Raw genomic sequence first — 112,539 nt, forward strand, 5'->3', positions numbered from 1 at the left:
GCTCGGTCAGCCGAACGCCGGTCTTCTCCAGGCCGTAGCCCTCGACCCGCGGCTGGAAACCGATCGCCTGGAGCACCTTGTCGGCTTCCAGCACCTGCTGCTGGCCGTCCTTGGTCACGGTGACCCGGACCTTCTCGCCGGAGTCGTCGATCGCGTCGACCCGGGTCGAGGTGAGCACCTTGATGCCGAGCTTGCGGTAGCGCTTGGCCAGTTCGGCCGAGACCTCCTCGTCCTCCAGCGGGACGGGCCGGTCGAGGAACTCGACGATCGTGACGTCGACGCCGTAGCCGTGCATGACGTACGCGAACTCGACGCCGATCGCACCCGCGCCGGCGATGATGATGCTGGCCGGCAGGGTGTCGGTGAGGATCTGCTCTTCGTAGGTCACGACTCGTTCGGACAGCGTCGTGCCCGGCAGCAGCCGGGTCGTCGCGCCGGTGGCCAGGATGCAGTTGTCGAACGTGACCGTTTCCTCGCCGCCGTCGGTCAGCGCGACCTGGATGGTGTTGGCGTCGGTGAACGTGCCCCAGCCGAAGAACTGCTGGATCTTGTTCTTCTTCATCAGGAAGTGGACGCCCTTGACCCGGCCGTCGGCCACCTTGCGGCTGCGGGTGAAGGCCGCGCCGAAGTCCATCGTGATGCCGCCCTCGGCGTGGATGCCGAACGCCTCGGCCTCGCCGGTCAGCAGGTGGGCCAGTTCGGCGTTGCGCAGCAGTGCCTTGGACGGGATGCAGCCCACGTTCAGGCAGACGCCGCCCCAGTACCGGTCCTCGATGATCGCGGTCCGCAGGCCCAGCTGCGCCGCTCGGATCGCCGCGACGTACCCGCCGGGGCCGGCCCCCACCACCACGACGTCGAAGTGTGTGCTCATGGTCCAACCCTAGTCAGCGGTGCGGTCGCCTCTGATGTGACGTTCAAGCAGTGACTCGCCCGCCACACCGCGAGTTGCCTGTGAACTCGGTTCACAGGCGTTGTGTGGTGTGTCGCCGACACAGGCGAGGCCGGCGAACTTCGGGAGTTCGGCAAAGCAGAGGAGTTTTGCAAGGCGGAGGGGTTCGGTCGAGCGGGGGAGTTTGCCAAGGCGGAGGGGGTCGGCGGAGCGGGGGAGGTTGGCAAGGCAGGGGAGTTTGGCTGAGCAGGGGAGGTTGGCAAGGCGGAGGAGTTTGGCTGAGCAGGGGAGGTTGGCAAGGCGGAGGAGTTTGGCTGAGCAGGGGAGGTTGGCAAGGCGGAGGAGTTTGGCTGAGCAGGGGAGGTTGGCAAAGCCGAGGAGTTTGGCAAAGCAGGGGAGTTTGCCAAAGACCTCGAGTTTGCCGGTGTGGTCGACTTCGGCTCAGCGGAGCACGCGGTCAGCGCCGGTGTAGACGTTCATCGAGTCGCCGCGGAGGAAGCCGATGAGAGTCATGCCCTGCTCCTCGGCGAGCTCGGCGGCCAGCGACGACGGAGCCGACACGGCGGCCAGCACGGGGATGCCGGCCATGGCGGCCTTCTGCACGAGTTCGAAGGATGCTCGGCCGGAGACCATCAGCACCAGACCGCGCAGCGGGATCAGCCCGGACTGGACGGCCCAGCCGATGACCTTGTCGACGGCGTTGTGCCGGCCGACGTCCTCACGGGCGACGAGGAGTTCGCCGTCGGTGGTGAACAGACCGGCGCCGTGCAGGCCGCCGGTGGAGTCGAAGACCTTCTGGGCGGCACGGAGCTTGTCGGGCAGCGTGGTCAGCACGTCGGTCGACACAGCGCAGTCGTCGTCGGCGGGGGAGTAGCGGGTCCGCAGCTTGACGGCGTCGAGGGCGGCCTTGCCACACACGCCGCACGAGGACGTCGTGTAGAAGTTGCGCTCCACGCCGACATCGGGCGGTGCGACGCCGGGGGAAAGTGAGACTTCGAGCACATTGTAGGTGTTTCGGCCGTCGGGACCGGTTCCGGCGCAGTAGCGGGCGGCCGAGATGTCCTCGCGATCGCCGATCACAGCCTCGGTGAGCAGAAAACCGTGGGCCAGTTCCACATCGTTGCCCGGCGTCCGCATCGTGACCGCGACCGCTTTTCCGTCAATACGCAATTCGAGTGGTTCTTCGGCCGCTAGTGCATCCGGACGAGAGCGTTCGCCCTGGTGGGAGAGCTTGAGCACCGGTCGGCGGACCGTCACCCTTCCCATTTCGGAACCTCCCAGTTTCGTAAGTCTGCGGTTCATTCCGTTCGGCGCGTGAGCGGTGCCGTTCGTCGTTACGTGCGCCACTCGGTCGTGCCGAGTCACACCGGATCCCAATAGGTTCCATTCTCAACTATCTGGGAGGGCAGTGGAGATGGGACTCGGGGTCCTTGATCGCTCGCGCACGATCGCGCCGGGGGGATGGAGCCGCTGGCTCGTACCGCCCTCCGCGCTCGCCGTGCACCTGTCGATCGGACAGGCCTACGCGTGGAGCGTGTTCAAGACGCCGCTGGAGAAGGCGCTACACCTCAACGGGGTGGAGAGCGGCCTGCCGTTCCAGCTGGCGATCGTCATGCTCGGCCTGTCGGCGGCCTTCGGCGGCACGCTCGTCGAACGCAACGGACCGCGATGGGCGATGGCGGTGGCATCCGTCGCGTTCGGCGCTGGGTTCCTGCTCGCCGCGCTCGGCGTGGCGACGTCGCAATTCTGGCTGGTCGTCGTGGGCTACGGCCTGGTCGGCGGCATCGGCCTCGGTATCGGCTACATCTCGCCGGTGTCGACGCTGATCAAGTGGTTCCCGGACCGTCCGGGCATGGCCACCGGTATCGCGATCATGGGCTTCGGCGGCGGAGCGTTGATCGCGTCACCCTGGTCGACGGCCATGCTGGCCGGGTTCGGCACCACCACCTCGGGCATCGCGGCGACCTTCGCGGTGCACGGCGTGGTGTACGCGCTCTTCATGTCGATGGGCGTGTTCCTGGTCCGGGTGCCGGCCGAGGGCTGGAAGCCGGCCGGCTGGGACCCGTCCATGGCCACCGCGCACAAGTTGATCACCACCAACAACGTCTCGGCAAAGAACGCCATCAAGACGCCGCAGTTCTGGCTGCTGTGGCTGGTGCTCTGCCTCAACGTGACCGCCGGCATCGGCATCCTGGAGAAGGCGTCGCCGATGATCGTCGACTTCTTCAAGGTGAGCCCGGCCCCGGCCGCCGGCTTCGTGGCGCTGCTGTCGCTGTGCAACATGCTCGGCCGGTTCGTGTGGTCGTCCACCTCGGACGCCATCGGCCGCAAGAACATGTACCGCATCTACCTCGGTGTCGGCGCGCTGCTGTACCTGGTGCTGGTGCTGGCCGGCGGGTCGTCCAAGCTCGTGTTCGTGCTGGCCGCGATCCTGATCCTGTCGTTCTACGGCGGCGGGTTCGCCACCGTGCCGGCCTACCTGCGTGACCTGTTCGGCACCTACCAGGTCGGCGCCATCCACGGCCGGCTGCTCACCGCGTGGTCGGTCGCCGGCGTGGCCGGTCCGCTGATCATCGACGGCATCGCCGACGCGCAGAAGGCCGCCGGCAAGTCCGGTCCGTCGCTGTACGCGCTGTCCTTCTTCATCATGATCGGCCTGCTCGTCATCGGCTTCGTGGCCAACGAGCTGATCAAGCCGGTCGACAGCAAGTACCACGAGCCGGTCGCCACCGCGGACGCGCCGGCCGCCGAGGAGGTGGAGGCGAAGTGAGCGACGTCGAAGTGAAGAACCACAGCGTGCTCATGGTGATCGCCTGGCTGTGGGTCGGCTTACCCTTCGCCTACGGCCTGTACCAGCTGATCGTCAAGGTGGTGCAGCTCTTCCAGAGCTGACAACGGAAAACGAGCGAAGGGCCGGGGCGCGCAGGCGCCCCGGCCCTTCGTCCGTCGTGGACTCTCAGCTCTGTTCGAGCCGGATGATGATGGCCTTGGACGTGGGCGTGTTGGACGTCTCGGCGGTGGATTCCAGCGGCACCAAGGCATTGGCCTCGGGGAAGTACGCCGCGGCGCACCCACGGGCCGTCGGGTAGGCGATCACCCGGAACAGCTTGACCCGGCGCTCGACCACCCCGGAGTCGGACGGCCATTCGCTGATCATGTCGACCATGGCGCCGTCGGCGATACCCAGAGCCGAGAGATCCTCGGGATTGACGAAGACGACCCGGCGACCGTCGTGCACACCGCGGTAACGGTCGTCGAGACCGTAGATCGTGGTGTTGTACTGGTCGTGGCTGCGCAGCGTCTGCAGGATGAGCCGGCCCTCGGGCACGGTGATGAGCTGCACCGGATTGACCGTGAAGTTGGCCTTGCCGGTGGTCGTCGGGAAGGACCGGGAATCCCGTGGCGGGTGCGGCAGCACGAAGCCGTCGGGCTCCCGAACCCGGGGGTTGTAGTCCACACAGCCCGGCACGACACGGGAAATGTGGTCGCGGACGGTGTCGTAGTTCTCCTCGAACGACGCCCACGGCACGGCATGCGAGGAACCGAAGACGGCCCGGGCCAGCCGGGACACGATGGCCACCTCGGACAGCAGCGCCGGCCCGGCCGGGGACAGCCGCCCGCGCGAACGGTGCACCACCGACATGGAGTCCTCGACGGTGACGAACTGGGTGCCGCCCGCCTGCTCGTCCCGCTCGGTACGGCCCAGGGTCGGCAGGATGAGGGCCGTGCGCCCCGGCACCACGTGCGACATGTTCAGCTTGGTCGACACGTGCACGGTCAGGTCCATGGACCGCAGCGCCCGCATGGTGACCTCGGTGTCGGGCGTGGCCGACACGAAGTTGCCGCCGACGGCGAAGAACACCTTGGCCTTGCCATCACGCATCGCGTGGATGGCTTCGACCGTGTCGTACCCGTGCTCGCGCGGCGAGGTGATGCCGAACTCGGCGTCCAAAGCGGACAGGAAGTTCTCCTTGGGCTTCTCGTAGATGCCCATGGTGCGGTCGCCCTGCACGTTGGAGTGCCCGCGCACCGGGCACACTCCGGCGCCCGGCTTGCCGATCATGCCGCGCAGCAGCAGCACGTTGACGAGCTCGCGGATGGTCGGCACGGACTGCTTGTGCTGCGTGAGACCCATGGCCCAGCAGATGATCGTCCGCTTCGACTCCACCAGCAGCCGCGCGACGTGGGCGATCTGCTCGCGGGACAGACCCGTCGCCGCGTCGACCTCGTCCCAGTCGAGCTCACGGATGTCGGCCGCCCACTCCTCGAAGCCGGAAGTGGAGGACGAGATGAACTCCCGGTCCAGCACGGTGCCCGGCGCGGCGTCCTCGGCGGCCAGCACGAGATGCCCCAACGCCCGGAAGAAGGCCAGGTCGCCGCCGAGCCGGATCTGGCAGAACTCGTCGGCCAGCGGCGTGCCCTTGCCGACCACGCCCCGCACGTTCTGCGGGTTCTTGAACCGCATCAGCCCGGCCTCGGGCAGCGGGTTGACGGCCACGATGGTGGCGCCGTTGCCCTTGGCCTCCTCCAGCGCCGACAGCATGCGCGGGTGGTTGGTGCCGGGGTTCTGGCCGACGACCAGCAGCAGGTCGGCGTGGGTGACGTCGGCCAGGCTGACCGAGCCCTTGCCGATGCCGATGGTCTGGATCAGCGCCGAGCCGGACGACTCGTGGCACATGTTCGAGCAGTCCGGCAGGTTGTTGGTGCCGAGCGAGCGGGCCAGCAGCTGGTAGGCGAAGGCGGCCTCGTTGCTGGTTCGCCCGGACGTGTAGAAGATCGCCTCATTGGGGTCGGCCAGCCCGCGTAGGGCCCCGCCGACCAGGGCGAACGCGTCGTCCCACGAGATCGGCTCGTAGTGGGAGGAACCCTCGCGCAGCACCATCGGCTCGGTCAGCCGGCCCTGCTTGCCCAGCCAGTAGTCGGTCTTCTCGGCCAGCTCGGCCACCGAGTGCCGGGCGAAGAACTCGGGCGTGACGCGCCGGACGGTGGCCTCCTCGGCGACCGCCTTGGCCCCGTTCTCGCAGAACTCGGCCAGCTTGCGGTGCCCCTGGGCCTCGGGCCACGCGCAGCCCGGGCAGTCGAAGCCCTCCCGCTGGTTGAGCAGGCGCAGGGTCTGCGCGCTGCGCACGGCCCCCATCTCGTCCAGGCCGTGCTGGAGCGACACCAGCACGCCCTTCACCCCGGCCGCGTACGTTTTCGGCTCGCCGACCCTGAGCTTGCTCTCGTCGACGTCCTGCTGCGGAGGCCTGCGCGTCATACCGGCCATTGTCCGCCTGTCGGAAAAGCGTGACCAGGCGGGTCAGCAGGCGTCCTTGGGGACGTCGACGGTGTGCGCGGGGTCGTAGTAGGCCTGGGGTTGCTCGGCGTCGATGCGCGACCGGGTCGGGTGCCCGGAGAACTGCGGCGCCAGCACGCCCTTGTCGGCCTGCTCGCAGTTCATCGAGAAGTAGTACGACTTCTCGGCGTGCGGCCACGGCTTGCCGCCGACGATCAGGTAGTCGGTGTTCTCGTGGATCACCGACACGATGTCCCACGGCGTCGCCGGGGCCACGTGCGAGGGCGGCTGGAAGGCGTAGGCGTAGACGTAGTTGGCGTGCACGACCAGCCTGCCCTGGTCGTCGACCGAACTGGTCATCTCGCCGGACACCTTGGGCGCGACCGGTAGCAGCTGGTAGCCGTCGGCGATCTTGGTGACCCACGTGCCGGGGTCGTGCATGTCGATGCCGGTGGTCAGCGTCGCCAGGTACGGCGCCGGCTCGTGGTGCACGGTCACCTGCGGATCGAGCCGTGCCTCGGTGATCGTGTGCTGCACGGCCTGGTAGGCGGCGGTGACCTGGGCGGCGGTGAAGTGACCGGTCGCCGCGGCCGCCGGCACCGGGACCTCGGTCGGCCAGTCGGCCGCCGGCGTGGCGGCGAAGGGCCGATCAAGGTCGACGTGCCCGCCCACCTCGGCCTTGGTCGGGTCCGGCTTGGCCGAGGTCGGCGCGGTCGTGGTCGACGGCGCGGAGGCGCCGGGCAGCTCGACGCTGCCGACCCGGTAGAGCACGATCAACGCCCCGCAGAACACGATCAACACGGCCGGGATGACCAGCCGGCTGAACCGTGGGCCACGCTTGCGGCGGCGCGGCGGGCGGTTCTTGCGGGCCGCGCGCCGGGCTCGCTTCTCGGCCGCGCGCAACCACTTCTCATCCGTCAGGTCCGGATGGCTCTCGATGTCGTCCACGGTTCCCCCCGTTTAGGCGGGAGCACTGTAGCAACGCCGGTGTCACCCGTTCGATGGGTGCCGTCCGGGCTCCGTAGACTCTTCGCGTGACCGAGACCCTTCCGCAGCAGTACACCACCGATCTCCCCACCGCCTGGAACCCGGCGGAGGTAGAGCAGGGGCTGTACCAGCGGTGGGTAGACAACGGCTATTTCGGCGCCGACGCGAACAGTGACAAGCCCGCGTTCTGCATCGTGCTGCCGCCGCCGAACGTCACCGGCAGCCTGCACATGGGGCACGCCCTCAACCACACGGTGATGGACGCGCTGACCCGTCGCCGCCGCATGCAGGGCTACGAGGCGCTGTGGCTGCCGGGCATGGACCACGCCGGCATCGCCACCCAGAACGTGGTCGAGCGCCAGCTGGCCGGCGAGGGCCTGTCCCGGCACGACCTGGGCCGCGAGAAGTTCGTGGAGCGGGTCTGGGAGTGGAAGGCCGAGTACGGCGGCAAGATCCTCGACCAGATGCGCCGCCTCGGCGACAGCGTCGACTGGAGCCGTGAGCGCTTCACCATGGACGAGCCGCTGTCGCGGGCCGTGCAGACCATGTTCAAGAAGCTGTTCGACGACGGGCTGGCCTACCGGGCCGAGCGGATCATCAACTGGTGCCCGCGCTGCCTGACCGCGCTGTCGGACATCGAGGTCGAGCACTCCGAGGACGAGGGCGAGCTCGTCTCCATCCGCTACGGCGACGGCGACGCCTCGATCGTGGTGGCCACGACCCGGGCCGAGACCATGCTGGGCGACACTGCCGTCGCAGTGCACCCGGAGGACGAGCGGTACCGGCACCTGATCGGCACCGAGGTCGAGCTGCCGCTGACCGGCCGCCGCATCCCGATCGTCGGCGACGAGCATGTGGACCCGGCCTTCGGCACCGGCGCGGTGAAGGTGACGCCGGCCCACGACCCGAACGACTTCGAGATCGGCCAGCGGCACTCGCTGCCGTCCATGACGATCATGGACTCCCGCGGCGTGATCTCGGTGGCCGGGCCGTTCGAGGGCCTGGACCGGTTCGAGGCGCGGCCGGCGGTGGTCGCGGCGTTGCGTGAGCTCGGCCGGATCGTCGCCGAGAAGCGGCCGTACCTGCACTCGGTCGGCCACTGCTCCCGCTGCGACACCGTGGTGGAGCCGCGGCTGTCGCTCCAGTGGTTCGTCAACGTGGGCCCGCTGGCCAAGGCCGCCGGCGACGCCGTCCGTGACGGCCGCACCACGGTGCACCCGCCGGAGCTGGCCAAGCGCTACTTCGACTGGGTCGACAACCTGCACGACTGGTGCATCTCGCGGCAGCTGTGGTGGGGCCACCGGATCCCGGTCTGGTACGGCCCGGACGGCGAGGTCGTCTGCGTCGGACCGGACGAGCAGCCGCCGACCGGCGAGGGCTGGCACCAGGACGAGGACGTCCTGGACACGTGGTTCTCCTCGGGCCTGTGGCCGATGTCCACGCTGGGCTGGCCGGACAAGACGGCCGACCTGGCCAAGTTCTATCCGACCAGCGTGCTGTCCACCGGCTACGACATCCTGTTCTTCTGGGTCGCCCGGATGATGATGTTCGGCCTGTACGCGATGGACGGCGCGCAGCCGTTCGACCACGTGTACCTGCACGGGCTGATCCGGGACGCGGCGGGCAAGAAGATGTCCAAGTCCCGCGGCAACGTCATCGACCCGCTGAACTGGCTGGACACCTACGGCGCCGACGCGGCCCGGTTCACCCTGGCCCGCGGGGCCAACCCGGGTTCGGACATGGCGCTGGCCGAGGAGTGGGCCGGCGGGTCGCGCAACTTCTGCACGAAGCTGTGGAACGCCAGCCGGTTCGCGTTGCTCAACGGCGCGACCACGGCCGTGCCGGTGCCGGCTCGTGACGAGCTGACCGACGCCGACCGGTGGATCCTGGACCGGGCCGACCAGGTCGTGTCCGAAGTGGACGGTCTGTTCGACGGCTACGAGTTCGCCAAGCTGTGCGAGGCGCTGTACCACTTCACCTGGGACGAGTACTGCGACTGGTACCTCGAGCTGGCCAAGGTGCAGATCGCCGAGGGTGGCGCGCGGGCCGAGGCGACCAGGGCCGTGCTCGGGCACGTGCTGGACAAGCTGCTGCGCCTGCTGCACCCGGTGATCCCGTTCATCACCGAGACGCTGTGGACCGCGCTGACCGGCGGCGAGTCGCTGATGATCGCCGAGTGGCCGACGGTCTCCGGTGCGCCGGTCGATGCCGTTGCCGCGCAGCGCATCGACACCGTGCAGCGGCTGATCACCGAGGTCCGCCGGTTCCGGGCCGACCAGGGGCTGCGGCCGGGTCAGAAGGTGCCGGCGCGACTGTCCGGTGTGGACGAAGCCGACATCGTCGGCCAGCTGTCGGCGATCCGGGCCATCGCCCGGCTGGAGGAGCCGGCCGACGGCTTCACCGCCAGCGCCTCGCTCGACGTCGTCGGCGTGCACGTGGAACTGGACACCTCGGGCACGATCGACGTGGCGGCCGAGCGCAAGCGGCTGGCCAAGGACCTCGCGGCGGCCGAAAAAGAGCTGGCCCAGTGCGACGGCAAGCTGAACAATCAGGCCTTCGTCGACAAGGCCCCGGCGCAGGTGGTCGACAAGATCAAGGCGCGCCGGGAGGCCGCCGTCGCCGACATCGCGCGGGTGTCCGCGCGTTTGGACGCACTGCCGGAAGGGTGATTTCTCCATGACGGGTGACGGAATTCCGCAGCGCCCGTCGATGGAGGGCATCGAGGACAAGTGGTCGGGCCGATGGGCCGCGGAGGAAACCTTCCGCTTCCATCGGCCCGATTCCCGTGCTGAGGTGTTTTCCATCGACACGCCGCCGCCGACGGTGAGCGGGTCGCTGCACGTAGGCCACGTCTTCAGCTACACCCACACCGATGTCGTAGCCCGGTTCCAGCGGATGCGCGGCAAGCACGTGTTCTACCCGATGGGGTGGGACGACAACGGCCTGCCGACCGAGCGGCGCGTGCAGCTGCGCTATGGCGTGCGCTGCGATCCGTCGCTGCCGTACGACCCGTTGTATGAGCCGGTGGAAACCACCGGCAAGCAACAGGTCGGTATCTCGCGGCGCAACTTCGTCGAGCTGTGCCAACGGATGACCGTCGAGGACGAGCAGGCGTTCGAGGCCCTGTGGCGTCGGCTCGGGCTGTCGGTGGACTGGTCGTTGACGTACTCGACCATCGGCGTCCGTGCGCAACGCGTGGCGCAGTTGGGTTTCCTGCGGCTGCTGGCCGAAGGCCAGGCGTACCAGTCGGAAGCGCCGTCGCTGTGGGACGTGACGTTCCAGACCGCGGTGGCGCAGGCCGAGTTGGACGCGCGGGATCACGCCGGCGCGTGGCACCGGATTTCCTTTGGGCCGGTGGAGATCGAGACCACCCGGCCGGAGTTGCTGCCGGCGTGCGTGGCGCTGATCGCGCATCCGGACGACGAGCGGTACCAACAGCTTTTCGGCACCTCTGTGCGGTCTCCCTTGTTCGGCATGGAGATCCCGGTGCTCGCGCATCCTGACGCCGAGCCGGAGCGCGGCGCGGGCATCGCGATGTGTTGCACCTTCGGCGATCTGACCGACGTGAAGTGGTGGCGTGAGCTGAAGTTGCCCACCCGCACGGTGATCGGCCGCGACGGCCGGTTCCTGCCGGAGCCGCCGGTCGGCGTGCCGTCCTCGCCGTACGAGGAGCTGGTCGGGCTGACGGCGTTCAGCGCGCGCAAGCGGATCGTCGAGCTGCTGCGGGAATCCGGTGACCTGATCGGTGAGCCGCGGCCGACCGTGCGTCCGGTCAACTTCTACGAGAAGGGCGACAAGCCGCTGGAGATCGTGTCCAGCCGGCAGTGGTTCGTGCGCAGCCTGGAGCACCGGGAAGCGTTGCTGCGTAGGGGATCCGAGCTTCGGTGGCATCCGGCGTGGATGCGCAACCGGTACGACGACTGGGCCAAGGGGCTCAACTCGGACTGGCTGGTCAGCCGGCAGCGGTTCTTCGGCGTGCCTTTCCCCGTCTGGTATCCGTTGGATGCCAGCGGCGAACCTCGTTACGAGGAACCGATTCTGCCTGCTGTAGACGCGCTCCCGGTCGACCCGTCCAGCCAGGTCCCGCCCGGCTACGACGAGTCGCAGCGGGGCGTGCCCGGCGGTTTCGCCGGCGACCCGGACGTGATGGACACGTGGATGACGTCCTCGATGTCGCCGCTGATCGTCTCCGGCTGGGAGCACGATCCCGAGCTGTTCGCGGTGACGTATCCGATGGATCTGCGGCCGCAGAGCCACGAGATCATCCGGACCTGGCTGTTCTACTCGGTGTTGCGGTCGCAGCAGGAGTTGGACACGCTGCCGTGGTCCGACGCGGTCATCTCCGGCTGGATCCTCGATCCCGACCGGAAGAAGATGTCCAAGTCGGCCGGCAAGGTCGTGACGCCCGACGACCTGCTCGCCGAGCACGGCTCCGACGGCGTGCGCTACTGGGCGGCCGGTGGGCGGCCCGGCACTGACACCGCGTTCGACCCCAAGCAGATGAAGGTCGGCCGCCGGTTGGCCACCAAGCTCCTCAACGCCAGCCGGTTCGCGCTGTCCTTCGACGTACCGTCCACTTCGGACACCGTCACGCATCCGTTGGACCAGGCCATGATCACGGCACTTTCTTCCGTTGTGGACGATGCCACCGCAGCCTTGGAGGGCTTCGAGCACACCGCCGCGTTGGAGCGGGTCGAGCGGTTCTTCTGGACGTTCTGTGACGACTATCTCGAGCTCGTCAAGGAACGGGCCTACAGTCCCGACGGCGCTTCCGCCCGGGTCGCCCTGCGCACCGGGCTCTCCACCTTGCTCCGGCTCTTCGCCCCGTACCTGCCGTACGTGACCGAGGAAGTCTGGTCCTGGTGGCAGGCCGGGGCCGTGCACCACGCCCCGTGGCCTTCCTCCCTCGGCACCCCCGGCAACCCGGCGGCTCTCGACCTCGCCGCCACCGTCATCGCCGCCGTCCGCAAGGCCAAGTCCACCGCCAAGCTCTCCATGCGGGCCGACGTCGCCTCCGTCGAGGTCGCCGCCGATCCCGCCACCTTGGCGCTGGTCAGGGCTTCGCCGACGACCTCGTGGCCGCCGGCCGTATCGGCGAGCTCCGCTACCGCGAGACCGACGGCGAGCTCGAGGTAGCCGTCCAGCTGTGACGGAAAGCGCCGGTCCGGACCCCAGCGGTCCGGATCGGCGCTAGTCGTAGACTCGGTGGGTAACCCCGTCGTCCAGTGCACCGGAGACCAGCGTGCCCCAGAACGATCCCGAGGCGCTCGCGGCGCTGCGCGAGGTCGAGTCCGAACTGGACACCCGCTGGCCGGAGACGAAGATCGAGCCGTCCACGGACCGGATCGCGGCGCTGGCCGATGTGCTGGGCGAGCCGCAGCGGTCGTATCCGGTGGTGCACATCACCGGCACCAACGGCAAGACGTCGACGAGCCGCATGATCGACGCGCTGTTCACGCGGATCGGCCTGCGCACGGGCCGGTACACGAGCCCGCACCTCCAGCTGGCGACCGAGCGGATCAGCCTGGACGGGGCGCCGATCAGCGCGCTGCAGTACGTGGAGGTCTACCGCGACATCGAGCCGTACATCGCGATGGTGGACGCCAAGTCGGACGTGAAGATGAGCAAGTTCGAGGTGCTCACCGGCATGGCCTTCGCGGCGTTCGCGGACGCGCCGGTGGATGTGGCGGTGGTGGAGGTCGGCCTCGGCGGCCGCTGGGACGCCACGAACATCGCGGACGGCAAGGTCGCGGTGATCACGCCGATCGACATCGACCACACCGACTTCCTCGGTACGGACATCCTCGGCATCGCGGCGGAGAAGGCCGGCATCATCAAGGAAGGCGCGGTGGCGGTGCTGGCCGAGCAGCGCCCGGAGGTGGCGCAGGTGCTGCTGGAGCGCTGCGCCGAGGTGGGCGCGACGGTGGCCCGCGAGGGCATGGAGTTCGGCGTGCTGTCGGCGGAGCAGGCGGTCGGCGGCCAACTCCTGACGTTGCAGGGCCTCGGCGGCGCGTACGACGAGATCTTCCTGCCGCTGTTCGGCGCACACCAGGCCAAGAACGCGGCGCAGGCGCTGGCCGCGGTGGAGGTGTTCTTCGGCGCGGGGGCGGGCCGCAAGCTCGACATCGACGCGGTCCGCGAGGCGTTCGCCACGGTGACGTCGCCCGGCCGGCTGGAGCGCGTCCGCAACGCTCCCAGCGTGTTCGTCGATGCCGCGCACAACCCGCACGGCGCCCGGGCATTGGCCGCGGCGCTTCAGGACCAGTTCGGCTTCCACAAGGTGGTCGGCGTGCTCAGCGTGATGGAGGACAAGGACGTGGACGGCATCCTGGCCGCCCTCGAGCCGGTGTTCACCGAGGTCGTGCTGACCAACAACGGCTCGCCCCGTGCGATGGACGCCGACAAGCTGGCCGGCCTGGCCCGCGACGTGTTCGGCGAGGACCGCATCATCGTCGAGCCCCGGCTGGACGACGCGCTGGAGGAGGCGGTCCGGCTGGCCGAGGAGACCGACCAGCCGGTGTCGACCAGCGGCGTCGTGGTGACCGGCTCGGTCGTCACGGCCGGCGCCGCCCGTGCGTTGTTCGGCAAGGAGCCCCAGTGAGCGCCCCAGACCCGATGAAGGGCATCCGCGGCATCATGGCCGGCACCATGGTGCTGGAGGCCATCGTGACCGGGCTGGGGCTGTTCGTGCTGTCCCGCGTCGACCACCTCAGCGGCTGGCCGGTGACGGCGGTGGCCGTGCTGGCCGTGCTGATGGTCGTGTCGGCCGGCTTCTTCGGCCGGCCGTGGGGCATCCCGTTCGCCCTGGTGCTCCAGGTGCTGATCCTGGTCGGCTTCGTGATCAGCGTGCCGCTGGGCGTCGTCGGCGTGCTGTTCGGCCTGGTCTGGGCCTACCTGCTGTGGGTGCGCCGGGACGTGGCGCGGCGCATCGCCGAGGGGACGCTGCCGAGCCAGTAGTAAGAGTAATATCTGGTAGACTCTTACCATGCGGTTGACCAGCAAGGGGCAAGTGACCATTCCCATCGAGGTTCGCGAGGAGTTCGGGCTCCAGCCCGGCGACGAGGTCGACTTCGTGCTCGACGAGCACGGGCTGCACGTCGTCAAGAGCGACAAGCAGCCCAGCCGGGGCCGGCGGATCGTCGAGCAGTTGCGCGGCAAGGGCAATGCGAATCTCGAGATGTCCACCGACGAGATCATGGCGCTGATGCGTGGTGAGTGATCGACCGGTCGGCACCACCCTTGTCGACACGAATGTTCTGCTCGATGTGATCAGAGAGGACCCGACCTGGTTCAAGTGGTCGTCCGAGGCGCTCGCCCGGGCGGCGGACGAGGCGCCGCTCGTGATCAACCAGGTGGTCTACGCCGAGGCGTCGGTGTCGTTCGCGGGTATCGAGGAGTTCGACGCCGTCTTGGACGCGGCCGAACTCGTGCGGTCGCCGTTGCCGTGGCCGGCGGCTTTCCTGGCCGGCAAGTGCTACCTCGAGTACCGGCGTCGGGGCGGAACCAAGACCACGCCCCTGCCCGACTTCTTCATCGGCGCCCACGCGGCCGTCATGCGTTTGCGGCTGCTGACGCGGGACGTCGCGCGCTACCGCACGTACTTCCCGACGGTCGAACTGATTACCCCGGAGGACTGAGCACGGCCGCAAGGGGCCAGAATGCTCGGGTCCGCAGTCGAACGGGGAGGACGACGATGACGGGGCCCTATCAGCAGCCGGGCTCGTGGGGACCGCCGCCCCCGATCATGCCGCCGCCGCGCAAGTCGCAGACCGGCGCGATCATCGGCACCGTCGTCGGCGTGGTGCTGATGCTGGGCCTGGGCACCTGGGCGGTGATCGGCATCATCAGCAGCCGGCACAGCACCGAGGCCGGCGGCACCAGCACGACCAGGACCACGACCAGCACCACCCGTGCGCCGCGGACCTCGTCCACCAGCAGCATCCGGTTCGCCGTCAACGACTGCGTCTGGCTGGACGTGAAGACCAGCGAGCGCGTGTCCTGCACCTCGGACAAGGCGGCGCTGCAGATCAACCTGGTCATCCCGCAGAGCCAGAAGTGCGCCGACAACGACGCGTACGACTCGTACGGCGACGGCTGGTACGACGGCAAGCTGGCGCTGCGCTACTGCGCCTCGCTGATGGTGCCCAAGGGCCAGTGCGTGCAGCTGGACCTGGACGACTCCGGTTTCGTCGAGCGGGCCTCCTGCTCGACGACGACCCCGTTGGCCAGCGGCGCGCCCAATGCCAAGACCTATCAGGTGACCGACGTCGTCAGCAGCACCAACGCCAAGACCGCCTGCGACAAGGTGCCCGACACCGACGACGTGTGGTTCTACCAGTCGCCCAAGTCCGGGCAGTTCGCCTGCCTGAAACGGCTCGGGGCCTGACCAGCTACCCTGCTGGCCGGATAGTCCCTTTACCTAAGGAGTTCGGACCACCGTGAGTGAGCGCACCCTGGTCCTGGTCAAGCCGGACGGCGTCAGCCGCGGCCTGGTCGGCGAGGTCATCGCCCGTATCGAGCGCAAGGGCCTGAAGCTGGCCGCGCTCGAGCTGCGCACGGCCGACCGTGCCGTTGCCGAGGAGCACTACGCCGAGCACGCCGGCAAGGGCTTCTACAACGACCTCGTCGAGTTCATCACCGGCGGTCCGCTGGTGGCGATCGTCGTCGAGGGCACGCGGGCCATCTCGGCCTTCCGCCAGCTGGCCGGCGGCACCGACCCGGTCGAGAAGGCCACGCCGGGCACCATCCGGGGCGACTTCGGCCTCGAGGTCCAGTTCAACCTGGTGCACGGCTCGGACTCGCCGGAGTCGGCCGACCGCGAGATCAAGATCTGGTTCCCGAACCTCTGATCTGCATCGGGTCGGCGGGACACCGCCGACCCGATCAGAGGTGGTCGAGCAGGGCGGTCAGCGGCCGGGGAACGCGGTCCAACGCGACGGCCTCGGCCATCAGGCGGGCGTAGTGGTATTTGCCGCCGGAGCGGCCGCCCATGAGGCGGCGTAGCTGGTCGTGCAGGCTGCGGCCGCGCTGAGCGGGTTGCTGTTGCAGCTTGCGGAACGAGGCGAGCCGGCCCTCGGCCTCCACGAGGCGTTCGACCTCGGCGGCGCCGACGGCGCGGATGAGCTCGTCCTCCAGGTCGTCGGTGCAGCGGAAGAAGCCACGCTGCTCAAGGTCGCCGACCGGCAGATCGAGCGCCCGGCGGAAGAAGCGTTCCTCGGCACGGTCGTAAAGACCGGCGACGACCAGCGGCCCGTAGCGGTCGAGGTAGTGGCCGATGTTGGTGGCGCCGCCCATGGACTCGACGAGGATGCCCTCGGCGGCGAGGTCACGGCCACGACGCCGGGCCACAACCTCCACGGCGAGCTGGTCGCTCAGCCCCTCGACCAGCACCACGGCGCGCATAATCCCCAACATATGTCAGGGGTGCCCGCTAACGTCGGACCCGTGAGTGACGACGCGGTCCTGGTGCAGGCGGACGGCCTGGTCAAACGGTTCGGCGACTTCGAAGCCGTGCGCGGCGTGGACGTGAAGGTCCGCCGCGGCGAGGCCTTCGGCTTCCTCGGCCCGAACGGCGCCGGCAAGTCGTCGACCATGCGCATGATCGCCTGCACCTCGCCGCGCACCGCCGGCGAGCTTCGCGTGCTTGGCCTTGACCCGGACCGGCACGGCCCGGAGATCGAGGGCGGCTCGGTGTCGTGCCGCAGCAGGACAATCTCGACAACGAGCTGACCGTGCGGCAGAACCTCCAGGTGTACGGCCGGTATTTCGGCCTGTCCCGCAAGCAGGTCCGGGCCCGCGCGACCGAGCTGCTGGAGTTCGCGCAGCTGTCGGACCGGGCCGACGACCAGGTGGAACCGTTGTCCGGCGGCATGAAGCGCCGGCTGACGATCGCCCGCTCGCTGGTCAACGAGCCCGAGCTGCTGCTGCTCGACGAACCGACAACCGGCCTGGACCCGCAGGCCCGGCATCTGTTGTGGGACAAGCTGTTCCGGCTCAAGCAGCAGGGCGTCACGCTCATCGTGACCACGCACTACATGGACGAGGCCGAGCAGCTCTGCGATCGCCTGGTCGTGATGGACAACGGCCGGATCGTCGCCGAGGGCTCGCCGGCGGCGCTGATCGCCGAGCACTCCAGCCGCGAGGTGCTGGAGCTGCGGTTCCCGATCGACCAGCAGCAGCCCAATGTGCCGCTGGTGCAGGACCTGGCCGAACGGGTCGAGGTGCTGCCGGACCGGCTGCTGCTCTACGCCACGGACGGCGAATCCGTGCTGGCGGCGGCCAACGGCCGTGGCGTGCGGCCGACGTCCAGCCTGGTCCGCCGGGCCACGCTCGAGGACGTCTTCCTGCGCCTGACCGGCCGGACGTTGGTGGACTGATGCGGCCCGTCGGCCTGGTGCTGGAGCACCTGTGGACCTGGTACCGCCGCAACTGGCGGGCCACCGTGGTGTCGAGCGTGCTGATGCCGCTGATGTTCTTGGGGGCCATGGGTTTCGGCCTCGGCAGCCGGATCACGCCCGGCCCGGCCACGCACTTCCTGCCCTACGTCGTCTACCTGGCGCCGGCCATGCTGGTGGCGCTGGCCGTGCAGGTGGCCACGGGGGAGTCGTCGTTCCCGGTGCTCGGCAGTTTCAAGTGGGACATGCGGTACTTCGCCATCACGTCCACACCGGTCAGCGTGGACCAGCTGCTGACCGCCCAGGCGTTGTGGGTGGCGTTGCGGATACTCGTGTCCGGCCTGGCCTACCTGGCCGTCGCCGCCCTGTTCGGGGCCTTCGCCAACGCCGGGGCCCTGCTGGCGGTGCCGGTCGCGATGCTGGCCGGCATGGCCTTCGGCAGTTGGGTGATGGCGCTCGCCGCGACCGTGAACGACGAGGGAACCATGTTCGGCAACGTGTTCCGGTTCGTCGTGGTGCCGATGACGCTGTTCGCCGGCACGTACTACCCGATCAGCCAGCTGCCGGCGTGGAGCCGGCCGCTGGCCTGGGTGACGCCGCTGTGGCACGGCAACGAGCTGGCCCGGGCGGTCGAGTTCGGCGGCATGGACCTGCTCACCGCCGCCGGACACGTCGGCTACCTGCTGGTCCTGCTGGCGGCCGGGCTGCTGGTGGCCCGGCGCCGGTTCCACGTCCGGCTGAAGGTCTGAGGGGGACACGATGCTGCTGCGGATCGTGCCCGTAGGTAGCTATGCCGGCCGGGCCAGGGCCGTGGTCGAGCGGTCGGCGCTGGTCAACCGCCGGAACTGGCTGCTGGTGCTGTCCGGCATATTCGAACCTATGTTCTATCTTTTTGCGCTGGGCATCGGGTTCGGTGGCATCGTCGGCACTCTGACCGGCCCGGACGGCCAGGCGGTCAGCTACGCCGCCTACGTCGCGCCGGGCCTGCTCGCGGCCTCGGCGATGAACGGGGCCGTGCACGACGCCACCTTCAACGTCTTCATGAAGCTCAAGTACGCCAAGGTCTACGACGCCATGCTGGCCACCCCGCTGGGGCCGACGGACGTGGCGCTCGGGGAGATCTCGTGGTCGCTGATCCGGGGCGGCATCTACGCCGCCGGCTGCCTGGCCGTGATGGCCGCGCTCGGCCTGATCACCAGCCCGTGGGCGCTGCTGGCGCTGCCGGCCGCGCTGCTGATCGCCTTCGGCTTCGCCGCCGTCGGCATGGGCGCCTCCACGCTGCTGCGCTCCTGGCAGGACTTCGACCTGATCCTGCTGGTGCAGATGCCGATGTTCCTGTTCTCCACGACGTTCTTCCCGCTCACCGTCTATCCCGAGCCGATTCAGATCGCGGTTCAGTGCCTGCCGCTCTATCACGGCATCGAGCTCATGCGTGACCTCACCAGTGGGGCCGTGACCTGGGGAATCCTCGGCCACGTGGCCTATTTCGCGATCATGGTGGCGCTGGGCGGCTGGTTCGCCGCCCGCCGCCTGGGCAAGCTGCTGCTGACGTGAGCGTTACGCTTGCCGGGTGAGTGTCGAGTCTGTCTTCCCCGCGCTGGAGCCTCTGCTGCCGAGGGTCTCCAAGCCGGTCCAGTACGTCGGCGGCGAACTGAACGCGACGGTCAAGGACTGGGACTCGACCGCCGTGCGGTGGTGCCTGATGTACCCGGACGCCTACGAGGTCGGCCTGCCCAACCAGGGCGTCATGATCCTCTACGAGATCCTCAACGAGCTCGAGGACGTGCTGGCCGAGCGCACCTACACGGTGTGGCCCGACCTGGAGGCGCTGATGCGCGAGCACGGCGTCCCGCAGTTCACGGTGGACGCGCACCGCCCGGTCAAGGCGTTCGACGTGCTCGGCCTGAGCTTCGCCACCGAGCTCGGCTACACCAACATGCTCACCGCGCTGGACCTGGCCGGCATCCCGCTGCTGGCCAAGGACCGGACCGAGGACGACCCGGTCGTGCTGGCCGGCGGCCACGCCGCGTTCAACCCGGAGCCGATCGCCGACTTCATCGACGCGGCGGTGCTGGGCGACGGCGAGGAAGCCGTCCTGGAGATCACCGACATCGTCCGGGAATGGAAGGCCCAGGGCCGCCCCGGCGGCCGCGACGAGCTGCTGACCCGGCTGGCCGAGACCGGCGGCGTCTACATCCCGCGCTTCTACGACGTGGAGTACCTGGCCGACGGCCGGATCCAGCGCGTGGTGCCGAACACCGACCGGGTGCCGTACCGGGTGTTCAAGCGCACCACCATGGAACTGGACGAGTGGCCGTACCCGAAGCAGCCGCTGGTGCCGCTGGCCGAGAGCGTGCACGAGCGGATGAGCGTGGAGATCTTCCGCGGCTGCACCCGCGGCTGCCGGTTCTGCCAGGCCGGCATGATCACCCGGCCGGTGCGGGAGCGGTCCATCGAGGGCATCGGCGCGATGGTCCAGAAGGGACTGGAGGCGACCGGCTTCGAGGAGGTCGGCCTGCTCTCGCTGTCCAGCGCCGACCACTCGGAGATCGCCGAGATCACCAAGGGCCTGGCCGACCGCTACGCCGGCACCAACACCGGGCTTTCCCTGCCCAGCACCAGGGTCGACGCGTTCAATGTGGACCTGGCCAACGAGATCTCCCGCAACGGCCGTCGTTCCGGCCTGACCTTCGCACCCGAGGGCGGCAGCGAGCGGATTCGCCGTGTCATCAACAAGATGGTGTCCGAAGAGGACCTCATCCGCACGGTCGGCGCGGCGTTCTCCAACGGCTGGCGGCAGGTGAAGCTGTACTTCATGTGCGGCCTGCCGACCGAGACCGACGAGGACGTGCTGCAGATCGCCCGGATGGCCAAGGAAGTCATCAAGGCCGGACGGGTTGCCAGTGGCCGCAAGGACATCCGCTGCACCATCTCGATCGGCGGCTTCGTGCCCAAGCCGCACACGCCGTTCCAGTGGGCGGCCCAGTGTGACCCGGACACCGTGGACGACCGGCTGCGCAAGCTGCGGGCCGAGGTCAACCAGGGGGACCGCAGCCTGGCCCGCAACATCGGCATGCGCTACCACGACGGCAAGCCGTCGCTGATCGAGGGACTGCTCAGCCGCGGCGACCGCCGGGTCGGACGGGTCATCGAGCGGGTGTGGCGCGACGGCGGCCGGCTGGACGGCTGGAGCGAGCACTTCTCCTACGACCGCTGGGTCAACGCGGCGTCCAGCGAGCTGGAGCCGCTGGGCGTGAGCCTGGCCTGGTTCACCACCCGTGAGCGGGAGGAAACCGAGGTCCTGCCCTGGGACCACCTGGACTCGGGCCTGGACAAGGAATGGCTCTGGGCCGACTGGCAGGACGCCCTGTCCGAACAGGAGCAGGACGACTGCCGCTGGACGCCGTGCTTCGACTGCGGCGTGTGCCCGGCCATGGGCACCGACATCCAGGTCGGACCGACAGGCCGCCCGCTGCTGCCGATTTCCCCGGTAGGCAAGGGATCCCCGGTCAGGAATCCGTCACTGGCCGGCAGCTAGCTGCTCGGGGCCGATCGGCGTCGCCTTGCCGGTCGGCCCCTTGTCCGTCTGCGCCGGCGCGTCGGTCGTCGGGCCCGTGAGCTTGGGCGTGGTGCCGGTGGAGACGGCGTTGAGGGCGTTGACCATGCCGTGCCCGTAGAAGCCGTTGAACGAGGCGTAGCCCGAGCAGTAGGCGTCCTGCACGCCGGTGTCGTTGAGGTCGTAGTCGCTGGGGCACTGCACCGGCTTGGCCTGCTGGTTGAGCAGCTTGGTCAGCTGCGCGGGCGTGTCGCCGGGATGCGTGGACGCCAGCAGCGCCGCCACGCCGGCCACGTGCGGCGCCGCCATGGACGTGCCGCAGAAGTCGCCGTAGCCGCCGGGCACCGTGGACAGCACGCACGGGTTGTTGCCGTTGGCCGGCTTCTGGTGCACGTCGCCGCCGGGGGCCGTGACGTCTATCGCGCCCAGTCCGTACGAGCTGTAGCTGGCCTTGACCTGGTTCGAGCCCACGGACGACACCGCCACCACGCCGCGCTCCGCGGCCGGCAGCACCGCGCAGTTGCTGTTCACGCCGCGCACGGGGTGACTGGGGGCGTTGTCGGGGCTACGCGTGTCCGTGCCGGGCTGCGTGAGGTCGGCGGCCGAGTTCGTCACCGCGGCGACGTTGAGCACGCCCTGCGAGGTCGCGTAGTCCACGGCCCGCTTCATGGCCTCCGTGACCACGCGCTGCCCCTGCTGGTCGGAGCAGGTGTACTCCCACGGGTCCACGTAGTAGCTGTTGTTGGTGATGGTGATGCCGTGCGTGGCGGCCCACATGAAGCCGCACACCGCGTACTCCGGGTAGATGTAGCCGTCGTCGTCGACCACCTTCACCGACGCCAGGCGCACGCCCGGGGCCACGCCCGTGACGCCCTTGCCGTCATCGGCCGCGGCGATGATGCCGGCCACGTGCGTGCCGTGCGGTGAGGTCGTCGGGGCCCACGCCGCCACGCTCGGGTCGGCCTTGCCGGTCAGGCAGCCCACCGACAGTTGCGGGTCCAGCGCCTGCTTCAGGTCCGGGTGCCGGGGGTCGATGCCCGAGTCCAGCACGCCGACCACGACCCGGGGGTCGCCCTCGGTGATCTGGTGGGCCAGGTTGGCGTCGATCAGCCGCATGTCCCACTGCTTGTCGCCGAGGTCGGCGCTGGGCACCGACTCGGTGCTGGACAGCAGCGACGCGGCCGACATGGTCTCGTCGATTTTCCGGCGGCTGGACTGCCCGGTCGCGGTCCCGGACTCGCCCTGCGCGCTGTAGGCCCGGCCCGGGCCGATCTTGTCGCCGAACCCCGGATCGGGCGAGGTGGCCACGGCCACCGCGATCTGCGGGTAGTAGACGGTGGTGGCGCCGCAGGCCGCGGAGATCTGCGCGTCCGCGTCCGGCTCGGCCGTGCCCTTGTCGAAGACGACCAGGTAGCGCAGGGTGGGGCCGGGTTGAACGCACCCGGACGGCGTGATGTCGTCCGCGCCGGCCACGGGCGCGGCGAGGCACCCGGCCGCGAGCAGAGCCGCGCCCAGTGCCGCTACCTGTGCTCGGCGGAGCAGAGGCACTGCGGACCTCCATCTCTGGGGTGGGCGTTCGGGGGCCGCCCACTCAGCGATCAGGCCGGACGGTAGCCACCGCCCGCCCGCCGGACAAGCCCGGCGGTCGACGTCAGTGTCCCCTCGGCCGGCCGGGTACCGTCCTACCGGACCCGTCGAACCAGCCGAGGAGAGTAGTCCTGAGCCGCCACGACCAGCCCAACCCGTCCGCCGCCGCGGTGCAGAAGCTCCGGCTGCGCTACACCAAGCGGGGCCGGCTCCGGTTCACCTCACACCGCGACGTCGCACGCACGTTCGAGCGGGCGCTGCGACGGGCCGGCGTGCCGATGGCGTACTCCCAGGGCTTCAGTCCGCACCCGAAGATCTCCTGGATCGGCGCGGCCCCGACCGGGGTGGCCAGCGAGGCCGAGTACGTCGAGATCGGCGTGGTCGACCGGGTCGACCCGGAGGCGCTGCGCCGGGCCCTTGACGACGCGCTGCCGCCCGGGCTGGACGTGGTCGACGCGGTGCAGGCCGAACAGGGGTCGCTGGCCGAGCGGATCGACGCCAGCCGCTGGCTGGTCGAGCTGCCCGGGATCGATCCGGACGAGCTGGCCAAGGCGGTCGAGGCGCTGCTGGCGGCCGAGTCCGTCGAGGTGGAGCGGCTGACCAAGGACGGCCGGCGGATCATGGACGTGCGGCCGGGGGTGGTCACCGCCGAGGTGGGTGATGTGACCTCGCTCACGGCGACGCTAAGTGATCAAGGTGTGGGCGCAACGGGTGATTTGGCCGACGCGCCGGTTCCGCGTAAGGACGACGACACGGCCGCGTCCCGTCCGTATGGGATACTCGTGATGGTGGTACGGCAGCTGACCCCTGCGGTGCGACCCGATGACGTGCTGAGTGCGCTCCGCGTCGTCGCCGGCCTCCGGCCCCCGGTACCCGCCAAGGCGACCCGGTTGGCGCAGGGCCGGCTAGACGACGCGGGTGGGCTCGCCGACCCGTTCGCCCCGGAGGGGCGCGGGACGGCGGACCCGGCCAGGGAGCAGGAGCCGGACCAGCCCGCCGTCGAATGACCTGCCGCCCGCAGGCCTGGCCACGCCAGGAAGCCGGGTGGCGCCAGGCAAGGTTTCCCGTCGCCGACGGCGACGGAGACAGAACAGAGAACGGGCCCCTGTGTGGCCGCGTCCAGGCACTGGACGCGCCCGGGGGCGGAGGAGCTACATGTCGAAGAAGAAGATCCCCGCCGGCGGGCCCGGCGGGGATGGCACCACACCCATTCCCGAGTTCCCTCCCAAGCTGCGCGTGCACGCGCTGGCCAAGGAGCTGGGCTCGAGCAGCCGCGAGGTGCTCGCCGCGCTGGCCGACCTCGGCGAGGTCGTGCGCAGCCCGCAGTCCAGCGTGAGCCGCGAGGTCGCCGAGCAGGTCGCGCGCACCCTGCTGGCCACCGGTGAGCAGGACGTGGACGACGACACCGACGAGGTGCTGGTCGCCCACGACGAGCTGACCGGCGTGCTGGCCGAGCGCGCGGAGGACGACGACCCGGCCCCGGTCGACGACGATGACGAGGTCGCGGTCACGCTGGCCCCGGTGTTCGCGCCGCCGTCGGTGGTCTTCCTGCCGCCGACCGCCGCCGAGCCGCGTCCCACGCGCCGCCGCCGCGCCCCCGAGCCGGTCGAGGTCGAGGACGTCGTCGAGGCCGAGGACACGGCGTTCGATGATGAGGGCTCGCCGACTCAGGCCGACGCCGAGGCCGTCGAGGCTGAGGACGACGAGGACGGCGGCGCCCGTCGCCGCCGCCGTCGTGGCCGCCGCGGCCGTGGCCGCGGCAAGGGCGGCCCCGAGGACAGCGCCGACGCCGAGTCCGACGAGGACGCCGAGGCCGAGGACGACACCGAGGCGCCGGCCGAGGCCGAGACCGGCGAGGACGCCGACTCCGACGAGGGCGCGGGCAACCGTCGCCGTCGCCGCCGCCGTCGCCGCAAGGGCGGCGCGGACGAGGACGGCGCCGTCGCCGACGACGACCCGCCCAACACGGTCGTGCACGTGCGCAACGCGCCGCCGACCCGGGACGAGGAGCGGGCCGGCGCCGAGGCCGCCAAGGACGAGGTGCGCAGCGTGCGCGGCTCGACCCGGCTGGAGGCCAAGCGCCAGCGCCGCCGGGACGGCCGCGAGGCCGGCCGCCGCCGCGTGCCGATCCTGTCCGAGGCCGAGTTCCTGGCCCGCCGCGAGGCCGTGGCCCGCAAGATGGTCGTGCGCGAGCGCGGCGACCGCACCCAGATCGCCGTCCTCGAGGACGGGGTGCTCGTCGAGCACTTCGTGACCTCGGCCGGCACCGGGTCGCTGGTCGGCAACGTCTACCTCGGCCGGGTGCAGAACGTGCTGCCCAGCATGGAGGCGGCGTTCGTGGACATCGGCCGCGGCCGCAACGCCGTGCTCTACGCCGGCGAGGTCGACTGGGACGCCGCCGGCCTCGAGGGCAAGGCCCGCAAGATCGAGCAGGCCCTGTCCACCGGCGACAGCGTCCTGGTCCAGGTGACCAAGGACCCGGTCGGGCACAAGGGCGCCCGGCTGACCACGCAGATCAGCCTGCCCGGTCGCTTCCTGGTGTACGTGCCCGGCGGCGGCGCCACCGGCATCAGCCGCAAGCTGCCCGACAACGAGCGCAAGCGCCTCAAGGACATCCTCAAGCGGGTCGTGCCCGAGGACGCCGGCGTGATCATCCGCACCGCCTCCGAGGGCATCGCCGAGGAGGAGCTGGGCCGCGACGTGCGTCGCCTACAGGCCCAGTGGGAGGTCATCAAGGAGAAGGCCGACGCGCCCAAGGCCCAGGCCCCGCAGCTGCTCTACGAGGAGCCGGACCTGCTGGTCAAGGTCGTGCGCGACCTGTTCACCGAGGACTTCGCCGAGCTGATCGTGCAGGGCGACCAGGCCTGGGACACCATCGAGGGCTACGTCCGCCACGTCGCCCCCGACCTGTCCGAGCGGCTGCGCAAGCACGTCGGGCTCAACGACGTGTTCACCGAGCAGCGCATCGACGAGCAGATCACCAAGGCGCTGGACCGCAAGGTCTGGCTGCCCTCGGGCGGCTACCTGGTGATCGACCGCACCGAGGCGATGACGGTCATCGACGTCAACACCGGGAAGTTCACCGGATCGGGTGGCAACCTGGAGGAGACGGTCACCAGGAACAACCTGGAGTCGGCCGAGGAGATCGTCCGCCAGCTCCGGCTGCGCGACATCGGCGGCATCATCGTGATCGACTTCATCGACATGGTGCTGGAGTCCAACCGGGACCTGGTGCTGCGCCGCCTGACCGAGTGCCTCGGCCGGGACCGCACCCGCCACCAGGTCGCCGAGGTCACCTCGCTCGGCCTGGTGCAGATGACCCGCAAGCGGGTCGGCACCGGGCTGCTGGAGGCGTTCAGCAGCACCTGCGAGCACTGCCGCGGGCGGGGCGTCGTGGTCACCACCGAGCCGGTCACGCACAACCACGGCAACGGGTCGAACGGCGGCGGCAACGGCCAGCAGCAGGCCCAGTCGGAGAGCAAGCCGGCCGAGAAGTCGGGCCGCAAGCGCAACCGCAACCGGCACCGCGGCGAGGAGCAGCCGGCGGCCGAGGCCGCCCAGGTCGAGGTCGTCGAGGCCCCGGCTGAGGCTCCCGTCGCTTCGGACCCCGTGGTCGAACCGGCTGCCGCTGAGCCGGCCGTCGCCGAGGAGGCCGCGCCCGCGGTCGCCGCGGCCTCGGTCACCGGCCCGGCGGCCGTCTCCGTGCACTACGAGGTGCCGGAGCAGCCGACCGCCGCCGCGGCCAACGGCCACCACCACGCCGCCGAGCTGGCTGCCGAGCCCGCGCCCGTGGCGTCCGCCACACGGCGTCGGACCCGGCGGGCCGCGTCCCGCCCGGCCGGCCCGCCGGCCAGCACGGTGACGCAGGACTGACCAGGTGTTTCACCGGCCCGTGGGCGTTCGCCCACGGGCCGGTGACTCGCGCCCGCGGTGGCCACGGTCACCGTGGACGGGTCAGGGGGACCCCGGTTTGACCTCCAGTCCACCCGGCCCGTAACCTCTTGTTTGGCCCCCATCCGGAGGGCCCCGTCGTGCGCCAGTCCAAGCTGGTTCGAATTCCGCGGTGAAGATTGCTGTGGGGATTCACCGTGTGTGTGCTTGGGCCGTGCGTGCCCCGTCAACGTCGAGTAGCAGGAGACTTCCGTCCCGATGTACGCGATCGTCAAGACTGGCGGCAAGCAGTACAAGGTTGCCGTCGGCGACATCGTCCAGGTCGAGAAGCTCGACGGTGGACCGGGCGCCGAAGTCAGCTTCCCAGCGCTGCTCGTCGTCGATGGCAGCGATGTCATCGCTGACGCCGACGCCCTGGGCAAGGTTTCGGTGACCGCCGAGGTCGTCGAGCACACCAAGGGCCCCAAGATCCGCATCCACAAGTTCAAGAACAAGACCGGCTACCACAAGCGCCAGGGTCACCGTCAGAAGCTGACCCGCGTCAAGGTCACCGGCATCACCAAGTAGAGGACCTGATCAGCCATGGCACACAAAAAGGGTGCATCCAGCTCCCGCAACGGCCGTGACTCCAACCCGCAGTATCTCGGGGTCAAGCGCTTCGGCGGTCAGGTCGTCAAGGCCGGCGAGATCCTGATCCGCCAGCGCGGCACCAAGTTCCACCCCGGTGTGAACGTGGGCCGCGGCAAGGACGACACGCTGTTCGCGCTGTCGGCCGGCGTGGTCGAGTTCGGCGCCAAGCGGGGTCGCAAGACCGTCAACATCGTCCCGGCCGAGGTTGCTGTCTCGGCCTGAGGATAGGTTTCCGACGAGGGGTGGGCCGGGAAGCAATCCGGCCCACCCCTCGTTGTGTTTGATGCGCCGGGGGTGGCCCGGGAAGCAATCCGGCCCGCCCCTCGTTTTTTCATGCTCCGGAAGGAAGTTCTTCTCGTGTCTCGCTTCGTTGACCGCGTGACCATCCACGTGGCCGCTGGTAACGGCGGGAACGGCTGCGCCTCCGTGCACCGCGAGAAGTTCAAGCCGCTCGGCGGTCCCGACGGTGGCAACGGCGGTCGCGGTGGCGACGTCGTGCTGGTCGTCGACCCCAGCGTGCACACCCTGCTGGACTTCCACTTCCGCCCGCACGCCAGCGCCACCAACGGCCGCCAGGGCCAGGGCGCGAACCGCGACGGCGCCCAGGGCGACGACCTCGAGCTCCGCGTGCCCGACGGCACCGTGGTGCTCAGCCCCGACGGCGAGGTGCTGGCCGACCTGGTCGGCGCCGGCACCCGGCTCGTCGCCGCCCAGGGCGGCCGCGGCGGTCTCGGCAACGCCGCGCTGGCCTCCAAGGCCCGCCGCGCGCCCGGCTTCGCCCTGCTCGGCGAGGAGGGCGAGACCCGCGACCTGGTGCTGGAGCTCAAGTCCGTCGCCGACGTCGGCCTGGTCGGCTTCCCGTCGGCCGGCAAGTCGTCGCTGATCGCCGTGCTGTCCGCGGCCCGGCCCAAGATCGCCGACTACCCGTTCACCACGCTCGTGCCCAACCTGGGCGTGGTCACCGCCGGCGAGTCCGTCTTCACCATGGCCGACGTGCCCGGCCTCATCCCCGGCGCCAGCGAGGGCAAGGGCCTCGGCCTGGACTTCCTGCGCCACATCGAGCGCTGCGCCGTGCTGGTGCACGTGGTCGACTGCGCCACCTTCGAGCCCGGCCGCGACCCGGTGTCCGACATCGATGCGCTCGAGGCCGAGCTGGCCAAGTACACCCCGTCGCTCGGCGGTGAGCTGGCCTCCCGACCGCGACTGGTCGTGCTGAACAAGACCGACGTGCCCGACGCCCAGGACCTGGCCGACATCATCCGGCCCGAGATCGAGGCCCGTGGCCTGCCCGTGTTCGAGGTCTCCACCGTGACCAGGACCGGTCTGCGGGAGCTCAGCTTCGCGCTGGCGCGGACCGTCGAGGAGCACCGGGCCGCGCAGCCCATCCTGGAGCCGACGCGCATCGTGTTGCGGCCCATCGCCGTCGACGACGCGGGTTTCAAGGTCGAGCCCGACCCGGAGATCGAGGGCGGCTTCATCGTGCGCGGCAGCCGGCCCGAGCGGTGGATCCGGCAGACCCAGTTCTCCAACGACGAGGCCGTCGGCTACCTCGCCGACCGCCTCGCCCGTCTCGGCGTCGAGGAGGCGTTGGCCAAGGCCGGGGCCGTGCCCGGCTGCTCGGTGACGATCGGCGATGTGTCCTTCGACTGGGAACCCACCACGCCGGCCGGCATCGCGGTACTCATGACCGGTCGCGGCACCGACATCCGGTTGGAATCCAACAACCGGGTCGGCGCCGCCGAGCGCAAGGCAGCCCGCAAGGCCCGGCGGACCCCGGGCGAGTGGGCCGAGTTCGACGACGAAGAAGACGACTCCGAGGAGTAGGGGCGTGTCGCAGGCCCGCCAGGCGGTCGCCGCCGCGAAGCGGATCGTGGTCAAGGTCGGTTCTTCGTCATTGACCACCGCGATCGGTGGTCTCGACCCCAGTCGTTTGGACGCCCTCGTCGACGCCCTCGCTGCCCGCTCCGCCGCCGGCAGCCAGGTGGTGCTGGTCTCCTCCGGCGCCATCGCCGCCGGTCTGGCTCCGTTGGGGATCTCCAAGCGCCCCAAGGACCTTGCCACCCAGCAGGCCGCCGCCAGCGTCGGTCAGCTGGAGCTCGTCCATGCCTACGCCACCTCCTTCGCCCGCTACGACCTCACCGTCGGCCAGCTTCTGCTCACCGCCGACGACGTCGTGCGCCGCTCCCACTACCGCAACGCCCAGCGCACCTTCTCCCGCCTCTTGGCCCTCGGCGTCGTCCCCGTTGTCAATGAGAACGACACCGTTGCCACCGATGAGATCCGCTTCGGCGACAACGACCGCCTCGCCGCCCTGGTCGCCCACCTCATCGGCGCCGACGCCCTCGTCCTTCTCTCCGACGTAGATGCCCTCTACACCGGCGACCCCCGGCGCTCCGACGCACGCCGCATCACCGAGGTAGCCGACGAGTCCGACCTCGCCGACGTCACCGCCGGCACCACCGGTGCATCCGGCGTAGGCACCGGCGGCATGGCCTCCAAGCTCGCCGCCGCCAGGCTCGCCTCTTCCGCCGGCATCCCAGTCTTGTTGGCCTCCGCCGCCGACGCTGCCTCCGCCTTGGCTTCCTCCGCCATCGCCCCTTCGCCTTCGGCTACTGCCTCTGGCTCGGTGCTCGCTTCCGGCTCGGCTTCTGCCTCTGCGTCCACTCCGCCTCCGGTTTCGGCCGGGGCACCCGCTTCCGTCGGCACTGCCTTCGCCGCCACCGGCTCTCGTCTCTCGGCCCGCCGCTTCTGGTTGGCTCATGCCGCCGACTCCACCGGCCGCCTCACCCTCGACGACGGTGCCGTAGCCGCCGTCGTCACCCGCCGCCGTTCGCTGCTCGCCGCCGGCATCGCCGGCGTGGACGGCGACTTCGACGCCGGTGACGTCGTCGACCTCACCGACCTCGCCGGCAAGGTCGTGGCCCGCGGCGTGGTCGCTTTCGACGCCGTCGAACTCCCCGCCATGATCGGCCGCTCCAGCCAGCACCTCGCCCCCGAGCAACGCCGCGAAGTGGTCCACGCCGACGACCTGGTCCCGCTCCCGCCCCGCAGCTGACTCCGGCCCCGAGCTGTGCCGCCGCCGCACGGTTGCCGCGCCACGACTTCCCCGCGCGGCGGGGCTTCCGCCCCGCCCGACTACCACCCGCGCTGCTCCCGCTGACCGGAGCCCGCTGTCGGGTCGGCCCCAGGCCGACCTCGACTTCGCAAGTCCGGGGAGTTCGCCCACCCACAATGAAAACCGCACCCGCCACGGGGATCGCCCGTGACGGGTGCGGCGGTCTGGCCGCAGGCGTGGGTCAGTGCCTGGTGATGGAGAAGCTGGTGCCGTCGGACCCGATCGCGTTGGGGATCCAGGTGTTGGTGCCGCGGTCGTCGGCGTTCAGCGAGGACGGGTTGGTCGACTTGAGGGTCTTGCCGTCGAACTTCACGCCGGTGAACGAGATGGTGTTGCCGCTGACCGAGGGGTACGAGTCGGTCGGGGACTCGATGATGGCCTCGGCGGAGTAGTGCCGGGCGCTGCTCAGCGACTTGGTGGTGGTCTTGGTCCAGCCCTTGGTGGTGTCGCTGATGGTCAGCGTGTAGCTGGTGCCGGAGCGGGTCACGGTGGCGGTGAAGTGGTCACCGGCGCTGACGGAGTTGCTGTAGTACACCGGCGGCTGCGGGTACATCTCGTACCACGCCTGGTAGACGGCACGCCCGCTGGAGCAGTCGGTGGCGACACCGGTCTGCTCGACGGTGGACGAACCGTCGCCGTCGATGCCGACCCACGGCGCGAACAGGTCGTTGCTGGAGCGGCAGGTCACGGACGGCTCGGTCCAGCTGGCGGTCGCGGTGGTCCAGCTGCCGAAGCTGGCGTAACCGCCCCAGTTGCCGCCGGAGAAGCTGCTGCCCGCACCATGCCCGAAGCTGACGTGCGGCCCGAAGCCGACGGGGGCGGAAGCGGCGACAGCGGTGCCGGCGAGGCTGGCCGTGGCCAAAGCGGCCGCGGCCAGGACACGGGTGAGACGAGTGGCGAGCATTCCGATCCTTTCACCGGCAACTCCCGCTCGCTGATCGGCGATGGGGGAGTGCCTTGCAGGGGTGGTGGAGGGACAGGCGTCATTTCTCGGAATTCCGCCGGGGAACTGATCAGATTCCCCGGCGGAACCCGTACTGATCTTTCAACGGACCATCGGGCCGCGGTAGCTACTTTCGGCGGGTTCCCGGCGGCGATAAATCCGTTTTGGTGGCCTTTGGGTCAGGTCAGCAGCAGCACTGCGTAGCAGGCGAGCCAGTGCTCGACCATGTAGTCGGTCCCGCTGGTCAGGTCCAGTTCCGGCCGGGCGTGCGCGGCCGCGGCGGCCCGCATCGCGGGGATGCGGACATCGCCCGGCGGAATGGCTGCGGCCAGTCGGAGCAGACACCACGCCCGGCTCAGATTCAATCCGTGCAGATGTGCGATCTGCCCGTCGGAGTCATCGGAAACGACGGCCGGTGTGAACAGTCCGCTGTTCGAGATGTCCGGCAGGAATCGATCGAACCACTGGACGAACTCGGCTGGGCCGAACAGGTTCGACATCAGTTCCGCCTCGCAGAGCGCGGGCGACAGGAAATCCGCGCCGCCCGGCTCAAGGCGGGCCGGATAGTCGACGTCGCCGTCGAACCAGCGATGCGCGGCCTCGGCGATGGCCTGTACCAGCGTCGGCTCGCCCCGATCGTTCAGCGCGTGGGCGTGCGGCAGCGCCAGCGACAGTCCGAAGGCACTGTTGAAGTGCATGCCCTGACGGTCCGGGTAGGTCGCCTTCGGCAGCCAGCCGGTGAACGCTGCCGTGATCACCTCGGTCAGCGGCGCCAGGTTCGCGGCCCAGCGCTGGGCGTCGGGATCGTCCCAGGTGGACAGTTCGTGCTGGAGCCTGAGCTCCCAGCCCCAGGCGTAGGGCCGCGCGTGCTGGTCGAACTCGTGGAAACTGCGCGTCTCGACCGCGATGTTGTCGGCCGTCAGGTGCTCGTCGAGCACCGCTCGGATCTCGTCGACCGGGACCTGCTCCGGCGCCGTGCGCAGCAGGCGCGCGACCGCCCAGTGCATCTCCACGCACGAGTGCCAGTCGAAACAACCGTAGAACGCCGGGAAGACGTCCTTCGGCCGGTTCGGCATGTCGCCGGGCGCCGACATGACATGCCTGATGTGGTTGGGAAACTCCCGGCGCAGGTTGCCCAGGATGACCTTGGCGAATTCCTCGGCCCTGGCCAGCAGCAGCGACTGCCGGTCGGCCTTCCCCAGAGTGCTCACGACTCTCCTCCGTGCTGAGCGGATTGTCGTGAGATCGTTCCCGGGCGTCCCTCGCGTTACATCAGGGCGTGACCTAGTTCGTGACGGCGAGCGCGAACGGCAGCACCGCGGGCGCACCTCCTTCCCGCAGCAGCCGGGCCGCGAGCGTCATGGTCCAGCCGCTGTCCACGAGATCGTCGACGAGCAGCACCGGACCGGTGGGGGAGAAGGCGTCCGGGGCGCGCAGGCCCTGCCACAAACCGGCCAACCGCTGCGCGCTGTTGCTGCGCCGGGTGCCCTCGCCAGCCGACTCGATCTCGCCGAGGTAGGTCAGCCGGCCGATCGATGCCAGCCGCTCGCCGAGGCTGGCCACCAGCTTCGGCCGCCGACGCGATCCGATCGTCACCACGCCGGACGGCCGCTGCTCCCACTTCCACGACGCGAGCACCTGCACGCAGGCGTTGAACACGTCGTCCGGCACCGGCTGGTCCGGCGCGTTCTCGGCCAGCAGGTCCCGCAACCGGTTGCCCCAGCCGATGTCGGTGAGCCGGCCCAGCGCCCGGCCCTCCTCGGCCTGCTCCCCGGCCGGGATCTTGCCGGACAGCGGCACGCCCAACGCCGACATGCCGCTCGGCCACATCTTCCGCGGGCCGATCTCCACGCCCGGCCGGTTCAGCCGGTCCTGCGCCGCGGTCGCGGCCTGCCCGGACACCTCGACGCTCCAGCGTGTGCCCGTGCAGTTGTCGCACCGTCCGCAGGGCACCGCGGTCGGATCGTCCAGCTGCCGCAACAGAAACTCCATGCGGCAGCCGTCGGTGGCCTGATAGTCGAGCATGGCCTGCTGCTCGGCCCGACGGGCCTGCCCGAGCCGGCCGTAGCGTTCCTCGTCGTAGTGCCACGGCTCGCCCGTCGACACCCAGCCGCCGCGCACCCGGTGCACCGCGCCGTCCACGTCCAGCACCTTCAGCACGACCTCGAGCCGGCTCCGGGACAGCTCGACCATCGGCTCCAGCGCGGCTGTCGACAGTGGACGGTCGCTCATGGCCAGGGCGTCCAAGACCTGTCGCACCACGTGTTCCGGTGGGAAGGCCAGCGACGCGAAGTACTGCCAGATCTCCCGGTCCTCACGGCCCGGCAGCAGCAACACCTCCGCGCGTTGCACGCCACGGCCCGCACGGCCGATCTGCTGGTAGTAGGCGATCGGGGACTGCGGCGCGCCCAGGTGCACCACGAATCCCAGGTCCGGCTTGTCGAAGCCCATGCCCAGCGCCGAAGTCGCGACCAGCGCCTTGACCCGGTTGGCCAGCAGGTCCGCCTCGGCACGCTCGCGTTCGGCCGGGTCGGTCTTGCCGGAGTACGCCGCGACCGGGAAGCCCCGTTCACGCAGGAACGACGCCACGTCCTCGGCCGCCGACACCGTCAGCGTGTAGATGATGCCGGAGCCGGGGAGCTCGGTGAGCTTCTCGGCCAGCCAGCCCAGCCGCGTCGCCGGGTTGGGCAGCGCGACGACGGCCAGGCGCAGGCTTTCGCGGTCCAGCGGGCCGCGCAGCACCAACGTCTCGTTGCCGCCGATGCCCAGCTGATCGGCGACGTCCCGGACGACACGGTCGTTCGCCGTCGCGGTCGTGGCCAGCACCGGCACACCTGCCGGCAATTCACCCAGAAGTGTGCGGAGCCGTCGGTAGTCGGGGCGGAAGTCGTGGCCCCAGTCGGAGATGCAGTGCGCCTCGTCGACCACGAGCAGCCCGGCGCTCGCGGTCAGACTCGGCAGCACGTTGTCCCGGAAGTCCGGGTTGTTCAACCGTTCCGGGCTCACCAGCAGCACGTCCACGTCGCCACCGGTCACGGCGTCCTGGACCTCCTGCCACTCGCCCAGGTTGGCGGAGTTGATGGTCGCCGCGCGCACCCCCGCGCGGGCCGCCGCCTCCACCTGGTTGCGCATCAGGGCCAGCAGCGGCGACACGATCACCGTCGGCCCCTCGCCGAGCGACCGCAACAACGCCGTGGCGATGAAATACACCGCTGACTTGCCCCAGCCCGTGCGCTGCACGACCAGCGCACGGCGGCGCTGCGAGACCAGTGCGCTGATCGCCGTCCACTGGTCGTCACGGAGTCTCGCCTCCGGCCCCGCAAGGGATCGGAGGTGTTCCTCTGCCTGCTCGCGCAAGGCCTGGTCGTCCATGAGCACATGCCTACACCACGAATCTGACAGTCCCGGGGCGGCCCGAGGTCAGAGCCCATATTTCGGTGCGAGCGAGATTGTTCTACAATTCCACAATGACCGACGACCTGCGGGAACAGGTTCACGAGGCGGCCAAGCGCGCCCGAGTCGCCGCCAAGGTGCTGGCCACGGCCAACACCCAGCGCAAGAACGCCGTGCTGCTGGCGATGGCCGACGCCCTCGAGGCCAACGCCGCCGACATCATGGCCGCCAACGAGCGCGACCTCGACACCGGCCGTCAGGCCGACATCGGCGACGCACTGCTGGACCGCCTCGCGCTCAACGAGAAGCGGATCGCCGGCATCGCCGACGGCCTGCGCTCGGTCGCCGGTCTGCCGGACCCGATCGGCGACGTCCGCCGCGGCTCCACCCTGCCCAACGGCCTGGAACTGCGCCAGGTCCAGGTCCCGCTCGGCGTGGTCGGCATCGTCTACGAGGCCCGCCCGAACGTCACGGTCGACGCCGCCGGCCTCACGCTCAAGGCCGGCAACGCGGTGCTGCTCCGCGGCTCCTCCAGCGCCGAGCAGTCCAACATCGCGCTGGTCGACGTGCTGCGCGAAGTGTTGGCGGACAACGACTTCCCGGCCGACACCGTGCAGCTGCTGCCGTGCCACGACCGGGCGTCGGTGCAGCACCTGATCACCGCACGCGGCCTGGTCGACCTGGTCATCCCGCGCGGCGGCGCCGGCCTGATCTCGGTGGTCGTGCAGCAGGCGACCGTGCCGACGATCGAGACCGGCGTCGGCAACTGCCATGTGTACGTGGACCGGGCCGCCGACCTCGACATGGCGCACCGGATCCTGATCAACTCCAAGACCCGCCGGCCGAGCGTGTGCAACGCCGCCGAGACCGTCCTCGTGCACCAGGACGTCGCCGAGCAGTTCGTGCCGGAAGCGATCCGGCAGCTCACCATGCACGGCGTGACCGTGCACGGCGACAAGCGTGCCGGCGAGCTGGCCGAGGTCGTGCCGGCCGTCGACGCCGACTGGGACACCGAATACCTGTCGCTGGACATCGCCATGCGGATCGTCGACTCGCTGGACGAGGCCGTCGAGCACATCGGCCGGCACGGCAGCGGCCACACCGAGGCGATCGTCTCCGACGACGTGCGGGCGGCGCGGGACTTCGTGGCCCGGGTGGACGCCGCGGCGGTCATGGTCAACGCCGCGACCTCGTTCACCGACGGCGCCGAGATGGGCCTCGGCGCGGAGATCGGCATCTCCACGCAGAAGCTGCACGCCCGCGGCCCGATGGGGCTGGCCGAGCTGACGTCGACGAAATGGGTGGTGTGGGGCGACGGTCACGTCCGCGCCTCCTCCTGACACCGCCGGTACGTTCACGGGCGTGACTTCAGAAGCGCCCGAACATCGCCGACGCGACGCGGCCGCCACCAAGGCGGCCTTGCTGCGCGCTGCTCAGGAGCTGTTCACCGAGCGCGGCTACGAGCGGACGACCGTCCGCGACATCGCCGACCGTGCGGGCGTGAACCAGGCTCTGCTGTTCCGCTACTTCGGCAACAAGGAAGACCTCTTCCACGTCGTGCTGGCCACCGAGAGCCGGGTGCTGGTGACGGAGTCGCCGCCCGAGCAGGTGTTGGCCAAGACGCTCGCCCGGATGATGCGCGAGACCGACGCGGAGCACGAGAGCGTGTGGCTGGCCGCGCTGCGCTCCAGCGGGCACGACAGCGCCGCCGACGCCATTCGCAAGCAGCTCGGCCAGGACTACCTGCGGGTGCTGGGCTCGCTGACCGACGCCGAGGACGCGGATCTGCGGGTCGACCTGGTGCTGGCCTGGTTGGTGGGGCTGGGCATGCTGCGCTCCGTCGTGCGCAAGGAACCGCTGGTCAGCGGCGACCCGGAGGCTATCGCCCGGCTGATGCTGAAGGCCGTGTCCGTGCTGCTCGAACGGGTCGACACCGATCCAGTTGGTTGACGCCTGGTAACCAAGTGCCTATCGTCAGGGATGTAAGCGGAAGCTTACATACCAGTTCGGCTTTGGGGAGCTGACATGACGACTGTCGATCGCGGCGTGTGCCCGTATCCGTTCAGCGAGGCCAAGCGGCTTGACCTCGACCCGGAGTACGCGCGGCTGCGCGACAACGGCGAACTGGCCCGCGTGCGCATGCCCTACGGCGGCGAGGCCTGGATGGCCACCAGCTACGAGGACGTCAAGACGGTGCTGGGGGACCTGCGGTTCAGCCGCGCGGCCACCCTCGGCGTCGACGTCCCGCGGATGACGCCGCTGACACAGACCGACTCCACCCTGCTGACCATGGATCCGCCCGACCACAGCCGGCTGCGCAAGCTGGTGGCCAAGGCGTTCACCATGCGGCGCATCGAGATGCTGCGCCCGCGCGCCCAGGAGGTCGTCGACGGCCTGCTCGACGCCATCGAGGCCCAGGGCCCGCCGGCCGACCTGGTGGAGGGGCTCGCGCTGCCGCTGCCGATCACCATGATCTGCGAGCTGCTCGGCGTGCCGTACGAGGACCGTGACCGGTTCCGGGCCTGGTCGGACGCGGCGCTCGCGTTCAGCGCGTACACCCCGGAAGAGATCCAGGCCGGCCGCGACGGGCTGAAGGCGTACCTGGCCGACCTCGTCGCCAAGCACCGCGAGGAGCCGTCCGACTCCCTGCTCAGCGAGCTGGTCCGGGCCCGCGACGAGGACGACCGGCTCAGCGAGGCCGAGCTGGTCCAGTTCGGCGTCACGCTGCTGGTCGCCGGCCACGAGACCACGGCCAACCAGACCGGCAACTTCCTGTACACGCTGCTCAGCAAGCCGCAGCTGCTCAAGGAGCTGCGGGACGACCCCGACCTGCTGGAACCGGCGATCGAGGAGCTGCTGCGGGTGACGCCGCTGGGCGCGGCCGCCGGCTTCCCCCGCATCGCCACCGAGGACGTCGTGCTCAGCGGCACGCTGGTCAAGGCCGGCGAGGCCGTGATGACCCAGACCGCGTCGGCCAACCGCGACGCCCGGGTGTTCGACAACCCCGAGGAGATCGACTTCCACCGGGAGAACAACCCGCACGTCGCGTTCGGCCACGGCGTGCACCACTGCCTCGGCGCGCAGCTGGCTCGACTGGAACTCCAGGTCGCTGTGGGTACTGTGCTGCGGCGCTTCCCCGGCCTGCGGTTCGCGGTCCCGGTCGAGGAGGTGCCGTTCAAGACGGGCCGCCTGGTACGGGGCCTGCAGGCGCTGCCCGTCACCTGGTGATGCAGGATTGACGGGTTCCTGAACTGGCTGAGGAGGACACGGTGGCAGACGGCCGCTGGAATATCGCGATCGACTCGGGCACGTGCATCGGCTCCGGCGTGTGCGCCGGCACCTCGCCGAAGTACTTCACGCTCGACGGCGGCTACGGCACGCCGGTCGCCGACGAGGTCGACGCCGACGACGAGGTGATCACCGCCGCTGAGTCGTGCCCGATGGAGGCGATCCTGGTGCGCGAGGTCGGCACCGACAAGGTGGTCGCCCCGCTGGACTGAGGGGATGGGGGCGCCGGCTGCCGGCCGGCGTCCCCAGCCGCTCGGATAGCCGTTGCTCACACTTCGGCGCTGTCGCAGGCCGAACGGGTGACGGCTGCCTACGCTGGACCGTTATGACCGACAAGCGCCGGGTCGGGGTCATGGGCGGCACCTTCGACCCGATCCACCACGGCCACCTCGTCGCGGCCAGCGAGGTCCAGGCCAAGTTCGAGCTGGACGAAGTGATCTTCGTGCCGACCGGGCAGCCCTGGCAGAAATCCGGCCGCGGGGTCAGCCCGGCCGAGGACCGCTACCTGATGACCGTGATCGCGACGGCGTCCAACCCGCGCTTCTCGGTCAGCCGCGTGGACATCGACCGCGGCGGACCCACCTACACCGCCGACACGCTGGCCGACCTGGCCGATCGTTTCCCCGATGACGACTTGTTCTTCATCACGGGCGCGGACGCGCTGTCCCAGATCGTGTCCTGGAAGCGGGTCGACGAGCTGTTCACCCGGGCCCACTTCATCGGCGTCACCCGGCCGGGCTTCCGGCTGGACGGCCACCACCTGCCGGCCGGCTCGGTCAGCCTGATCGAAGTGCCGGCCATGGCGATCTCGTCCACGGCCTGCCGCGACCGTGTCTGCGCTGGTCAGCCCGTGTGGTACCTGGTGCCGGACGGGGTGGTGCAGTACATCTCCAAGCGCGGCCTCTACCAGTGCTGAAGACGGGAATCCCCCGATCCGGCGCCTGGATCGGGGGACCCGTACTCGTCAGTCCTGGCGCGCTATCGCGTACGCCCGACGGGACGAAGCGCGAGCGCGCCGAGAGACTTCCCGAGCATTCGCACACCTCCCTTCGGTTGGGCCACCCACTGCGGCCGTGTGCCCCTATCTGATCGTCTGGGCCGCGGCCTGGTCAACGGGTTTTTCCCCGGACGCGGGACGGTACCCTTGCCACTCATCCGCAAGTAAAGAACGCAAGGAGTGACGTGGCAGCCACCGACGAGGCACGACGGCTGGCGCTGGTGGCCGCACACGCGGCCGCCGACAAGAAGGCGCACGACATCAAGGTGCTGGACGTCTCCGCCCAGCTCGTGATCACGGACTGCTTCGTGATCGCGTCGGCGCCCAACGAGCGTCAGGTCGGCGCCATCGTGGACGCCGTCGAGGAGAAGATGCGGGAGGCCGGCACCAAGCCGGTGCGCCGCGAGGGGGCCCGCGAGGGTCGCTGGGTGCTGCTCGACTTCGTGGACGTCGTTGTGCACGTCCAGCACACCGAGGAGCGCGTCTTCTACGGCCTTGAGCGGCTGTGGAAGGACTGCCCGGAGATCCCGTTCGACGACGGGACCAGTGAGGACGGTTCATGACCCTGAGCAGAATCCTGCTGTGGCGGCACGGGCAGACCGAGCACAACGCCAGCGGCCACTGGCAGGGCCACCTGGACTCGCCGCTGACCGAGCGGGGCCGGGAGCAGGCGCGGGCCGCGGTGCCCGCGCTGCTGGCGTACGAGCCGCAGCTGGTGGTCGCCTCCGACCTGCGGCGGGCCACCGACACGGCGAAGATCCTGGTCGAGGCCAGTGGCCTGCCGCTGCGGCTGGACAAGCGGCTGCGGGAGACCGACATCGGGCACTGGCAGGGCCTGACGTCGGCCGAGGTGGACGCCCGCTACCCGGGCGGCATCAAGACCTGGCAGACCGACCCCACGTGGGCGCCGCCCGGCGGCGAGGCCCGGGTGGAGGTGGCGACACGGGCCCATGAGCTCGTCAACGAGCTGGACGAGGAGCAGTCCGGCACCGTGTTGCTGTGTGCGCACGGGGGCCTGATCACGGCACTGACCGCGCAGCTGCTGACCATGCCGGTGTCGATCTGGCCGCAGCTGGGCGGGCTGAGCAACTGCCACTGGGCGGTGCTGGCCCGACGGCCCGGCGGTGACGGCCGCTGGCGGCTGCTCACGTACAACGCCGGCGCGTGAACCTGCTCGTCGTCGGGGATTCGCTGTGCTTCCACGGCCCCGTCGGGCCGCTGGCCGCCGACGACCCACGGCTGTGGCACTCGGTGGCCGCGTCGTCGCTGGGGGGTTCCTCGGAGCTGATCGCCGGCTTCGGGTGGACCGCCCGCGACGCGTGGTGGGCGGTGACGGGGGATCCTCGGTTCTGGGCGGCGCTGGCCCGCGCCGACGTGTTGGTGCTGGCCGTGGGCGGCATGGACACGCTGCCGTCGCCGCTGCCGACGTATCTGCGTGAGGGGCTGCGGTTCCTACGCCCGGACGCGCTGCGGCGGCGCGTGCGGGCGGTGTACCTGGGCGCGCAGCCGTGGTTGTCCCGGCTTGGCGGTCCGGTGGCGTTGCCGGCGCACCTGACGGAGCGCTACCTGGACGACTGCGTGCGGGCCGTGCGGACGCTGCGGCCGGGGCTGCCCGTGGTGGGCATGGTGCCGCCCGTGCACCGCGCCGCCGTGTACGGCTACGTGCACAGCGGCCGGCCGGCGGGGGAGGCGGCCGTGCGCAGGTGGGCGTTGCGGCACGAGGTGCCGCTGCTGGACCTGCCGTCGCTGATTGGTGAGCACGTGCGTGGCGGGCACGGCAATCCCGACGGCATCCACTGGGGATTCGACGCACATCGGGCCGTGGGCCAGGCCATGGCGGACACGGTCCGCCACCTGGACCCCGTCAACCCGTAGGCTGGGCGGCCGTGTCCGTCGCCGTCGTCACCGACTCCACCGCGTACCTGCCGGAAGGCTTCGCCGAGCGGCGCTCGGTGCGGGTGATCCCGCTGCACGTGCTGGTCGACGGGGTCGGGCGGCTGGACGGCGTCGACTTCGGGCCGGTCGAGCTCGCGGGGGCCCTCGGCGAACGGCGGACCGTCACCACGTCGAGGGCCAATCCCGCCGAGCTCGCCGCCGAGTACCGCAAGGCGTTGGAGGACGGCGCCGAGGCCGTCGTCGCCGTGCACCTGTCGGGGGAGCTGTCCGGGACGTGGAACGCCGCGTGGATGGCGGCCGAGGAAGTCGGGCCGGATCGGGTGCGGATCGTCGACTCGCGGTCCACCGCGATGGGGCTCGGATTCGCCGCGTTGGCGGCCGCGGATGCTGCTGCCGCCGGGGCGTCGCCGGCCGAGGTTGAGCGGGCCGCCACGCGCGTGGCCGCCCGGGCTCGGACGTTTTTTTCCGTTGAGACGCTTGAGTATCTGCGTCGTGGCGGCCGTATCGGCACGACCGCCGCATTGGTCGGGACCGCGCTGTCGGTGAAGCCCCTTCTGCACGTCGAGGACGGCCGCATCGTGCCGCTGGAGAAGGTCCGCACCACCAGCCGCGCCATCGCCCGTCTCGTCGACCTCGCCGCCAATGCCGCCGGCCGCGGCCCGGTCGAGCTGGCCGTGCACCACCTGGCCGCTCCCGAACGGGCCGCGGAACTCGCCGCCAAGCTGGAGTCCCGCCTGCCCAACTCGCCCGGCTGCCTGATCTCCGAGGTGGGGGCGGTGATCGGCGCCCACACCGGTCCCGGGGTGCTGGGCGTGGTCGTCGTCCCGGGCGGCCTGAACCTCCCGGCCTGACCCCCAACCCACCAGAATGGCACACCCCGCCACCGCCTGACCCCAGCCAAGCCCACCTGTCCACAGCCCCCGACTTGTCCACATCTGGATCTTCACCAGCGCCGCCCCCACCCCGCCCCGCCCTAGCGTCGACGCCGTGCTCGATCGACTGCGCCCAGGCGCCACCGACCACACGGCCCAGGTACGCAAACGCCTGACCGAGGTGTTCGGCGACGCCGTGCCCGAACCGCAGGACGCGCCCGACAGTGACACGGCCGCAGGGCGGGCGGGTCCGTTGGTCGAGCGCTGGTTGCCCGGAGGCGCCCGGGTCCGCCGACCCCGAACGGCGGTACTCGCCCTCGCCGGCGCGGCGCTGATCGCCGCGTTGGCCGCTGCCCTGGGCATGTGGCTGAGCCGGCCCGTGCTGGAACAGCCACCGCACCTGCCCGCCCCCGCGACCCCAACCGCCGCGCACAGCGCGGGGTGGGCAGGCCGGGCCCGTCGCCCGGGCCGTTGGTCGTCAGCGTCGTCGGCAAGGTCGCCCGGCCAGGACTGGTCACGGTGCCCGACGGCTCCCGGGTCGCCGACGCACTGCGTGCCGCCGGCGGCTCACTGCCCGACGCTGACCTGTCCCAACTCAACCTGGCCCGCAAGCTGTCCGACGGCGAACAGGTCGCCGTCGGTGTGCCGCAGCCCCAGGCGGTTCCGGGGCAACCGCCCGGCAAGGTCAACCTCAACACGGCCACCGAGACCGAGCTGGAGACGCTGCCTGGCGTCGGACCCTCGATGGCGCAACGGATTCTCCAGTGGCGGACCAAGAACGGCCGCTTCCAGTCGGTCGACCAGCTCCGCGAGGTCGACGGTATCGGCGCCACCAGATTCGACCACCTGAAGGACTTGGTGCAGACATGACCACTACTCGGATCTTCCGTCGACACGCCGCGGTGTTCGCCCTGCCGGTCGCTCTCCTGTGCGGGCACCAGTTCTGGTGGTCGCTCGTCGTCGCCGTGGTGGCGCTCGGGATCGAGCTCGTCCGGTTCCTCCGATCGCCACTGTTCATGCGGATCCGGATCGAGCCGGCGGTCCGCGATGACTGACACCCGGATGGTGCCGGTCGCCCTGGTGGTGTGGGCGGTCGCCACGGTTGGCCTGGCGTGGGGCTGGCAGTTCAGCTGGCTACTCGGCTTTCTCGCTGCGGGCACGGCCTTGCTGGTGGCCTTCCGGTCGCTGCGCTGGCGTCCGCAGGCGGTGCTCGTGATCACCCTCGGCGCGTTGGCAACCTGTTGGATCGCAACGGTGATTCATGCATCGGCGACGAATCCGCTGCGGCAGGACGCGGAGCGGGGCACCGTCGTCACGCTGCGGGTCGAGGTGTCGGAGCGGCCGAAACCCCTTCGTACGCAAGGATTCGGCAGCCGGCAGGGCGGCGCGGACCGCGTCCTGGTCCCGGCCGGCGATGTCATGGTGCTGGCGCAGGCCGGCGACTGGGCCAACCTGCTGCCGGGCCAGTGGCTCACCGTCACCGGCCGGGCCGCCCCATCCCGCGGCGGCGACCTCACTGTCGCGGTCGTGCAGGCCAGGGGATCGCCGGCCGACGTGTCGCCGGCTCCGCCTTGGCAGAAGGTCGCGGCCGCACTGCGAAACGGACTGCGGCGAGCATCGGAGGTGTTGCCGGACGAGCAGGCGGGCCTGGTGCCTGGGCTGGTCGTCGGTGACACGGCGAACCTGTCGCCGCGGGTGTCCGACGAGTTCCGGGTGGCCGGCATGACCCACCTGCTCGCGGTCAGCGGGGCCAACCTGGCGATCGTCGCCGGTGCTGCACTGTTCGCGATCCGGTTGCTGGGACTGGGCCCGCGGATTGCCGGCGCGGGCGCCGGCCTGGCGGTGATCGGATTCGTCATCCTCGCCGGTCCGGAGCCGAGCGTGTTGCGGGCGGCGATGATGGGCGGCCTGGCGCTGTTGGCTTTGGTGCTGGGCCGGGAGAGATCGCTGCTGCCGGCGTTGGCCTGGTCGGTGGTGGTGCTGGTGCCGATCGACCCGGCGCTCGGCCTCAGCGCCGGATTCGCGCTCTCCGTGCTCGCGACCGGGGCCCTGGTACTGGTCGCGCCGCGATGGGCGGCGTGGCTGCGTGACCGGGGCGTGCCGCCCGGCATCGCCGAGGCCATTGCCGCGCCGCTGGCCGCCCACCTGGTGACCGCACCCGTGATCGCCGGCCTGTCCGGCGAGGTGAGCGTGGTCGCGGTGATCGCCAACCTGGTGGCCGAACCAGTGGTCGCGCCCGTGACGGTCATCGGGGTGCTCGCCACGGTGGTGACGCCGATGAACCAGTGGCTGGGCGAGTTGCTGGCCCGCTTGACCAGCCCGGAGGCGTGGTGGCTCATCCACGTCGCCCGCTACACCTCGTCGATGCCGCTGGCGTCGGTGCGTTGGCCGAGCGGCTTGCTCGGGACGGTGCTGTTGGCCGCCTTGCTGGGCGTGGGTTGGGCCGTGGTGCGGTCGCGGCGGCTGCGCGTGGTGGCGGCCGTGATCGCGGCCGGTGCGGTGCTGGTGTTGATGCCGGCGCGGCTCACCGGTTCCGGTTGGCCGCCGACAGGGTGGGCGATGGTGAGTTGCGATGTAGGCCAGGGCGACGCGCATGTGGTGGCGACGTCCGAGCCGGGACGGGTGGTGCTCATCGACACCGGGCCGGACCTCAGCTCGATCGTCGGCTGCCTGCACCGGCTCGGCGTGGTCAGCATTCCGTTGGTGGTGCTCAGCCACCTGCACGCGGACCACGTCGGTGGCTTGTCGTCGGTGCTCAGCGACTATCCGGTCGGTGCCGTCGGCGTCGGGCCACTGCACGAACCGGCCTGGGCCTGGGACCAGGTCCGCCGGCTGGCCTCGGCCGCGGGCGTGAAGGTGGTGGACATCGTTGCCGGACAACGAATCGAGTTACCAGGAATGGCCATGACCGTGATCGCGCCGCAGGCCGTGCCGAGCCATCTCGGCCCCGACGCCGAGGGCACACCCGTCAACGACGCCTCGCTCGTCCTGCGCGCCGACACCCCGGCCGGCCGGATCCTGCTGACCGGCGACATCGAGCTGGAAGGGCAGGCCAACCTGTTGGCCAGCAACGAGGATCTGTCCGCCGACGTGCTCAAGGTGCCCCACCACGGCAGCCGCTACTCGCTGCCCCGCTTCCTGGAACGCGTGCATCCCCGGGTCGCCCTGGTCAGCGTCGGCGCCGGAAACCCTTTGGGCACCCCAGTTCACTCATTCTGGACGCACTGCGACGGGAGGGAGCAACGGTCCTGCGCACCGATGAGGATGGTGACATGGCCGTCGTCGCCAGCCGAGACGGTCCGCTCATCGCCCGCCGCGGCTCGGAGCGGGTCGTGCGCCGATAGCGTCGGCCGGCCGGCGGTTTCTAGAGCCGCCCGCCGGAGGCGCTGTCGCCGGACAGCCGCTGGGCCAGGTACACCGGCACCGTGGAGGCCAGGATCAGGACTGCCGCCACGACGTTGACGATCGGCGCCTGGTTGGGCCGGAACAGGTTGTCGTAGATCCAGATCGGCACCGTCTCCATGCCCGCGCCGAGGGTGAACGTGGTGACGATGATCTCGTCGAAGGAGAGGGCGAAGGCCAGCAGTCCGCCGGCCAGCAGGGCCGAACGCAGCATCGGGAACGTGACGAGCCGGAAGGTGCTGATGCCGTCGGCGCCGAGATCCATCGACGCCTCCTCGAGGTTGTTGCCCATGCGCCGCAGGCGGGCCACGACGTTGTTGAACACCACGACGATGCAGAACGTCGCGTGGGCCACGATCGCCGTGAACAGGCCCAGGTTGATGCCGAGGATGGTGCGGAAGGCGTTGTTCAGCGCGATACCGGTGACGATGCCGGGCAGCGCGATCGGCAGCACGATCAGCAACGAGATCGGGTTGCGGCCGATGAACTTGTAGCGCTGCAAGGCAAACGCAGCCATCGTGCCGAGCACCAGCGCGATCGCCGTCGCCGCCACCCCCGCCTCCACGCTCGTCCGCAGCGCCGCCAGCGCCCCGTCGTTGCCGGCCGCCCGGCTCCACCACTCCAGCGTGAAGCCCGCCGGCGGCCAGCCGAACGTCGGATCCGCGTTGAAGGAGTTGAGCAACACCACCAGCAGCGGGAAGTAGACCACCGCGAGGCCCAGCGCGAGCGCGCCCAGCAGCACCCGCCGGGTGGTTCGGGAGAAGGTCATGTCCGAGCCTCCTGTGGGTTGCCTGGCACGGCCTGATTCGTTCGACACCAAGGGAAACGGGAGAGGGAGGGGAGAGGGAGGGGTGGGGGAGGGGGCGGGGGCGGGGGAGCCAGAGAGATCGATGCGCCACGGCTGCTGGACCGGGGTGGTGGTCGGCGCCTCGGGCGTTCGGCCGGGCTCAAAGAGTGTCGAGTGCGCCGGTTCGGCGGACGGCGGCGAGGTACAGCAGCATGATCACCACCGGCACGGTGGCGACGGTGGCGGCGAAGGGGAGGTTGTTGGCGGCGCCGATGTTGTCGTAGACGACGTTGCCGAGCAGCTGGCTGGTGCCGCCGACGATCTTGACGGCGATGTAGTCGCCCAGCGACAGCGAGAACGTGAAGATGGAGCCGGCGATGACGGCCGGCATGGCGAGCGGGAGCACGACGGAGAAGAACGTGCGTACGGAGCGGGCGCCGAGGTCGCCGGAGGCGTCGACGAGGGAGTCGGGCAGGCGGTCGAGGCCGGCGTAGATCGGGAGGATCATGTAGGGCAGCCACAGATAGGACAGCGTGATCACGGTGGCGGTCAGGCCGTAGCCGGGGCCGTCGAGGCCGACGGGGGCGAGCAGCCAGTGCAGCACGCCGTTGCCGGACAGCATGGACCGCCAGGCGTAGGCCTTGACCAGGTAGCTGGCCCACAGCGGGGTCATCACGGCGATCACCAGCAGCCGCTGGGTCCGCCGGGAGGTGAACTTGGCCATGGCGAAGGCCATCGGGAACGCGATCACGGCGTCGATGACGGTGACGAGCACGGCGACGCCGACGGTGCGAACGGTGATGGTGCGGTAGACGGCATCCCGGGCGAGGGTGGCGAAGTTGTCCAGGGACCAGCTGACCACCACCCGCCCGGTGAACACGTCGGTGCTCCAGAACGCGGTCACGAACAACGCCGCCAGTGCGCCGAGGTAGGCCAGACCGAGCCAGATCAACGGCCCGGACAGCAGCAGGCTCAGCCGCACCCGAGGCCGGTGGTGCAGGGACGCCGAGAGTCGGCGGCGGGGTGAGGCGCCGGGCGGCGCGTTCGTGATCGCGGTGGTCACCGGGTCAACCCTTGATCTCGGTCCACGCCTGGGTCCACGCGCCGTAGTCCTCGCACTTGACGTCGGTGCGTCCGTCGAGGCACTGCGAGATCGGCGTGGTCCAGTAGGCGATCTTGGCCGCGTAGGCGGAGTCGCCGGCGTGGTAGGTGTCGCAGTGCTTGGCGTCGGTGGTCTGGGCGCACGCCTTGGCGTTGGCCGGGGCCTCGCCGAAGTACTCGGCGACCTGGGCGTTGACCTTGGGGCTGATGATGTAGTTCATCCACAGGTAGGCGCAGTTCTTGTGCTGCGACTTGGTGGCCACCATCCACGTGTCCGACCAGCCGGTGGCGCCCTCGGCCGGCACGGTCGACTCCACCGGCACGTTGCCGGCCTTGGTGACGTTGACCGTCACCTGCCACGCGGTGCCGAGCACGGCGTCGCCACTGGTGAGCGCCTGGCTCTCCTTGAGATAGTCCGACCAATATTCGCTGACCAGGGGCCGCTGCTTCTTGAGCAGGTCGACGGCGGCCTTGAACTGGGTGCTGTCCAGCGCGTAGGGGTTCTTGATGCCCAGGTCGGGCTGGTGGGCCTTGAGGTAGAGGGCGGCGTCGGCGATGTAGATCGGCGAGTCGTAGGCGGTGATCTTGCCTTTGTACTTGGAGTTCGGGTCGAACAGCGTGGACCACGACGTGGGTGCGGGGCTGACCTTGTCGGAGCGCCACGTGAGCAGGTTCGCGCCCCAGCCGTGGGGGATGCCGTAGGCGACGCCGCCGACGCTGTTCCACGACTGGTTCTTGAGGAAGCCGAACACGTCGGCGTAGTTGGGCACGAGCGAGGTGTTGACCGGCTCGATGTCGCCGGAGGCGATCAGGCGCAGCGAGGCGTCGCCGGAGGCGGAGACGACGTCGTACTGGCCGGTCTTCATCAGGCTGATGGCCTCGTCGGAGGTGCCGAACGGCTTGACGTTGACCTTGCAGCCGCTCTCCTGCTCGAACGGCGTGACCCAGTTGACCTTGGGGTCGTTGGCGCCGTTCTCCGCGTAGCCGGGCCACGCCAGCACGGACAGCTGGCCCTCGCCCGGGCCGAGCTTGCCGAGCGCGGGTAGCGACGGCGGGGTGAAGGCGGTGCCGCCGGTGGCCGTCGTGTTGCTGCTGGTGGTGCCGCACGCGGTGAGCACGAGGCCCGCCGCGAGCAGACCGGCCAGCAGCGCCGTGTTCTTCATGATCGACCTTTCACTCGGTGCCGGTGACCGGGAAGTTGTGCTCGTGCCGCCAGGTCAGTCGGACCCGGCCGTCGCTGAAGCCGGGCACGCCGTCGGTGTTCTGCCGCACCACGGACAGCCGGCCGCCGGCGTCGAGGGCGACCTCGAAGCGCATGGTCGCGCCGGCGTACACCACGTCGGTGACCGTGCCGGTCGCCACGGTCTCGCCGGGACCGGCCGGGCGGGCCAGGTCGCCGTCGATGCGGATCTTCTCGGGGCGGATGCTGAACAGCCCGGCCATGCCGATCACCGTCTCCGCCGCGCGCCCGCCGAGCAGGTTGGAGGTGCCGACGAAACCGGCGACGAACGCCGTCGCCGGCCGCTCGTAGACCTCCTGCGGGGTGCCGACCTGCTCGATCCGGCCGGCGTTGAACACCGCGATCCGGTCGCTCATGGTCAGGGCCTCGTCCTGGTCGTGGGTGACGAACACGAAGGTGATGTCGACATCTCGCTGTAGCTGCTTGAGCTCGCTCTGCATTTCGTGACGAAGTTTCAGGTCGAGTGCGCCGAGTGGTTCGTCGAGCAGCAGCACCTTGGGCCGGTTGACCAGGGCCCGGGCCAGTGCGACGCGTTGGCGCTGGCCACCGGACAGTTGGGACGGTCGTCGGCGGCCGTAGTCGTCGAGACGCACGGAGTGCAGCGCCTCGGCGGCCCGGCGGCGTCGTTCGTCCTTGGGCACGCCCTTGACCCGGAGTCCGTATTCGACGTTCTTGGTGACGTTCATGTGCGGGAACAGGGCGTAGTCCTGGAAGACGGTGTTCACGTCGCGGTCGAACGGGGCCAGCCGGCTGACGTCCCGGCCGCCGAGTTCGATCACGCCGTCGGTGGGCTGCTCGAAGCCGGCAATCATCCGCAGCACCGTCGTCTTGCCGGAACCGGACGGTCCGAGCATGGCGAAGAATTCACCCGGTCGGATGTCGAGGTCGACGCCGTCGACCGCGGTGACGGGCCCGAAGTCCTTGCGCAGGCCGCGAAGCCGGACCGCGGGCACGGCGGTGGCGGCCGGCGCGGGACCGCCGAGCGCGACGTCGGGGGCTTGGTGGGGCATCGCTGGCCTCCGCTGTTCTCCGGGACCGATGACCTGCTGGCGAAACGACCTAGAGGGCGCTCATCACGTGCTTGACGCGGGTGTAGTCCTCCAGCCCGTACAGCGAGAGATCCTTGCCGTAGCCGGATTTCTTGAAGCCGCCGTGGGGCATCTCGGCGACGAGCGGGATGTGCGTGTTGATCCACACGCAGCCGAAGTCGAGTCGGCCGGCCATGCGCATCGCCCGTTGGTGGTCGGTCGTCCACACCGACGACGCCAGCCCGTAGGGCACGCCGTTGGCCGCGCCGAGGGCCTCGGCCTCGTCGGCGAAGCGCTGCACGGTGATCACCGGCCCGAACACCTCGTGCTGGCTGATCTCGTCCTGCTGCCGCACGCCGGAAACCACTGTGGCGCCGAAGAAGTAACCCTTGTCGCCGAGTCTGCTGCCACCACTGTGGACGGTCGCGTGGGCCGGCAGCCGGTCGATGAAACCGGCGACGCGGTCGAGCTGATCGGCACTGTTGAGCGGACCGTAGTCGGCTGACGTGTCGTCGGGACCGCCGGTTCTGGTCGCCAGGGCCCGGGTGGTGAGGGCGGCGACGAAGTTGTCGTGCACCCCGTCGGCGACGAGAACCCGGGTGGCGGCGGTGCAGTCCTGCCCGGCGTTGAAGTAGCCGGCCATCGCGATGGTTTCGGCGGCGGCTTCGATGTCGGCGTCGGCGAACACGATGACCGGCGCCTTGCCGCCCAGCTCCAGGTGCACGCGTTTGACGTCGGCTGCCGCCGCGCTCGCGACCTCGGTGCCGGCACGGACCGACCCGGTGATCGACACCATCGCCGGGATCTCGTGGCCGACCAGTGCTCGGCCGGTGTCCCGGTCGCCGCAGACCACGTTGAACACACCCGGCGGCAGATGCTCCGCGGCGATCTCGGCCAGCAGCAAGGTGGACGCCGGCGTGGTGTCCGACGGCTTCAGCACCACCGTGTTGCCCGCGGCCAGGGCCGGCGCGATCTTCCAGACGGCCATCATCAGCGGGTAGTTCCACGGCGTCACCTGCGCGCACACCCCGATCGGCTCGCGCCGCACGAAGGACGTGTGGCCGGCCATGTACTCCCCGGCCGACTTTCCCTCGAGTACCCGGGCCGCGCCGGCGAAGAAGCGCAGTTGGTCCACCACCACCGGCAATTCCTCGGATGCCGTGAGCGCCAACGGTTTCCCGGTGTTCTCGCACTCAACCCGGACCAGTTCGCCGGACCGTTCCTCGACCGCGTCGGCGATCTTCAACAACGCCAGCTGCCGTTGTGCCGGCGTGGTGTCCCGCCAGGACTCGAAGGCCGCTTGCGCCGCGTGCAGGGCCCCGTCGACGTCCACCTTGCCGGCCACCGGGGCCGTGCAGTACGGCTGTCCGGTCGCCGGGTCGATCACGTCCGCGCGTTGTCCGGAGGCGGAGTCGACCTGGGCCCCGTCGATGAAGTGGTGCAGCTGTCGCATGGCGACTCCCTGCGGTCCCGGGGTGGCGGAGGAGCGGGATGGGGTTAAACATATGAGTCCATATGTCATATGGCAAGACTGTGGAGGAGGATTGGGGTCGAGAGTCCTCGGTGGTGAGAAGGGTGAGGGTTGGCATGGGGCAGGCGAGGTCGCACGTGTTTGCGCCGCTGGGCGACCTCGGGCGGGCCGAGGCGGTGACGACGCGGCTGACCGACGCGATCTCGATGGGGTTGTTGGCCGACGGGGAGCAGTTGCCGAGCGAGGCGGAGTTGGCCGGGCAGTTCGGGGTGGCCACGGTGACGGTCCGGGAAGCGCTGGTGGCGCTGAGACAGCTGGGCCTGGTGGCCACCAGACGGGGACGAGGGGGCGGCAGCTTCGTGATCGCGCCGGAGGAGGGGGCGCCGACGTCGTGGCGGCAGCGGCTGCGGGCGGTGTCGCTGAGCGAGTTGCGCGACATCGGCGACCACTACCTGGCAGTAGCGGGGGCGGCGGCCCGGCTGGCGGCGGAGCGAAGCTCGCCGGAGGACGTGGAGCGGCTGCGGCTGGCGACGGAAGACCTGCGCCGAGCGAGCGATGGACAAGCCCGCGGGGCGGACGGTGAGGCCAGCGTGGCGGAGGGGCTGGCGGCGCGCGGAGGGGGAGAAGGGCTGGCGGCGCGTGGCGGGGGTGAGGGCCTGGGCTCGGTGGCGGGTGGCGAGGCTGGTGGGGAGGGCGGAGCGCGGCGGGGGCTGGAACGGGGGGTGTTTGGTGGGGGAGGGGGCGCGACGCGGGAGCGGGCGGCGGACGGCGAGGCCGGTGGGGTGGCGGAGCGGGGCTGGAGTCGGTGGGGGGAGCAGGCGGCGGCGAGGGCGGAGCGGCAGTTTCACCTGGAAGTGGCGGCGGCGGCGCAGTCGGCGCGGCTGACGCATGAAGAGGTGCAGCTCCAAGGGGAGAGGGGCGGGCTGCTGTGGCTGCCGCCGAGTCCCAACGCCTACGCGGAGCATCGGGCGATCACGGAGGCGATCGCGCTGCAGGACGGGGAGCTGGCCCGCAAGCTCACCGAGGAGCACATCCTCGAAGCGGTGGACCGGCTCGTGGACATGCACCTGGCCCTGCTGGAATCCTGACCGTTACCCGTACAGCCGAGGTGAGCGTCATGGGCACTGGTGACGAGGTCGTCGAACACGTCGCGGCGATCGTGGAAGACGTCTTCGACCGGCTGAAGCCGGTGCTGGTGGCGGTGGAAGCACTGCTGGACGTGGTGGACGAGGTCAGGGCCAGGGACCTGGACGGCATCAGGCCGCAGGTGCTGGACGCGCTGGGCGGCCTGGTGATCGGGGCGGGCTATGTGGCGGCGCCGCACGTGCTGGCGGACCAGGAGTACGGCTTCGAGTGGTGGACGGCCAAGGCGACCGGGCCGGAGCAGCTGTTCATCAGCCTGGAGCCGGGGAGTGCCAACTTCCTGGACTACACAAGGCAAAGCTGGTTCACGGTGTCGAGGGACACGGGCCGCCGGCACGTGAACGGACCGTACGTGGACTACCTCTGCACGGACGAGTACACGCTCACGTTCACGGTGCCGGCCCGCCGCAACGGCGCGTTCGCCGGAGTGGTGGGGGCGGACGTGTACGTGCGGGAATTCGAGCATGTGTTGCAGCCCAAGCTGCGAAGGCTGGGATCGCGAGCGGCCCTCGTGAACGCCCAAGGGCGGGTGATCGTCTCCAACAGCGCCCGGCTGGCCACGGGATCGCTGATGCGGGACGCCGATGTGCCGGCGTGGTGGAACGCCGGCGCGCAGACACGCGCCGGCGTTCGACGTTGTGGAGACGCCCCTATAGCGCTGGTAATACCCTAAACCGCTAAAGGGTCTTACAGGCCGAGAGCTTCGGTCACGGCGGCGGCGTTGGGCGGCACGACAGCCTTGGGACCGATGCGGTCGGCCACGGCGTCCAGGGTCTTGAGGCCGTCGCCGGTGATCAACAGCACGGTGTCGGCGTCGGGGTCGAGCTGCCCGGTCTCGACGAGCTTCTTGGCGGTCGCGACGGTCACGCCGCCGGCGGTCTCGGCGAAGATGCCCTCGGTGCGGGCCAGCAGCCGGATGCCCTCGACGACCTCCTCGTCGGTGACGTCCTCGACGGCGCCGCCGGTGCGGCGCACGGTGTCCAGCACGTACGGCCCGTCGGCCGGCGCGCCGATGGCCAGCGACCGGGCGATGGTGTCGGGGCGGACCGGCGCGACGACGTCGGTGCCGGCCTTGTAGGCCGTCGACACCGGGGAGCAGCCGGTGGCCTGGGCGCCGAACACCCGGTACGGGGTGGCGTCGACCAGCCCGAGCTCGCCGAGCTCGCGGAAACCCTTGTCCACCTTGGTCAACTGCGAGCCGGAGGCGACCGGCACCACGATCTGCCCGGGCAGCCGCCAGCCGAGCTGCTCGGCGACCTCGTAGGCCAGCGTCTTGGAGCCCTCGGCGTAGTACGGCCGGACGTTGACGTTCACGAACGCCCAGTCCTCGTGCTCGGCGGCGAGCTGGGTGGCCAGGCGGTTCACGTCGTCGTAGTTGCCGTCGACGGCGATCAGGGCACCGTCGTACACGGCGGTGGTGAGGATCTTGGCCTTTTCCAGCGAGGACGGGATCAGCACGACCGACTCCCAGCCGGCGCGGGCGGCCGCGGCGGCGACGGCGTTGGCCAGGTTGCCGGTGGAGGGGCAGGCCAGCACCTTGAAGCCGAGCTGGCGGGCCGCGGCCAGTGCGACCGCGACCACGCGGTCCTTGAACGAGTGCGTGGGGTTGCCGGTGTCGTCCTTGACCCACAGGTTGCGCACGCCCAGCGCCGCGCCGAGGCGGTCGGCCTTGACCAGGCGGGTCAGGCCGGGCTCGGTGTTGGGGAAGGACTGCACGTCGGTCGGCACCGGCAGCAGGTTGCGGTAGCGCCAGATCGACTTGGGGCCGGCCTCGATGTCCTCGCGGGTGACGCGGCCGAAGTCGTAGGCCACTTCGAGGGGGCCGAAACACTCGCTACAGGCGAATTCCGCGGCCAGCGGGATCTGGTGGCCGCACTCACGACAGCTCAGGGCGCGCGCGGGGCCGAGGTTGACAGGGCCCAAGTTGGCGGGCGTACGGGCGTCGACGGTCGAGGTCATGGGAGGCGTCTCCTCATCTTTCCCACGTGTGGGTCGGAATTGGCACCGTGTTCGACGCACAAAGACATGCGTCGCCGGTTGCCGGGGCTTCAACGGGCCGTTCCCTCTGCCCCTCTGGATGAGCGGTGTTCAGTTGTGACCTGCACGGTACGGCAACGCGACGTGGCATCGCCACCCGCGAGCCCAGTATGCGGGACGTGGAAGGATGACGGGGTGAGTGCCGCCCCTGATCCGCTGCTGCTCGTGCTCGGCGACGAGGAACTGCTGGTCGAGCGGGCCGTGCGGGCCGCGTTGGCGCAGGCCCGCGAGGCCGACGCGTCGGCCGACCTGACCCGCGTGCGGGTGACTGACCTCACCCCGCCGGAGCTGGCCGAGCTGCTCAGCCCGTCGCTGTTCGCCGAGGGCCGGGTGGTGGTGCTGGAGGGGGCGCAGGAGGTCGGCAAGGAGATCGCCGACGCGGTCCTGTCCTACGCCAAGGAGCCGGCCGACGGCATCGTGCTGATCGTGCTGCACACCGGCGGCGGCCGGGCCAAGGTGGCCAAGGACCTGCCGGGCGCGCTGAAGAAGGCCGGCGCCACGGTGGTGGAGTGCTCGAAGATCACCAAGCCGGCCGACCGCGACGCGTTCGTCAAGGACGAGGTGCGCCGGGCCGGCGGCAAGATCGACCCGGCCGGGCTGGCCGCGCTGATCGAGACGGTCGGCAACGACCTGCGTGAGCTGGCCGCGGCCGCCTCGCAGCTGGTCACCGACAACGACGGCAAGGTCGACGAGGCGGCGGTGCGCCGTTACCACCAGGGCCGGGCCGAGGTGACCGGCTTCGCCGTGGCCGACCTGGCCGTGGTCGGGGACCGGGCCGGCGCGATGGAGGCGCTGCGCTGGGCCATGCAGCTGGGCGTGCCGCATGTGCTGGTGGCCGACGCGCTGGCCGAGGGCGTGCGCACGGTGGCCAAGGTGGCCTCGGCCGGCCGGGGCGACCCGTTCCGGATGGCCGGCGACCTGGGCATGCCGCCGTGGAAGGTGAAGCGCGCGCAGGGGCAGGCCCGTGGCTGGTCACCGGCCGGGCTGGCCGAGGCGATGCAGATCGTGGCGGCGTTGAACGCCGACGTGAAGGGCGTGGCGGCCGACGCGGACTACGCGTTGGAGCGGGCCGTGCTCAAGGTGGTCGCGGCCCACCAGATCGGCTGACGCAAGCGAAAGGGGCGTCCCCGCAACGGGAACGCCCCTCTCGACGACGAAACGGCGTGCTCAGCCGACCTTGTTCACGGCCAGCGCGAGCGCGGACTTCTTGTTGGCCGCCTGGTTGGCGTGGATGACGCCCTTGCTGGCGGCCTTGTCCAGGCTGCGAGAGGCGGCACGGGCCAGCTCGAGGGCCTTGTCCTTGTCGCCGGCGGCGACGGCCTCGCGGACCTTGCGGATGGCGGTCTTGACGCTGGACTTGACCGCCTTGTTGCGCAGGCGGGCGGCCTCGTTGGTCTTGATCCGCTTCTGCTGCGACTTGATGTTCGCCACGCGACTGACCTCTCAGTTCACTCTGTCTTTGTCGTGTCGCACTTCACACGGCACCCGGTGACCCGGGTCTTCCTCCACGGCGGAACGCCGCACGACACGAGCAGTCAGTCTAACGCACCGTGAACGGCGCCTGCGCAGTGCCCACGACCACGGCATACGCACCCTTCTCGACCTCGCGCCGGCCGGCCGCGTCCACGTCGCCGGTGGTCACGCCCAGCTGGCTGACGTTGAACGTGACCTGCACGGTCTTGGTCTCGCCGGGCTTGAGGTCGACGCGGGTGAAGCCGACCAGCCGCTTGTCCGGCACGAGCACCGGGCTGACCGGCTGGTGCACGTACACCGGCACGACCGTGCTGCCGGCGACCGCGCCGGTGTTGGTCACCGCGACCGACACCGTCTCCTTGCCGTCGCCCCGCACGGTGGTGGCGCTCACGGTCGGGGTGGCGGTGCTGAAGGTCGTGTACGACAGGCCGAAGCCGAACGGGAACAGCGGGTCGTAGTTGGAGCTGGGGCCGCCGTTGGTGCCGGGCAGCTGGTCGTAGGACATCGGGATGTCGCCGAGGGTCTTGGGCCAGGAGACGGCCAGTTTGCCGCTGGGGTTGGCCTTGCCGAACAGGATGTCGGCCAGCGCGTGCCCGCCTTCGGAGCCGGGCAGCCAGGTCTGGAGCAGCGTCGGCGCGGTGGCCACGGAGCCCAAGACCAGCGGACGGCCGGTCATCAGCACGACCACCACCGGCTTGCCGGTCGCCTTGAGCGAGTCCACCAGGGACTGCTGGGCGGCGGTCAGCGCCGGGTTCTCACTGTCGTTGGGGCCTTCGGCGCCGGCCTTCTCACCCAGCACCACCACGACGGCATCGGCGTCGGCGGCCTGCGCGACGGCGGTCGGCTGGTCGGCCGCCGCGACCACGTTCGCCCCCGGCACGGCCTCCTTGATGCCCTGCACCGGCGTGACGACCGGCGGCGTCGGACCGCCCGGGGTGACGCCCTGCCAGTTCACGGTCCAGCCGCCGAACTGCTGGGCCGGGTTGTCGGCGCTGTCGCCGGCGACCACGATCTTGTGCACGCCGGTGGACAGCGGCAGCGTCTTGTTGTCGTTGCGCAGCAACACGGTCGACTCGGTGGCGGCCTGCCGGGCCAGGTCGGTGCCGGCCCCGTTGACGACGCCGTCGGCCGCGTTCTCGTCGACGAACGGCTTGTCGAACAGGCCCAGGTCGAACTTGAGCTTGAGGATCCGGCTCACGGCCTCGTCGATCCGGTGCTGGCTGATCAGTCCGTTGTGGACGTCGTCGGTCAGCGCCTGGGTGTAGCCGGCCGCGTTGGACGGCTCCATCGCCATGTCCACACCGGCGTTCACGCTCATCGCGATGGCGGTCGGGTAGTCCGGTGCGGCGTGGTACTTGGTGACCAGGCTGGCCATGTCGGACCAGTCGCTGACGGTCACGCCGCTGAAGCCCATGCGCTGGCGCAGTTCGGTGGTGAGCATGAACTTCGACGCGTGCACGGGGATGCCGTTGACCGCGCCGGAGTTGGCCATGGCGGTCAGCACGCCCGCGTCGATCTGCGGCTGGAAGGCCGGCAGGAACACGTCCTGGAGCTCACGCACGGGAATCTGGGCCGGCACCCGGTCGTGGCCGTTGATCGGGGCCGAGTAGCCGGCGAAGTGCTTGGCGGTCGCGGCCAGCTTGGCCGTCGCGCCCTTGCCGTTGTACGACTGGAGGCCCTTGACCAGCGACCCGGCCAGCGCACCGGCCAGCGTCGGGTCCTCGCTCAGCGTCTCGTAGTAGCGGCCCCAGCGGGTGTCGCGGGAGATGTCGGAGACCGGCGCGAAGTCCCAGAACACGCCGGTGGCCCGCATGGTCGCCGAGGTGGACTCGCCCATCTTCTCGGCCAGCGCGGTGTCCCAGGTGGCGCCGACGCCGATCTGCTGCGGGAACATCGTCGCGGTCACGAGGTTGTTGTCGCCGTGCACGCCGTCGGCCCCGTACAGCACGGGGATCTTGAGCCGGTTGTTGTCGAGCGCGTAGTGCTGGATGCCGTTGGTGACCTGGGCCCAGCCCTTGGCGGTGTTGTCCACCGGGTAGTCGCCGCCGCCGGACAGGATCGAGCCGACGTGCGCGTCCACCAGCACCTGCTGCTCGCACGAGGCGACCAGCGGGCCGTTGGCGTTGTTGCAGTCGCCGCGCAGCTTGCCCACCCGGATCTGCGCCATCTGGCCGACCTTCTCGGCCAGCGTCATCCGGCGCAGCAGGTCGTTGACCCGGTACTGGGTGGGGATCGCGGGGTTGAGGTAGATGGGTCTGCCGTAGTCGTCGGAGCCGGTCGGTCCGCTGGGTGACGCCTGGCTGCTGGACTGGGCCAGCGCCGTGGTCAGGGCGACGACGGCGGTCATCGCGAGGGCGGCGCGCAAACCGGGGCGGATTCGGGCCACTGTGCCTCCTGTTCTGGCTGGTAACGCAGTTGTCACCTTTGTCCGGGAAGGCCCGTGACCTGTAGCCCCGTTCGGGGGATTTGGAAGCGCTCCCATCCCGGGATCTGGACACGGACAGTGACGTGTTTCAGAGTTTTTGCAGTGCTGTCAAGGGGTTTCGTTGCGCGGCGGTGGTTCGGACAACCCGTGTGATCGTCACACGGGCGGCCGTGAGCGATGCCGGAAGGAGGCGGATCACCGCAGCTGAGCGCCCTTTTGGCCACGATCCCTGAACGTCCCAGCATCTGGTCACGGATGTGAACGAGACTGGCTCGGGTCATCCAAGGTTGTGAACGATTACCGCCGTCCGGGGGTCCTGCAACCACACGGCCGGGCGCTAGCGTCCGACGGTGCGCCGATATCTCACCGCTCTGCTCGTCGCCGTTGCCGCGCTCGGCGTCGTGACGGCCGCGCCCGCGAGCGCCGCCGATCGCGTCGTCACCGACTACCAGGATCCGCTGACCGCGCTGCCGCCGGTCAGCAGACCGCCGACCCCGCACTGCACGGTCACGGCCATGCAGCACGTGTTCGCCAACTCCTACGGCCAGCCCTACGTCGGCACCCTCACGCCGCCGGCCGAATGCGCCGGGCCGTGGACCAAGGTGGTGCTGAGCTGGACCGGCAAGAGCCAGGGCCGCCAGTACGACCGGCTGGCCGGGCTGTGGATCGGCGGCGCCGAGGTGCTGCGGACCTCGACCCCGGAGCCGGACCCGTCCGGCATCACGTGGAGCTTCGACCGCGACATCACGGAGTTCTCGCCGCTGCTGCACCAGCCGCAGCCGTTCGTGGTCGACCTGGGCAACGTCGTCAACGACACCTACACCGGGCCGTACGACATCACCGTCACGGTCAGCTACTACCAGGCCGACCGGGCCCATCCCGCGCCGCGGCAGGCCGACACCGTGCTGCCGCTGGCCGCCGACGCGTCGAAGCCGGGCTGGCGGGACCTGTCGGCCGGGCAGAGCTACGACGCCCAGGTGACCGTGCCGGCCAACACCGCGAAGCTGACCGCCGAGATCTACGCGCGGGGCGGCGGCTGCGAGGAGTTCTGGTGGTCCAACGTGCCGGACTCGCTGGTGCAGGCCAATCCGTCGGCCGGGCTGTGCGGCGGCGGGGCCTACCGCGAGGTCGAGGTGACGGTCGACGGCAAACCGGCCGGCGTGGTGTCGCCGTACTCGGTGATCTACACCGGCGGCGTCGCGCCGATGCTGTGGCGGCCGATCACCGCCATCGACTCGATCGTCACGCTGCCGTACACGATCGACCTGAGCCCGTTCATCGGCCTGCTGACCGACGGCAAGCCGCACACCGTGCGGCTGATCCCGCCGAAGGGCATCGTCGACCTGTGGACGCTGGGCGCGAACCTGTTCGCCACCACCGATCCGCACGTCCAGCGGGTCACCGGCACCCTGTTGCAGGACAACGTGCCCGATGCTGACGTGCGGACCACGACCAACGGCACCGGGCTGGACAACAAGATCGTCACGCACGTTCAGCGAACCTGGCGCACCGCGGGCGTGCTGCGCACGTCGGCCGGCATCGTGCCGGTGAACTCGTCCGGGCAGTGGACGTTCGACAACACCACCACCCTGGCCGACTCGGCCGCCCACCAGATCACCGACCAGCGGGTGCTCGGCGACTACGGGGCCAGCGGCTTCGACTTCTCACTCAAGGCCGATGTCACCCAGAACATCGTGAACGACAACAACTATCGCATCGACGCGACCGTCCACCAGGGCCGTCGTTTGTGGACGGTCGGCGGCGGCGCACCGCAGCTGAGCGTCGACGAGATCGACACCAGCGGCGGTTTCGGGCGTACCAACGGCGTGCTGAGCTACGCCGACGGGCAGTCGAGCGAGCGCTGGAGCGGGCTGGCCGACACCGGCCGGTTCTACTCCCGCGACATCGACACCGCCCACGGCTACGTCACCCGGGACGTGCACTACGGCTGACGCTTGTCGCCACATGCGCTTCCTATGTGGCGTCCAGTGCCACATAGGAAGCGCATGTGGCTTCCCCTGGTGATCAGTAGAGGCTGCCGGCGTTGACGACGGGCTGGGTGGCGCGGTCGCCGCACAGCACCACGAGCAGGTTGCTGACCATGGCCGCCTTGCGCTCCTCGTCCAGCTCGACGACGTCCCGCTCGGCCAGCCGGGCCAGGGCCAGCTCGACCATGCCGACCGCGCCCTCGACGATGCGCTGCCGGGCCGCGACGACCGCGCCGGCCTGCTGGCGCTGGAGCATCGCGCCGGCGATCTCCGGCGCGTAGGCCAGGTGCGTCAGGCGGGACTCGATGACCCGCACGCCGGCCGACCGGACCCGCTCGGCGATCTCGGCCGACAGCTTGCCGGTGATCTCCTCGGCGTTCTCCCGCAGCGACAGCCGGTCGTCCTCGGCGTGGTTGTCGTACGGGTAGCTGGTGGCGATGTGCCGCACCGCGGTGTCGGTCTGGATGCCGACGAAGCGCACGAAGTCGTCGACCTCGAACACGGCCCGGGCGGTGTCCTCGATCTGCCAGACCACGACCACGGCCATCTCGATCGGGTTGCCCTCGGCGTCGTTGACCTTGGCCGCCGCGGTCTCGTGGTTGCGGATCCGCACCGACACCCGCTGCCGGTTGCTCAGCGGGTTCACGAAGTGCAGGCCGGGCGTGCGCACGGTGCCGGTGTAGCGGCCGAAGAACTGGATCACCGCGGCCACGCCCGGGGGCAGCACGAACAGGCCGCGGAACATGATCAGGCCGACCACGGAGACCGCCAGCCATCCGAACTGCTGGGTGGTCCCCGTCGCGGCGACGCCGCCGATCAGCAGCACCAGTGCCAGCAACAGCGCGAACCCACCGGGCATCCGGTTCGCCGGTCGTTCGGTGATCGTCGGATCCGGCGTCGGGATCTCGCTCATGGCCCCCTCCTCGGTCTGTCAATGGGTCTATCAATGTGATATCAGAACTGTACCACGGTGAAACGCCAGCGCGGGGTCGATCCGAGGAGCATGATGGGTGTCTCTACCGGTCGGGAGGGGAACGAGTTGGACACGGGAGGGCTGCCCGTCTACGGGCAGCAACAGGGGGCGCAGTCGGCGGAGCAGGCGCCGGCGCTGTGGATCAGCGGGTTGCGCAAGCAGTTCAACGCCACGGTCGCGGTGGACGACGTGCACCTGGTGGTGCCGAGAGGGTCGTTCTTCGGGCTGGTCGGTCCGAACGGCGCCGGCAAGACGACCTCGCTGTCCATGGCGGTCGGCCTGCTGCGGCCGGACGCCGGCAGCGTGCGCATCTTCGGCGTCGACGTGTGGGAGTCGCCGGAGCGGGCCAAGTCCCTGGTCGGCGTGCTGCCGGACGGCATGGCCCTGCCCGAGCGGCTGACCGGGCGTGAGCTGCTCACGTACACCGGGCTGCTGCGCGGCCTCGACCCGGCGACCGTTGCCGAGCGGGCCAACGAGCTGCTGGGCGTGCTCGAGCTGCTGGACGCCGAGCGCACGCTGGTGATCGACTACTCGGCCGGTATGCGCAAGAAGATCGGCCTGGCCACGGCGCTGCTGCACGCCCCCAAGCTGCTCGTGCTGGACGAGCCGTTCGAGGCCGTCGACCCGGTGTCGGCGTCCACCATCCGCACCATCCTCCAGCGGTTCGTCGCCTCCGGCGGCGCGGTCGTGCTGTCCAGCCACGTCATGGAGCTGGTGGAGAAGCTCTGCGACCACGTCGCCGTGATCACCCGCGGCCGGGTCGTGGCCAGCGGGCCGGTCGACCAGGTCCGCGGCGGCCAGTCGCTGGAGCAGGCGTTCGTGCACCTGGTCGGCGGCCGCACCGGCGGCGGGGAAGGGCTGTCGTGGTTGGCGTCCTGATCCGCATGAAGCTGCGGGTGCTGTCGCACTCGCTGGGCGGGTCCAGGGCCGCGAGCTTCGCGTTCGGCGCGCTGGTCGGCCTGGCCGCCGGCGGCGCCTCGCTGTTCCTGGTGATGCTCGGCTACCAGCACGGCGTGTCCATCGGCACCACCGTCGCGTCGGTGCTGATGCTGCTGTGGACGATCGGCTGGCTGATCGGGCCGATCATCATGGGCGGCGGCGACGAGACGCTGCGCCCGGAGAACTTCGCCCTGCTGCCGCTGTCGCCCAACAAGTTGGCCTTTGGTCTGCTGGGCGCGTCGCTGGCCGGCGTGCCGCCGGTCGCCACCGTGATCGCGTTCCTCGGTCTCGTGGTCGGGGCGCTGTGGCTCGGTGTGCTGCCGGCGATCGTCGCCGTCATCACGGTCGTGCTGGCGCTGGCCTTCACCGTGCTGCTGTCCCGAGTGGTCGTCGGTGCGCTCGGCGCGGTGCTGGGATCCCGCCGTGGCAAGGATCTCGGCGTGCTGCTGGCGGCGCTGGCCGGTCTGTCCTACCTGCCGCTGCGGTACGCCGGCGAGGCGCTTGCGCCGGTCATCCTCCAGAACAACCCGGTACTCGGCGGCACGTTGCGATGGCTGCCGACCGGTTGGGCGCCGGCGGCGGTCGAGGGTGCGGCCACCGGCAACTGGCTCACCGTCATCGGAGCGGTGCTCGCATTGGCCGCAGTGGACGGTCTGCTTCTGGTGGCGTACGCGCGACTGCTGGTGCTGCGGTTGACCACGCCGCAGACCAACGTCGGCCCATCGCGGGCGGGACGGGCCAAGGTCTCGCGGCGCAGCCTGCTGCCGGCCACGCCGATCGGGGCGGTGATCAGCAAGGAGCTGCGGCTGTGGTGGCGCGACGCCCGCCGCCGCGCGACGATGCTGACCTCGGTGCTGATCGGCCTGTTCATCCCGGTGTTCTCCTCGGCCGGCGGTCGGGGCGCGCTGGTGATGCTGCCGTTCGCCGGGCTCTGGGTGGTCGGCTTCTCCATGCTCCAGGTCAGCAACCTGTACGGCTTCGACGGCACCGCCGTGTGGCACACCCTGGTCACGCCGGGTGCGGCCCGGGCCGACGTGCGCGGCCGGCAGTGGGCGTGGGGGCTGATCGTCGGTCCGATCGCCATCATCGCCGGGCTGGTGTTGCCCGGCGTCGCCGGCAGCTGGTGGGCGTACCCCTGGGTGCTCGGCGTGCTGCCGGCGCTGCTCGGCTGTGGGGCCGGTTTCCTGCTGCTGCTGTCCGTGTACTGGGCGTTCCCGATGCCGATCCAGCGCGGCAGCAACCCGTTCAACCAGGGCAACCGGCCGGGCTGCTCGCGGGCCCTGGTGCGGCTGGTGTCGATGCTGTTGCTGCTGGTCGGGGCCCTGCCGTCGCTGGTCCTGCTGATCATCGGTCAGGTCACCGCGAACCCGGTGCTGAGCTGGCTGGCGGTGCCGGTCGGGCTGCTGGTCGGCGGCTTCGCCGCGTGGTGGCTGGGTCGGCTGGCCGAGCAGCGGCTGCTGTCCCGCGGGCCGGAACTGTTGGCTCAGGTGAAGGCCGCGGCCTAGTCGTGGCGCTGCGTAGCGTTCAGCTGGTGTTTCGTTGAGGTAACCAGTGGTTTGGAGTAGTGCCCAATTCCACCCCGCTGGGTGAAGATGTCGACCATGACGAGGAACGGGCGCGGCGACGGGGAGCTGTTTCGCGGCTACCTGAACCCGACGCGGCCGCACGCCGGCGCGTACGACGAGATGTTCTCGGCGGACGCGTCGGTGCGGTCGGCCTACCGGGCGCTGCACGAGGTGCTGGCACCGTCCGATGTGGCCGATCTGACCGCTCGATCGGACGCGCTCGGCCGGGCGTTCGTGGATCAGGGCATCACGTTCTCGCTTTCCGGTCAGGAGCGGCCGTTCCCGCTGGACCTCGTGCCCCGGGTCATCACCGCTTCGGAGTGGACCAAGCTGGAACGCGGCATCGTGCAGCGGGTGCGGGCGCTGGAGGCGTTCCTGGCCGATGTCTACGGGGACGCGCAGATCGTGCGCGACGGCGTGCTGCCGCGGCGGCTGATCACGTCGTGCGAGCACTTCCACCGTGAGGCCGCGGGCATCGTGCCGCCGAACGGGGTGCGCATCCACGTTGCCGGCATCGACCTTGTGCGTGACGAGGCCGGCACGTTCCGTGTGCTGGAGGACAACGTGCGCTGCCCGTCCGGGGTGTCGTACGTGATGGAGAACCGGCGCACCATGGCCCGGGTCTTCCCGGACCTGTTCGCACGGCACCGGGTTCGCGCCGTCGGCGACTATGCCGCGCACCTGCTGCGGGCGCTGCGCAACGCCGCCGCGCCCAACGTCGCCGACCCCACCGTGGTCGTGCTGACGCCCGGCGTGCACAACTCGGCCTACTTCGAGCATTCCCTGCTGGCCCGGCAGATGGGCGTGGAGCTGGTGGAGGGGCGGGATCTGTTCTGCCGCGACCACACCATCTACCTGCGTACCACCGAGGGTGAGCGGCAGGTGGACGTGATCTACCGCCGCATCGACGACCCGTACCTGGATCCCGTGCACTTCCGGCCGGACTCGGTGCTGGGCGTGGCCGGGCTGGCCAACGCCGCCCGGGCCGGCAACGTGGTGATCGCCAACGCGATGGGCACCGGCGTGGCCGACGACAAGCTCGTCTACACCTACATGCCGGAGATCGTCCAGTACTACCTGAACGAGAAACCGTTGCTGCCCAACGTGGACACCTTCCGGTGCTGGCTGCCCGACGAGCGGGCCCAAGTGCTGGACCGGATGTCCGAGCTGGTGGTCAAGCCGGTCGAGGGCTCCGGCGGCTACGGCATCGTGTTCGGGCCGGAGGCGTCGGCTCGCGAGCTGAACGCCTTGCGGCGCAAGGTCCGCAACAACCCGCGGGGGTGGATCGCCCAGCCGGTGGTGCAGCTGTCGACCGTGCCGACGAAGATCGGCGACAAGCTCTCGCCGCGGCATGTGGACCTGCGGCCGTTCGCCGTCAACGACGGCAACTTCGTCTTCGTGCTGCCCGGCGGGCTGACCCGGGTCGCGCTGCCCGAGGGCAGCCTGGTGGTGAACTCCTCGCAGGGCGGCGGTTCCAAGGACACCTGGGTGCTGGCCCCGCGATCGTCCACAGTGGAGAGTGAGCTGTCCGGGCCCGAGCTCGTGCAGGCCGGGCAGCTGGGTGGCGTCGCCACCGAGCAGGGCCCGGAACTGACGGCGTCGCAGCAACAACAACAGCAGCAGTAGGGAGGCGTCGTGCTGGCTCGGAACGCGGAATCCCTGTACTGGATCGGCCGTTACGTCGAACGCGCCGACGACACCGCGCGCATTCTGGACGTGTCCGTGCACCAACTGCTGGAGGACGCGACCGTCAACCCCGACTCGGAAAGCCGGCAGCTGCTGGCCGTTCTCGGCATCACGCCGCCGGACGGCGCTTCGTTGGACGTGTGGTCGCTGACCGAGCTGGTGGCCTATTCGTCGGCCAACGCGGGATCCATCGTCGCCTCCGTGACCAGCGCCCGCGAGAACACCCGTGGCGCGCGGGAGGTTGTGTCGACGGAGATGTGGGAGTGCTTGAACAGCATGTGGAATGCCGTGCCGGAGCGGCAGCGCTACGCCCGTCAGGTCGGGCCGCACGCCTTCTTCTCCTTCGTCGAGGAGCGGGCCGCGATGTTCGCCGGGCTGGCCGATTCCACCATGAGCCGTGACGACGGCTGGCGGTTCCTCGTGTTGGGGCGGTCCGTGGAACGCGTGGACATGATCGTGCGGCTGCTGCTTTCCCGTTCCGGCGACAAGGCTTCTTCGCCCGGGTGGGTCACCGTGCTGCGGTCCGCCGGCGCGCATGACACGTACCTTCGGACCTATCGCGGGGCCATGGACGCTTCCCGTGTCGTGCAGTTCTTGTTGCTGGACAGGCTCTTTCCTCGCTCCGTGTTCCATGCCCTGTCCCAGGCCGAGGAATGCCTGGAGCACCTTGAGCACGCCCCCGGGCGGCGCGTCGGCGCCACCGCCGAGGCCTCCCGGCTGCTCGGCAAAGCCCGGAGCGACTTGGAGTTCCTGCGCATCTCCGAGCTCATGGAGAACCTGCCCCGGCGGCTGAAGTCCTTGCAGGCCACCGTTCGTGACGTCGGCGAGGCCGTGTCGCAGCAGTACTTCCACTCCGTGCCGTGGGTCGCCTGGACCAACGCGGAGGTGGGCGCATGAGCTGGCGACTTCGGGTCACGCACACCACCCAGTACCGCTACGCCTCGCCGGTTACCCAGTCGTACAACGAGGTTCGGCTCACCCCGCGCAGCGACCGGCGGCAGAACGTCGTCGTCAGCCGGGTCGAGACCCATCCCGCAACCCGGGCCTACCGGTACAGCGACTACTGGGGCACCACCGTCACCTCTTTCGACCTGCATGCCCCGCACACCGAGCTCACCGTCGTCGGGTCGTCCGTCGTCGAGACCGGCGGCGAGGTCTCTCCTGTCGGCGGCGCTACCTGGACCGACCTCCGCGGCGAGGACGTCCTCGACCGCTACACCGAGTACCTCGGTTGGACCTCTACGTCCCCCGCGACCGCGAGCTCGCCGCCCGGGCCCGGGAACTCCGCCGTGGTCTCAGTCCCGTGGACGCCGTCCATGCCGCCGCCGCTTGGGTCCATTCCCAGATGACCTACCGGCAGGGCTCCACCGGCGTGCACAGCTCCGCTGCCGACGCTTGGCAGGCCCGTGAGGGCGTCTGTCAGGACTACGCCCATCTCACTTTGGCCCTCCTCCGGGCCATGGGCATTCCCGCCCGCTACGTCTCCGGCTACCTCCACACCCGCGCCGACGGCGCCACCAAGGAGACCGTCCGCGGCGAGAGCCATGCCTGGATCGAGGCGTGGACCGGCGGTTGGTGGGCGTACGACCCCACCAACGCCATCCCCATCGGCCAGCGCCACGTCTGGGTCGCCGTCGGCCGCGACTACGCCGACGTCGTCCCCTTCAAGGGCATCTACACCGGCGGCGCCGGCGCCGGCCTCACCGTCACCGTGGAGCTCACCCGCCTGGCCTGAGGCGAAGATCATGCCCTGATCACCCAGTGTGGTCGGACTTGACCGCGGGTAACTTCCAAGGGTTCGTGCCCCTGTGTTGTACCCTCGCGTCGTGAAGCCCGACCAGTTCGCCGCGCCCGCGTTCGGCCGAGTGACCAAGAAGCCCGGGGACAAGTGGGCCTTCTGGTATTTCGAGCCGGCGGCGATGCCGCGTGACCTGGTCATGGAGCCGAGGACCGTGCTGGCGCTGTCCAAGGCCGACGCCGCATTGGGACGGCTGTCCGGCGTCGGCCGGCTGATCAAGGATCCGTCCATTCTCGTCGAGCCGTACCTGACCCGAGAGGCGGTGGCGAGCTCGCGGATCGAAGGCACACAGGCATCGCTTTCGGATGTTTTCCGGGCGGAAGCCGGCGACCATTCGGACGAGGACGACGACGTCCAGGAAGTCATCAACTATCAGCGCGCCCTGTATCGGGGAATCGAGCTCCTGGACAAACTGCCGATCAGTAGCCGGCTGATTCTCGAGGTGCACAAGGTGCTGCTGTCCGGCGTGCGCGGACAGGAAAAGCGTCCAGGCGAGTTTCGTAGGTCGCCGGTCTGGATCGGCTCTCCGACGGACTCGCCCGACACGGCCGCGTTCGTGCCGCCGCTGCCCGAGCACGTCGGGGACGCGCTGGCGGACTGGGAGAGGTTCGTCAACGAGGCCGACGGCCTGCCCGTGCTCGTGGTCTGTGCCCTGATGCACTACCAGTTCGAGACGATCCACCCGTTTCTCGACGGCAACGGGCGTGTCGGCCGGCTGCTGATCATGTTGCTGCTCATCGAGCGCAAGGTGCTCGAACTGCCGTTGCTCTACCTCAGCGCGTACATGGAGCAGAACCGGCGGGAGTACTACGACCGGCTCCAGGCGGTGCGAGAGCGTGGCGAGATCCAGGAATGGCTGCAGTACTTCCTGACCGCGGTCCACAAACAGGCGTCGGACGCCGAGGCGCGCGCCGGCAAGCTGGTGGATCTGCGGGAGGTGTACCGCCAGCGGTTGCAGCGGAAGAAGAGCCGGGCGATCGAGGTCGCGGAGCTGCTTTTCTCCAATCCGTTCGTGACCGTGAAAAGAGTGGAGAACGCGCTCGAGGTGACCAACCAGGGGGCGCGCAATCTCATCGACTCGCTGGAGAAGAGCGGCATCCTGCGCAAGGTGGGCGTGTCGGGGCGGGGCGGACGGGTCTTCTGGGTGGCGGACGACGTGTTCCAGGCCATCGACTGAGGGCCGCGAACCGGCCCGTGTCGAACTTCCAACGTTGACACCCAGATCGTTGGAAGATGTCCAACCCGGCCCAACCAACGTTGGAAGAACGGTACCTAACTCCAACATTGAGGCCCACATCGTTGGAACGTCACTCGGGCACCCCAACGCGTGTTGGAACGTCACGCCCAACTTCCAACGCCAGGGCCGTCCGCGTTGGTCAGTGCCAGCCGCGGGCGTGCAAGGCGTCGACGACGCGGCCGAAGCGGTTCGGGGCCAGCACGGCGCCCTCACGGCGTAGGTCGTTCTCGTGCAGCTCGTAGACCCGGTCCAGGCGCAGCCAGGAGGGGCGGCCGTCGTGGTCCCAGGCGCCGGCGCCGAGGTCCAGCCAGTCCTGGGACTCGTGCGGCTTGCTGGACAGCATCAGGGCCAGCAGGAACCGGCCGGTGCGGCCGACGACCAGCAGCGGGCGGTCCTTGCCGATGTTTGGGTCGTCCTCGAAGGGCACCCAGGCCCAGACGACCTCGCCGGGATCGGCCAGACCGTCGAGGTCGGGGGAGTAGTCGAGCCTGGCCAGGCGCTCGGCGCCGTGCACCTGGGTCACCGCGCCGTGGGCGGGACGGGGAACCGGACCGTGTTCGGACACGGCCCGCACCCTATTCTGTACGGACCATCCCCGGACGCATGGGACCATTGACCATGTCCCCCGTCCGCTTTCCCGAGGAACCGCCCCAGTGAGCACGTTCGCCGACAGCACGTTCACGTCGCCGGAGCTGATCCGGAACTTCTGCATCATCGCCCACATCGACCACGGCAAGTCCACCCTGGCCGACCGGATGCTGCAGCTGACGGGCGTCGTCGACGCACGCGCCATGCGGGCCCAGTACCTGGACCGGATGGACATCGAGCGCGAGCGGGGCATCACGATCAAGGCCCAGAACGTGCGGCTGCCCTGGCAGCTGGACGGCCAGGACCACGTGCTGCACATGATCGACACGCCCGGCCACGTCGACTTCACCTACGAGGTCTCGCGGGCGCTGGAGGCGTGCGAGGGCGCGATCCTGCTGGTCGACGCGGCGCAGGGCATCGAGGCGCAGACGCTGGCCAACCTGTACCTGGCGCTGGAGAACGACCTCACCATCATCCCGGTGCTGAACAAGATCGACCTGCCGGCCGCCGACCCGGAGAAGTACTCCAAGGAGCTCGCGCACATCATCGGCTGCGAGCCCGAGGACGTGCTGCGGGTGTCGGCCAAGACCGGCATGGGCGTCGGCGAGCTGCTGGACGAGGTCGTGCGCAAGGTGCCGGCCCCGGTCGGCCAGGCCGACGCGCCGCCGCGCGCGATGATCTTCGACTCGGTCTACGACACCTACCGCGGCGTCGTCACGTACATCCGGGTGGTCGACGGCAAGATCACGCCGCGGCAGCGGATCAAGATGATGTCCACCGGCGCCACCCACGAGCTGCTCGAGGTCGGCATCATCAGCCCCGAGCCCAAGCCGTCGGCCGGTCTCGGCGTCGGCGAGGTCGGCTACCTGATCACCGGCGTGAAGGACGTGCGGCAGTCCAAGGTCGGTGACACCGTCACCTCCGACCGGCACGGGGCGAGCGAGCCGCTGGCCGGCTACCGCGACCCCAAGCCCATGGTCTATTCCGGGCTGTACCCCATGGACGGGTCCGACTACCCCGACCTGCGTGAGGCGTTGGAGAAGCTCCAGCTCAACGACGCCGCCCTGACCTTCGAGCCCGAGACCTCGGCCGCGCTCGGCTTCGGCTTCCGCTGCGGCTTCCTCGGGCTGCTGCACCTGGAGATCACGCGCGACCGCCTTGAGCGCGAGTTCGGGCTGGACCTCATCTCCACCGCGCCCAACGTCGTCTACCGGGTCATCTCCGACGACGGCACCGAGCACGTCGTGACCAACCCGTCGGACTGGGTCAACGGCAAGATCGCCGAGGTCTACGAGCCGGTGACCAAGTGCACCATCATCGCGCCCAGCGACTTCATCGGCGCGATCATGGAGCTCTGCCAGTCCAAGCGCGGGCAACTGCTCGGCATGGACTACCTGTCCGAGGACCGCGTCGAGCTCCGCTACACCATGCCCCTGGCGGAGATCATCTTCGACTTCTTCGACTCCCTGAAGTCCCGCACCCGCGGCTACGCCTCCCTCGACTACGAGGAGTCCGGCGAGCAGTCGTCCGACCTCGTCAAGGTCGACATCCTGCTCCAGGGCGAGGCCGTCGACGCCTTCTCCGCCATCGTCCACCGCGATGCCGCCTACGGCTACGGCACCAAGATGGCCACCAAGCTGCGTGAGCTCATCCCCCGCCAGCAGTTCGAGGTGCCCATCCAGGCCGCCATCGGCTCCCGCGTCATCGCCCGCGAGACCATCCGCGCCATCCGCAAGGACGTCCTCGCCAAGTGCTACGGCGGCGACATCACCCGTAAGCGCAAGCTCCTCGAGAAGCAGAAGGAGGGCAAGAAGCGGATGAAGATGGTCGGCCGCGTCGAAGTCCCCCAGGAAGCTTTCGTGGCGGCGCTGTCGACGGAGGACTCGGGCGGCAAGGGCAAGAAGTAGACCTTGCTGACGGGCTCGACCGAGATGGGCTTGAGCACCTGATCGACGGACGTCGCTGACCGACTGTGATCGGTGCGAACCACCCGATATGGTGAAGCCAGCCACGAAAGTCGAACGCACGGTCGAATTGTCAGGGTGGCGTGCTGGAGTGGTCTCCATGAGGAAAAAGGAGGCACCATGACAGTCATGGACACGTGCATGCCCCCAGGTCCGCTCACCGTGGCGGACCTGGAGGTGATGCCCGATGACGGGCGTCGCTACGAGCTCATCGACGGGATGCTCTTCGTGAGCCCGGCGCCCGGGACGCGGCACCAGAAGATGGTGCTCCAGCTCGGAATGCGCCTGGAGCAGGTGTGCCCCGACGACCTGGTCGTGTTCGTCGCGCCGTTCGCGGTGCAGACGGCGAACGACACCGAGGTCCAGCCCGACGTTCTGGTCGCCAGGGACGAGGACCTGACGGAGAAGAACCTGCCGACGGCGCCGCTGCTCGCGGTGGAGATCCTGTCGCCCAGCACCACGCTGTACGACCTCAACACCAAGAAGGCCGCCTACCAGCGGATGGGCGTGGTCAGCTACTGGGTCGTCGACCCGCTCGACCCGAGGCTGACCGTCTTCGAGCTGGACGAGGCCGGCCAGTACGAGCTGGTCGCCGACGTCAAGGGCGACGATGCCTTCGACGCCGAGCGCCCGTTCCCGGTGCGAGTGGCGCCCACAGACCTGTTGGGTCGGCTGAACCAGTCCCGCTGACAGTAACCAGGGGGACTGGATAATCGCGCAGCCGCTGTTCAAGAAGGGGGCGGCGGCGCGGTGTCGTTCACGGTCCGACCAGGGCGAGAGGTGGCGCTGCCCAAGTGCGACACACAGGGGAGAGGTCGCGTTAGCGGCATCGAGTGTGGCCAGAGGCAGCGCGCCGCCTGACGCGTCGACAATCCGCCATTTGAGTCTGGGCAGCTGTCTTGGGAAATCGGGTGACATTCCGCCGGGATGGCGTACCGATCGGGGGGATCAATGGCCTTGCTGGGTCGGGTGGTCGGACTGCCGTGGTCGAGCGACCGTACGTTTCGGTTACGTCGCTACATCATGGGGCACTCGGAACTCGAGCTGCACAGTTTTGACGGCGGTGACGATCTGATTCAGGTTCGGTTCCAGAGCGTGGAACGCGTCGAGCTGAACCGCTGGTACCAGGGCGGAATCGAGGTGAGCCTGGTGAATGACCATCCCTCGATTGCCTTGGTGTGCACATCACCGCACGGCAAGTTCTTTTGCATAATCGGACCCGGTGGCGAAGGTTTCGTCGCCGCCGGAGGCGTACGCATCAGCCGGATGTTCAGGGACGGGGAGGAACTTGAGTTCCTTGTCGGCATTCCCGGACCGTCGGGGCTGGAAATCCAATGCTGACGAGCAAACCATCGCCCTGGCGGCCAAGGTGCGTGATTTCATCATCCCGTTCCAACCAAACGTGTTTCATCCTGGAGTAACGATGTCGGCATATTTCACGGTGGGTCTCGGACCCAACGCCGAGAGCTGGAACGCCTCGCGGGGACTGGTCACCTGGGTTGTCGAGGTGCTGGCCGAGCATGTCCGTGACCCGCAGCTCGCGGCGACACTGCGGGAGCTGGCCGAGATGAAGTACTGGCTCGTTGGGTACGACTTGATCGAACCGGAGCAGGCGCCGGAGCTGACCAGGGCGGTGCTGGAGGACCTGATGCCGGCGGCGGAACGGGAGTATGCCGGCCAGCCGGACATCCTGGAGATGGTGGCGGACCTGGTCAAGATGGTCGACGACTGGTGGCGGTCGCAGAACGGCTGACGGCGCTGGCCCCGGTGGAATCGCCGGGGCCGGTGTCGGCTGAATCAGTCCCGCTGACAGCCGTCGGGCCAGATCACGGTGACGGGGACGCCGTGGTCGCGGGCGTGGGTGACGACGTCGGCGGTGCCGCCGCGGCCGGCGGCGGGGAGGCCGTCCCAGACGGCGACGAGGTGGTCGGCGACGTCGACCATGTGCACGCTGGCGGCCATGTAGGCCTCCCGGCCGGGCCGGTCGTAGGCCATGGTGACGACCTCGGCGGCCTGCTCGAGTAAGGCGTCGTAGGTGGGGTGGTAGTCGGCGGGCAACCGCTCGCGGTAGCGCTGGGCGGGGAGGACGGCGACGAGGGAGCCGCCGGAGTCCAACACGGCCTGGGCGAAGAGGGCGTCGGCGCCGTCGGCCAAGCAGCTGACGCCGACGAGGGGAGCCTCACCGCGGTGGCGGCGGAGCTCGGCCCGCAGGGCGGCGTCGACCAGCGTGCGGGTGGGGTCCTGGAGCCCCCGGTGCCCGGTGATGGCGATCCTGGTCATCACGGTTATCTCCTCGGTCGAGGGGCGGCTCCTCGATCGTGCCGTGGACCAGCGCAAATGGGAAAGACGGCCATCGGGTGGCTCACGCCATTGGTTCAGACCTCGTAGTCCAGGTGGTAACTGTGCGTGCCATCGGCGGCCTTGTCGATACGGAGCGTGCCGGTGATGCCCTCCAGCTTGCCGGTGCCGGAGTCGGGCACGATCCGTACGGTCATCTCGCCGGAACCACCGGCCATGACGGCGGAGTGGGACAGCACGAAAGAGCCGGCAAGGCCCTCGACGGAGCCGACGAAGCGCTCGACGGCGACATAGGCGGCGGAACCGGCCACGGGACCGCCGGCGGTGAGCAGCCGAGCGGTGCTGGTGCCGGTCAGAGCCCCCTGAAAAGCCTTGGCCACCCAGACGTGTCCCAGTGTGATGCCGTCGGCGTCGAGGTAGGTCTCGTCGTCCCAGCGCGTGATGTCGAAGGTGCCCTCAGCGATGCTCATGACCCGATCCTGACGCCGATTCCTGCCATCTCATGTCAGGTATGAGTCCAGCAGTCGCAGCGCGGTGTCGTACTTGATCCGCAGCCGGGCCTGGGTGGCCGGATCGAGGGCGTCGAAGCGGGCCGGCGACATGTTGTCGGCGATGTCGGCGTGCTTGACGACGACGGCGATGGGGTCGACGGCGACCCGGGCCAGGTAGTCGGCCTGCGCCTCGCCGGGCAGATGGCTCAACGCGACGACGGCGGTGACGACCCGCTCGGGGCAGCCGGCGGCCCGCAGATCGTCGGCGGTGACCGGGGTGTCCTCGATCACGTCGTGCAGGACGGCGGCCATCTGCTCGTACGGACCGGTGACCCGGTTCATGACCCGCACCGGATGCCCGATGTAGGGTTTGCCGCTCTTGTCGATCTGCCCGTCGTGCGCGGCGGTGGCGATCCGCACCGCATCCGAAACTGAGAAGGTCATGTCGGCAGTCAACGGGACGGGCCCTTGGGCGTCCACCACTTCGATGGACCTCACCGATGTCTGGAACCGGGTGCTCGGCGGCCAGCCGAGCCCGCAGTGGGAACTGGTGCTGATCGCCGGCGCGATCGCGCTGATCGGCGTGCTGCCGTGGCCGGTCTGGCGGTTCACCCGCAACCTGGTCACGATCGCGCACGAAGGCGGCCACGCCCTGGCCGCGGTGCTCACGGGCCGTCGGCTGACCGGCATTCAGCTGCACTCGGACACCTCGGGTCTGACCTTGACCAGGGGCCGGCCAAGAGGCCCGGGCATGGTGCTGACGGCCGCGGCCGGCTACGTCACGCCGTCGCTGCTGGGCCTGGGCGTGGCGGCGCTGCTGGGCGCGGGCAAGATCACGCTGCTGCTGTGGATCGCGATCGTGCTGCTGGCGGCCATGCTGGTGATGATCCGCAACGCCTTCGGCGTGCTGTCGGTGCTGGTCACCGGCGGCATCGTGTTCGCGGTGTCCTGGTACGCCTCGACCGACATCCAGGCGGTCTTCGGCTACGTGATCGCGTGGTTCCTGCTGCTCGGCGGCGTCCGCCCGGTGTTCGAGCTCCAGCGCAAACGCTGGCGCGGCCGGGCCCCCGACTCGGACGCCGACCAGCTGGCCAAGATCACCGGTGTCGCCGGTGGCCTCTGGGTGACGCTGTTCGGGTTGGTGAGCATCGCCTCGCTGGTGATCGGCGCCGACCTGCTGCTGCCGCACTAATCTCGGAATGGTGATCGAGCAGCTGCGCGTCCCCGTGATCGTCGCCCCGATGGCGGGCGGCGGGTCCACCCCCGAACTGGTCGCCGCGGTGGTCGCCGCCGGCGGCTTCGGCTTCACACCGGGCGGCTACCTGACCGCCCAGGCGCTGGCCGAGCAGATGGTGCGGACCAGTGCGCTGACCGAGGGTCGCTACGGCGTGAACCTGTTCGTGCCGGGCACGAACACCAAGCCGGATCTGGCCGACTACACCGAGCGGGTGGCGGCGGAGTCGGCCCGGCTCGGTGTCGAGCCGGGCGAGCCGCGCTGGGAGGACGACGAGTATCCGGCGAAGCTGGAAATCGTGCTGGCGCAACGGGTTCCGGTGGTCTCGTTCACGTTCGGACTGCCGAACGCCGGTGACGTGGCCAGACTGCACGCGGCCGGCACGGAGATCATCGCCACGGTGACGACGCCGGCCGAGGCGCACCAGGCGGCGCAGCTCGGCGTCGATGCGTTGGCCGTGCAGGGTTTCGAGGCCGGCGCGCACCGTGGCACGCTGACCGATGACGGCGTTTCCCCGGGCGGCGGCGAGGAATTCGGCCTGCTGGCCTTGATCCGCCGGATCCAGGCCGTCACGGACCTGCCGCTGATCGCCGCCGGCGGCCTCGTGCACGGCGCCGACGTGGCGGCGGTGCTGACCGCCGGCGCGGTCGCGGCCCAGCTCGGCACGGCGTTCCTGCTGTGCCCCGAGGCCGGCACATCCGCGACGCACCGGGCCGCCCTGGCCGACCGCACGCGGCGCACGGCGATCACCCGTGCCTTCACCGGCCGCCCGGCCCGCGGCATGGTCAACCGGTTCCTGACCGAGAACACCGCCGACGCCCCGGTCGGCTATCCCCAGGTGCACCACCTGACCCGGCCGATGCGCGCGGCCGCGGCCAAGGCCGGCGACCCGGACCTGGTCCACCTGTGGGCCGGCCAGACCTACCAGCTGGCCGGCGAGCTGCCCGCGGCCGAGTTGGTGGCCCGGCTCGACCGCGAGGCCCGCGAAGCGATCGAGCGGGTCAGCCGGCGTCTCGGCTGAGCACGATCTTGCCGGCCACGTCGCCGTCCAACATCGACTTGAGGCCCTCGGCGGCGTGGGAGAACGGCAGCTCGGCCCCGATCTGGGGGCGCACGCCGGCCAGGTCGCAGAACTTGAGCAGGTCGCCGAGCTCCTCACGGGTGCCCATGGTCGAGCCGACCACGCGGAGCTGGAGGAAGAACAGCCGCTGGAGCTCGGCGGCCGAGGCGTCGCCGGTGGTGGCGCCGGAGATCACCACCACGCCGCCCGGCTTCAACGACTTCATGCTGTGCGACCAGGTGGCCTTGCCGACGGTCTCGAACACGCCGTCCACCCGCTCGGGCAGCCGCGCGCCGGATTCGAATGCCTCGTGCGCGCCGAGCTGCTTGGCCAGGGCCCGCTTCTCCTCGCTACGCCCGGTGACCCACACCCGGAAACCGGCGGCGACGCCGAGCTGGATCAGCGCCGTGGCCACGCCACCGGAAGCGCCCTGCACCAGGATCGTCTGACCGGGCCGCAGCTCCGACTTCACGAACAGCATCCGGTACGCCGTCAGCCACGCCGTGCCCATGCACGCCGCCTCGGCGAACGACAGCCCGGCCGGCTTGGGCAGGGCGTTGCGCCGCGGCACGATCACCGTGTCGGCGAAGGTGCCCTGGTGCTTCTCGGTGAGCAGGGTCCGCTTCGGGTCCAGCGTCTCGTCGCCGCCCCATTCGGGGTCGCCGATCACGGAGTGCAGCACCACCTCGGTGCCGTCATCCAACACGCCGGCGCCGTCGCAGCCCAGGATCATCGGGAACTGCTCGGGTTTGATGCCCACGCCGCGCAGCGTCCACAGGTCGTGCATGTTCAGGCTGGCCGCGCGCACCGACACGCTGACCCAGCCGGGCGGCGGCGTCGGGGTGTCGCGCTCGCCGACGACCAGCGAGGCGAGCGGGTCGGTCGGGTTCGGCTCGGAGGCGTAAACGGCGAACATACGCCGAACCTATACCCTGGGTTGGTGTTCGACTGGCTCGCCGATACCTGGGACGGGATCGAGCTGTGGGTGGCGCAGCTGTGGTTCCCGGTGCAGTTCGCCCTGGTCATGGTGGTGCTGCTGCCGATTCTGCGGGCCGTGGCGTGGCTGATCGAGCGGGTGGTCGACCGGCTGGCGGCCTGGCTGGCGCCGCGGTACCGGGCCGAGCCCACGCTGTGGGGCGCCGAGGAGACCAAAGCCGACGAGATCGAACCGGTGGCGGCCGAGGAACGGCCCGCCGACGTGGGCGCCGGCCGGCCTTCGTAGGCTCAGCGGCGTGACATCGCGCCGACGCATCACCTTCGCCCTAGTCGGCCTGGTCGTGCTCGTGCTGGCCGGTTGGCTGGTCAAGGACCTGACCGGCGGGGGCGCCAGCACGCCGACCACGACTTCCACCTCGGCCAAGGCCACCGGCGCGGTTCCGGGGTCGTCGTCCGGCCTGCCGGTCAAGGCGCTGTCCTCGCTGCCCAAGGAGGCCGACGACACCTGGAAGCTGATCCAGAAGGGCGGGCCGTACCCGTACCCGAAGAATGACGGCGTGGTCTTCCACAACAATGGGAACCTGTTGCCGCGCAACAAGGACGGCTACTACCACGAGTACACCGTCGACACTCCGGGCGCGAAGAACCGGGCCACCAAGCGGCTGATCACCGGGTCCCAACGTGAGCTGTACTACACCGACGACCACTACGACTCGTTCGTCGTGGTGGATCCGACACGATGAGCGCCATGCGGCACGTACTGGACGGCTCCGCCCTGCACGACCGGCTCTCCGCGCTGGACGGCATTGCCGCTGCGCTGTCGTTCCCCGACTACTTCGGCCGCAACCTGGACGCGCTGCGGGACTGTCTGGTCGACCTGTCGTGGCTGCCGGCCGGCCAACACGTCCTGGTGTGGCAGCACTCGGGCGTGCTGCGCGGCGACGATCCGCAGGCGTACCAGCGGATCGTCGCCGTACTCGACCAGGCCGTCGAGGAGAACCCCGAGTTCCGCTATCAGCTCTCCTGAGCCGGCACCCAGCTGGGCTTGCGCTTCTGCACGAACGCGGCGATGCCCTCCTGGCCTTCCTCGCCGGCGAAGTGCTTGGCCGACAGCTCCAGCATGTCGGTGAAGTCCTGGCCCATGTCCCCGGTACGGGGCTCGCGCAGCATCTCCTTGGTCGCCGCCAACGCGTTCGGCGCGCCCAGCGCCAGCATGCCCGTGTAGCGGTCGACCTCGGCGTCCAGGCCGTCGGCCGGCACCGAGGCGTTGAGCAGGCCGATCCGCACCGCCCGGTCGGCGTCGAAGGTCTCGCCGGTGAGGAACAGCTCGTGGGCCGCGCGGGGCAGCAGCCGCGGCAGCACCGTCACGGAGATCACCGCCGGCACCACGCCGATGCGTACCTCGGAGAAGGCGAACGTGGCCGTGTCCGCGGCCACCGCGATGTCACAGGCCGCGACGATGCCGACGCCGCCGGCCCGGGCCGGGCCGGCCAGCTTGGCCACCACCGGCTTGGGGCTGGTCCACAGCTGCTCCAGGATCGCCGGGAACTCGTTGACGCCCTGCTGCTCCGAGCCGGCGCCGCCGGCCTCCTTCAGGTCCATGCCGGCGCAGAACACGGTTCCCGTGTGCGCCAGCACCACCACCCGCACCTCGTCGTCCGCGATCGCGGACGACAGGTGGTCGCGCAGCTCCCGCCGCAACTGCGCGGACAGCGCGTTGCGGTTGTGCGGGGAGTCAAGGGTGATCGTCGCGATGCCTCGTCGCACCGCGTAGTGCACCAGCTCGTCAGCCATGACCCGCACTCTAAACGCAGCGCCGGGCGCCCGGCTCGCTACGCCGATCGCCGCAGCCGGATACGTTTTTCGGCCGCATATCACAAAGGTGATCGACTTGTCTTTCGATACAGCTCTAATAGTGATCGTCGTTACAATTCGCAGCGTAGACGGTCAGGTGAAGCCTGGATACGGTGGCCTGGTCGCGCGCCTGGCGCGACCAGGTGGGGGGATCATCGAATAATGGCGTACGGCGTTTTCGCTGTACGCCATTTTTGGTCTGCCTCCCTTTGTTCGCGGTTACTCCATAGGGGGAAGTATGCGAATAAACCGACAAGCGAGCCGTTTGTTGCGGGCAGTCGCCACGACCGTCGCGGCCACGGTGGCGATCGGCACGGTCGCGGTGCCGTCGGCAGCGGCCGACACGCCGGCGGCCACCGAGCGCCAGCAACTGGTGAAACTGGTGACCGCGGGCAGCGGCACCATCGTCGCCGGCGCCGCCGAGGCCGCGTTGTGCGGCACCGACGCGGACGTGCACACCTTCCTGACCACGCAGCTGGCGTTCATGCAGGAGACCCAGGACCGGGTCACCGTGCAGCGCATGCTGAACAGCGGTGGTCCGGCCACGCAGGCCGCGGCCAACACCGCGCTCAGCGGCAACATCGCAGCCGTGCGAGCGTTCCTCACGAACGGCTGGCAGCAGCCGTGGAACGACGACGTACGGATCCAGATCACCCGACTGCTGTCCGCCGCCACCGGCCCGGTGGTGAAGCAGACGGCCAACGCCGCGCTCAACGGCACCATCGACGCCCAGCTTGCGTACCTCGGCACCGGCTGGCAGCAGGCGCAGGACAACGACGACCGGATCTCGGTGCAGCTGCTGGTCAACAACGGCGGCCCGAACGTCAAGCTGGCCGGCAACCAGGCGCTGTCCACGTCCATCGAGGACGTCCGGCAGTTCCTGCGCAACGGCTTCCAGGTCGCGCAGCAGCGTGACGAGGAAACCGCGACTATCGCTCAGCTCGTCGCGCTGACGCAGAGCGCGCAGGCCCGGTCGGCGACCGCGTCCCAGGCCGCGAAGGACGCCGCCGCGCAGGCCGTCGCCGCCGCTGCGGCGGCCAAGGCGTCCGCGCAGGAAGCCGCCGACCAGGCCCAGAAAGCGAACAAGTCCGCGGCGCAGGCGGCCGACGCCGCGTCGCGCGCGGCCAACGCGGCCAAGCGCGCCGCGCAGGCCGCCCAGACCGCGATCAGCTCCGCGCAGGCGGCGACCAACGCCGCGCGTGAGGCGTCCAACGCGGCGAGCCAGGCCGCGTGGGCGGCATCGATGGCTGGGCAGGCTGCGGCCAACGCCCGCACCGCTGCGGCGAATGTCGCCACCGGCAAGGCCACGGCCGAAACCGCCAGCAACGCCGCGAAGGCGGCCCGTGACGCGGCGGCCGGTGCGCGCTCCGTCGCGGACGCCATCCAGCACGCCATCGACGCGTCGAAGCAGGTCGCCACGGCCGCGCAGGCGGCGGCGCAGGCGGCGAGCGACGCCGCTGCCGCCGCCTCGGCATCCCGTGACGCGGGGAAGTACGCCGACGCCGCCGGTGCGAGTTCCGCCGAGGCGACCGCCGCGGCCGACCGTGCGCAGCGCAACGCCGACGAAGCCAAGCGCGCCGCCGGCTCGGCGACAGCCCTGGCGAACGAGGCGGCCAACGACGCGGCGCAGGCGCGGCAAGCCGCACTCGACGCCGCCGCGCATGCCGATGCCGCTGCGGCGGCCGCCGACGATGCGGCCAAGCACGCCGGCGAGGCCGACGGGGCCACGGCGCGGGCCGACGCCGCCGCACAGGAGGCCGACACCGCGGCGACCGACGCACAGAACGCCGCCGACCAGGCCAAGAGCACGGCCGACCTGGCCCGTCGGGCCGACGCCGAGCGGCTCGCCGAGCAGCAGTCGCAGGGCATGCGCGACGCCGCCGACGCCCTGCAGGACGAGCACGACAAGGTGGCCACGACGTCGTGGCAGGTCGGCACTCCGGAGCAGGTGGACCAGCAGACCCAGGCGCTGCTGACCGAGGCCCGCAACCCGGCCACCGCGCCGGACGTGGCGTTGGGCGACGGCCGCCGGGCCGCCGACCGCCTGTGGAACAGCGCCGGGCCGCAGGTCCGGCTGGCCGCCATCGCCGCGCTCGGCGGCAGCACGGCCGACGTCACGACGTTCGTGCAGACCGGTCTGGCCGCCGCGATCGGGCGGGACGACCGGTTCAGCCTGTCCATCGTGGGCGGCGCGTCCCTGGTGCCGGCGCAGCGCACCGCCGCCCAGACCGCCGGGGCCGGCAGCGACGACCAGGTCAAGCAGTTCCTGGTGACGCGGTCGTACCAGGGGAAGGTCGACGACGACCGCATCGAGGCGCAGAAGATCCTCAACACCGGAGGGCCGGCCACCAAGGCCGCCGCCAACGCGGCGCTGAACGGCACCCCGGACGACGTGGCCAAGTTCCTGGCGACCGGCCAGTACAAGGCGGCTGAGGACGACGACCGCGCCGCGACGCAGGTGATTCTGAACAACGGCGGTCCCGAGGTGAAGGCGGCGGCCAACGCGGCGCTGTCCGGGCCGTGGTCGTACGTGCAGCAGTTCCTCAAGGTCGGCCAGTACCAGGCGCAGCTGCGCGACTCCGACGCCGCCCAGCACGTTGCCGAGATCAACGGCTACCTGGCCGACGCCGCGCAGGCGGCGGCCAACGCCAAGGTCAACGCCGCCAACGCGCACGTGGCCGCGGCGCAGGCGCACCAGGCTGACGACCAGGCGCACTACTGGGCCGACCAGGCCGCGCAGTCCGCCACGGCCGCCGGCAACGCCGCAGCAGACGCAAAGAAGTCGGCCGACGCGGCACAGGCGTCCGCCAATGACGCGGCCGTGTCCGCGCAGCAGGCTCGCGACGCCGCGGCCGCCGCGCAGGGCAGCGCCGACGCGGCGCGCAACTCCGCCGCCGCTGCCGCGCAGTCGGCCGCTCAGGCCAACCAGTTCGCGGCCCAGGCCCAGGCTTCCGCCCAGCAGGCGGCCGCCGACGCCTTGGCCGCCGGCAAGGCCGCCGCCGACGCGGCCGCCGCCGCCAACGACGCGTGGAACAGCGCGTACAAGCTGAAGAACAACAACGCCGCCCAGCAGGCCGTGACCGCGGTCGAGAGCACGCTGCAGAACCTGCGTGACCAGACGGCCGCCGCCATCGCCAACCATCCCGAGCTGCAGCCGTTGCTGGACACCCTCAACCAGGTGCTCAGCATGATGGACACGATGGCGCACGCCACCGCGGACTACATCCGGGACCACTCCGGCGAGCTGCTGGCGTTGCTACAGCACCTCATCCAGGTCGGTGGCGGCCTCGGGCTCGCGCTGAGCGGTGTCGGCTCGATCGCCGGCGGCCTCGCCGCCTGCGGTGTGGACGTGACGACCGGCATGGAGATCGGCGGCGCCTCCACCCTCGAGTTCGGTCCCGGCGCGCTGGCCGGCGCCGCGGTCGGCGGCGTCGGCGGCCTGCTCGTGTGCATCTTCGCCGGCGGCGGGGCCATCGCCGGCGGCATCGCGGCGATCCTCAAGGGCCTGACCGTGGCCATGTCCGGCATCGAGGGCGCGGCCGACGACGTCAAGAAGCTGGTCCAGAACCGGGGATCGCTCGAAGGCCAGAAGAAGGTCGAGGTCTTCACCAAGCCGGGCAGCGGCCGTGACCCCATCACCGATTTCGATCACATCGAGAACGGCATCCTGTGGGAGGACAAGACCGCGGTCTCGGCCGGCAACCCGACCAAGCCCGGGGACATCGGCGATCCGGCCAAGTGGGCGCGGGAGCAGGTGTCGGACAAGTTCGACAAGTATCTTGATGCTCGGGCCAACGGCTATCTGAAGGATGGCAGCCCGGTGCCGGACGAGTACAAGAACTGCCCGATCGGATTGCGGATGGAGACGCCGGGCGTGCAGCCTGAGCTGCGCACGGCGATCGAGGCCGCGGTCGACGCGTGGCGTGCGGCACACCCAGACGTCACACTCTTGTTGGAGTTCAAGTAATGAGTGTCAGCTTTCAGCTCCGGGACGCGCCGGGCAAGCTCTGGAATCCGGCCAGCGGGGTCGGGCGCACCTACCTCGGTGTCGCCCGGCTGATCGAGGCCGAGAACCCGGAGTTCCCGGCGCTCGACACCTGGCTCAGCGTGTGGACCAGTGACGACTTCTGGATCGACCCGGCCGGTCTGGCCGTGTGGCTCCGCGCCGTTCTGGACAGCTCGGTCGTCGGGCACACCCAGTACTTCCGTCTGACCCGTGGGTTCCTCGAGATCAGCCTCGGCATGCTGTTCCGGGCGGGTGGCGACATGGAGGCCGTCAACTCGGACCAGGCCGAGTTGATCGCGGCCGGGCGTGAGCTGGAGCGATCCATGGTTCGCTGACAAGACAGCAAAAAGCGTGTGCCCGGCCTCCGCACGAACGGCCGGGCACACGCTTTTCTTACGGACTCCGTCAGCCGATCGTGGTGGTGGTCAGCGTCGGGGCCGGGTTCGGGTAGCACGTGGTCGGGGCGTCGACCGGGAAGCCGAAGACCGAGACCGTGGTGGTGAACTTCAGGCCGGCGTCGGTGTAGCTGGTGCCGGCCAGCGTGGTGGTGATGGTGCCGGAGGCGCCCGCGGTCAGGTTGAGCGTCAGGGCCGGCAGCTGGAACTGGGCGCCGCCGTTGATCGGGCCGGTCACCGAGGTGACGATGTTGTTGCCGACCTGGGCCACCGTCGCCGAGCCGAAGCCGGAGCCGCCGGAGAGGCTGAACGAGTTCACCGTGGCGTTGGCCGGCACCGGCACGGCCAGGGTGAGGTTCTTGACGGACTTGACGGTGAAGGCGCCGGCCGAGGTCGGCACGGTGTTCACGCCGGGGGCCAGCGTGATGGTGAGCGCGTCACCGGGCGCCACCGTCGCCGGCGCGGTCGAGTCGACGTTCTGGGACAGGGTCGTGTTGGTGGTCTGCCCTGCCGCCTTGCCCTGGCAGGAGTAGTTGACGGACTGGGTGTCGGCCGAGGCCACGCCGGCGAGCCCCAACAGCGGCACGATCGCCAGGGCCGCACCGGCCAGCAGGCGGGAGCTGGTCTTGATCACGTGGAGCCACCTCATTGTGGTTGCAGGGACAACGTGAAAAGTGTTCGCGCTCACAGCGTTACTCGCGGGTAACAGGCCGACAAGGGTTAACCGTTCACAGGGAAAGCCGTTGTCGCGCAAGACAAGTCGCGCCGCCGGGGTTGGCGGGACAAGACAACGGTTCAGGCCGAACGTACGCCTGCGGAGTCGTTCGCTGCCGCCGAGTAGCGGTGCAGCACCAGTTCGGCCACGTCGATGTCGGCGCCGAGCGGCTGAGCGATCGTCACGTCGGGTGCGGCCGATCGGGCCTGCGCGATGACCCGGTCGGGCAGTAGACCCGGGGCCAGGAACCAGGATCCGAGCGCGATGTGCCGGGCGCCGGCGGCCCGCAGACGCTCGATCGCTTCGGGCACACCGGGATCGGCCGCTGCGGCGAACGCCGCCGTGGCGCTGGACCAGCCGGCGCCACGGGCCCAGCGCTGAGCGACGGAATGCACGAGTGCGTTTGCCGGAGCGTGCGAAGACCCTGCCGCGGCAAGGACAACGCCCACCTCCGGGTCGTCATGGCGTACACCGGCCACGGCCAAACGGCGCAGCGCGGCCGATTCCAGCCGCGGATCCGGCCCGAGCACGTCGGCGATGCGGATGGACAGCCGCGGATGCCGCGCCGCTGCCGGCACGTCAACCTTTGCGTGATAAGCACTTCCGAGCAGCAGCGGCACCACGACCGCCTCCCGGTGCCCGTCCCACGCCACCGCCGACAACACGTCAGCCAATCGTGGCGCGGACAGGTCCAGGAACGCCGCCCGCACGTCCAAGCCGGGCCGCAACGCCCGCACGACGTCCAGCAACTCGTGCACGGTGGCGGCCGAACGCGGATCCCGGCTGCCATGAGCGACTGCGATCAACGGCGGGCTGATCAGTGGTGTCATGGCTCAGAAAGCTCCGCTCAGTCCACGCGCCCGCAGCACGGAGCGTTCGAGCGGACGGAACACCAGCAGCTCGATGCCGATGCCCACCAACAGGATCAGGAAGATCGCGGCGATCACGGTGGGCATGTCGCTCAGGTTGCGGCCGTCCTCAAGGAACGCGCCGAGGCCCTTGCCCAGCTGCGGCGACACGGCGATGATCTCCGCCGCCATCAGCGAACGCCAGGAGAACGCCCACCCCTGCTTCAATCCGGCCAGGTACCCCGGCAGCGCGGCCGGCAGCAGGATGTGCCGGGCCGAGGCCAGCCGGGACGCGCCCAGCACGGTGCCGACCCGGGGCAGGATCGGCGGGATCTGGTCGATGCCGGCGACAAGGCCGTTGGCGATCGACGGCACGGATCCCATCAGCACCACGAAGTACACCGTCGACGGCGTCACGCCGAACCACAGCACCGCCGCCGGCACCCAGGCCACCGACGGCAGGCTCTGCAGGCCGGACAGCAGCGGCCCGATCGCCGCCCGGATCACCCGCACCTTGGCCACGACCAGGCCGAGCGGCGTGCCGATCAGCACACCGGCGGCGAAGCCCAGCACCGCGCGGTGCACCGAGTTCCACAGGACGTCGAAAGCCTGGCCGTTCTGGAGGTTCTCGGCGATCACCGCCCACACCGCGGCCGGCGCGGGCAGCTGGTACTCCGGCCAGAACGCGGCGGCCCACAGGGCCTGCCACACCACCAGCAGCAGCACGACGGCGATGACGGGCGGGGCCACCACGGCCACCACCCGCCGCCACGTCAGCGTGCGCCGCTCGGTCGGTGTGTCCAGCGCGTCCAGGCCCGCCTCGACCGCCGCGACCGACTCGTCGACGACGTCAGGCTGCGGCATGGCTGCTGATCACCTCGCGCAGGCTCGTGTTGATCTCCTCGGTGGTGGCGGCCTGGGCCGTGCCGTCCAGCCCGTCCACCGACCACTCGCGCACCACGCGGCCGGGCCGCGAGGACAGAAGCACGACGCGCTGCCCCAGCCGAACCGCCTCGCGCACGTCGTGCGTCACGAACAGCACCGCGGTGTTGGTGGAGCGCCACACCCGCAGCAGCTCGCCCTGGAGCACGTCACGGGTGATCGCGTCCAGCGCCGAGAACGGCTCGTCCATCAGCAGCAGCGCCGGCGAACCGTCCTGCGCGCCCTGCACCGCGGACGCCAGCGCGCGGGCCAGCGCCACCCGCTGGCGCATGCCGCCGGACAGCTCGTGCGGGCGCTTGTCGCCGAGACCGCTCAGCCGCACCAGTTCCAGCAGCTCACCGGCCCGCTCACGGCGCTCGGAGCGCCGCACGCCGGCGAACCGCAGCGCCAGCTCCACGTTGCGGGACGCGGTCAGCCACGGCATCAGCGCCGCCTCCTGGAACATCACGGCCGGGCGCGAGGTGCTCAGCGTGATGTCGCCCGCGGTCGGCCGGTCCAGGCCGGCGACCAGGTTCAGCAGTGTCGTCTTGCCGCAGCCGGACGCGCCGAGCAGGCACACGAACTCGCCCGGCGCGACCGACAGGTCCACCCCCTCCAGCGCCGACACGGCCGTCCGGCCGGCGCCGAAGCTCTTGTGCACGCCGGTCAGTCGCACGGCAGTGGTCATGGCGGAGGTCTCCAGCGTCGCGGTCATGTCCTCGCCTGCCTCAATCGGTCCGGTCGGTCACTTCTGGTCGAGACCGCCGGCGGAGACCGCCGGCTTGCCCGCCGCCTGGAGCACCTTGTTCAGCAACGTGAGGTCGGCAAAACCCTGCACCGCCGGCGCGGTCTTGGCCACCCCCGCCGTCACCTGGTCCTTGGCCAGCTGCGGGAACTGCGCGGCGATCGGGTCCGTGGTGAGCGAGATCTGGCCCCACGAGTCGTCGATCACGTTCTGCGCCAACGCCTTGCCGGTCAGCTTCTTGAGCTGGGCGTTGACCGCGGCCTCGGCGTCGGCCTTGTTCGAGGTGGCCCAGTCGACCGCGTCCAGCTCGCCCTTGAGCAGCGCCTCAACGGTGGCCGGGTGCTGCTGGAGGAACTCGGTGCGCACGATCAGCACGGTGGTCGGGAACTTGCCGTCCGGCCACTGCGTGCGCTCGTCCACCAGCACCTTGGCCCCGCCCTCGATGACCAGGCGGGACGACCACGGGGCCGGCGACCAGGCCGCGTCGATGCTGCCCTTCTTGAACAGGTCGAGCGTGGTGGCGTTGTCGGAGTTGGTCACCTTGACGTCGTCCGGGCCGGTGCCGACCGTGAGCTTGTTGGCGGCCAGCCACTTCTTCAGCGCGATGTCCTGGGTGTTGGCCAGCTGCGGCGTGGCGATGGTCTTGCCCTTGAGGTCGGCCGCCGAGGTGATGGTGTTGCGCACCACCAGCTGCGCGCCGCCGGAGGTGGCGCCGGCGACCAGCGTCACGCCCTTGCCCTCGGACTTGGCGTAGGCGTTGATGGCCGGGCCGGAGCCGATGAACGCCGCGTCCAGCGACTTGCCCAGCAGCGCGCCGACCTCGTCCGGCCCGGCGTTGTACTGCTGGGTGGACAGCTTGGTACTGCCCAGTTCCTTGGCGAAGAAGCCCTTCTCCAGGCCGATCAGCGCGGCCGCGTGCGTGACGTTGGGGAAGTAGCCGAGGTGCACCTCGGTGGCCGCCCCCTGGTCGGCGGCGGCCGGCGCGGGCGCGTCCGCGCCACCGGCGCGCGAGCACGCGGTCAGCAGTGCTAAAGCGGACACTCCGGCGGCAAGGAGAACGGCTCTACGCTTCACTGGGATTCAGTCCCTTTCAGGGGCCAGGGGAGACGAGGTCTTGGGCGGCCGGATCGGCCTCGGAGATTTCCGGCTGGTCCAGTTGGGAGAGCGGAGCGCCGACCAGACCGCCGGCCAGCGTGCTGCCGTCGGCCGGGTCGATCACCAGGAACGCGCCGGTGCGCCGGCTGTCCGCGTAGTCATCGATCGGCAGCGGCTCGGCGCTACGTAGCACCACCCGACCGATATCATTCAGTGACAAGGACTCCGGCTCGTCCACACTGGACAGAGTCTGCTCATCGAACCGTGACCGCAACTGCGTGACCAAAGCCTGGACAGTTCGGGCCCCGTGCTTGACAAGCACGCGCGCGCCGGGTCGCAGCGGCTTGTCGCCCAGCCAGCACAGCGTCGCGTCGAACTCGTCCGACACCCGCGGCGGGGCCGCCGCCGCGGCGATCAGATCGCCGCGTGAGATGTCGACATCGTTGCCCAGCAACAAGGTCACGGATTCACCGGACTCGGCCGTCTGCTTCGGACCGTGCGGCGAGTCGATGCCGGTCACCGTGGTCGCGATGCCCGACGGCAGCACCACCACCTCGTCGCCGACGCTGATCTGGCCGGCGGCGATCTGGCCGGCGTAGCCGCGGTAGTCCGGGAACTCGGCCGTGCGCGGGCGGATCACGTACTGCACCGGGAACCGGAACGGGGCGTCCTCGGCGTCGGCGTGCACCGGCACGTTCTCCAGGTGCTCCAACAGGGTCGGGCCGTCGTACCAGGGGGTCTGGTCCGAACGGTCCACCACGTTGTCGCCGACCAGCGCCGACACCGGAATGGTCACCACGTTCGACTCCGGGTAGCCCAACTCGGTCGCGTGGGCAGTGAACTCCTTGGCGATACGGCGATACGTGGGCTCGTCGTAGCCGACCAGGTCGATCTTGTTCACCGCCAGCACCAGCTGCGGCACGCCCAGCAGCGCCAACACCGCCGCGTGCCGCCGGGTCTGCTCGACGACGCCGTTGCGGGCGTCGACCAGCAGCACACCCAGCTGCGCGGTGGACGCGCCGGTCACCGTGTTGCGCGTGTACTGCACGTGCCCCGGCGTGTCGGCCAGCACGAACGACCGCTTCGGCGTGGCGAAGTAGCGGTAGGCCACGTCGATCGTGATGCCCTGCTCCCGCTCCGAGCGCAGGCCGTCGACCAGCAGCGACAAGTCCGGAGTGGACAGTCCGCGGTCGGCCGACGCCCTGTGCACCGCGTCCAGCGTGTCGGCCAGCACCGACTTGGTGTCGTACAGCAGCCGGCCGACCAGCGTGGACTTGCCGTCGTCCACGCTGCCCGCGGTGGCCAACCTCAGCAACTGGCTCATTTAGAAGTAGCCCTCCCGCTTGCGGTCCTCCATGGCTGCCTCGGACATCCGGTCGTCGGCGCGGGTCGCGCCGCGCTCGGTCAGCCGCGAGGCGGCGACCTCCGCGATGACGTCGGCAATGGTGGCGGCGGTGGACTCAACGGCACCGGTGCAGGAACCGTCGCCCACGGTGCGATAACGCACGGTCTTGCTGATCAGTGCCTCGCCGTCGCGGGGACCGCCCCACGGCCCCTCGGCCAGCCACATCCCGTCGCGCAGGTACACCTCGCGCTGGTGGGCGTAGTAGATCTGCGGCAGCTCGATGGTCTCGCGCTCGATGTAGTGCCACACGTCCAGCTCGGTCCAGTTGGACAGCGGGAACACCCGCACGTGCTCGCCCGGACGGTGCCGGCCGTTGTACAGGTTCCACAGCTCCGGGCGCTGGCGTCGCGGCTCCCACTGGCCGAAGGCGTTGCGCAGGCTGAAGATGCGCTCCTTGGCCCGGGCCCGCTCCTCGTCGCGGCGGCCGCCGCCGAACACCGCGTCGAACTTGTGCGCGGTGATGGAATCCAGCAGCGGCACCGTCTGCAACGGGTTGCGGGTGCCGTCCGGGCGCTCCTGGAGCCGGCCGTCGTCGATCCACTCCTGCACGTGCGCGACCTCGAGCCGCAACCCGTGCTCGGCCACCACCTTGTCCCGGAACTCGATGACCTCCGGGAAGTTGTGGCCGGTGTCCACGTGCAGCAGCGCGAACGGCACCGGCGCCGGCCAGAACGCCTTGATCGCCAGGTGCAGCAGCAGCGTGGAGTCCTTGCCGCCGGAGAACAGGATCACCGGCCGGTCGAACTCGCCCGCCACCTCGCGGAAGATGTGGATCGCCTCGGACTCCAAGGCGTCCAGATTGTCCGTGACGGCAAGGGTTTCAGCCATGCAGACCACACTCCGTCTTGCCCTGGCCGGCCCAGCGGCCGCTGCGCGCGTCCTGGCCGGGCAGCGGCTTGGCCGTGCACGGGGCGCAGCCGATGGACAGATATCCCTCGCTCACCAACGGGTTCTCCAGAATGCCGTGATCGGCGATGTAGGCGTTGAACTCGTCGTCGCTCCACGGCGCGATCGGGTTGACCTTGACCAGCCCGTTGCGCTCGTCCCACTGCACGATCGGGGTGTTGGCCCTGGTCGGCGCGTCGACCCGGCGCACGCCGGTGACCCACGCGTCGTAGCGGGCCAGCGTGTTGCGCAGCGGCACCACCTTGCGCAGGAAGCAGCAGCGGTCCGGCGCGGTCTGGTTGAGCAGCCCGAACTCCGCCTCCTGGTCGGCCACCGACTGCTCGGCCTGCGCGTTGACGATGGTCAGCTTCGGGTAGACGGTGGCCACCGCGTCGCGGGTGCCGATGGTCTCCGGGAAGTGGTAGCCGGTCTCCAGGAACAGCACGTCCACGTCCGGCTTCACCTGCGCCGCCAGGTCGATCAGCACCGCGTCCTGCATGTTGGACGCGACGATCCACGACTCGCCGAAGTTGGCCGCCGTCCAGGCCAGCGCCTCGGCCGCGGTCGCGTCGGCCAGCTCGGCCGACGCCTTCTCGGCGAACTCCTTGAGATCCGCGCTCACTTCGTCACCACCAGTCCGACGAACTTCACCGTGAAAACCCGGCAACACGCCGCGCAGCGCCATGCCGCGTGCGGCTCTTCCTCGGGACGCAGGTCCTCGTCCCCGCAGTACGGGCAGTACATCGGCACGGCTCGCTCCGTCATCGGAGATCGGCCTCCTCGGCCCGCAGCGCCCACTGCGCGAACCGCTCGCCCTCGGTGCGCTGCTCGACGAAGCGGCGCACCACCCGCTCCACGTAGTCGTTCAGCTCGGCCGCGGTCACCTTGTGGCCGCGCAGCTTCCGGCCGAAACCGGAGTCGAGGCCGAGACCGCCGCCCAGGTGCACCTGGAAACCCTCGCCCTGGACGCCGTTGGCGTCCGTGACGATCTGGCCCTTGAGGCCGATGTCCGCGGTCTGCACCCGGGCACAGGAGTTGGGGCAGCCGTTGATGTGCACGCTCACCGGCACGTCCAGCTGCGAGTTCAGATCGGCCAGCCGGTGCTCCAGCGCGGTGATCAGATCGGCCGCGCGCTTCTTGGTCTCGACGATGGCCAGCTTGCAGAACTCGATGCCGGTGCAGGCCATCGTGGACCGCCGCCACGGCGACGGGTTGCTCTGCAGGCCCAGCTTGGCCAGGTCGGTGCTGAGCTGCTCCACCTCGGACTCCGGCACGTCCAGCACGACGACCTTCTGGTGCGGCGTCAGGCGAACCCGGCCGGAACCGGCCCGCTCGGCCGCCTTGGCCAGCTCCACCAGGATCGAGCCGGACACCCGGCCGGCGATCGGGGCGGCGCCCACGTAGTGCTTGCCGTCCTTCTGCTTGTGCACGCCGACGTGATCGATCGGCACGGCCGGCGCCTCCGGCGCGGGGCCGTCGATCAGCGGCCGCTTCAGGTACTCCGTCTCCAGGATCTCGCGGAAGCGCTCCGGACCCCAGTCGGCGACGAGGAACTTGATACGGGCGCGGTGGCGCAGCCGGCGGTAGCCGTAGTCGCGGAAGACGCTGACCACGCCCTCCCACACGTCCGGCACCTCCGCCAGCGGCACCCACGCGCCGAGACGCTTGCCCAGCATGGGATTCGTGGACAGGCCGCCGCCGACCCACAGGTCGAAGCCCGGGCCGTGCTCGGGGTGCTCGACGCCGACGAAGGCGACGTCGTTGATCTCGTGCACGATGTCCTGAAGGCCGGAGATGGCCGTCTTGAACTTGCGCGGCAGGTTGGAGTAGCGCGGGTCGCCGATGTAGCGGCGGTTGATCTCCTCGATGGCCCACGTGCCGTCGATGACCTCTTCGGTGGAGATGCCGGCGACCGGGGAGCCCAGCACCACGCGCGGGCAGTCGCCGCACGCCTCCGTGGTGGACAGGCCGACGGCCTCCAGCTTCTGCCAGATGGCCGGCACGTCCTCGACCCGGATCCAGTGGTACTGGATGTTCTGCCGGTCGGTGATGTCCGCGGTGTCGCGCGCGTACAGCTCGCCGATCTCGCCGAGGACCCGCAGCTGCTCGGTGGTCAGCGCGCCGCCGTCGATGCGGACCCGCATCATGAAGTAGCGGTCGTCCAGCTCCTCCGGCTCCAGCACGGCGGTGCGGCCGCCGTCGATGCCCGGCTTGCGCTGGGTGTACAGGCCGTACCACCGGAACCGGCCCCGCAGGTCGGCCGGGTCGATGGAGTCGAAGCCGCCGTGCGCGTAGATGTTCTCGATGCGCGCCCGGACGTTGAGCGGGTTGTCGTCCTTCTTGCTGCGCTCGTTCGGGTTGAGCGGCTCGCGGTAGCCAAGGGCCCACTGCCCCTCGCCCCGGCGGGCGTGACCGCGCTTCGGGGGTGCTGCTGGGGGGACCATGCTGGCGTCCTCCGGGGTTCAGGGCACGGGGCACGCTGAACGAGGTCCCGATGTGGTGGGGGACGCTTCGCCGGCGTGACCCGCGCCGGCGAGGATCGTGCGAACGGCTACGGGTTACCTGACGGCAAGCCCGCACATCGCGCTGGAGACACGCTGGAAGTCGACGTGGCGGCGGACCACGAGACGAAGTTCCAGCGCAGACATGTTTCCTAGCGTGCCATGCGTCCACGCAGTGGTCCACCGCCAACCGGATGGTGGGACGTGGTTCACGTCGGCGCTGGTGGAGTGCTATGCGGCGGTTCCCGACATATGACCTCGGGTGACGCGTCGGTAGCACTGCGTCGTCAGGGAGACTGGTGGTGTGCCTTCAGCTCTGCCCGTAGCCGATCCCGCCCCCGCCGACGGCTCGCTGCCCGCGTCCGCTGTGGACGGTCTTGGTGAGCGACCCTTCGGAATGTACGTACATGTTCCGTTCTGCGCCGTGCGCTGCGGTTACTGCGACTTCAACACCTACACGCCGGGGGAGCTCGGCTCGTCCGCGTCTCCGGCCAGTTGGCTGGAAGGCCTGCGCCGGGAACTCGACCTCGCCGCCTCGGTGCTGGGATCGCCGCCCGCTGTCGACACCGTTTTCGTCGGCGGCGGCACTCCGTCCTTGCTCGGCGTGGACGGGCTTTCGTCGGTTTTGGACGCCGTGCGCGCTTCGTTCGGGCTGGCGCCGGACGCCGAGGTGACGACCGAGTCCAACCCCGAGTCCACTTCGGCCGCGTTCTTCGCCGGAATTCGTGACGCCGGTTACACCCGCGTGTCCCTCGGCATGCAGTCCGCCGCCCCGCACGTGCTGGCCGTCCTGGACCGCAGGCACACCCCCGGCCGCCCCGTCGCCGCCGCCCGCGAGGCCTTCTCCGCCGGTTTCGAGCACGTGAACCTGGACGTCATCTACGGCACGCCGGGGGAGCGGCTCTCCGACCTGTCCGCTTCCCTGGACGCCGTCCTGTCCGCCGGCGTCGACCACGTGTCCGCCTACGCGTTGATCGTCGAGGACGGCACCGCTCTGGCCCGTCGCGTCAAGCGCGGCGAGCTCCCCGCCCCCGACGACGACGTCTTGGCTTCGTACTACGAGACCATCGACACCGCGCTGTCTGCGGCCGGCTTGCACTGGTACGAGGTCTCCAACTGGGCCTCGTCCGAGGCCGCCCAGTGCCGTCACAACATCATCTATTGGCAGGGCGGCGACTGGTGGGGCGCCGGTCCCGGCGCACACAGCCATGTCGGCGGCGTCCGGTGGTGGAACGTCAAGCACCCCGCCAAGTACGCCGCCGAGCTCGCCGCCGGCCGCTCTCCCGCCGCCGGCCGCGAGACCCTGTCTCTTGAAGACCGCCGCGTCGAGCGGGTCCTGCTGGAGATCCGCCTCGCCGCCGGCCTCCCCACCGACGCCTTGGACCCCGCCGGCCTCGCCGCCGCCTCCGCCTGCGCCTCCGACGGCCTCCTCGACCCCTCCGCCCTGGCCGCCGGCCGCTGCATCCTCACCCCCCGCGGCCGCCTCCTCGCCGACGCCGTAGTCCACCGGCTACTGCCGTAACCCCCGCGAGTCCCGCTCTCGGACACACCGAATGTCGGTTTCGTGCAGACAGTTTTGCCACATGCGCTTCCTATGTGGCGTCTGAGCGCAAGTGGGAAGCGCATGTGGCATCGGGGCGGATGGCTCAGAGCGCGAGCGCGTTGCGGAGTGCCTGGCCGACCTGGTGCATCGTGGCCTGCCGGAGTGCTCCCATGTCCCGGGTCACCTCGTCCCGATACACCGTCACGATGTCGTCGCAGAGGATCCGACCGGTCCACGGGGAATCGGCGGCCGCCAGCTCGACGATCGTGTCCAGCGTGGGTTTCGGTGAGGTGGTGAGACGCACGGCCAGGAAGCTGTCCAGCACGTGGTTGCGCTGGTTGTTGGACACCGCGAGGTAGTACTTCTCCGGCAGGTCGCCGAGCTGCGCGCCGTACACACGGCCGCGGACGATGCGGGAGACACCGCCGTGGGTCCGGGTCACTCGTCACCCCAGTTGGCGATCTGGCGGCGGCGTGCGGTGCGGATCTCGGCTTCGTCATCGGCGTCCCGCGAGACCAACAGTTCGCGGTAGCCGTCTTCCCGCGCCCGTTCGCGCACGGCGTCGATGCCGACGGCCAGCAGGGCATGCAGCAGCGCCGCCTTGGAGTCGCCGACCTCGTCGGACAGCTGTTCCAAGGCGCGCCGCTCCAGGCTGGAGCTCTGCAGGAGGCGTTCCAGGACGGCGAGGTCGTCCTCGGTGAGCGGAATGCTCTCCCGTCGTGCCGCAGTTGACATGGCACCATTATGCAGCACATTCTGCTGCATATCCCAGCAGCGCCACGGCTGGGCTGCGAAGTGGGCAACAGGTGCGTCCTGAGTCCACCCGGCTCCGTAAACTTGTCGTGAGTACCTGTGTCGACCGGCCCGGAGGTGACGCCGCGTGAACGCTGATGAGCGCCGCTTCGAGGTGTTGCGCGCGATCGTCGCGGACTACGTCTCCAACCAGGAGCCGGTGGGGTCGAAGGCGCTGGTGGAGCGGCACAACCTGGGCGTGTCGAGCGCGACGGTGCGTAACGACATGGCGGTGCTGGAGGAAGACGGCTACATCGCGCAGCCGCACACGAGTGCGGGGCGGGTGCCGACGGACAAGGGCTACCGGCTGTTCGTGGACCGGATCAGCGACCTGAAGCCGCTGTCGCCGGCGGAGCGCCGCGCCATCCACAGCTTCCTGGAAGGTGCGGTGGACCTGGACGACGTGCTGCGGCGCAGCGTCCGGCTGCTGGCCCAGCTGACCCGCCAGGTGGCGGTGATCCAGTACCCGACGCTGACCCGCTCGACGGTGCGCCACCTCGAGGTGGTGCAGCTCACGCCGGCCCGGCTGATGCTGGTGCTGATCACGGACGCGGGCCGCGTCGACCAGCGCATGGTGGAGCTGGGGGACGTGATCGACGAGGAAGGCACGGCCCAGATCAGGGGCATGCTGAACTCGGCGATGTGCGGCCAGCGGCTGACCGACGCCTCGGCCCGGGTTGCGGAACTGCCGACGCAGGTGCCGGCGGAGCTGCGCAACGCGATGCTGCGCGTCTCGACCGTCCTGGTGGAGACGCTGGTGGAACACCCGGAAGAGCGCCTGCTGCTGGGCGGCACGGCCAACCTGACGCGCAACGTGGCGGACTTCCCGGGCTCGCTGCGCCAGGTGCTGGAGGCGCTGGAGGAGCAGGTGGTGGTGCTGCGCCTGCTGGCCGCGGTGAGCGACCCGGCCACGGTGACGGTCCGCATCGGCGGCGAGAACGAGGCCGAGGACCTGCGCAGCACCTCCGTGGTGTCCATCGGCTACGGCGGTAAGGGAACATTGCTCGGGGGGATGGGCGTTGTCGGCCCGACGAGGATGGACTACCCGGGCACCATGGCGGCCGTGCACGCGGTGGCCAACTACGTGGGCGACATCCTGACCGGGCGCTAGCCCGACAGCTAACGGGCCGGGCCCTCGCGGGACCCCGGCAGGAGGACTGGAAACAAGGTGGCCAGGGACTACTACGGCACGCTCGGGGTCAGCCAGGACGCGACCCCCGATGAGCTCAAGCGCGCGTACCGCAAGCTCGCCAGGGAGCTGCACCCGGACGTCAACCCGGACGAGCAGGCGCAGGCGCGCTTCCGTGAGGTCACGGCGGCCTACGAGGTGCTGTCCGACCCGCAGAAGCGGAAGATCGTCGACCTCGGCGGCGACCCGCTGGGCGGCGGGGGCGGCGGCGGCCAGGGCATGCGCGACCCGTTCGGCGGCGCGGGCTTCGGCCTCGGCGACATCATGGACGCCTTCTTCGGCGCGGCCACCGGCGGCGGCGCGGGCCGTGGCCCCCGCAGCCGGGTGCAGCCGGGCTCGGATGCCTTGCTGCGCATGGAGTTGACGCTGGAGGAGTGCCTGACCGGCGTCGGCCGCGAGATCACGGTGGACACCGCCGTGCTGTGCGACCAGTGTCAGGGCGCCGGCTGCGCGCCCGGCACGAAGCCGCAGACCTGCGACACGTGCCACGGCCGTGGCGAGATCCAGTCGGTGCAGCGCTCGTTCCTCGGCCAGGTCGTGACGGCCCGCCCGTGCCCGGTGTGCCGCGGCTACGGCGAGGTCATCCCGGAGCCGTGCCAGCAGTGCTCGGGCGACGGCCGCATCCGCGCCCGCCGCACCATCACCGTGCAGATCCCGGCCGGCGTGGCCGACGGTATGCGGGTGCGCCTGGCCAGCCAGGGCGAGGTCGGCCCGGGCGGCGGCCCCGCCGGCGACCTGTACGTCGAGGTCGACGAGCTGCCGCACGACACGTTCGAGCGCGAGGGCGCGAACCTGCACGGCACGCTGCGCATCCCGGTGACGACGGCGGCGCTGGGCGCGGTGCTCCAGCTCAAGACGCTGGACGGCACCGAGGAGCTACGCATCGAGCCGGGCACGCAGCCGAACACGGAGCTGGTGCTGACCGGCCGCGGCATGCCGAAGCTGCGCTCGTCGGGCCGGGTCGACGGCCGCGGCGACATGTACGTGCACCTCCAGGTGGAGGTGCCGACGAAGCTGGACGCCAAGCAGGCGGAGCTGCTGCGTGAGCTGGCGGCGCTGCGTGGCGAGGAGGAGCCGGAGCTGTCCTCGACCAACGGACGCGGCCACGGCCTGTTCTCGCGCCTGCGCAACTCCCGCCGGTGACCACACTGCCGGTGTTCCTCGTCGACAGCCTGCCGACGGGCGACGACGGCGTGCTGGATGGCCCGGAGGGTCATCACGCGGCGTCGGTGCGGCGGCTGCGCGTCGGCGAGGAGCTGGTGCTGGCCGATGGTCGCGGTGGCCGCGTGCGCTGCGGCATCGAGGCCGTGGAGAAGGACTCGCTGCGGCTGAAGACGTTGGAGCGCACGTACATCGAGCCGCCGCGGCCCCGCGTGGTCGTGGCGCAGGCGCTGGTCAAGGGCGACCGCGGCGAGCTGGCCGTGGAGCTGGCGACCGAGGCCGGGGTGGACGCGATCGTGCCGTGGCGGGCGTCCCGCTGTGTAGCCCGATGGGATGAAGGCCCCCGCGGCGCAAAGGCCCTGGCCAAGTGGCGCAGCACGGCCCGTGAGGCGGCCAAGCAGTCTCGCCGGGCGTGGGTGCCGGAGGTCGCCGAGCCGGTGACGACCGCGGAACTGGCCAAGCTGGCCGGTGCCGCCGCGAAGGCCATGGTGTTGCACGAGTCGGCCACCGGCCGGCTGGAAGACCTGCCCACGGACGGGGATCTGCTGCTCGTGGTCGGTCCCGAGGGCGGGATCGGCGACGACGAGCTGGCCACGCTGGTCGACGCGGGCGCGGTCGCGGTCCGGCTCGGGCCCTCGGTGCTGCGGGCTTCTACCGCAGCGGCGGTGGCATTGGGAGCCATCGGCGCCCTGTCTACCCGATGGGGCTGACCAGAGCGATCAAGATGGGCCCGGGGGTGGTCCGCTCTGGCGCGAAGCCGTGAGCAGGGTCTACCCTTTGGCAACCAAGAATTTCCGACGTCCGACCAGATCAGACGTTGGGACTACCCGCCGGACACCTCCCCCTCGGTCCGGCGGCGGCCGTGCCGTAGCGGAGTGACCCCCAGGCTCCGCTGCGGCACGGCGTTTTTTATGGCCTGTCACGAGCGCGACGAACTCGGGAACAGCGTGTAGCTGAAGGACCAGAGGAAGTCGATGCCGAGGATCACGGTCCACAGCGCCATGCCGCCGAGCAGTTGCTCGCCGCGCACCGCGTCGAAGCCGGTCAGCGCGTAGCCGCCGCCGAGCAGCGCGATCACCACGACCCACTCGCCGCACCGCCGGTAGAAGCCGGTCCGCTGGTCACGGGCGTGCTCCCAGCCGCTCACCCGAGGCTTGGGCTCACGGGCCAGCTTGCGGCGGACCCAGCCGTCCATGGCTTGCATGTGGTGCCGGCCGGACACCACCACGATGCCGACGATGATCGCGCCGAGCACATGCGCGATGTCGCCGGCGCCGCCGCGGGCCAGGTCGATGGCCCCGGTGATGAGCACGACGACGTAGCCCACCGGGGACAGCGCCAGCAGCACCGCGCCGGTCCTCGGCATCTTCAGCAGGTAGCGGACGGCCAGCCCGGCCAGCAGCAGGACGGCAAAGCCCACCTCCGAGCCGATCACGAGCGCGAGCAGCACGACGCCTCCCCTGATGTGTCACGACTGTATTAGTACAGTCGTATTTATACCACGTGTGTTAAAACAGGGGCGTGCCCAAGGCTGTCGATCACCAGGCCCGTCGCCGTGAACTGGCCGAAGCGGTCTGGCGGGTGATCAGCACCGACGGCGTGCACCGCGCGTCGGTCCGCGCTGTCGCCGCCGAGTCCGGCTGGTCAACCGGCTCGCTGCGGCACTACTTCCCGACCCAGGACGCGCTGCTGGCCTTCGCCATGGAGCTGCTGGCCGACAAGGCCCGCGCGCGGATGCTGGCCATCGATGACCGCGACGCGCGCACCGTGCTGCGGCGCATCGCCGAGGCCCTGCTGCCGATGACTCCCGAGCACCGCGTCGAGGTCGAGGTCTGGCTGGCCCTGCTGGCCCGGGCCCAGGTCGACCCCGGCCTGCAACGGGCCGAGCGGGACAACCGGGAGGCGCTGCAGGCGTTGCTGTCCGGCGTGCTCTGGCGGGCCACCGCACAGGGCGAGCTGTCCAAGGACCGCAATCCCGACCTCGAGGCCGTCCGCTACCTCGCGGTGATCGACGGCATGACCCTGGCCTGCGTCTTCTCCGCCGAGTGGATCAGCACCGACGCCGCGCTCACGGTGATCGACCAGCATCTCGACGACCTGCTCCGGCCGGCGTCTACCCTGCCGGCATGACCGCGGACTGCCTGTTCTGCAAGATCGTCGCCGGCGACATCCCGGCGACCGTCGTCCACGACGGGGAGCGCACCTTCGCGTTCCGCGACATCACGCCGCAGGCCCGGGTGCACGTGCTCGTGGTGCCCAAGCAGCACCACGAGGACGCCGCCGCGCTGGCCGCCGCCGACCCGCAGCTGCTGGCCGAGGTGCTGACCACCGGGGCCGAGGTGGCCAAGGCCGAGGGCATCGCCGACAGCGGCTACCGCTTCGTCTTCAACACCGGCGAGGACGCCGGCCGCACCGTGTTCCACGCCCACCTGCACGTGCTCGGCGGAGAACAATTGGGTCACTTCGGCCGGCCCTGACGACTGAACTTGAATGCGCGCTGTCGGTGCCCCCGACTAGCATCGAAGTGACCGTCAAGTTCACCGCCGGCGCGCGGACGCGCAGGAAGCAGGCCCGAGGCCACGTGCCTTCAACACCCAAGAACGGTTCGTCCTCGGCGTCGCTGGCCGAGACGGACGCCCAGTCCCGGTTCACCGTTCCCGACGAGGCGGTGCTGGCCCTGCTCGGCTCCCGCGACGAGAGCCTGCGGGCCGCCGAGGAGCTGCTGGACGCCGATGTGCACGTCCGCGGCAACGAGGTCACGCTGAGCGGCCGACCGGCCGACGTGGCCTTCGCCGAGCGGGTGTTCGCCGAGCTGGTCACGCTGGCCCGCGGCGGCCAGCAGGTCGGCCCGGACGCGGTCCGCCGCACCGTCGCGATGCTCCAGGGCGGCGAGGCCGAGTCGCCGGCCGAGGTGCTCAGCCTGGACATCCTGTCCCGGCGCGGCAAGGTGATCCGGCCCAAGACGCTCAACCAGAAGCGCTACGTGGACGCGATCGACGCCAACACCATCGTGTTCGGCATCGGACCGGCCGGCACCGGCAAGACCTACCTGGCCATGGCCAAGGCCGTGCAGGCGCTCCAGGCCAAGCAGGTCAGCCGGATCATCCTGACCCGGCCGGCGGTCGAGGCGGGCGAGCGGCTCGGCTTCCTGCCGGGCACGCTGTTCGACAAGATCGACCCGTACCTGCGGCCGCTCTACGACGCGCTGCACGACATGGTCGACCCGGAGACGATCCCGCGGCTGATGCAGTCCGGCACCATCGAGGTGGCCCCGCTGGCCTATATGCGCGGAAGAACGCTTAATGAGGCGTTCGTCGTGCTGGACGAGGCGCAGAACACCACGCCGGAGCAGATGAAGATGTTCCTCACCCGGCTCGGCTTCGGCTCCAAGATCGTGGTCACCGGCGACGTCACCCAGGTCGACCTGCCCGGCGGGCAGCGCAGCGGCCTGCGGGTGGTGCAGGAGATCCTGGCCGACGTGCCTGACATCCACTTCTCGGTGCTGACCAGCCAGGACGTGGTGCGCCACCGGCTGGTCGGCGACATCGTGGACGCCTACGACAAGTGGCAGCACACGCAGGAGGCCGGACCCGGTGTCCGGGCCGAACAGGGCGGCCGGGGACGATAGGCCCGTGAGTATCGAGATCGCCAACGAGGCCGGCGTCGGCGTCGACGAGGCATCCATCGTCGCCGTCGCCCGCTTCGCGCTGGACCGGATGGGCGTCAGCCCGCTGGCCGAGCTGTCCGTGCTGCTGGTCGAGCTGGACGTGATGGCCGACCTGCACGAGCGCTGGATGGACCTGCCGGGGCCGACCGACGTGATGGCGTTCCCGATGGACGAGCTGGACTCGGCCCGCCGCCCGGACGCGGCCGGTGTCGGCCCGGCCCTGCTCGGCGACATCGTGCTGTGCCCGGCGTTCGCCAAGGACCAGGCCCGCAAGGCCGGCCACGGCCTGCTGGACGAGCTGCACCTGCTGACCGTGCACGGCGTGCTGCACCTGCTCGGCTACGACCACGCCGAGCCGGCCGAGGAACGCGAGATGTTCACGCTCCAGAACCGGATCCTGGCCGACTACCGGGAGGCCAAGGAGTCGGCCACCCGGGCCGCCGAGCAGCGCAGCAACGACGACCGCGTGCTCGGCGCCGTCGGTCTGGCCGAGGAAGAGGACAAGCCCGCCCCGGACGTCGACGCCGGCTGATGATGGCCGCTGGATCGATTGATTTCGGGCTGGTCCTGATGCTGCTGTGCGCGATCGCGCTGGTGCTGCTGGCCGGCACGTTCGGTGGCGCCGACGCGGCGCTGGGCACGGTGTCGCGGGCCCGGGTCGAGGAGCTGGTGCGCCAGCGGCGGGCCGGCGCCCGCCAGCTCCAGCTGCTGATCGAGGACCGGCCGCGGCACATCAACCTGCTGTTGCTGCTCCGGCTGGGCTGCGAGCTGTCGGCGACCGTGCTGATCACCGCGTTCTGCCTACAGGCGGTCACGCCGGTGTGGCTGGCGCTGCTGGTCGCCGGCGTGGCCATGGTCGTCGTCTCGTACGTGCTCATCGGCGTCGGTCCGCGCACGGTCGGCCGTCAGCACCCGTACGGCGTGATGCTGCTGGCCGCCGGCCCGGTGCGGGTGCTGGGCCGGGTGCTCGGCCCGCTGAGTCGGCTGCTGATCCTGGTCGGTAACGCCATCACGCCCGGTCGCGGCTTCCGCGAGGGCCCGTTCTCGACCGAAGTCGAGCTGCGCGAGCTGGTCGACCTGGCCGGCGAGCGCGGCGTGGTCGACGAGGACGAGCGGGAGATGATCCACTCCGTCTTCGAGCTGGGCGACACCATCGCCCGCGAGGTGATGGTGCCGCGCACCGAGATCATCTGGATCGAGCTGACCAAGTCGGTGCGCCAGGCGCTGGCGCTGTCCCTGCGCACCGGCTACAGCCGGCTGCCGGTGATCGGCGAGAGCGTGGACGACGTGGTCGGCGTGGTCAACATCAAGGACCTGGCCCGGGCCTCGGTCGAGGGCGGGGCCCAGTCGGTCAAGGACCTGATGCGGCCGGCCAGCTTCGTGCCCGACACCAAGCGGCTGGACGACCTGCTGCGGCAGATGCAGGTCACGCACAACCACATGGCCATCGCCGTCGACGAGTACGGCGGCACCGCCGGCCTGCTCACCATCGAGGACATCCTCGAGGAGATCGTCGGCGAGATCACCGACGAGTACGACCAGGACGAGCGGCCGCCGGTCGAGCAGCTCGACGAGGACAGCTACCGGGTCAGCGCCCGGCTGGCCGTCGAGGACCTGGCCGAGCTGTTCGACGTGGAGCTGGACGACTCAGACGTGGAGACCGTCGGCGGGCTGCTGGCCCAGCGGCTGGGCCGGGTGCCGCTGCCCGGCGCCGAGGCCGAGATCGAGGGTCTGCGGCTGCGGGCCGAGGGCGGCAAGGACAACAGGGGCCGGGTGCGCATCACGACCGTGGTGGTGCGCCGTGGGGAGCGCGAGAGGAACAGCGAACGTGAGAGGAACGGCGAGCGTGCCTGAACTGGACCCCGAGGACGCCAAGATCGTGACCCTGGCCCGGTCGGCCCGGGCCCGTACCGGCGCCGCCGAGGGCGCCGCGGTCCGCGACACCGACGGCCGTACCTACGCCGCGTGCACGGTGTCGCTGCCGTCTCTGAAGTTGACCGCTCTCCAGGCCGCCGTCGCCGCGGCCGTGGCCAGCGGCGCGCCCGGCCTGGAGGCGGCGGCCGTCGTCACCGAGGCCGGCAAGGTCGACGACGACTCCCATGCCGCCGTCCGCGACCTCACCCCGTCAGCCCACGTCCTCCTGGCCAACCCGGCCGGCACCGTCCTCGACACCCTCCGCTGACAACACCTCTTCTGCTTGGAAGGGGCCTTCCTGCACTCCGAGTGCAGGAAGGCCCCTTCCAAGCTTCAGACCCGCACCAGCAGGAAGCCGGCCAGGCCGAGGAACAACGCCGCCGACGCGGCCGACAACCCGGCCTGGCCGCGGTGTCCGATACGCCGTCCCGAGCGCGACACCGCGAAGGCCAGCACGCCTTCCAGGCCCGACGCCGTCACGAACCAGACCACGGTGAACAGCAGCAGCCCCGGCCAGCCGCCGGAGTGCTGCGCGGCCAGCATCGTCGGCGTGCCGGTGGCCAGCCAGAACGTCCAGCTCAGCGGGTTGAGCAGGTTCGAGAGCAGGCCCTTCCAGAACGCCCAGCCGCCGTCGATCTCCGGCATGTGCCCACGCCAGAGCTTGATCGCGTCCCGGAGCGCGAACGCGGCCAGGCCGGTCATGAACACCGCGCCGGCCACCGCCACCCACAGCGCCGCGCCGGCCACCGCGGCGATCACCTGGGACAGCAGCAGCGCCGGCAGCAGCAGCACCAGATCGGCCGTTGCCGAGCCCAGGATCACCCGCATCCCGGCGGTGAAGCCCCGCGTCGCCGACTCGTGCAGGATCGTGACGAAGATCGGCCCGACCGACAGCGCGGCCCCCGTGCCCAGCACCAGTCCCAGCCACAGCACATCGAGCACGGGCCGACACTACTGCCCCCGCTGAGCGCGTTCGGGGCAACCAGCGAGAATGTGACGATGACCAGCGACAGCATCCCCGCCGGGCACCGCTCCGGGTTCGCCTGCTTCGTCGGCCGGCCCAACGCCGGCAAGTCGACGCTGACCAACGCGCTGGTCGGCGCCAAGGTGGCCATCACGTCCAGCAAGCCACAGACCACGCGGCACACCATCCGCGGCGTGGTGCACCGGCCGGACGCGCAGCTGATCATCGTGGACACGCCCGGCCTGCACCGCCCCCGCACGCTGCTCGGGCAGCGGCTCAACGACCTTGTCATGGAGACCTGGTCCGAGGTGGACGTGGTCGGCCTGTGCGTGCCGGCCGACCAGAAGGTGGGCCCCGGCGACAAGTTCATCGCCTCGGAGCTGGCCAAGATCGCCAAGCGGACGCCGGTGATCGGCATCGTCACCAAGACCGACCTGGTGTCCCAGCAGCAGGTGATGGAGCAGCTGCTGGCGCTGGAGAAGGTGATGGAGTTCGCCGACCTCGTGCCGGTCTCGGCGCAGAACGGCTTCCAGACCGACACGCTGGCCGACCTGCTGGTCGCCCGGCTGCCCGAGGGTCCTCGGCTGTACCCGGACGGCGAGCTGACCGACGAGCCCGAGGCCACCCTGGTGGCCGAGCTGATCCGGGAGGCCGCGCTGGAGGGCGTGCGCGACGAGCTGCCGCACTCCATCGCCGTGGTGGTCGAGGAGATGCGGCCCCGCGAGGGCCGCGACGACCTGATCGACGTGCACGCCAACCTGTTCGTGGAGCGGACCAGCCAGAAGGCGATCATCCTCGGCCACAAGGGCGAGCGGCTCAAGCAGGTCGGGACCACGGCCCGCCGGCAGATCGAGCGGCTGCTCGGCTCGCGGATCTACCTCGACCTGCACGTGAAGATCGCCAAGGACTGGCAGCGGGATCCCAAACAGCTCCGCCGTCTGGGCTTCTAGGCTGCCCCAAGGGGCGGATCGACGCAGCTCGGTAAAGAACTGGCCGCGAGTTGCGTGAAATGCCCGGGGTCGACCCGTAACGCGCCCTATAGTTCACGCGCTTTGGCAGGTAAACCCCAGTCCAGGAGTACGCAGTGACCACACCGCCCCCGGCTTCGACCCGAACCAGGGCCAGCAGCCGCCGTATGGACAGCAGCCCTACGGGCAGCAGCCGCAGACTCCGCCGCCTGGTTTCAACCAGCCGGGATACGGGGCTCAGCCGCAGCAGCCGTACGACCCGAACCAGCAGCAGTACGGCCAGGCCTCGCCGCCCTACGGCACGCCGCAGCAGCAGCCGTACGGGGCCCAGCAGCCTTACGGCGGCCAGCAGCAGTACGGCCAGCCCTACGGCGGCCAGCCGATGGGCGCCGGTGGCGGCCTCGACTACATCCAGCTGCCCGGCGTCGGCTCCGTCCGGCTGGCCTCGATGGGCCAGCGGTTCCTGGCTCGCGTGATCGACGCGATCATCGTCGGCATCCCGTTCTTCATCCTGTACTTCGTGCTCGGCTCGGTCTTCGCCGCCTCGGCCAGCACGATCCAGGTCGACCCGGAGACCGGCCAGATCGTCAGCGGCGGGGCCTTCCTCGGCGGCAGCTTCATCATCTTCCTGATCGCGCCGTTGATCTTCCTCGTGCTGCAGATCCTGTACGAGGTCTCGATGATCGCCACCCGCGGCGCGACCCTGGGCAAGCAGGTCGCCGGGGTCAAGGTCATCCGCGAGTTCGACGGCCAGCTGCCCGGCTGGGGCGGCGCGTTCACCCGCTGGGCCGTGATGGTCGCGCCGGTCATCGTGCCGTGCCTGGGCAGCCTGTGGGTGCTGCTGTGCGAGCTGTCGCCGTTCTTCGACAACCAGGGCCGCCGCCAGGGCTGGCACGACAAGGCGGCCAAGACGATCGTGACCGCCACCAAGTGACGGCTCTCGTTCGACTGCGGGTCACCCCGGCTGTCGTCGCCGTGACGGCGGCGGCCGGGGCCCTGCTCGGCACCGGGATCGTCAGCGTCCCGTGCTGGTTCCATGCCATGACCGGCTTCGACTGCCCGTTCTGCGGCGGCAGCCAGGCGCTGGGCGCGTTGCTGCACGGCGACGTGCTCGGCGCGCTGCGCTTCAACGCCTTCGCCGTGCTGGTGCTGCTGCCGGCCGCTCTGGTCGCCCTGGTTCTGCTCGGGCGTACTGAGCTGGGGCTGCGGATTCCGTCCTGGCCGGTCCGGCGCTCGGCCCTGATCGTGTTGGCGGTCGCCGCGGTGGCCTGGTGGCTGGTCCGCGACGTCGCGGTCCCCGGGCTCCAGGTCTGAGATAATCGGTCCGTGAGCCTGTACCGAGACACGTGCGTCGTGCTGCGGGTGCAGAAGCTCGGTGAGGCCGACCGGATCATCACCCTGCTGTCCCAGCGGCACGGCAAGATCCGCGCCGTCGCCAAGGGCGTGCGGCGCACGTCCTCCCGCTTCGGCGCCCGGCTCGAGCCGTTCTGCCACGTCGACGTGCAGTTCTACACCGGGCGCACGCTGGACGTGATCACCCAGGTGGAGACCGTCGACGCCTTCGGCGTCGGCCTGGTCGACGACTACGCCCGGTACACGGCGGCCTGCGCGGTCCTGGAGACCGCCGACCGGCTCACCGCCGAAGAGGGCGAGCCGGTGCTGCGGCTGTACATGCTCGTCGTCGGCGCGCTGCGGGCGCTGGCCGACCGGCAGCGTGAAGCCGGCCTGGTGTTGGACGCCTTCCTGTTGCGCGCCATGGGTTTCGCCGGCTGGGCGCCGGCCGTCAGCGAATGCGCCCGTTGTGGCACCCCCGGCCCGCACGCCGCCTTCAACGTGCCCGCCGGCGGCTCCGTGTGCGGCACCTGCCGCCCGCCCGGCTCGGCCAGCCCGGCCGGGGAGACGCTGAGCCTGCTCGACGCCCTCACCCACGGTGACTGGGCGTTGGTCGACCGCACGCCGCCGTCCAGCAAGCGCGAGGCCAGCGGCCTGGTCGCCGCGCATCTGCAATGGCACCTGGAACGGCAGCTGCACTCGCTGCCGCTGGTCGAGCGCCGCGTGTCGGCCACCGCCATCGACCGCCTCGCGGCCCAGATCAAGATGGTGGTGGCGGAACGTCAACCAACGGGGAGAACCACCTTGATCCTGCGGCAGGCTGAGCCAGGCGACCGCAAGGCCGTGCACGACATCTGCGTGGAGACCGCCACGCAGCGTGACCTCGACGACGTGGACCTGATCGGCTACATCTTCGCCGACCCGTACTTCGTGTTGGCGCCCGAGCTGTGCTTCGTCATCGAGGACTCCGACGGCGTCGCCGGCTTCACCGTCGGCGCGGTGGACACGGTGGACTTCTACCGGCGGTGGCGGGAGGAGTACACGCCCCTGTTTGCCGATCGGTATCCGAAGCCGACGCAGGAGACCAGCCGGTACGAGTCGCTCGTGCTGTCGCTGCACAACCCGGAACGCTTCCTGCCGGCCGCCGCCGCCGACTATCCGTCGCACCTGCACATCAACCTCGACGCCCGCGCCCGGCGGCAGGGCTGGGGCACGAAACTGCTGGCCGCGCTGTTCGACGTGCAGCGAGCCGCCGGGTCGCCCGGCGTGCATCTGACCACGTCGCAGAGCAACACCCGGGCCATCGCCTTCTACCACACTCTGGGCTTCGAGATCCTGGAACAGCCCGGCGACGGGACCGTGATGGGACTGCGCTTCGACGGTTCGGGCAGGATGGAGGCATCCCCGTCCCGATCGTGAGGAGCAGGCCTGATGCTGCGTAGGCAGCTGCGCGGACGCAACGACCCCACCGTGAGGCCGCCCGACCCGCACTCCAGTGGCGCGCGTCCGCCCCAGATCCCGCTGGAGTTCGTGCCCAAGCACGTGGCCCTGGTGATGGACGGCAACGGCCGCTGGGCCAATCAGCGCGGGTTGTCCCGGGTCGAGGGGCACAAGCGCGGCGAGGCCGTCGTGCTCGACGTGGCCAAGGGCGCGATCGAGCTCGGCGTGAAGTGGATCTCGCTGTACGCGTTCTCCACCGAGAACTGGAAGCGCAGCCCCGACGAGGTGAAGTTCCTGATGAACTTCAACCGGGACGTCATCCACCGGCGGACCGACGAGCTCGACGAGATGGGCGTGCGGATCCGGTGGGCCGGGCGCAAGCCGAAGCTGTGGCCCAGCGTGGTCAACGAGCTCCAGAAGGCCGAGGAGCGCACGCGCAACAACGACGTGCTCAACCTGACCATGTGCGTCAACTACGGCGGCCGGGCCGAGATCGGCGACGCCGCCCGCGAGGTCGCCCGGCTGGTCGCCGCGGGCAAGCTCAACCCCGACAAGGTCGACGAGCGCACCCTGGCCAAGCACCTCTACCACGCCGACATGCCCGACGTCGACCTGTTCATCCGGCCGTCCGGCGAGCAGCGCATCTCCAACTTCATGCTGTGGCAGTCCGCGTACGCCGAGCTCGTGTTCCAGGACATCTTGTGGCCCGACTTCGACCGGCGTGACCTCTGGGCCGCCTGCGAGGCGTATGCCCGACGGGACCGTCGTTTCGGCGGCGCCGAGGACGCTCCCACCGAGGACCTTCAGGAGGCCACCCGATGACCGACGACGAGGCGCAGACCACCGCCCGCCTGCTCACTTCCGCCCGGGAGGCCCTCGAGCTGTTCCACGAGGTCCACGTCGACGACGACGGGGCGTTGAGCTTCCGCCATGGCGACGTCCCCTGCGCCGTGCAGGCCATGCAGTTCGCCGAGGGCCTCACCATGCTCAGCCTCACCTGCGTGGTGGCCTGGGACCTCCCGGACGACCCCGCCTTGGCCGTCTCCGCCGCCGAACGCGCCGGTCAGGGCCTTTTCGGCACCCTCGGCGTCGTGCACACCGACCGGGGCATGGACGTCACCCTCCGCTACGCCTTCCCCGCCGACAACCTCGACCCGTCGCCGTTGTCCACCATCCTCATGCTGGTCGTGTCCACCGCCTCGCAGCTGCGCGCCGACCTCTTGGCCAGCGTCGAAGGATGACCGCCACCGAGGAGCGGCTCGCCGTCCACCCGCCGCGTCGGCGGATCACCTCGCTCGAGGTGTTGTGCGTCGTGCTCGTGCTGGCCCTGGTGTTCCAGGGCCAGCTGGTCGACGCCCTCGACCTCCCGGCGCTGCGGACCGGCGCGACCGTTTTTGTCGCGGTGTGCGTGCAGGCGATGCCGTTCCTCGTGCTCGGCACCCTGATCAGCGGGGCCATCGCGGCCTTCCTGCCGGCGGAAGCCCTGCGTCGGGTATTGCCGCGGCGGTCGGCGTTTGCGGTGCCGGTTGCGGGACTGGCAGGCGTCGCGCTGCCGGGCTGCGAGTGTGCTTCGGTGCCGGTGGCCCGGCGGCTTATGCAGCAGGGCGTTGCCCCCTCTGTGGCCCTGGCCTTCCTGTTGGCCGCGCCGGCCGTGAACCCTGTCGTGCTGGTCGCGACGGCGGTCGCCTTCCCCGGCCGGCCGGAGATGGTGCTGGCCCGTTTTGCCGGCTCTCTGTTGACGGCCGTGGTCACGGGCTGGCTGTGGGCGCGCTTCGGGAAGGCGTCGTGGATCGCCGCGCGGGCCCTGGAGCGACTTCCTTCCGGCGAAGGCTCCCGGTGGGCGGTCTTCGCCGAGACCGCGCGGCACGACCTGGTCGAGGCCGGCGGCTTCCTCGTCATCGGCGGCCTCACCGCCGCCGCGCTGAACGTGCTCGTGCCGTCCACCCTGCTGGAATCCCTTTCCGGGCAATGGGTTCTCGGCATCCTCGTGATGGCCCTGCTCGCCGTCGTGCTGGCCATCTGCAGCGAGGCCGACGCCTTCGTCGCCGCCTCACTGTCCGCCCTGCCGCTGTTGCCCCGCTTGGTGTTCCTCGTCGTCGGTCCCGCTGTGGACGTCAAGCTCATCGCCTTGCAGGCCGGCACCTTCGGCAAGGCCTTCGCCCTTCGTTTCGCCCCGCTCGTCTTCGCCGTCGCCGTGGTGTGCGGCACGCTCGCCGGCCTCGTCCTGTTGGGAGGCGTCGGATGAGGCGCGAGACCCAGAACATCCTGCTGGTGCTGCTCGGCGGTGCCCTGCTCAAGATCGCCCTGAACGGCACCTACCTGAACTACGTCAAGCCGGGCCTCCAGCCCTGGCTCATCGTGTCCGGCACGGTCATGGTCGTACTGGCCGGAGTCGCCATCGCCACCGACATCCTCAAGGCCCGCCGCGCCGCCCACGCCTCAGAAATCGCTTCCACCGACTCCGACCTCGCCAGTTCCGGTGCGGCCGCCGGCGTCGCCGTGGCCGAGCACGACCATCCCCGCGGCGACCTCGTCCTCGCCTCTGGCCACGCCCACGACGACGGCCATGGCCACTCGCACGGTGCCGCCCGCAGCGCGTGGATGTTGCTGATGCCGGTGCTGGCGATCTTCCTCATCGCCCCGCCCGCGCTCGGTGCCGACTCGGTCAACCGGGCCGGTGGTCGGACGGTGGCCAGCGAGCAGCGGCAGGACCAGGTGATCAAGACCAAGTTCCCGCCGCTGCCGGCCGGGGCCGTGGTGCCGATGCGGATGGCCGACGTCGCGACCCGCGCCGCGTGGGACGCCACCAACTCGCTCAACGGTCGCACGCTGGAGCTGACCGGCTTCGTCGTCCACGACGCCGCCGGCGTCTACGTGGCGCGGCTAGTGATCACCTGCTGCGCCGCCGACGCCATGCCGGTCAAGGCCCGCCTGGTCGGCGTCGAGGGCCTCGCCGATGACCAGTGGATCACCGTCACCGGGCAGGTGCGCCCCGACTCGGCCGTGCAGGCCGACAACTACGTGCCGGTGTTCGACACCGCCACCGTCAAGAAGATCGGCACGCCGAGCGATCCGTACGAGTACTGATGTAGAGAAGCCGCCGTCGGCTCCGACTGTGGGGTGTGAGAGCGCCCGACGCCGAGGAGCCGACCATGGAGACGTTTCGCATCGAGGTCCCCGACGCCGAGCTGGCCGACCTGCGTGACCGGCTAGCCCGGGTCCGCTGGGCTCCCGAGCCGCCCGGCGACGATTACGGCGTCTCCGGCGCCGACATCCGCAAACTCGTCGAGCACTGGCGTGACGGCTTCTCTTGGCGGGACCTCGAGGCCCGGCTCAACGCCCATCCGCAGTTCACCACCGTCATCGACGGCGCCACCGTGCACTTCCTGCACGTCCGCTCGCCCGAACCCGACGCTCTGCCGCTGATCCTCACCCACGGCTGGCCCGGCTCCGTTGCCGAGTACCTCGACGTCATCGGTCCGCTCACCGATCCTCGGGCCCATGGCCTCGACCCCGCCATCGCCTTCCACCTGGTGATTCCCTCACTGCCCGGCTTCGGCTGGTCCAGCCCCGGCCCGGATGCCGGTTGGAGTCCTCGCCGCATCGCCGCCGCTTGGGCCACGCTCATGGCTCGCCTCGGCTACGACCGCTACGGCGCCGCCGGCAACGATTGGGGCTCCGTCATCTCACCCGAGATCGGCCGCACCGCCCCCGACTCCGTCGTCGGCGTGCATGTCACCCAGATCTTCTCCGGTCCCGAAGGCGATGTGCCCTACTACCCGCCTTCCGTCGAGCCCGCCAGCGTCGCCCTGCTGCCTCCCGAGGAGCAAGCCCTCGTCGCCGGGCTTCGCCACTTCCAGCGCACGATGGCCTCGTACCACCATGTGCACGCCGAGCAGCCCCAGACCCTCGCCTACGCCCTCACCGATTCCCCCGTCGGTCTCCTCGCTTGGAACAGCCAGGTCATGGGCGGTCTAGATCCCGATGCGCTGCTCACCCACGTCGCCATCCACTGGCTCACCCGCACCGCCGGCACCGCTCCTCGCATCTACCTGGAGGATCACCGCGACCCGCTGCCTCGCGTTCCCACCACCGTGCCCCTCGGCCTGGCCCAGTTCCCTTACGACGCCCAGGCCATCCCCACCTACGTCCGCCGCGACCACGCCAACATCGTTTCCTGGCACACCTACGACCGCGGCGGCCACTACGCCTCCCAACAAGCACCCGACTTGTGGCTCAAGGACATCAGGCAGTTCTTCGCCCAGCTCCGCGCCTGACGCACATGCCGCCCCAGCCACAAACGCCGTCCCGTACTGCACTACCGGTCGCCCCGCCCCGCCGACGGCGCCCCACCGGTCGTGTCGCCAGTCGCACTGCTGCGGTGGCCGTTTCACCAGCCGTGCGCTCCGCCGGTCGTGCCGCCCCGGCGGCGACGCCTCGGCCCCGACCCGCCGGGCGTGCTGACCGGCCAAGCCCTAACCTGACCGACCTCCGCTGATGCCAGCCCCGCGCCCCGTGCCCACCCAGCCGTCCGATCGAGCCCACCCGCTCGACCCAGCCACTGCCCAGGAGACCACCGTGAAGTACCTGGTTCTGATCTACAGCAACCCGACCAGCTGGGCGCATCCCACGTTCGCGCACTCCGAGTACTACCGGTCCGCCGTGCCGGCCGAACGGGACGAGATGGACACCCAGTTCGGCGACCTGATGCGCGAGATGTCGGAGTCGGGTGAACTCGTCTCGGCCACGCCGCTCGCGGAGCCGGCAACGACGCGCGTGGTGACGGTGCGGGACGGCGAGATGATGACCACCGACGGCCCCTTCGTGGAGTCCAAGGAGCAGATGGCCGGCTACTTCGTGCTCGACTGCGCCGACATCGACCGTGCGATCGAGCTCGCGGCGCGCTTTCCGGACGCCCGCTTCGGACGGGTCGAGGTGCGGCCGATCATGGAGTGAGGCAGGTCAGCGGGTGCAGCCGGCGCAGGTGCCGAAGATCTCCACGGTGTGGCTGACCTCGCTGAAGCCGTTCTCGGCGGCGATGCGGTCGGCCCACTTCTCCACCGCCGGCCCCTCGACCTCGACGGTGCGGCCGCAGACCCGGCAGACCAGGTGATGGTGGTGGTGGCTGGAGCAGCGGCGGTAGATGGCCTCGCCGCTGTCGGTGCGCAACACGTCGACCTCGCCGGCGTCGGCGAGGGACTGGAGGGTCCGGTACACGGTGGTCAGCCCGATGCCCTCGCCGCGCCGCCGCAGCTCCTCGTGCAGGTCTTGGGCGGACCGGAAGTCGTCGAGCTGGTCCAGCAGCTTGGACACGGCGGCCCGCTGCTTGGTGGCCCGCAGCCCGGGCACGGTGGCCGACGGGCGCTCGCTGGTGGTCACGCTTCCTCCCGCTGCTCGCCCCGGACGGCCGAGCCGCCCTCCTCGACGTGGGTGACGGCGTCCACCACGATGTGCGCCAGGTGCTCGTCGACCAGTCGGTACATGACCTCCCGGCCATGCCGCTCGCCGTGCACGACGCCGGCCGACTTGAGCACCCGGAGGTGCTGGCTGATCAACGGCTGGGCCACGGCCAGGGCGTCCACGAGCTCGTGCACGCAGCGCTCGCCCTCCCGCAGCTGAAGC

General features: G+C 70.3%; 114 protein-coding genes, 2 pseudogenes and 1 riboswitch (2 of these 117 cut by a window edge). Of the genes and pseudogenes, 75 read left to right on the top strand and 41 right to left on the bottom strand.

Annotation, left to right across the window (positions count from 1 at the left end; all coding sequences use genetic code 11):
• Positions 1-871, bottom strand: partial view of a dihydrolipoyl dehydrogenase gene (gene lpdA, locus M3Q35_RS43755; protein ID WP_273938475.1) — the 5' portion only. It extends 530 nt beyond the left edge of the window; 871 of the gene's 1,401 nt are visible here — the first part of the coding sequence; its start codon is at positions 869-871; the stop codon falls past the left edge of the window.
• 459 nt (positions 872-1,330) lie between these two features.
• A complete protein-coding gene (fdhD, locus tag M3Q35_RS43760) occupies positions 1,331-2,155 on the bottom strand; it encodes a formate dehydrogenase accessory sulfurtransferase FdhD (RefSeq protein WP_273938476.1) in 825 nt (274 codons plus the stop codon).
• A gap of 148 nt (positions 2,156-2,303) precedes the next feature.
• Between fdhD and M3Q35_RS43765 the strand changes: the two genes are divergently transcribed.
• The gene (locus M3Q35_RS43765) at positions 2,304-3,659 is read left to right on the top strand and encodes an L-lactate MFS transporter (protein ID WP_273938477.1); all 1,356 of its coding nucleotides are present in this window, start codon (positions 2,304-2,306) and stop codon (positions 3,657-3,659) included.
• Positions 3,656-3,781 carry an MFS transporter small subunit gene (locus tag M3Q35_RS43770; RefSeq protein ID WP_273944754.1) on the top strand — a complete coding sequence of 42 codons (126 nt, stop codon included), beginning with the start codon at positions 3,656-3,658 and terminating at the stop codon, positions 3,779-3,781. The genes M3Q35_RS43765 and M3Q35_RS43770 overlap by 4 nt, the downstream gene beginning before the upstream one ends.
• 64 nt (positions 3,782-3,845) lie before the next feature.
• Here the strand turns inward: M3Q35_RS43770 and M3Q35_RS43775 are convergent, their stop codons facing one another.
• Positions 3,846-6,146, bottom strand: a complete 2,301-nt coding sequence (locus M3Q35_RS43775) for an FdhF/YdeP family oxidoreductase (RefSeq protein WP_273938480.1) — start codon at positions 6,144-6,146, stop codon at positions 3,846-3,848.
• A 42-nt stretch (positions 6,147-6,188) separates the two neighbouring features.
• Positions 6,189-7,112, bottom strand: a complete 924-nt coding sequence (locus tag M3Q35_RS43780; protein WP_273938481.1) for a hypothetical protein — start codon at positions 7,110-7,112, stop codon at positions 6,189-6,191.
• 86 nt (positions 7,113-7,198) lie between these two features.
• Here M3Q35_RS43780 and M3Q35_RS43785 point away from each other — a divergent pair, with 86 nt between their 5' ends.
• The 8 genes from M3Q35_RS43785 (at position 7,199) to ndk (ending at position 16,000) form a co-directional block, all read left to right on the top strand.
• Positions 7,199-9,820: a valine--tRNA ligase gene (locus M3Q35_RS43785; protein ID WP_273938482.1), complete on the top strand. Its 2,622-nt coding sequence runs from the start codon at positions 7,199-7,201 to the stop codon at positions 9,818-9,820.
• A 7-nt stretch (positions 9,821-9,827) separates the two neighbouring features.
• A complete protein-coding gene (valS, locus tag M3Q35_RS43790) occupies positions 9,828-12,287 on the top strand; it encodes a valine--tRNA ligase (protein ID WP_273938483.1) in 2,460 nt (819 codons plus the stop codon).
• A gap of 106 nt (positions 12,288-12,393) precedes the next feature.
• Positions 12,394-13,752: a bifunctional tetrahydrofolate synthase/dihydrofolate synthase gene (folC, locus tag M3Q35_RS43795; RefSeq protein WP_273938484.1), complete on the top strand. Its 1,359-nt coding sequence runs from the start codon at positions 12,394-12,396 to the stop codon at positions 13,750-13,752.
• Positions 13,749-14,108, top strand: coding sequence for a DUF4233 domain-containing protein (locus tag M3Q35_RS43800; protein ID WP_273938485.1), 360 nt, complete (start codon positions 13,749-13,751; stop codon positions 14,106-14,108). The genes folC and M3Q35_RS43800 overlap by 4 nt, the downstream gene beginning before the upstream one ends.
• A 28-nt stretch (positions 14,109-14,136) precedes the next feature.
• On the top strand, positions 14,137-14,370 hold the full coding sequence (locus M3Q35_RS43805; RefSeq protein ID WP_273938486.1) for an AbrB/MazE/SpoVT family DNA-binding domain-containing protein: 234 nt from the start codon (positions 14,137-14,139) through the stop codon (positions 14,368-14,370).
• Complete coding sequence (locus tag M3Q35_RS43810; RefSeq protein ID WP_273938487.1) at positions 14,363-14,788, top strand: type II toxin-antitoxin system VapC family toxin; 426 nt, start codon at positions 14,363-14,365, stop codon at positions 14,786-14,788. The genes M3Q35_RS43805 and M3Q35_RS43810 overlap by 8 nt, the downstream gene beginning before the upstream one ends.
• Positions 14,789-14,844: 56 nt before the next feature.
• Positions 14,845-15,537: a hypothetical protein gene (locus tag M3Q35_RS43815; RefSeq protein WP_273938488.1), complete on the top strand. Its 693-nt coding sequence runs from the start codon at positions 14,845-14,847 to the stop codon at positions 15,535-15,537.
• A 52-nt stretch (positions 15,538-15,589) separates the two neighbouring features.
• Positions 15,590-16,000: a nucleoside-diphosphate kinase gene (ndk, locus tag M3Q35_RS43820; RefSeq protein ID WP_273938489.1), complete on the top strand. Its 411-nt coding sequence runs from the start codon at positions 15,590-15,592 to the stop codon at positions 15,998-16,000.
• Positions 16,001-16,034: 34 nt separating this feature from the next.
• Here the strand turns inward: ndk and M3Q35_RS43825 are convergent, their stop codons facing one another.
• A complete protein-coding gene (locus M3Q35_RS43825; RefSeq protein ID WP_273938490.1) occupies positions 16,035-16,553 on the bottom strand; it encodes a TOPRIM nucleotidyl transferase/hydrolase domain-containing protein in 519 nt (172 codons plus the stop codon).
• Positions 16,554-16,565: 12 nt separating this feature from the next.
• Between M3Q35_RS43825 and M3Q35_RS43830 the strand changes: the two are divergent.
• The 4 genes and pseudogenes from M3Q35_RS43830 (at position 16,566) to M3Q35_RS43845 (ending at position 21,083) form a co-directional block, all read left to right on the top strand.
• Positions 16,566-17,527: pseudogene (locus M3Q35_RS43830) on the top strand (ABC transporter ATP-binding protein).
• A complete protein-coding gene (locus M3Q35_RS43835) occupies positions 17,527-18,294 on the top strand; it encodes an ABC transporter permease (protein WP_273938491.1) in 768 nt (255 codons plus the stop codon). Before M3Q35_RS43830 ends, M3Q35_RS43835 begins: the two are co-directional and overlap by 1 nt.
• Positions 18,295-18,304: 10 nt before the next feature.
• Positions 18,305-19,099 carry an ABC transporter permease gene (locus M3Q35_RS43840; RefSeq protein WP_273938492.1) on the top strand — a complete coding sequence of 265 codons (795 nt, stop codon included), beginning with the start codon at positions 18,305-18,307 and terminating at the stop codon, positions 19,097-19,099.
• A gap of 16 nt (positions 19,100-19,115) precedes the next feature.
• Complete coding sequence (locus M3Q35_RS43845; RefSeq protein WP_273938493.1) at positions 19,116-21,083, top strand: TIGR03960 family B12-binding radical SAM protein; 1,968 nt, start codon at positions 19,116-19,118, stop codon at positions 21,081-21,083.
• Here the strand turns inward: M3Q35_RS43845 and M3Q35_RS43850 are convergent.
• Positions 21,066-22,649 carry a S8 family peptidase gene (locus tag M3Q35_RS43850; protein ID WP_273938494.1) on the bottom strand — a complete coding sequence of 528 codons (1,584 nt, stop codon included), beginning with the start codon at positions 22,647-22,649 and terminating at the stop codon, positions 21,066-21,068. The two genes, M3Q35_RS43845 and M3Q35_RS43850, sit on opposite strands and share 18 nt — an antisense overlap.
• 209 nt (positions 22,650-22,858) lie before the next feature.
• Between M3Q35_RS43850 and M3Q35_RS43855 the strand changes: the two genes are divergently transcribed.
• From M3Q35_RS43855 to proB, 6 genes are all read left to right on the top strand, one after another.
• On the top strand, positions 22,859-23,695 hold the full coding sequence (locus M3Q35_RS43855; protein WP_273938495.1) for a TIGR03936 family radical SAM-associated protein: 837 nt from the start codon (positions 22,859-22,861) through the stop codon (positions 23,693-23,695).
• A gap of 148 nt (positions 23,696-23,843) precedes the next feature.
• Positions 23,844-26,561, top strand: coding sequence for a translation initiation factor IF-2 N-terminal domain-containing protein (locus tag M3Q35_RS43860; protein ID WP_273938496.1), 2,718 nt, complete (start codon positions 23,844-23,846; stop codon positions 26,559-26,561).
• Positions 26,562-26,837: 276 nt separating this feature from the next.
• Positions 26,838-27,146 (top strand): 50S ribosomal protein L21, encoded by a 309-nt coding sequence (rplU, locus tag M3Q35_RS43865; protein WP_273938497.1) that lies wholly within the window; start codon positions 26,838-26,840, stop codon positions 27,144-27,146.
• A 15-nt stretch (positions 27,147-27,161) separates the two neighbouring features.
• Positions 27,162-27,431, top strand: coding sequence for a 50S ribosomal protein L27 (gene rpmA, locus M3Q35_RS43870; RefSeq protein WP_273938498.1), 270 nt, complete (start codon positions 27,162-27,164; stop codon positions 27,429-27,431).
• Between the two features lie 111 nt (positions 27,432-27,542).
• On the top strand, positions 27,543-29,033 hold the full coding sequence (gene obgE / locus M3Q35_RS43875) for a GTPase ObgE (RefSeq protein ID WP_273938499.1): 1,491 nt from the start codon (positions 27,543-27,545) through the stop codon (positions 29,031-29,033).
• 4 nt (positions 29,034-29,037) lie between these two features.
• Positions 29,038-30,264, top strand: coding sequence for a glutamate 5-kinase (gene proB / locus M3Q35_RS43880; protein WP_273938501.1), 1,227 nt, complete (start codon positions 29,038-29,040; stop codon positions 30,262-30,264).
• Positions 30,265-30,505: 241 nt separating this feature from the next.
• Here the strand turns inward: proB and M3Q35_RS43885 are convergent, their stop codons facing one another.
• From M3Q35_RS43885 to M3Q35_RS43895, 3 genes are all read right to left on the bottom strand, one after another.
• Positions 30,506-31,228 carry a G1 family glutamic endopeptidase gene (locus M3Q35_RS43885; protein WP_273938502.1) on the bottom strand — a complete coding sequence of 241 codons (723 nt, stop codon included), beginning with the start codon at positions 31,226-31,228 and terminating at the stop codon, positions 30,506-30,508.
• A 218-nt stretch (positions 31,229-31,446) separates the two neighbouring features.
• Entirely contained in the window at positions 31,447-32,478 is a 1,032-nt protein-coding gene (locus tag M3Q35_RS43890) for a DUF2891 domain-containing protein (RefSeq protein ID WP_273938503.1), read from the bottom strand.
• Between the two features lie 73 nt (positions 32,479-32,551).
• Complete coding sequence (locus M3Q35_RS43895) at positions 32,552-34,639, bottom strand: RecQ family ATP-dependent DNA helicase (RefSeq protein WP_273938505.1); 2,088 nt, start codon at positions 34,637-34,639, stop codon at positions 32,552-32,554.
• 95 nt (positions 34,640-34,734) lie between these two features.
• Here M3Q35_RS43895 and M3Q35_RS43900 point away from each other — a divergent pair, with 95 nt between their 5' ends.
• The 12 genes from M3Q35_RS43900 (at position 34,735) to M3Q35_RS43955 (ending at position 45,175) form a co-directional block, all read left to right on the top strand.
• On the top strand, positions 34,735-36,000 hold the full coding sequence (locus tag M3Q35_RS43900; RefSeq protein ID WP_273938506.1) for a glutamate-5-semialdehyde dehydrogenase: 1,266 nt from the start codon (positions 34,735-34,737) through the stop codon (positions 35,998-36,000).
• Positions 36,001-36,022: 22 nt separating this feature from the next.
• Positions 36,023-36,610 (top strand): TetR/AcrR family transcriptional regulator, encoded by a 588-nt coding sequence (locus M3Q35_RS43905; RefSeq protein WP_273938507.1) that lies wholly within the window; start codon positions 36,023-36,025, stop codon positions 36,608-36,610.
• Positions 36,611-36,685: 75 nt separating this feature from the next.
• Complete coding sequence (locus M3Q35_RS43910; RefSeq protein WP_273938508.1) at positions 36,686-37,888, top strand: cytochrome P450; 1,203 nt, start codon at positions 36,686-36,688, stop codon at positions 37,886-37,888.
• A gap of 41 nt (positions 37,889-37,929) precedes the next feature.
• Positions 37,930-38,160: a ferredoxin gene (locus M3Q35_RS43915; RefSeq protein WP_273938509.1), complete on the top strand. Its 231-nt coding sequence runs from the start codon at positions 37,930-37,932 to the stop codon at positions 38,158-38,160.
• A 113-nt stretch (positions 38,161-38,273) separates the two neighbouring features.
• Complete coding sequence (gene nadD, locus M3Q35_RS43920) at positions 38,274-38,864, top strand: nicotinate-nucleotide adenylyltransferase (protein ID WP_273938510.1); 591 nt, start codon at positions 38,274-38,276, stop codon at positions 38,862-38,864.
• Positions 38,865-39,130: 266 nt separating this feature from the next.
• Positions 39,131-39,508, top strand: coding sequence for a ribosome silencing factor (gene rsfS / locus M3Q35_RS43925; RefSeq protein ID WP_273938511.1), 378 nt, complete (start codon positions 39,131-39,133; stop codon positions 39,506-39,508).
• Entirely contained in the window at positions 39,505-40,113 is a 609-nt protein-coding gene (locus M3Q35_RS43930; RefSeq protein WP_273938512.1) for a histidine phosphatase family protein, read from the top strand. The genes rsfS and M3Q35_RS43930 overlap by 4 nt, the downstream gene beginning before the upstream one ends.
• Positions 40,110-40,820, top strand: coding sequence for a diglucosylglycerate octanoyltransferase (gene octT, locus M3Q35_RS43935; RefSeq protein ID WP_273938513.1), 711 nt, complete (start codon positions 40,110-40,112; stop codon positions 40,818-40,820). Before M3Q35_RS43930 ends, octT begins: the two co-directional genes overlap by 4 nt.
• Before the next feature lie 11 nt (positions 40,821-40,831).
• Positions 40,832-41,692 (top strand): DegV family protein, encoded by an 861-nt coding sequence (locus M3Q35_RS43940; RefSeq protein ID WP_273938514.1) that lies wholly within the window; start codon positions 40,832-40,834, stop codon positions 41,690-41,692.
• A gap of 462 nt (positions 41,693-42,154) precedes the next feature.
• The gene (locus M3Q35_RS43945; RefSeq protein WP_273938515.1) at positions 42,155-42,583 is read left to right on the top strand and encodes a ComEA family DNA-binding protein; all 429 of its coding nucleotides are present in this window, start codon (positions 42,155-42,157) and stop codon (positions 42,581-42,583) included.
• Positions 42,580-42,768, top strand: coding sequence for a hypothetical protein (locus M3Q35_RS43950; protein ID WP_273938516.1), 189 nt, complete (start codon positions 42,580-42,582; stop codon positions 42,766-42,768). Before M3Q35_RS43945 ends, M3Q35_RS43950 begins: the two co-directional genes overlap by 4 nt.
• Positions 42,761-45,175 (top strand): DNA internalization-related competence protein ComEC/Rec2, encoded by a 2,415-nt coding sequence (locus M3Q35_RS43955; RefSeq protein ID WP_337960529.1) that lies wholly within the window; start codon positions 42,761-42,763, stop codon positions 45,173-45,175. The genes M3Q35_RS43950 and M3Q35_RS43955 overlap by 8 nt, the downstream gene beginning before the upstream one ends.
• Here M3Q35_RS43955 and M3Q35_RS43960 read toward each other — a convergent pair.
• The 5 genes from M3Q35_RS43960 to M3Q35_RS43980 all read right to left on the bottom strand — a co-directional run bounded on the left by M3Q35_RS43960 (position 45,078) and on the right by M3Q35_RS43980 (position 50,724).
• Positions 45,078-45,884, bottom strand: a complete 807-nt coding sequence (locus M3Q35_RS43960) for an ABC transporter permease (RefSeq protein WP_273938517.1) — start codon at positions 45,882-45,884, stop codon at positions 45,078-45,080. The genes M3Q35_RS43955 and M3Q35_RS43960 overlap by 98 nt on opposite strands.
• Positions 45,885-46,062: 178 nt before the next feature.
• Positions 46,063-46,953 carry an ABC transporter permease gene (locus tag M3Q35_RS43965; RefSeq protein WP_379794559.1) on the bottom strand — a complete coding sequence of 297 codons (891 nt, stop codon included), beginning with the start codon at positions 46,951-46,953 and terminating at the stop codon, positions 46,063-46,065.
• A 16-nt stretch (positions 46,954-46,969) separates the two neighbouring features.
• Positions 46,970-48,166 carry an ABC transporter substrate-binding protein gene (locus M3Q35_RS43970; protein ID WP_273938519.1) on the bottom strand — a complete coding sequence of 399 codons (1,197 nt, stop codon included), beginning with the start codon at positions 48,164-48,166 and terminating at the stop codon, positions 46,970-46,972.
• Positions 48,167-48,176: 10 nt separating this feature from the next.
• On the bottom strand, positions 48,177-49,253 hold the full coding sequence (locus M3Q35_RS43975) for an ABC transporter ATP-binding protein (RefSeq protein WP_273938520.1): 1,077 nt from the start codon (positions 49,251-49,253) through the stop codon (positions 48,177-48,179).
• Between the two features lie 49 nt (positions 49,254-49,302).
• Entirely contained in the window at positions 49,303-50,724 is a 1,422-nt protein-coding gene (locus M3Q35_RS43980; protein ID WP_273938521.1) for a gamma-aminobutyraldehyde dehydrogenase, read from the bottom strand.
• A gap of 122 nt (positions 50,725-50,846) precedes the next feature.
• On the opposite strand from M3Q35_RS43980, the gene M3Q35_RS43985 reads away from it, so the two are divergent.
• Both M3Q35_RS43985 and M3Q35_RS43990 read left to right on the top strand, forming a co-directional pair.
• Entirely contained in the window at positions 50,847-51,830 is a 984-nt protein-coding gene (locus M3Q35_RS43985) for a FadR/GntR family transcriptional regulator (RefSeq protein ID WP_273938522.1), read from the top strand.
• Between the two features lie 29 nt (positions 51,831-51,859).
• Positions 51,860-52,558: a cache domain-containing protein gene (locus M3Q35_RS43990; protein WP_273938523.1), complete on the top strand. Its 699-nt coding sequence runs from the start codon at positions 51,860-51,862 to the stop codon at positions 52,556-52,558.
• 14 nt (positions 52,559-52,572) lie between these two features.
• Here the strand turns inward: M3Q35_RS43990 and thrC are convergent, their stop codons facing one another.
• Complete coding sequence (gene thrC / locus M3Q35_RS43995) at positions 52,573-53,844, bottom strand: threonine synthase (RefSeq protein WP_273938524.1); 1,272 nt, start codon at positions 53,842-53,844, stop codon at positions 52,573-52,575.
• 10 nt (positions 53,845-53,854) lie between these two features.
• Positions 53,855-53,969: riboswitch (SAM riboswitch) on the bottom strand.
• Positions 53,970-54,057: 88 nt separating this feature from the next.
• Here thrC and holA point away from each other — a divergent pair.
• A complete protein-coding gene (gene holA, locus M3Q35_RS44000) occupies positions 54,058-55,029 on the top strand; it encodes a DNA polymerase III subunit delta (protein WP_273938525.1) in 972 nt (323 codons plus the stop codon).
• Positions 55,030-55,089: 60 nt separating this feature from the next.
• On the opposite strand, the gene rpsT is transcribed toward holA, so the two are convergent.
• Positions 55,090-55,353: a 30S ribosomal protein S20 gene (gene rpsT, locus M3Q35_RS44005; RefSeq protein ID WP_273938526.1), complete on the bottom strand. Its 264-nt coding sequence runs from the start codon at positions 55,351-55,353 to the stop codon at positions 55,090-55,092.
• 109 nt (positions 55,354-55,462) lie between these two features.
• Positions 55,463-57,781, bottom strand: coding sequence for a glycoside hydrolase family 3 N-terminal domain-containing protein (locus M3Q35_RS44010; protein WP_273938527.1), 2,319 nt, complete (start codon positions 57,779-57,781; stop codon positions 55,463-55,465).
• A gap of 389 nt (positions 57,782-58,170) precedes the next feature.
• On the opposite strand from M3Q35_RS44010, the gene M3Q35_RS44015 reads away from it, so the two are divergent.
• Entirely contained in the window at positions 58,171-59,772 is a 1,602-nt protein-coding gene (locus tag M3Q35_RS44015; protein ID WP_273938528.1) for a peptide-N4-asparagine amidase, read from the top strand.
• Positions 59,773-59,845: 73 nt separating this feature from the next.
• Here M3Q35_RS44015 and M3Q35_RS44020 read toward each other — a convergent pair whose 3' ends face one another.
• On the bottom strand, positions 59,846-60,721 hold the full coding sequence (locus M3Q35_RS44020) for an SPFH domain-containing protein (RefSeq protein WP_273938530.1): 876 nt from the start codon (positions 60,719-60,721) through the stop codon (positions 59,846-59,848).
• 126 nt (positions 60,722-60,847) lie between these two features.
• On the opposite strand from M3Q35_RS44020, the gene M3Q35_RS44025 reads away from it, so the two are divergent.
• From M3Q35_RS44025 to M3Q35_RS44055, 7 genes are all read left to right on the top strand, one after another.
• Positions 60,848-61,660, top strand: a complete 813-nt coding sequence (locus tag M3Q35_RS44025; RefSeq protein ID WP_337960530.1) for an ABC transporter ATP-binding protein — start codon at positions 60,848-60,850, stop codon at positions 61,658-61,660.
• Complete coding sequence (locus M3Q35_RS44030; RefSeq protein ID WP_273938531.1) at positions 61,645-63,225, top strand: hypothetical protein; 1,581 nt, start codon at positions 61,645-61,647, stop codon at positions 63,223-63,225. The genes M3Q35_RS44025 and M3Q35_RS44030 overlap by 16 nt, the downstream gene beginning before the upstream one ends.
• Before the next feature lie 96 nt (positions 63,226-63,321).
• Positions 63,322-64,911, top strand: a complete 1,590-nt coding sequence (locus M3Q35_RS44035; RefSeq protein ID WP_273938532.1) for a circularly permuted type 2 ATP-grasp protein — start codon at positions 63,322-63,324, stop codon at positions 64,909-64,911.
• A 9-nt stretch (positions 64,912-64,920) separates the two neighbouring features.
• Positions 64,921-65,868 (top strand): alpha-E domain-containing protein, encoded by a 948-nt coding sequence (locus M3Q35_RS44040; RefSeq protein WP_273938533.1) that lies wholly within the window; start codon positions 64,921-64,923, stop codon positions 65,866-65,868.
• Complete coding sequence (locus M3Q35_RS44045) at positions 65,865-66,320, top strand: transglutaminase N-terminal domain-containing protein (RefSeq protein WP_273938534.1); 456 nt, start codon at positions 65,865-65,867, stop codon at positions 66,318-66,320. The genes M3Q35_RS44040 and M3Q35_RS44045 overlap by 4 nt, the downstream gene beginning before the upstream one ends.
• A complete protein-coding gene (locus tag M3Q35_RS44050) occupies positions 66,275-66,706 on the top strand; it encodes a transglutaminase-like domain-containing protein (RefSeq protein ID WP_273938535.1) in 432 nt (143 codons plus the stop codon). Before M3Q35_RS44045 ends, M3Q35_RS44050 begins: the two co-directional genes overlap by 46 nt.
• Positions 66,707-66,797: 91 nt before the next feature.
• Positions 66,798-67,946 carry a Fic family protein gene (locus M3Q35_RS44055; protein WP_273938536.1) on the top strand — a complete coding sequence of 383 codons (1,149 nt, stop codon included), beginning with the start codon at positions 66,798-66,800 and terminating at the stop codon, positions 67,944-67,946.
• A gap of 199 nt (positions 67,947-68,145) precedes the next feature.
• Here M3Q35_RS44055 and M3Q35_RS44060 read toward each other — a convergent pair whose 3' ends face one another.
• A complete protein-coding gene (locus tag M3Q35_RS44060) occupies positions 68,146-68,571 on the bottom strand; it encodes a type II toxin-antitoxin system PemK/MazF family toxin (RefSeq protein ID WP_273938537.1) in 426 nt (141 codons plus the stop codon).
• An 88-nt stretch (positions 68,572-68,659) separates the two neighbouring features.
• On the opposite strand from M3Q35_RS44060, the gene lepA reads away from it, so the two are divergent.
• The 4 genes from lepA (at position 68,660) to M3Q35_RS44080 (ending at position 72,311) form a co-directional block, all read left to right on the top strand.
• A complete protein-coding gene (gene lepA, locus M3Q35_RS44065; protein WP_273938538.1) occupies positions 68,660-70,501 on the top strand; it encodes a translation elongation factor 4 in 1,842 nt (613 codons plus the stop codon).
• A gap of 177 nt (positions 70,502-70,678) precedes the next feature.
• The gene (locus M3Q35_RS44070) at positions 70,679-71,248 is read left to right on the top strand and encodes a Uma2 family endonuclease (protein WP_273938539.1); all 570 of its coding nucleotides are present in this window, start codon (positions 70,679-70,681) and stop codon (positions 71,246-71,248) included.
• 261 nt (positions 71,249-71,509) lie between these two features.
• On the top strand, positions 71,510-71,899 hold the full coding sequence (locus M3Q35_RS44075) for a hypothetical protein (protein ID WP_273938540.1): 390 nt from the start codon (positions 71,510-71,512) through the stop codon (positions 71,897-71,899).
• A gap of 82 nt (positions 71,900-71,981) precedes the next feature.
• Positions 71,982-72,311: a hypothetical protein gene (locus M3Q35_RS44080; RefSeq protein WP_273938541.1), complete on the top strand. Its 330-nt coding sequence runs from the start codon at positions 71,982-71,984 to the stop codon at positions 72,309-72,311.
• 44 nt (positions 72,312-72,355) lie between these two features.
• Here the strand turns inward: M3Q35_RS44080 and M3Q35_RS44085 are convergent, their stop codons facing one another.
• From M3Q35_RS44085 to M3Q35_RS44095, 3 genes are all read right to left on the bottom strand, one after another.
• A complete protein-coding gene (locus tag M3Q35_RS44085; protein ID WP_273938542.1) occupies positions 72,356-72,838 on the bottom strand; it encodes a hypothetical protein in 483 nt (160 codons plus the stop codon).
• Positions 72,839-72,933: 95 nt separating this feature from the next.
• Positions 72,934-73,326: a DUF3224 domain-containing protein gene (locus tag M3Q35_RS44090; RefSeq protein ID WP_273938543.1), complete on the bottom strand. Its 393-nt coding sequence runs from the start codon at positions 73,324-73,326 to the stop codon at positions 72,934-72,936.
• Between the two features lie 30 nt (positions 73,327-73,356).
• Positions 73,357-73,791, bottom strand: coding sequence for a phosphohydrolase (locus M3Q35_RS44095; RefSeq protein ID WP_273938544.1), 435 nt, complete (start codon positions 73,789-73,791; stop codon positions 73,357-73,359).
• Positions 73,792-73,834: 43 nt separating this feature from the next.
• Between M3Q35_RS44095 and M3Q35_RS44100 the strand changes: the two genes are divergently transcribed.
• Both M3Q35_RS44100 and M3Q35_RS44105 read left to right on the top strand, forming a co-directional pair.
• The gene (locus tag M3Q35_RS44100) at positions 73,835-74,539 is read left to right on the top strand and encodes a M50 family metallopeptidase (protein ID WP_273938545.1); all 705 of its coding nucleotides are present in this window, start codon (positions 73,835-73,837) and stop codon (positions 74,537-74,539) included.
• A 10-nt stretch (positions 74,540-74,549) separates the two neighbouring features.
• Positions 74,550-75,602, top strand: a complete 1,053-nt coding sequence (locus M3Q35_RS44105; protein ID WP_273944702.1) for an NAD(P)H-dependent flavin oxidoreductase — start codon at positions 74,550-74,552, stop codon at positions 75,600-75,602.
• Here the strand turns inward: M3Q35_RS44105 and M3Q35_RS44110 are convergent.
• A complete protein-coding gene (locus M3Q35_RS44110) occupies positions 75,583-76,557 on the bottom strand; it encodes a zinc-binding dehydrogenase (protein WP_273938546.1) in 975 nt (324 codons plus the stop codon). The genes M3Q35_RS44105 and M3Q35_RS44110 overlap by 20 nt on opposite strands.
• A gap of 24 nt (positions 76,558-76,581) precedes the next feature.
• Here M3Q35_RS44110 and M3Q35_RS44115 point away from each other — a divergent pair, with 24 nt between their 5' ends.
• From M3Q35_RS44115 to M3Q35_RS44125, 3 genes are read left to right on the top strand one after another with little or no spacing between them, the layout of a single operon-like run.
• A complete protein-coding gene (locus tag M3Q35_RS44115; RefSeq protein WP_273938547.1) occupies positions 76,582-76,863 on the top strand; it encodes a hypothetical protein in 282 nt (93 codons plus the stop codon).
• A gap of 10 nt (positions 76,864-76,873) precedes the next feature.
• Positions 76,874-77,320, top strand: a complete 447-nt coding sequence (locus M3Q35_RS44120; protein ID WP_273938548.1) for a guanyl-specific ribonuclease — start codon at positions 76,874-76,876, stop codon at positions 77,318-77,320.
• Between the two features lie 5 nt (positions 77,321-77,325).
• A complete protein-coding gene (locus tag M3Q35_RS44125; RefSeq protein ID WP_337960531.1) occupies positions 77,326-77,604 on the top strand; it encodes a barstar family protein in 279 nt (92 codons plus the stop codon).
• Here M3Q35_RS44125 and M3Q35_RS44130 read toward each other — a convergent pair.
• Positions 77,592-78,371 carry an enoyl-CoA hydratase family protein gene (locus M3Q35_RS44130; protein WP_273938550.1) on the bottom strand — a complete coding sequence of 260 codons (780 nt, stop codon included), beginning with the start codon at positions 78,369-78,371 and terminating at the stop codon, positions 77,592-77,594. The genes M3Q35_RS44125 and M3Q35_RS44130 overlap by 13 nt on opposite strands.
• A gap of 328 nt (positions 78,372-78,699) precedes the next feature.
• Between M3Q35_RS44130 and M3Q35_RS44135 the strand changes: the two genes are divergently transcribed.
• Complete coding sequence (locus M3Q35_RS44135) at positions 78,700-82,398, top strand: ALF repeat-containing protein (RefSeq protein WP_273938551.1); 3,699 nt, start codon at positions 78,700-78,702, stop codon at positions 82,396-82,398.
• Complete coding sequence (locus M3Q35_RS44140; RefSeq protein WP_273938552.1) at positions 82,398-82,772, top strand: DUF6086 family protein; 375 nt, start codon at positions 82,398-82,400, stop codon at positions 82,770-82,772. Before M3Q35_RS44135 ends, M3Q35_RS44140 begins: the two co-directional genes overlap by 1 nt.
• A 70-nt stretch (positions 82,773-82,842) precedes the next feature.
• Here M3Q35_RS44140 and M3Q35_RS44145 read toward each other — a convergent pair whose 3' ends face one another.
• The 11 genes from M3Q35_RS44145 to M3Q35_RS49070 form a co-directional block, all read right to left on the bottom strand.
• Positions 82,843-83,466: a cyclase gene (locus tag M3Q35_RS44145; RefSeq protein WP_273938553.1), complete on the bottom strand. Its 624-nt coding sequence runs from the start codon at positions 83,464-83,466 to the stop codon at positions 82,843-82,845.
• A gap of 161 nt (positions 83,467-83,627) precedes the next feature.
• Positions 83,628-84,377 carry a sirohydrochlorin chelatase gene (locus M3Q35_RS44150; protein WP_273938554.1) on the bottom strand — a complete coding sequence of 250 codons (750 nt, stop codon included), beginning with the start codon at positions 84,375-84,377 and terminating at the stop codon, positions 83,628-83,630.
• 3 nt (positions 84,378-84,380) lie between these two features.
• Entirely contained in the window at positions 84,381-85,259 is an 879-nt protein-coding gene (locus tag M3Q35_RS44155) for an ABC transporter permease (protein ID WP_273938556.1), read from the bottom strand.
• On the bottom strand, positions 85,246-86,031 hold the full coding sequence (locus tag M3Q35_RS44160) for an ABC transporter ATP-binding protein (RefSeq protein WP_273938557.1): 786 nt from the start codon (positions 86,029-86,031) through the stop codon (positions 85,246-85,248). Before M3Q35_RS44160 ends, M3Q35_RS44155 begins: the two co-directional genes overlap by 14 nt.
• Positions 86,032-86,061: 30 nt before the next feature.
• A complete protein-coding gene (locus tag M3Q35_RS44165) occupies positions 86,062-87,141 on the bottom strand; it encodes an ABC transporter substrate-binding protein (RefSeq protein WP_273944703.1) in 1,080 nt (359 codons plus the stop codon).
• A gap of 10 nt (positions 87,142-87,151) precedes the next feature.
• Positions 87,152-88,480, bottom strand: a complete 1,329-nt coding sequence (locus M3Q35_RS44170) for a sulfate adenylyltransferase subunit 1 (RefSeq protein WP_273938558.1) — start codon at positions 88,478-88,480, stop codon at positions 87,152-87,154.
• Positions 88,481-89,389, bottom strand: a complete 909-nt coding sequence (gene cysD, locus M3Q35_RS44175; protein ID WP_273938559.1) for a sulfate adenylyltransferase subunit CysD — start codon at positions 89,387-89,389, stop codon at positions 88,481-88,483. It abuts the gene before it with no gap.
• A complete protein-coding gene (locus tag M3Q35_RS44180) occupies positions 89,382-90,068 on the bottom strand; it encodes a phosphoadenylyl-sulfate reductase (protein ID WP_273938560.1) in 687 nt (228 codons plus the stop codon). Before M3Q35_RS44180 ends, cysD begins: the two co-directional genes overlap by 8 nt.
• Positions 90,065-90,211: an Insertion element protein gene (locus tag M3Q35_RS44185; protein ID WP_273938561.1), complete on the bottom strand. Its 147-nt coding sequence runs from the start codon at positions 90,209-90,211 to the stop codon at positions 90,065-90,067. The genes M3Q35_RS44180 and M3Q35_RS44185 overlap by 4 nt, the downstream gene beginning before the upstream one ends.
• Entirely contained in the window at positions 90,208-91,890 is a 1,683-nt protein-coding gene (locus M3Q35_RS44190) for a nitrite/sulfite reductase (protein WP_273938562.1), read from the bottom strand. Before M3Q35_RS44190 ends, M3Q35_RS44185 begins: the two co-directional genes overlap by 4 nt.
• 114 nt (positions 91,891-92,004) lie before the next feature.
• Positions 92,005-92,094 carry a putative leader peptide gene (locus tag M3Q35_RS49070; protein WP_379794540.1) on the bottom strand — a complete coding sequence of 30 codons (90 nt, stop codon included), beginning with the start codon at positions 92,092-92,094 and terminating at the stop codon, positions 92,005-92,007.
• A 157-nt stretch (positions 92,095-92,251) separates the two neighbouring features.
• On the opposite strand from M3Q35_RS49070, the gene hemW reads away from it, so the two are divergent.
• Entirely contained in the window at positions 92,252-93,469 is a 1,218-nt protein-coding gene (gene hemW, locus M3Q35_RS44195) for a radical SAM family heme chaperone HemW (RefSeq protein WP_273938563.1), read from the top strand.
• 124 nt (positions 93,470-93,593) lie between these two features.
• Here the strand turns inward: hemW and M3Q35_RS44200 are convergent, their stop codons facing one another.
• Both M3Q35_RS44200 and M3Q35_RS44205 read right to left on the bottom strand, forming a co-directional pair.
• Positions 93,594-93,932 carry a type II toxin-antitoxin system PemK/MazF family toxin gene (locus M3Q35_RS44200; RefSeq protein ID WP_273938564.1) on the bottom strand — a complete coding sequence of 113 codons (339 nt, stop codon included), beginning with the start codon at positions 93,930-93,932 and terminating at the stop codon, positions 93,594-93,596.
• Entirely contained in the window at positions 93,929-94,225 is a 297-nt protein-coding gene (locus M3Q35_RS44205; protein WP_273938565.1) for a hypothetical protein, read from the bottom strand. The genes M3Q35_RS44200 and M3Q35_RS44205 overlap by 4 nt, the downstream gene beginning before the upstream one ends.
• Before the next feature lie 145 nt (positions 94,226-94,370).
• On the opposite strand from M3Q35_RS44205, the gene hrcA reads away from it, so the two are divergent.
• From hrcA to M3Q35_RS44220, 3 genes are read left to right on the top strand one after another with little or no spacing between them, the layout of a single operon-like run.
• The gene (gene hrcA, locus M3Q35_RS44210; RefSeq protein WP_273938566.1) at positions 94,371-95,393 is read left to right on the top strand and encodes a heat-inducible transcriptional repressor HrcA; all 1,023 of its coding nucleotides are present in this window, start codon (positions 94,371-94,373) and stop codon (positions 95,391-95,393) included.
• Between the two features lie 57 nt (positions 95,394-95,450).
• A complete protein-coding gene (gene dnaJ / locus M3Q35_RS44215) occupies positions 95,451-96,614 on the top strand; it encodes a molecular chaperone DnaJ (protein ID WP_273938567.1) in 1,164 nt (387 codons plus the stop codon).
• A complete protein-coding gene (locus M3Q35_RS44220) occupies positions 96,611-97,342 on the top strand; it encodes a 16S rRNA (uracil(1498)-N(3))-methyltransferase (protein ID WP_273938568.1) in 732 nt (243 codons plus the stop codon). Before dnaJ ends, M3Q35_RS44220 begins: the two co-directional genes overlap by 4 nt.
• Before the next feature lie 209 nt (positions 97,343-97,551).
• Here M3Q35_RS44220 and M3Q35_RS44225 read toward each other — a convergent pair whose 3' ends face one another.
• Positions 97,552-98,082 (bottom strand): hypothetical protein, encoded by a 531-nt coding sequence (locus tag M3Q35_RS44225; protein ID WP_273938569.1) that lies wholly within the window; start codon positions 98,080-98,082, stop codon positions 97,552-97,554.
• Positions 98,083-98,153: 71 nt separating this feature from the next.
• Here M3Q35_RS44225 and M3Q35_RS44230 point away from each other — a divergent pair, with 71 nt between their 5' ends.
• From M3Q35_RS44230 to M3Q35_RS44255, 6 genes are all read left to right on the top strand, one after another.
• Positions 98,154-98,762, top strand: coding sequence for a TetR/AcrR family transcriptional regulator (locus tag M3Q35_RS44230; protein ID WP_273938570.1), 609 nt, complete (start codon positions 98,154-98,156; stop codon positions 98,760-98,762).
• Positions 98,759-99,109 carry an HIT domain-containing protein gene (locus M3Q35_RS44235; RefSeq protein ID WP_273938571.1) on the top strand — a complete coding sequence of 117 codons (351 nt, stop codon included), beginning with the start codon at positions 98,759-98,761 and terminating at the stop codon, positions 99,107-99,109. Before M3Q35_RS44230 ends, M3Q35_RS44235 begins: the two co-directional genes overlap by 4 nt.
• Positions 99,110-99,213: 104 nt before the next feature.
• Positions 99,214-100,260, top strand: coding sequence for a PhoH family protein (locus tag M3Q35_RS44240; protein WP_273944704.1), 1,047 nt, complete (start codon positions 99,214-99,216; stop codon positions 100,258-100,260).
• A 4-nt stretch (positions 100,261-100,264) separates the two neighbouring features.
• Complete coding sequence (gene ybeY, locus M3Q35_RS44245; RefSeq protein ID WP_273938572.1) at positions 100,265-100,831, top strand: rRNA maturation RNase YbeY; 567 nt, start codon at positions 100,265-100,267, stop codon at positions 100,829-100,831.
• 38 nt (positions 100,832-100,869) lie between these two features.
• Positions 100,870-102,153, top strand: a complete 1,284-nt coding sequence (locus M3Q35_RS44250) for a hemolysin family protein (protein ID WP_273938574.1) — start codon at positions 100,870-100,872, stop codon at positions 102,151-102,153.
• Positions 102,146-102,481: a cytidine deaminase gene (locus M3Q35_RS44255; protein ID WP_273938575.1), complete on the top strand. Its 336-nt coding sequence runs from the start codon at positions 102,146-102,148 to the stop codon at positions 102,479-102,481. Before M3Q35_RS44250 ends, M3Q35_RS44255 begins: the two co-directional genes overlap by 8 nt.
• Positions 102,482-102,546: 65 nt before the next feature.
• On the opposite strand, the gene M3Q35_RS44260 is transcribed toward M3Q35_RS44255, so the two are convergent.
• Positions 102,547-103,155, bottom strand: a complete 609-nt coding sequence (locus M3Q35_RS44260) for a LysE family transporter (protein WP_273938576.1) — start codon at positions 103,153-103,155, stop codon at positions 102,547-102,549.
• Between the two features lie 57 nt (positions 103,156-103,212).
• Here M3Q35_RS44260 and era point away from each other — a divergent pair, with 57 nt between their 5' ends.
• The 11 genes and pseudogenes from era to M3Q35_RS44315 all read left to right on the top strand — a co-directional run bounded on the left by era (position 103,213) and on the right by M3Q35_RS44315 (position 111,873).
• Complete coding sequence (gene era, locus M3Q35_RS44265) at positions 103,213-104,127, top strand: GTPase Era (protein ID WP_273938577.1); 915 nt, start codon at positions 103,213-103,215, stop codon at positions 104,125-104,127.
• A gap of 400 nt (positions 104,128-104,527) precedes the next feature.
• Complete coding sequence (locus M3Q35_RS44270; RefSeq protein WP_273938578.1) at positions 104,528-105,079, top strand: RDD family protein; 552 nt, start codon at positions 104,528-104,530, stop codon at positions 105,077-105,079.
• On the top strand, positions 105,076-105,459 hold the full coding sequence (locus M3Q35_RS44275; RefSeq protein WP_273938579.1) for a DUF2752 domain-containing protein: 384 nt from the start codon (positions 105,076-105,078) through the stop codon (positions 105,457-105,459). Before M3Q35_RS44270 ends, M3Q35_RS44275 begins: the two co-directional genes overlap by 4 nt.
• A gap of 12 nt (positions 105,460-105,471) precedes the next feature.
• Positions 105,472-106,197 (top strand): annotated as a pseudogene (gene recO / locus M3Q35_RS44280) (DNA repair protein RecO); the annotation flags it as partial.
• 45 nt (positions 106,198-106,242) lie between these two features.
• A complete protein-coding gene (locus tag M3Q35_RS44285; protein ID WP_273944705.1) occupies positions 106,243-106,896 on the top strand; it encodes a GNAT family N-acetyltransferase in 654 nt (217 codons plus the stop codon).
• Positions 106,897-106,908: 12 nt separating this feature from the next.
• Entirely contained in the window at positions 106,909-107,739 is an 831-nt protein-coding gene (locus M3Q35_RS44290; RefSeq protein ID WP_273938580.1) for an isoprenyl transferase, read from the top strand.
• On the top strand, positions 107,736-108,158 hold the full coding sequence (locus M3Q35_RS44295) for a hypothetical protein (protein WP_273938581.1): 423 nt from the start codon (positions 107,736-107,738) through the stop codon (positions 108,156-108,158). Before M3Q35_RS44290 ends, M3Q35_RS44295 begins: the two co-directional genes overlap by 4 nt.
• Positions 108,155-109,162: a permease gene (locus M3Q35_RS44300; protein ID WP_273938582.1), complete on the top strand. Its 1,008-nt coding sequence runs from the start codon at positions 108,155-108,157 to the stop codon at positions 109,160-109,162. Before M3Q35_RS44295 ends, M3Q35_RS44300 begins: the two co-directional genes overlap by 4 nt.
• Positions 109,159-110,004, top strand: a complete 846-nt coding sequence (locus M3Q35_RS44305) for a TIGR03943 family putative permease subunit (protein WP_273938583.1) — start codon at positions 109,159-109,161, stop codon at positions 110,002-110,004. The genes M3Q35_RS44300 and M3Q35_RS44305 overlap by 4 nt, the downstream gene beginning before the upstream one ends.
• A 65-nt stretch (positions 110,005-110,069) precedes the next feature.
• Entirely contained in the window at positions 110,070-111,194 is a 1,125-nt protein-coding gene (locus M3Q35_RS44310; protein WP_273938584.1) for an epoxide hydrolase family protein, read from the top strand.
• 301 nt (positions 111,195-111,495) lie between these two features.
• Positions 111,496-111,873: a YciI family protein gene (locus tag M3Q35_RS44315; protein WP_273938585.1), complete on the top strand. Its 378-nt coding sequence runs from the start codon at positions 111,496-111,498 to the stop codon at positions 111,871-111,873.
• Positions 111,874-111,879: 6 nt separating this feature from the next.
• Here the strand turns inward: M3Q35_RS44315 and M3Q35_RS44320 are convergent, their stop codons facing one another.
• A complete protein-coding gene (locus M3Q35_RS44320) occupies positions 111,880-112,296 on the bottom strand; it encodes a Fur family transcriptional regulator (RefSeq protein ID WP_273938586.1) in 417 nt (138 codons plus the stop codon).
• Positions 112,293-112,539, bottom strand: the 3' portion of a protein-coding gene (locus tag M3Q35_RS44325) for an ArsR/SmtB family transcription factor (protein WP_273938587.1). Its footprint extends 206 nt past the window's final position; the window shows 247 of its 453 coding nt (coding positions 207-453); the start codon falls outside the window, past its right edge — the gene reads right to left on this strand; it ends in the stop codon at positions 112,293-112,295. Before M3Q35_RS44325 ends, M3Q35_RS44320 begins: the two co-directional genes overlap by 4 nt.

Origin of the sequence: Kutzneria chonburiensis (assembly GCF_028622115.1) — a bacterium.
GTDB classification, from domain to species: Bacteria; Actinomycetota; Actinomycetes; order Mycobacteriales; family Pseudonocardiaceae; genus Kutzneria; species Kutzneria chonburiensis.

Excerpts from the sequence above, each read along its gene's own strand:
- fdhD (WP_273938476.1), bottom strand. The coding sequence starts at position 2,155 with ATGGGAAGGGTGACGGTCCGCCGACCGGTGCTCAAGCTCTCCCACCAG.
- M3Q35_RS43765 (WP_273938477.1), top strand. The coding sequence starts at position 2,304 with ATGGGACTCGGGGTCCTTGATCGCTCGCGCACGATCGCGCCGGGGGGA.
- M3Q35_RS43775 (WP_273938480.1), bottom strand. The coding sequence starts at position 6,146 with ATGACGCGCAGGCCTCCGCAGCAGGACGTCGACGAGAGCAAGCTCAGG.
- valS (WP_273938483.1), top strand. The coding sequence starts at position 9,828 with ATGACGGGTGACGGAATTCCGCAGCGCCCGTCGATGGAGGGCATCGAG.
- M3Q35_RS43805 (WP_273938486.1), top strand. The coding sequence starts at position 14,137 with ATGCGGTTGACCAGCAAGGGGCAAGTGACCATTCCCATCGAGGTTCGC.
- M3Q35_RS43815 (WP_273938488.1), top strand. The coding sequence starts at position 14,845 with ATGACGGGGCCCTATCAGCAGCCGGGCTCGTGGGGACCGCCGCCCCCG.
- M3Q35_RS43825 (WP_273938490.1), bottom strand. The coding sequence starts at position 16,553 with ATGCGCGCCGTGGTGCTGGTCGAGGGGCTGAGCGACCAGCTCGCCGTG.
- M3Q35_RS43835 (WP_273938491.1), top strand. The coding sequence starts at position 17,527 with ATGCGGCCCGTCGGCCTGGTGCTGGAGCACCTGTGGACCTGGTACCGC.
- M3Q35_RS43840 (WP_273938492.1), top strand. The coding sequence starts at position 18,305 with ATGCTGCTGCGGATCGTGCCCGTAGGTAGCTATGCCGGCCGGGCCAGG.
- M3Q35_RS43860 (WP_273938496.1), top strand. The coding sequence starts at position 23,844 with ATGTCGAAGAAGAAGATCCCCGCCGGCGGGCCCGGCGGGGATGGCACC.
- rplU (WP_273938497.1), top strand. The coding sequence starts at position 26,838 with ATGTACGCGATCGTCAAGACTGGCGGCAAGCAGTACAAGGTTGCCGTC.
- rpmA (WP_273938498.1), top strand. The coding sequence starts at position 27,162 with ATGGCACACAAAAAGGGTGCATCCAGCTCCCGCAACGGCCGTGACTCC.
- obgE (WP_273938499.1), top strand. The coding sequence starts at position 27,543 with ATGCTCCGGAAGGAAGTTCTTCTCGTGTCTCGCTTCGTTGACCGCGTG.
- M3Q35_RS43885 (WP_273938502.1), bottom strand. The coding sequence starts at position 31,228 with ATGCTCGCCACTCGTCTCACCCGTGTCCTGGCCGCGGCCGCTTTGGCC.
- M3Q35_RS43895 (WP_273938505.1), bottom strand. The coding sequence starts at position 34,639 with ATGGACGACCAGGCCTTGCGCGAGCAGGCAGAGGAACACCTCCGATCC.
- M3Q35_RS43900 (WP_273938506.1), top strand. The coding sequence starts at position 34,735 with ATGACCGACGACCTGCGGGAACAGGTTCACGAGGCGGCCAAGCGCGCC.
- M3Q35_RS43910 (WP_273938508.1), top strand. The coding sequence starts at position 36,686 with ATGACGACTGTCGATCGCGGCGTGTGCCCGTATCCGTTCAGCGAGGCC.
- nadD (WP_273938510.1), top strand. The coding sequence starts at position 38,274 with ATGACCGACAAGCGCCGGGTCGGGGTCATGGGCGGCACCTTCGACCCG.
- M3Q35_RS43930 (WP_273938512.1), top strand. The coding sequence starts at position 39,505 with ATGACCCTGAGCAGAATCCTGCTGTGGCGGCACGGGCAGACCGAGCAC.
- M3Q35_RS43950 (WP_273938516.1), top strand. The coding sequence starts at position 42,580 with ATGACCACTACTCGGATCTTCCGTCGACACGCCGCGGTGTTCGCCCTG.
- M3Q35_RS43955 (WP_337960529.1), top strand. The coding sequence starts at position 42,761 with ATGACTGACACCCGGATGGTGCCGGTCGCCCTGGTGGTGTGGGCGGTC.
- M3Q35_RS43960 (WP_273938517.1), bottom strand. The coding sequence starts at position 45,884 with ATGACCTTCTCCCGAACCACCCGGCGGGTGCTGCTGGGCGCGCTCGCG.
- M3Q35_RS43970 (WP_273938519.1), bottom strand. The coding sequence starts at position 48,166 with ATGAAGAACACGGCGCTGCTGGCCGGTCTGCTCGCGGCGGGCCTCGTG.
- M3Q35_RS43975 (WP_273938520.1), bottom strand. The coding sequence starts at position 49,253 with ATGCCCCACCAAGCCCCCGACGTCGCGCTCGGCGGTCCCGCGCCGGCC.
- M3Q35_RS43980 (WP_273938521.1), bottom strand. The coding sequence starts at position 50,724 with ATGCGACAGCTGCACCACTTCATCGACGGGGCCCAGGTCGACTCCGCC.
- M3Q35_RS43990 (WP_273938523.1), top strand. The coding sequence starts at position 51,860 with ATGGGCACTGGTGACGAGGTCGTCGAACACGTCGCGGCGATCGTGGAA.
- thrC (WP_273938524.1), bottom strand. The coding sequence starts at position 53,844 with ATGACCTCGACCGTCGACGCCCGTACGCCCGCCAACTTGGGCCCTGTC.
- M3Q35_RS44020 (WP_273938530.1), bottom strand. The coding sequence starts at position 60,721 with ATGAGCGAGATCCCGACGCCGGATCCGACGATCACCGAACGACCGGCG.
- M3Q35_RS44035 (WP_273938532.1), top strand. The coding sequence starts at position 63,322 with ATGACGAGGAACGGGCGCGGCGACGGGGAGCTGTTTCGCGGCTACCTG.
- M3Q35_RS44045 (WP_273938534.1), top strand. The coding sequence starts at position 65,865 with ATGAGCTGGCGACTTCGGGTCACGCACACCACCCAGTACCGCTACGCC.
- M3Q35_RS44070 (WP_273938539.1), top strand. The coding sequence starts at position 70,679 with ATGACAGTCATGGACACGTGCATGCCCCCAGGTCCGCTCACCGTGGCG.
- M3Q35_RS44075 (WP_273938540.1), top strand. The coding sequence starts at position 71,510 with ATGGCCTTGCTGGGTCGGGTGGTCGGACTGCCGTGGTCGAGCGACCGT.
- M3Q35_RS44080 (WP_273938541.1), top strand. The coding sequence starts at position 71,982 with ATGTCGGCATATTTCACGGTGGGTCTCGGACCCAACGCCGAGAGCTGG.
- M3Q35_RS44085 (WP_273938542.1), bottom strand. The coding sequence starts at position 72,838 with ATGACCAGGATCGCCATCACCGGGCACCGGGGGCTCCAGGACCCCACC.
- M3Q35_RS44090 (WP_273938543.1), bottom strand. The coding sequence starts at position 73,326 with ATGAGCATCGCTGAGGGCACCTTCGACATCACGCGCTGGGACGACGAG.
- M3Q35_RS44095 (WP_273938544.1), bottom strand. The coding sequence starts at position 73,791 with ATGACCTTCTCAGTTTCGGATGCGGTGCGGATCGCCACCGCCGCGCAC.
- M3Q35_RS44100 (WP_273938545.1), top strand. The coding sequence starts at position 73,835 with ATGGACCTCACCGATGTCTGGAACCGGGTGCTCGGCGGCCAGCCGAGC.
- M3Q35_RS44110 (WP_273938546.1), bottom strand. The coding sequence starts at position 76,557 with ATGTTCGCCGTTTACGCCTCCGAGCCGAACCCGACCGACCCGCTCGCC.
- M3Q35_RS44125 (WP_337960531.1), top strand. The coding sequence starts at position 77,326 with ATGCGGCACGTACTGGACGGCTCCGCCCTGCACGACCGGCTCTCCGCG.
- M3Q35_RS44130 (WP_273938550.1), bottom strand. The coding sequence starts at position 78,371 with ATGGCTGACGAGCTGGTGCACTACGCGGTGCGACGAGGCATCGCGACG.
- M3Q35_RS44140 (WP_273938552.1), top strand. The coding sequence starts at position 82,398 with ATGAGTGTCAGCTTTCAGCTCCGGGACGCGCCGGGCAAGCTCTGGAAT.
- M3Q35_RS44150 (WP_273938554.1), bottom strand. The coding sequence starts at position 84,377 with ATGACACCACTGATCAGCCCGCCGTTGATCGCAGTCGCTCATGGCAGC.
- M3Q35_RS44155 (WP_273938556.1), bottom strand. The coding sequence starts at position 85,259 with ATGCCGCAGCCTGACGTCGTCGACGAGTCGGTCGCGGCGGTCGAGGCG.
- M3Q35_RS44160 (WP_273938557.1), bottom strand. The coding sequence starts at position 86,031 with ATGACCGCGACGCTGGAGACCTCCGCCATGACCACTGCCGTGCGACTG.
- M3Q35_RS44170 (WP_273938558.1), bottom strand. The coding sequence starts at position 88,480 with ATGAGCCAGTTGCTGAGGTTGGCCACCGCGGGCAGCGTGGACGACGGC.
- cysD (WP_273938559.1), bottom strand. The coding sequence starts at position 89,389 with ATGGCTGAAACCCTTGCCGTCACGGACAATCTGGACGCCTTGGAGTCC.
- M3Q35_RS44185 (WP_273938561.1), bottom strand. The coding sequence starts at position 90,211 with ATGACGGAGCGAGCCGTGCCGATGTACTGCCCGTACTGCGGGGACGAG.
- M3Q35_RS44190 (WP_273938562.1), bottom strand. The coding sequence starts at position 91,890 with ATGGTCCCCCCAGCAGCACCCCCGAAGCGCGGTCACGCCCGCCGGGGC.
- M3Q35_RS49070 (WP_379794540.1), bottom strand. The coding sequence starts at position 92,094 with ATGTCTGCGCTGGAACTTCGTCTCGTGGTCCGCCGCCACGTCGACTTC.
- M3Q35_RS44205 (WP_273938565.1), bottom strand. The coding sequence starts at position 94,225 with ATGTCAACTGCGGCACGACGGGAGAGCATTCCGCTCACCGAGGACGAC.
- M3Q35_RS44235 (WP_273938571.1), top strand. The coding sequence starts at position 98,759 with ATGACCGCGGACTGCCTGTTCTGCAAGATCGTCGCCGGCGACATCCCG.
- M3Q35_RS44250 (WP_273938574.1), top strand. The coding sequence starts at position 100,870 with ATGCTGCTGTGCGCGATCGCGCTGGTGCTGCTGGCCGGCACGTTCGGT.
- era (WP_273938577.1), top strand. The coding sequence starts at position 103,213 with ATGACCAGCGACAGCATCCCCGCCGGGCACCGCTCCGGGTTCGCCTGC.
- M3Q35_RS44270 (WP_273938578.1), top strand. The coding sequence starts at position 104,528 with ATGGGCGCCGGTGGCGGCCTCGACTACATCCAGCTGCCCGGCGTCGGC.
- M3Q35_RS44285 (WP_273944705.1), top strand. The coding sequence starts at position 106,243 with ATGGTGGTGGCGGAACGTCAACCAACGGGGAGAACCACCTTGATCCTG.
- M3Q35_RS44290 (WP_273938580.1), top strand. The coding sequence starts at position 106,909 with ATGCTGCGTAGGCAGCTGCGCGGACGCAACGACCCCACCGTGAGGCCG.
- M3Q35_RS44295 (WP_273938581.1), top strand. The coding sequence starts at position 107,736 with ATGACCGACGACGAGGCGCAGACCACCGCCCGCCTGCTCACTTCCGCC.
- M3Q35_RS44300 (WP_273938582.1), top strand. The coding sequence starts at position 108,155 with ATGACCGCCACCGAGGAGCGGCTCGCCGTCCACCCGCCGCGTCGGCGG.
- M3Q35_RS44305 (WP_273938583.1), top strand. The coding sequence starts at position 109,159 with ATGAGGCGCGAGACCCAGAACATCCTGCTGGTGCTGCTCGGCGGTGCC.
- M3Q35_RS44310 (WP_273938584.1), top strand. The coding sequence starts at position 110,070 with ATGGAGACGTTTCGCATCGAGGTCCCCGACGCCGAGCTGGCCGACCTG.